The following is a 115,343-nucleotide window of genomic DNA, read 5'->3' on the forward strand; positions in this document are numbered from 1 at the left end:
CAGGCGCATGTTGGCGAGGATCGTCAGGCCCTCGATGTACGAGGACGCGTGGTGCTTCGGGCCGCAGACCGCGAGCCAGCCGGAGCGGAAGCCGGCCACCCGGTAGTTCTTGCTCATCCCGTTGAAGGTGAGGCAGAGCAGGTCGGGCGCGATGGCCGCGGTCGGGGTGTGCGTGGTGCCGTCGTAGAGGATCTTGTCGTAGATCTCGTCCGAGCAGACGACCAGGCCGTGCCGGCGGGCGATCTCCGTCAGGGAGCGCAGCATCTCGTCGTCGTAGACGGCGCCCGTCGGATTGTTCGGGTTGATGATCACGATCGCCTTGGTGCGGTCGGTGATCTTCCGCTCGATGTCCGCGAGGTCCGGCATCCAGTCGGCCTGCTCGTCGCAGCGGTAGTGCACGGCCGTGCCGCCCGCCAGCGACACCGAGGCCGTCCACAGCGGATAGTCCGGGGCCGGGACGAGGACCTCGTCGCCGTCGTCGAGGAGCGCCTGCATCGCCATCTGGATCAGCTCGGAGACGCCGTTGCCGAGGTAGACGTCCTCGACGGAGAGCGGGATGCCCTTGGTCTCGTAGTGGCTCATGATCGCCCGGCGGGCCGAGAGCAGCCCCTTCGCGTCCCCGTAGCCGTGCGCGTCGGCCAGGTTGCGCAGCACGTCTTCCAGGATGGCGGGCGGGCACTCGAAGCCGAACGCGGCCGGGTTGCCCGTGTTGAGCTTGAGGATGCGATGACCCGCGGCTTCGAGCCGCATCGCCTCTTCGAGCACCGGACCCCGGATTTCGTAACAGACGTTGGCGAGCTTCGTGGACTGGATCACCTGCATGACGAGAGCTTACGGCCGGGGCGGCCGGGACGCTCCGTGTTTTGGGCCACGTCGGGGAGGGCGGGCGGGCCGGGGGCCGGGCGCGCCGCCGTACGACGGGGCCGGATAGGTTGGCACGCCATGTGGGTTTTCAGTGCCTCCGGATGCCGGTGGCTGGGTGCGGGCGGGTCGCTCGCCGTCGCCGTGGGCGGCTGGTTCGCCGGGACGCTGCCGGTGCGCGGCGGCTGGGGCCTGTGGGAGCGGCACGGCACGGCGCCCGCCGTCGCCGGGGCTCTCCTCGCGTACCTCGGCCTGACCCTGCTCGTCGCGGCGTGGTGGCGGTACGGGGTGCTGCTGGGCCGGGACGCGGGCGGCGGGCCGTCCGGGGACCGGGCGGCCGGAGGCCGGGACGCGCGGGGCGGGGTCCTCGCCACGCTCGTCTGCTGGACCGTGCCGCTGCTCCTCGTCCCGCCGCTGTACAGCGCGGACGTCTACAGCTACGTCGCCCAGGGCGCGATGGTCCTCGAAGGGCACGACGTGTACGGCGCCGGGCCCTCCGTCCTCGGCCCCGGCGACCTCGGCGCCGAGGCGGCGGCGAGCGTCGGCGGGCACTGGACCGACACCCCCGCCCCGTACGGCCCCGCCTTCCTGCTCCTCGCGGCGGCGGTCGTGAAGCTCACCGGCGGCGCGGTCGTGCCCGCCGTCCTCGGCATGCGCCTGATCGCCCTCGGCGCGCTCGCGCTCGCCGTGTGGGCCGTCCGGGGGCTCGGCGGCGGGCCCGGCGGCCGGGCGGGCGCGCTCTGGCTGGCCGTCCTCAACCCGCTCTTCCTGATCCACGTCGTCGGCGGCACCCACAACGACGGCCTGATGACCGCACTCGTCCTCGGCGGCGTCCTGCTCGCGACGCGCGGCCGGTGGGTGCTCGGCAGCGTCCTCGTCGGCCTCGCCGTGATGGTGAAGTCCCCGGCGGCGGTCGCCCTGCTCTTCATCGGGGTGGTGGTCGCCCGCCGGGCCGGGGGCGGCGCGCGGGCCCTGGCGAAGGGCCTCGTCCTGCCCGGGGCCGTCGCGGGGGCCGTGGCGGCCGGGGCGACGCTGCTCGCCGGGACCGGGTTCGGGTGGCTGCGGACGCAGAGCGTCGCCGGGAGCATCCACACCGCCCTGTCCGTCACCAGCGACCTCGGGCTCGGGCTCGGGCTGCTCCTCGCGGACGACCCCGACCCGGTCAAGGACGCCGTGCAGAAGCTGGGCCTCGCCGCCGCGCTCGTCCTGATCGCGGTCCTCGCGTGGCGCTCGTGGCGGGGGCTCCTCGACCCGGTCCTCGGCCTCGGCCTCTCCCTGGTGGCCCTCGTCGCGCTCTCTCCGATGGTCCAGCCCTGGTACCTGCTGTGGGGGACGGCCGTCGTCGCGTCGGTGGCGTGGTACGGCCGGGCGGGGCAGGTCCTCGCGGTTCTTTCGGCGGCCCTCGTGTACGAGACGGCGCCGTCGGGGCGGACGCCGTGGTACGGGTTCGCGGCGGCGGCGCTCGTGGCCGCGCTCGGGCTGCTACGGGCGCGGCGGGAGCCGTGGCGGGCCGGCGCCGCGGAGGACGCCGAACCCGTGCGCGCCGGGCGGTAGGGACGGGGCCGCGCCGGTTCTACCGGGCGACCGGCGTCCGCCTGATCGCGCGCCCCGCCAGCACGTCCGTCCGCCTGCCGTCCTCGATCACGAACCTCCCCCCGACCAGGACGTGCGGGATGCCCGTCGGGAGGGTCCTGGGGTTCTCGTACGTCGCGCCGGAGGCGACCGTCGCCGGGTCGAAGAGGACCAGGTCGGCCACGTACCCCTCGCGGACCAGGCCCCGGTCGGGGAGGCGGAGGCGGGCGGCCGGGCGGGAGGTCAGATGGGCGACGCACTCCTCCAGCGAGAGGACGCCGAGCTCGCGCACGTACCGCCCCAGGTACTCGGGGAACGTGCCGTACGCGCGCGGGTGCGGCTTGAGGCCCTGGAGGATGCCGTCCGAGCCGCCGGTGTGCACCCGGTGGCGCATGATCGTCCGGACGTTCTCCTCGTGGCCGACGTGCTGGAGGACCGTGGTGCCGAGCCGGTCCTCCATGAGGAGCCGGCGGGCCGTGGCCCAGCCGTCGACGCGGCGGCCGACGAACCCCGCGAGCGCCGGCCCGGTCACCCCCGAGACCTCGATCGTGTCCCAGTCGACGGGGACGCCGTGGCAGCCGTCCGAGCCGGTCTCCTCCAGGTGGTGCCGGATCCGCTCGGCCGTCGCGTCGTCCCGGAGCCGCGCGAGCACCGCCTCCGGGCCGCCCTCGCTCGCCCAGCTCGGCAGCAGGGCCACCAGGGTCGTGCAGCCGGGGGTGTACGGGTAGGTGTCGAGGCTGATGTCCGCGCCGGCGTCCAGGGCCGCGTCCAGGAGGGCGAGCAGCTCGGGGGCCCGGCCCTCGTTCACGCCGAAGTTCATGGTGGCGTGGGCCAGGTGCAGGGCGCACCCGGCCCCGCGGGTCAGGGCGACCATCTCCGCGTACGCGTCGAGCGCCCCGGCCCCGTACGAGCGGTGGTGCGGGCAGTAGTAGCCGCCGTACTCCGCGACGACCCGGCACAGCGCGGTCAGCTCGGCGTCCGGCGCGTACATCCCGGGGGTGTAGGTCAGGCCGGAGGACATGCCGACCGCGCCCTGCTCCAGGCCCTCGGCGACGAGCCGCCGCATCCGGTTCAGCTCGGCCTCCGTCGCCGGACGGTCCTCCCAGCCGACGGCCAGGGCCCGGACCGTCCCCTGCGGGACGAGGTAGGCGGCGTTGACGGCGACGCCCCGGCCGCCGTGCGCGCCGTCGAGCCGGTCGAGGTACTCGCCGACCGTGCGCCAGTCCAGGTCGAGGTCGGAGCCGTCGCCGTTCCAGCCGGTGATCGCCCGCCGCACCTCCGCGAGCGTGCGGTCGTCCACCGGCGCGTACGACAGTCCGTCCTGGCCCAGCACCTCCAGGGTCACGCCCTGCGCGGCCTTCGCGGAGTGGTCCGGGTCGCGGAGCAGCGCCAGGTCGCTGTGGGCGTGCATGTCGACGAAGCCGGGGGAGAGGACCAGGCCCTCGGCGTCCAGGATCCGGCGGCCGGTGGGCCGCTGGCAGCCGGCCGCCGCGGCCTCCTGGACGATCGTGGTGATCCGGCCGCCCTCGACGCCGACGTCGGCCCGGTAGGAGGGGCCGCCGCCGCCGTCGACGACCTCGGCGTCGCGGATGACGAGTTCCAGCACTGTCCCGACTCCTCGTCTGCTAGAAGAAGGTGCGGATGTGGTCGACCACCGTGCCGTCGGCCTCGACGAGCGGGACGAGCTGCCACTTGTCGAACGACGTGCACGGGTGGGACAGGCCCATCCCCACCCAGTCCCCGACCTCCAGGTCCGCCCCCGGCTCCGTGCGCAGCCAGGCGTGCTGGTCCGAGAGGCCCGTCACGGTGATGCCCTCGGCGGTCCGGATCTCACCCGTGCGGGCGTCGCGGACCACCTGCGCCTCCGGGAGGTCCAGGTCGTGGGCGGCGTCCCGCTTGCCCGCGTTGGTGAAGGCCTGCCCGTCGGTGGGCCGGGAGACGACCTGCGACCAGAGCCGGAAGGCCGGGCGGAGCGCGCCCTCCTCGGGGACCCGGTTGAAGGGGGTGACGTCCCGGTAGCGGCCGTCGTCGTGCGAGACGTACGCGCCGGAGCGCAGCAGCTTCAGGACCGGGAGGGAGAGCGCGGGGATCTCCGCGAAGACCTCCGCGACCGCGTCGAACCAGGCGCTGCCGCCCGCGCTCACCACGATCTCGCCGATCCCGGCGTCGAAGCGGCCCTCCGCGTCGAAGGCGGCGGCGAGGCCGGTGAGCCGCAGCAGCCAGGCGCGGACCCGCTCGGGGTCGGCCCCCGGGACCTCGCCCTCGTACCCGGCGACGCCGACGAGCCGCAGGGTGGCGGTGGCGGCGACCGCGTCCGCGACGGCGGCGCACCCGGCCTCGGTGCGGACGCCGGTGCGGGCCCCCTCGCCCGCGCCCAGCTCCACGACGACGTCCACCGGCCGGACCGCCCCGGCGGCGCGCAGGGCCCCGTCCATCAGCTCGACGCCGCGCACGGAGTCGACGTAGCAGACGAGGCGGAAGTCCGGGTCGGCGTCGAGCTCGGCGGCGAGCCAGCGCAGGGCGGCGGGGTCGACCACCTCGTTGGCGAGGAAGATCCGGGCGATGCCGTGGGCGCGGTAGACGCGGGCCTGGTGGGGCACGGCGGCGGTGATGCCCCAGGCGCCGTGCGCCAGCTGCCGGTCGAAGAGCTGCGGGGCCATGGAGGTCTTGCCGTGCGGGGCGAAGGCGAGGCCGTGGCGCTCGGCGTAGGTCTCCAGGAGCCGCAGGTTGTGCGCGACGGCCTCGGCGGAGAGGGCGAGGACGGGGGTGGTGTAGCCGCCGGTGAAGAGGTCGCGGCGCTGGGCGGAGAGCTCGCCGACGGTGAGGCCCTCGGCGTCCGGGGGGAGGGCCTTGAAGCGGTGGTCGACGCGTTCGGCGGCGAGGTCGGGGACCTCGTGGCCCTTCCGCGCGTCCCGCGCGGGCGTCTCGTTCACCGGGTCGGGCATGGTGCTCCTCCTCGTAGGCGTTGCATGATGCGCAACAGTCATTGCGCATCTTGCTCACGGCTGTCTAACATCCGGGCCAAGGCCGGGTCAATGGACCCGTGGGAGTCGCAGGGAGCACGAGAGTGAGCGGACACGCGCGCCCGGACGCGACCCCGGACGCGGTCCGGGAGGCGATTCCCGGCACGGTCCCCGAGACGCTTTCGGACGCGGCCCCGGATTCCGCCCCGGAGCCCGCCCTGGACTCCGCCCCGGACGCGGCCCCGGAGCCCGCGCCGGATTCCGCCCCGGACGCGGCTCCGGACGCGGGCCGGGAGGCGATTCCCGGTACGGTCCCCGAGGCGCTTTCGGACGCGGCCCCGGACTCCGCCCCGGGCACGGCCCCGGATTCCGCCCCGGACTCCGCCCGTCCCGTGGACGTCGTCTGTCTCGGCGAGTCCATGGTCACCTTCCTCCCCTCCCGGCCGGGCCGCCTCGCGGACGTCCCCTCCTTCACCCGCGCGATCGGCGGCGCCGAGTCCAACGTCGCCTGCGCGCTGGCCGCCGCCGGACACCGCGCCAAGTGGGTCGGCCGCGTCGGCGGCGACGGCTTCGGGGACCACCTGGTCGACGCCATCGGCGGCCACGGCGTCGACGTCACCGCCGTCGGCCGCGACCCGCGCCGGCCGACCGGGATCTACTTCCGCACGGACGAGGACCGGGCCACCGACGCCCACGAGGTCGTCTACTACCGGGCCGGCTCCGCCGCCTCGGCCATGTCGCCGGCCACCGTCCCGTACGAGAGCGTCGCCGGCGCCCGGATCCTGCACCTCACCGGCATCACCGCCGCCCTCTCCGGCGACTGCCTGGCCCTGGTGCGGGAGCTCACCGCCCCGCGCCCCGGCCGGCCGCTGGTCTCCTTCGACGTCAACCACCGGCCGGCCCTGTGGCGCGACGGCGACGCCCCCGGCGTGCTCCTCGACCTGGCCCGCCGCGCCGACGTCGTCTTCGTCGGCGCGGACGAGGCGGAGCGGCTGTGGGGGCTGGAGGACGCGCGGGCGGTCTTCGAGGCCCTGCCCGAACCGGGGACGGTCGTCGTCAAGCTGGGCGGCACGGGAGCCGTGGCCGTCGAGCGCGGGGGCGCGGACCGGAGCGGTGCCGGTGGCCGCGGGGGAGCCGCGGCCCCGGTCCCCGTCCCCGCCCCCCGCGTCGACGTCGTCTCCCCGATCGGCGCCGGGGACGCCTTCGCCGCCGGCTTCCTCTCCGCGACCCTCCGGGGCCTCGACCTGCGCACCCGGCTCCGGCACGGGCACCTGATGGCCGCCGCCGCCCTCACGGTCCCCGGCGACCTGGCCGTGCCGCCCCGCCGCGACCGGGTCGACCGCCTGGCCGCGCTCGACGACGCGGCCTGGGGGACACTTCACCTCGGCCCCGGCTGGACGGAGGCCGAGGAGAAGGACCCCGGGCGGGCGGGCGAGGCCCCGGAAGGCCCCGGCCGCGCGGGGGACGACCAGGAGGTACGCACGCCATGAGCCAGACCGTCGACCGGGCGCTCAGCATCCTGCCGCTGCTCGCGCGGGGCCCCGCCGACCTCGGGCAGGTCGCCGAGAGCCTCGGCGTCCACAAGTCCACGGCCCTGCGGCTGCTGCGCACCCTCCACGAGCACGGCCTCGTCCACCGCCAGCAGGACCAGCGCTACCGCCTGGGCGCCCGGCTCTTCGCGCTCGCGCAGGAGGCCGTCGAGAACCTCGACATCCGCGAGATCGCCCACCCCTACCTCACCGCGCTCAACGAGCGGATCGGGCACACGGTCCACCTCGCGGTGTACGAGGAGGGGGAGGTCCTCTACATCGACAAGGTCGAGAGCCGCTACCCGGTCCGCATGTACTCGCGGATCGGCAGGCCCGTCGCGATCACGGTCGCCGCCGTGGCCAAGCTGCTCCTCGCCGACCTGCCCGAGGCCGAGCGGCGCGCGGTCGCCGCGAAGCTCGACTACCCCCCGTACACGCCCCGTTCGACGCCGAACGCCGCCGCCTTCCTCAAGGAGCTGGCGACCGTGCGCGAGCAGGGGTGGGCCACCGACCTCGGCGGCCACGAGGAGTCCATCAACTGCGTCGGGGCCCCCGTCCGGGGCGCCGACGGGCGGGTCGTCGCCGCCATGTCGGTCTCGGCGCCCAACGTGGTCGTCACGGCCGAGGAACTCCTCACCCTCCTCCCGCAGGTGCGCCGCACCGCGGACGCCATCAGCCGGGAGTACTCCGGCACAGCACCGACCAAGGACACCGCATGAGCGAGCAGCCGACCGAGAAGACCGCCCTGACCCCGGCGACCCACACCACCCCGCCCGCGAAGTTCTCGCACGGCGTGAAGAAGGGCAACATCCTCCAGGTGGCGGGCCAGGTCGGCTTCCTGCCCGCGGTCGAGGGCCGGGCCCCGGAGGTCGCGGGCCCGACCCTGCGCGAGCAGACCCTCCAGACCTTCGCCAACGTCAAGGCGATCCTGGAGGAGGGCGGCGCGACCTGGGACGACGTGATGATGACCCGCGTCTACCTGACGGACGTCGACCACTTCGCCGAGATGAACGAGATCTACGACCAGTACTTCGAGGAGCAGGGCCTCAAGGCCCCCGCCTCCGCCCGCACCACCGTCTACGTCGGCCTCCCGCCCGGCCTCCTCATCGAGATCGACGCGCTGGCGGTGCTGGGCTGAGGAAGCGGGCCGGGGCCCGGATCGTCGGGGAGCGGAAGTGTCGCCCCCGACTCGGCGCCCCGGCCCGTCTCCTTCCGCCGTCCGGTGGGCGTCAGGCCGGAGAGGGCTCGGTGCGCCCCGCGGTCGGGCCGCGGGTGTCCCCGTCCGCGACGCTCCCGTCCACGAGGTCCTCCTCGCTCACCGCGTCCTCGCCCGCGGCGCGCCGCGCCGGGTTCGCCAGCTCCAGGCCGGAGAGGTGCTTCTTCAGCCTTTTCGCCATGGGGCGGGAGGTCGCGAGAGTGAGCCCGCCGGAGACGACGGCTCCGACGACGGGGATGGCCTTGGAGACGGTCTTCGCGAAGGTCTGCTTCGTCATCTCGACACCGAGATAGGCCGCGACCCTCTTCACGATCGGGTACACGACGCCTTGGGTGAGTGCCTTCTGGGGCAGTTTCCTGGCGACCTGCTTCGCCATCATGTTCGAGACCTGTCCCACGGCGCTGTTCGCCGACTGGGTGCCGAACATCACGCCGACGAAGAGGGTGAGGACCCCCTTGGTGGCGTCGTCCAGATCGTCGGTGTCGGTGGTGAGCAGATCGGGCCAGCTGTACAGGTAGGCCAGCTTCTGCGCGATGCGCAGCATGTGGCTCATGTACTGGGCCATGTCGGTGGGGACGGTGACGGGGAGGGCGAAGACGCCGGGCATTCCGGCGGCCGCGGAGAGGGCCCCGGCTTTGCCGGTCTCGTAGGTGATGGAGGCGTCGGCCGCCTTGTCCAGGACGGCGAGGGGGATTCCCGCCGCAGCGGGGGAGTCCTCGATCGCCATGCGGATCTCGTCCTCGGAGCAGTAGCGGGCCAGCGCGCTTCGGAGGTACGCCTCCCTGTCGATGCGTACGCCCGGAAGGTTCGCCACGCTCGCCAGTACGGCGGAGAAGCGCGACTCCGGGTTCTCACTCGCTCTGCTCTTGGGCATGGCAGGAACCTACAGTCTTCCGGCACTCCTGTGCGGTGAACAATCGATATGCCGGAAAAGGGAGTTGACGTGCCCGATGGGTGGGTGGGTCCAGGGGCTTACGCCCCTTCACGGCAGGTCGCATCGGCCGGGAGCGGTCGGCGGGGCCGGCGGAGGATGCCCTCCGCCGGCCCCTGTGCGTCCACCGGTTCAGCTCGCGCAGTACTGCCCCTGCTTGCCGATCGAGCGGTACATGCAGTCCGCGTTCTCCAGGAGTTGGAGCACCGCGTCCCGGTTGCGGGCGGTTTCGCGTTCGATGACCTCGTCGGGCGGGTAGAAGCCGCCGTTCCAGGAGGAGGTCGGGTACATCTCGAAGGTGTACGCGAAGATCTTCTGCGTGCCCCACAGGTAGTCGTCGATCGAGCCGTCCGTGACGTACAGGTCGCTGGACTGCTCGGGCGTGTAGCCGTTGCTCGCGGCCATCTTCCCGCCCACCGCCGCGAAGGCGTTCCGGTCGTCCTGGGTCATGCCCGGGGCGGTGTCGGCGGTGGTCCAGCCGAACGGCCAGAGGACCAGTTCGCTGTACGTGTGGAAGTCGATCGACGCCTTGATCTGCTGCTTCCCGCCGACCACCCGGGAGCGGACGAAGTCGGCGACGACCTTCACCTCGGGGGCGGACTCGGGGGCCGCGCCCCGGTAGGTCTCGGAGCTCTTGGTGCCGGAGGAGCCGCCGCAGCAGCCCCACTTGTAGTTCCAGTTCCGGTTCGTGTCCGTGCCGACGTACGAGGAGCCGGAGTTGGGCTGCCGGTTCTTGCGCCAGCTCCGGTAGGAGCCGGACGCGATGTCGTACTCGCCGCCGTCCGGGTTGAGGTCCGGCACGATCCAGATCTCGCGCCCGTTCACCGCGTTGGTGATCCTGCTGTCCGTGCCGTAGCCCGCGCCGAGTTCGCGCAGCAGGTAGAGCGCCATCTCGACGGTGAGGTGCTCGCGGGCGTGCTGGTGGTGGGTGAAGAGGACCTCGGGCTCGTTCTCGTCGACGGCCACGTTGTCGCTGATCTTGATCGCGACGATGTCCCGGCCCTCGTACGACTTCCCGATCACCCGCCTGCTCATGATCGAGGGGTACTGGGCGAGCCGCTGGTTGATCTCCGCGTTCGCCTCGGCGTAGTTGTGGTAGCGGGAGTCCGCCGACGGGAAGTCCAGCGGCCCCAGGGCCGTCCGGGCGGCCTCGCCCCGGTCCGGCGGGCCGGGCAGGGCCACCGGCTCGTGGCCCAGGGCCCTGAGGCGCCCGAGCTGTTCGGCGTTCGCGCTGACCACGACCGCGCGGGCGTCGACCTCGTCGATCGAGACCCCGGTGGCGGCGAGCGCGGTGCGGGCGGCCGAGGTGGCGGGGCCGGCGACCTCGTACTGCCGGACCACCTCCCGGTCCGCGGAGGAACGGGCGGCGGTCGGCGCCGGGTCGGCCCCGGCGGGTGTCGCGAGCGCGGAGAGGGGCGCCACGAGGGCGAGTGCCACGAGGGCCGCGAGGGTGGCGGACCTCCTGGCGGGCCTCCTGGCGCGGAGGGAACGTCGCATGCTGTCTCCTGGGTGGGGAGGGTGGGGGGTGCGACAACGACAAAGCGGAACGGGTGACGCGGTGGTGCGGGGTCGTGCGGGGTGTTCCGGACATGGTGAGGTCATGTCATGGACCGGTCAAGATATGGACTTCGGCCATACTGTCCCGCGTGGGGACCCTCATCGGCAGATACGTCATCGAGCACAAGCTGGGCGAAGGCGGCATGGGCACCGTCTACCTTGCCCGATCGCGCGGCGGACGCGCCGTCGCCGTCAAAGTGGCGCGGCCGGAACTCGCCTCCGACCCCTCCTTCCGCGCGCGCTTCCGCGCCGAGGTCGCCGCGGCCCGCCGGGTCGGCGGCTTCCACACCGCGCAGGTCGTCGACGCCGACCCCGACGCCGAGGCGCCCTGGCTCGCCACCGTCTACGTCCCCGGCCCCACCCTCGCCGGACTCGTCACCGCCGAGGGCCCCATGGACGAGCCGCGGCTGCGCGCGCTCGGCGCCGCGCTCGCGGAGGCCCTGGAGGCCATCCACGCCTGCGGGCTCGTCCACCGCGACCTCAAGCCCGGCAACATCGTCATGGCCCCCGACGGGCCGCGCGTCCTCGACTTCGGGATCGCCCGCGCCCTGGAGTCGACCCGCCTCACCGCCACCGGCTCCGCCTTCGGCACCCCCGGCTACCTCGCCCCCGAGCAGGCCCTCGGCGAGGAGGTGACGGGCGCCGCCGACGTCTTCGCCCTCGGCGCCGTCCTCGTCGCCGCCGCGGGCGGCCGCCCCTTCGGCGAGGGCACACCGATGGGCCTCATGTACCGCTCGGTCCACGAGGCCCCCGACCTGGACTCCCTCCCGGAGTCGCTGCGCGGCCTGGTGGCCCGCTGCCTCGCCAAGGACCCGGCCGAACGCCCCACGCCGGACGAGATCCTGGACGCGCTGGGGGAGGGGGCCCCGGGGGAGGGGGAGCGCCCGCCCGCCACGGCGGTCGTGCCCGTGCCGGCCCACCCCCACGGCTCCCCGACGCCCCCCGCGCCTCCCTCCGGCCTCCCGACGGCGCCCGCCCACGGCCCCCCGGGACACGCGCGGGGGTACGCGACGCCGCCGGGTCCCGGCTTCGGGCCACCGGGAGCCTTCGCCGTGCCGCCGCCGCCCACCGCGCCGCCCGGAGTCGTACCGCCCGGTTACGTACGGGAGTTCGTGGTCGCCGACCGGGTCTCCGGGATCGTCGTCGACGGCTCCGGCGTGCACCTCCAGCTCTACGGCGAGGAGGTCGACTTCGACTGGGCGGAGATCTCGGGCGTGGACCTGCTGCGGACCCGCCGCGGCCGGGGCCTGAACGTCGTGGTCTCGCTCTACGGGGGCGGCGCGTACACGTGCGAGCTCGACGGCCGCCGCGCCGCCCGGGTCGACGAGTGGGTGGCCCGCCTCGACCCGGTCCTGGCCGGATTCCTGCCCCGCCGCTGACGGGCCCCGGAACGGCCCCGGGAACGACGCAGCGCCGCCGGGGGAGCGGCGGCGCTGCGGAGCCCGTACGCGTACGGGAGGGGACTGCCGGTTACGGAAGGCCGTGCACGTGCGGGCCGACCGCGTTCGACCAGGCGTTGCCGGCCGTCGCGTCCCAGTTGGTGGACCAGGTCATGGCGCCGCGCAGGGACGGCCAGGCCTGGGCCGGCTTGAAGGTGCCGCAGTTGGTGAGCTTCGTCAGGCAGTCGAGCGCGTTGTTCACGATCTGCGGGGAGACGTAGCCGCTGCCCGCGCCCCGGGTGGAGGCGGGGACGCCCAGGCCGACCTGGGACGGGTCGAGACCGCCCTGGATCTGGATGCAGGCGAGCGCGGTGAGGAAGTCCACCGAGCCCTGGCTGTAGACCTTGCCGTCGCAGCCCAGCATCGAACCGCTGTTGTAGTACTGGGTGTTGATCACCGTGAGGATGTCCTTCACGGCGAGCGCGGTCTTGAAGTACTCCGTGCCCGTGGACTGCATGTCGATGGTCTGCGGGGCCATCGTCAGGACCAGGCCCGAACCCGCCTTCGCGGAGAGCTGGCGCAGCGCCTTGGTGAGGTACGTGGAGTTGATGCCGTGTTCGAGGTCGATGTCGACGCCGTTGAAGCCGTACTCCTGCATCAGGGCGTACGTGCTGTCGGCGAAGGCGGTGGCGCTCGCGTCACTGTTGATCGTGACGTTGCCCTTCTCGCCGCCGACGGAGATGATCACGGACTTGCCGGCCGCCTTCTTGGCCGCCACGTCGGACTTGAACTCGGCGACCGAGGAGTAGCCGACGGCCGGGTCGAGGTTGAAGGTGATCTGGCCCGGCGTGGTCGTCGAGTCGGCGAAGGAGACGGCGATGATGTCGTACGCCGCCTGCACGTCCCGCAGCTTCTGCTTGGCCGCGCCGTTGTCGAAGTTCTGCCAGTAGCCGGTCACGGCGTGCTTGGGCACGGCCGGGCCGGGGCCGGTCTGGTTTTTGGCGGTGCGCGCCGTCACGGCGGTGGACTTCGCGGACTCGCCCGCGGAGTTCGTCGCGGAGACCTGGAACTGGTACGCGGTGTCGGCGGTGAGCCCGGTGACCGTGGCGGAGGTGCCGCTCACGGTCTGCGGGGCGGCGCCGTCCCGGTACACCTTGTAGGCCGTCGCGCCGGAGACGGCGCCCCAGCTCAGGCTCACGGAGGAGGAGGTGACGGTGCCCGCCGCGAGGCCGGCCGGGGTGGTCGGGACGACCGGGTCGGGGTCCGGGACGCCGCCCCCGTCGGGCCCGAAGACGCTCACGTCGTCGACGACGTAGGGGGAGGTGCCGTACCAGCCGTGGGTGTAGATCTCGACCGAGGTGGTGGAGGCGCCCGTGGTGAAGGTGGTGGTGAGCTGCTTCCAGGACGGGGAGTCCGGCGTCCAGGTGGAGACCGAGCCGGTGCCGGTCCCGGTGCCGCTCGCGCCGAGGTAGGCGTAGCCGCCCTGGACCCAGGCGCTCAGCGTGTACGTCGAGTTGGGCTTCACGGTCACGGTCTGCACGCACTTGGCGTTGTCGAGACCGGCCGGGGCGGCCCGGAGGGCGCCGGTGCCGGTGCGGACCGGCGAGGAGACGGCGGCGCCGCTCCCGGTGGAACAGGCCCAGTTGGCGAGCCCGTTCTCGAAGCCCGCGTTCTTGGCGACGTTGACGTCCGCCGCCTGGGCGGTGCCGGCTCCGCCGACGAGGACGAGCCCGGAGCCGACGGCGATCGCGAGGGCTCCGCCGAGCCATCTGCGGCCGCGCGGGCGGGTGGTGGTGCGGTCCACGTGCATCCTCCGTGGGGAGTTGGGGATGTGGAGGTGCCGTACGTCGTCGTACGGAGGGGGTTCGTACGGGGGTACGAGGCGGTACGAGGGGTACGGGTCGGGACGGTGGCCACCGTTGTGCGAACAAGCTGGTCCAGACCAATCGCGTTGTCAAGACCTCTGGCAGCAAACGGTGTTCGGGAGGGGCGGGGAAAGGGGGCCGGAAAGGGCCGCGGACCCGGCTTCCGGAACGCCTTCCGGGACGTCTTCCGGAACGCCTTCCGGGGCGGGATCGGGGCCGGTTCCGGGCCTGTTTCCGGGGCCGTTTCCGGGTCCGGGGCCGGGCCCGCCTCCGGACCCGGGGCCCGGAGCCGAATAAATGGAGGGAGCTTGGCGGATTGTGTGTTCACCACCCCGGGGCACGCGGATAAGGTGCAGAGACGGCCACACCCCGGTGTGACGTCGTGAACGCGGTAAGTGAACCGTGACCCCCGTGACTCCGGGGGCCGGAGGGGACGGGGGGTCCGACGTGCCGACAGCGATCGCGGTCACCAGCGCCGACCTGGTGCTGCCGCCGACCGACCCGGGGACCCCCCGCGCCGCCGTGCTCCCGCCCCCCGAAGGGCGCCCGCTGGACGCCTCGGTCGCGGACCTGCAACAGCTCCTCGCCCGGTACGGACACGTGGTCGCCGTCTGCCCCACCTCCGTCCCGGCCGCCGTCGAGCACCGCCTCCACGCCGTCCGCTCCCTCCTGGAGAGCGACCGGATCGCCCTGGTCAGGACCGACCTGCCGCCGCTCGGCGCGGCCGTGCTCGTCCGCCAGCTCTGCCAGTTGGCCGCCTTCGACCTCAGCCCCGGAGTCCTCGCCTCCGCCGCCCGGCTGCTCGCCCATTACATCTACGCGGGCGCCGTCCTCGGCTCCGTCTCCCGGCTCGACCGCGTCCCCGTCGGCCTCGGCTCCCACCTCAAGAGCTGGCTGCCCGGCGCCCACTTCGCCGTCCTCGCCGGGCCCACCCCGCAGATGGTGCGCGTCGGCGGCGGGGGCAAGGCGGAGGAGCCCCTCGCGGGCCCCGAGTTCGCCACCGAACTGCTCCTCGCCCGTGGCCAGCTCCAGACCGACTGGCCCGCCACCGCCCTCGTGCCCCGCTGGCGGATCCCCGGGCCCGTCCAGGAGACCCCGCTGCCCGCCTCCTCGCCCGGTTGGTGGGGAACCGGCAAGCTCGTCGAGTTCGCCGCGTACCTCCCCGACCCGTCCGTCCTCCACCAGCTCGTCGCCTCCGTACGGCGCGAGACCTGCCACTGGTGCGGCATGGACCTGATCGGCGACCGCTGCGGCTTCTGCGCGGCCCCCCTGACGGTGCCGGAGCCGGGGGCGGGACCGCGACAGGCCGGGGCGTACGGAGGGGCGGGGGGCGGCGGCGCGCACGCGGGCGCGTACACGGCCGGACAGGGCGCCGATCCGTACGCCACCGATCCGTACGCCACCGATCCGCACACGGTCGATCCGTACATGGCCGATTCGTACACGGTCGCTCCGCACGCCACCGATCCGCACGCCGGCGCACGAGGCGCCGATCCCCACGCCCTCGGTCCCCACGCCGCCGACCCGCGGCGCGCCCTCGGCCCCGCGGACGCCCCCGACCCCCACGCCCCGAGGCCCGCCGTCCCGCACCCCACCCGGGCCCTCGAACCCGGCGCGCAGACCCCCCGCGCCCTGCCATGAACCGCGCCCCGGCCCCCGCCCCCGTACACCGGACCGTCCCCGCGCGCCCGCACCCGCCAGCCCACCGTCTCCGTCCGTCCGGACCCACGTCTCCGATCGAGGTAGTACGGCCATGAACTCCCGCCAGCGCCGCGGCGTGATCCTGCTGCTGCTCTCCGTCCTGTGCGCCCTCGGCGCCTTCGCCGGCGTGCTCGCCGTCATCAGCGACGTGAACTCCAAGGTCGGCCCGGAGACCACCGCGTACCGGATCAAGGAGAACGTGAAGCCCTACGAGGCGCTGAGCACCGGCCAGTTCGAGAAGATCACCATGCCGAAGCGCTGGCTCTCCGAGACCGCCGTCACCGACCTCGCCGCGATCAGGGGCAAGATCGCCGTCACCACCCTCAAGGCCGGCTCCCTCCTCCAGGAGGACATGATCGTCGACCGGCCCGCGCTCCAGCCGGGCCAGCAGGAGATCGCCATCATGATCGACGCCGGCACCGGCGTCGCGGGCAAGATCACGGCCGGTGCCACCGTCAACATCTACGCCACCTTCGCCGGCGAGAAGAAGGGCGACCCCGACCAGTCCCGGATGATCGTCTCCGGCGCCCGCGTCCTCGACGTCGGCAGGCTCACCCCGGCCTCCGAACGCTCCGACCGCGCCGACCGGGCCACCTCCACCGTCCCCATCACCTTCGCGCTCTCCACCCTCGACACCCAGCGCGTCGCGTACGCCGAGTCCTTCGCCGAGCACGTACGCCTCGCCCTCGTCGCCCCCTCCACGGGCGGCGCCCCCGTCGACCAGCGCGACCGCACCTACACGCTCGACAAGGACAAGTGAGGCCGGTATGACCACGAGGATCCTGCCGGCCGTCGGCGACCCCGACGCGGCCCGGTCCGTCACCACGCTGCTCAGCCAGCTGCCCGACGCCGAACCCGCCCCGCCGGTCGCCGACTCCACCCAGCTCGTCGACACCCTCGCCCGCCTCGCCGCCGCCTCCCTCGACGAGCTCCCCGAGGTCGTCCTCGTCCACGAGCGGATCGGGCCCGTCCCCGCGCTCGACCTGGTCCGCGAGGTCGCCCTCCGCTTCCCCGCCGTCGGCGTCGTCCTCATCACCGCCGACGCCAGCCCCGTGCTGTTCTCCGCCGCCATGGACTCCGGCGCCCGCGGCCTCGTCACCCTGCCCCTGGGGTACGAGGAGCTGGCCAGCCGCGTCCAGGCCGCCGCCCAGTGGTCCGCCGGGGTCCGCCGCCACCTCGGCACCGGGCCCGACCAGGTCACCGGACCCGGCGGCACCGTCGTCACCGTCAGCGGCGCCAAGGGCGGCGTCGGCACCACCGTCGCCGCCGTCCACCTCGCCCTCGCCGCCCGCGCCTCGGGCCGGAGCGTCGCCCTCGTCGACCTGGACCTCCAGAGCGGCGACATCGCCTCGTACCTCGACGTCCAGTTCCGGCGCTCCGTCGCCGACCTCGCCGCCATCACCGACATCTCGCCCCGCGTCCTCCAGGACGCCGTCTACGTCCACGAGACCGGCCTCTCCCTGCTCCTCTCCCCGGCCGAGGGCGAGCGCGGCGAGGAGGTCACCGACCGCGCCGCCCGCCAGGCCGTCAGCGCCCTGCGCGGCCGCCACGAGGTGGTCGTCGTCGACTGCGGCTCCCGGCTCGACGGCGCCAACGCCGCCGTGATCGAGATGGCCGACACCGCGCTCCTCGTCACCACCCCCGACGTGGTCGCGGTCCGGGCCGCCAAGCGCACCGTACGCATGTGGGAACGGCTCCAGGTCCGCAAGGCCGAGGAGACGATCACCCTCGTCAACCGGCAGCACCGCTCCAGCGAGATCCAGCCGCCGCTCGTCCAGAAGATCACCGGGACCCGCGTCGCCGGCGTCTCCGTCCCCGCGCACTTCAAGGAGCTCCAGGCCGTCGTCGACGCCGGCCGCCTCCACGAGCTCGACGCCAGGTCGACGGTCAAGCAGGCGCTCTGGTCCCTCGCGGGCGAACTGGGCCTCGTCCGGGCGGCGCAGGCCGCCGGACAGCCCGGCAAGCAGCTCGCCCGCTCCGGCGGCGACCGCGGCTCCCTCGGCCTGCGCCGCCGCACCGGGGGCCGCTGACCGATGCGCGGCCACCGGGACGGAGACGGGTACGGGGACAGGGGGCAGGTGGCGGTCGAGTTCCTCGGCATGGTCCCGCTGATCCTGCTCACCCTCGCCCTGCTCTGGCAGGTCGTCCTGGTGGGGTACACGTACAGCCTGGCGGGGAACGCGGCGGACGAGGGGGCGCGGGCGGCCGCCGTGGGCGGCGACTGCGAGGGGGCCGTGATGCGGCACCTGGACGGGGCGTGGGCGGCCGGCGCGAGCCCGAACTGCGGCTCCCCCTCCGGCGGCATGGTGACCGTGGTGGTCAGGATCGAGGTTCCCGTCCTGGTCCCGGGCGTGGGAGGGCTGTTCACGGTGGAGGGCAGGGCGGGCGCGATCTGGGAGGGGGCCACGCCGTGAACGAACAGCAGCGGTCGGTAGGGGCTCGCGACACGGGCGGGCAACCACGGCCCGGGCGGGCCCGCGACACGGGCGGGCGACCACGGTCCGTACGGGTTCGCGACACGGGCGGGCGACCACGGTCCGTACGGGTTCGCGACACGGGCGGGCGACCAGGGCCCGTACGGGCTCGCGACACGGGCGGGCAACCACGGTCCGGACAGGTCCGCGACCGCGGCCAGGCCGCCATCGAGTACCTCGGGTTCCTCCCGATCCTGCTCCTCGTCGGGCTCGCGGGGCTCCAGCTCGGCATCGCCGCGTACGCCGCCCAGCAGGCGGGCACGGCGGCGCGGGCGGCGGCCCGGGCGGCGAGCAGCGACGACGAGGAGGCGCCGAGCCCGGAAGCCGCCGCCGACGCCGCCGTGAGCGGCTGGGTCGCGACCCGCTCCTCCGTCTCCCGGGGCGGGGCGGGCGGGGAGGCCACCTACACCGTCACCGTCGAGATCCCCTCCGTCGTCCCCTTCTGGGAGGGGCTCGGCTCCGTGAGGAAGACCGCCACCATGCCGATGCCCGACGAGGAGGACCTGCCGTGAGCCTGCGCTCCCGGATCAACGCCCCCGAGGAGAGCGGCGCGGCGGCCGCCCGCGAGGACGGACACCTCGTCGCCGCCTTCCGCGCCAAGCTCCTGGAGGAGATCGACCTCACGGAGATGTCCGCGCTCGCCGCCGCCGAGCGGCGCGCCCGCCTGGAGCGCGTCCTCGGGCACATCATCAGCCGCGAGGGCCCGGTCCTCTCCACCGCCGAACGCGCCCGTCTGATCCGCCGGGTCGTCGACGAGGCCCTCGGCCTCGGCGTCCTCGAACCGCTCCTCGAAGACGCCTCCATCACCGAGATCATGGTCAACGGCCCCGACCAGATCTTCATCGAGCGGGGCGGCCGCGTCGAACTCCTGCCGCTCCGCTTCGCCTCCCACGACCAGCTCATGCAGACCATCGAGCGGATCGTCTCGACCGTCAACCGCCGCGTGGACGAGTCGAACCCGATGGTCGACGCCCGCCTGCCCTCCGGCGAGCGCGTCAACGTCATCATCCCGCCGCTCTCCCTCACCGGCGCGACCCTCACCATCCGCCGCTTCCCGCGCGCGTACACCCTCCACGAGATGATCGGCCTCGGCTCCCTCGACGAGCAGATGCTGCTCCTGCTCTCCGGGCTCGTGCAGGCCAAGTTCAACCTGATCGTCTCCGGCGCCACCGGCACCGGGAAGACCACCCTCCTCAACGCCCTCTCCGGGCTCGTCCCGGACGGCGAGCGGATCATCACCATCGAGGACTCGGCCGAGCTCCAGCTCCAGCAGTCCCACGTCATCCGCCTGGAGGCCCGGCCGCCCAACATCGAGGGCCGCGGGGCCATCTCCATCCGCGACCTCGTCCGCAACTCGCTGCGCATGCGCCCCGACCGCATCATCGTGGGAGAGGTCCGCGGCGGCGAGACGCTCGACATGCTCCAGGCCATGTCCACCGGCCACGACGGCTCCCTCGCCACCGTGCACGCCAACTCCGCCGAGGACGCCCTGATGCGGCTCCAGACCCTGGCCTCCATGTCGGAGGTGAAGGTGCCGTTCGAGGCCCTGCGCGACCAGATCAACAGCGCGGTCGACGTCCTCGTGCAGCTCACCCGGCACCCGGACGGCACCCGCCGGATCACCGAGATCGCCGTCCTCGCCTCGCACGGCCGCGAACGCTTCCTGCTCGCCACGGTCTGCCGCTTCCACGCCCAGCCGCTCGCCGTCGACGGCCGGGTGTACGGGCGGTTCACGTACCACCCGCTGCCGCGCCGGGTCGCCGAACGCCTCTACCTGGCGGGGCAGCCCCTCCCGCAGGCCTTCGGCGTGGCCGCGACCGATGCGCACCTGGCCGTCCGGGAGGCGGAATGACGACCGACGGGCACGACCGGCACGACGGGTACGGCGGGCACGACGGGTACGGCGGGCACGACAGGTACAGCGGGCGCGACAGGTACGACAGGCACGTGTCCGTCCGGGAGGCGGAATGATGACCGACCCCTTCTGGCTGACGATCGGCGTCGCGCTCCTCTGCTGCGTCCTGGGCGTGACCGGCGTCCAGCTGTACGCGAGCGGGGCCCGCCGGCACGCGGCGCTCGTCGCCCGCCTCGACGAGACGGCCGGGCCCGAGACGGCCGGCCGCCGCAGGCGCCACTTCAGGGGCATCGACCGGAGGGTGCGCGGGACGGCCCTCGGCCGGAGGCTGGAGCGGCGGATCGCGGCCACCGGCATGGACATCACGCCCGGCGAGTTCACCGTCGCCCTCACGGCGACCGTGGCGGTGCTCTGGGCCGCGGGCCAGGCGCTCCTGTCCCCCTTCTTCGGACCGATCTGCGGCTTCCTCGGCATCTGGGTGGCCCTCGGCCACCTCAACTGGCAGCGGCAGAAGCGCATCGAGAAGTTCATCAACCAGCTCCCCGAGCTCTCCCGCATCCTGGCCAACGCCACCCAGGCCGGACTGGCCCTCCGGATGGCGCTCAGCCTGGCTGCCGACGAGCTGGAGGCCCCGGCCGGCGACGAACTGGAGAAGGTGGCGCAGCAGCTGTCCGTCGGCACCTCCCTCGACGACGCGCTCGGCGAGCTCGCCGAACGCCTCCCCTCGCGGGAGCTCGTCGTGCTCGTCACCACGCTGGTCCTCGCCAACCGGGCCGGCGGCACCGTCGTCTCCTCCCTGCGGAACCTCACCGAGACGCTGGAGGAGCGCAAGGAGACCCGGCGCGAGGTCCGCACCCAGCTCTCGCAGGTGAGCATGACGGCGTACTCGGTCCCGGTCATCGGCGTCGGCTCGCTGCTCCTCATCGACAATATGCAGCCGGGGGCCCTCGACCGGATGACGGATTCGGGCCTCGGGCAGTTCGCGGTGATCGCCGCGTTCGCCCTGTACGCGGTCGGCTTCGTCATCATCCGCCGCTTCTCGAAGATCGACGTGTAGGGACGGCCGCCGTGGAACTCCTCCTCGCCCTCCTGGCCGGCCTGGCGGTCGCCGGCGCCTGCTACGGCGTCCGCCTCTACCGGGCCGACGCCAAGCTCCCCGACGACCTCCGGCTGGCCCTGGAGGTCGGTGCGACCCGTACCGGCGCGGTCGACTCGGCGGTGGACCGCCTGGGCATGCGCTGGTCGCCGGCGGTGCTGCGGCTGATGGGCCCGAAGCGGGTCAACGCGGTGCGCCGCCGCATCGACCTGGCGGGGAACCCGGGCGGCCTGACGATCGACCGGTACGGCGCCCGCCGGGCGGTGTACGGCTTCCTGGGGGCCCTGGGCGCCCTCCTGATGCTGTCGAAGGGCTCGTACCTCACGGCGCTGCTCCTGCTGGCCTTCGGGGCGTTCTGGACGGAGGTGGGGATCTGGTCGGCGGTCCGCATCCGCAAGGACCAGATCGAACGCACGCTGCCGGACTTCCTGGACGTCCTCGCCGTCGTCGTCTCGGCGGGCCTCGGCTTCCGCCAGGCGCTCGAACGGGTCGCGGAGAAGTACGAGGGCCCGTGGTCGGACGAACTGCGCATCACCCTGCGCCAGATGGACATGGGCGTCAGCCGCCGGCAGGCCTTCGACGAACTGCGCCGCCGCAACGACTCGGAACAGGTGGCGCAGTTCGTGACGGCGCTCCAGCAGGGCGAGGAGCTGGGCGCCCCGATCGTCGACACGCTCATCCAGATCGCCAACGACATGCGCCGCACCGACGCCCAGAACGCCCGCCGCAAGGCGGCGAAGGCGGTCCCGAAAGCGACGATGGTGATCACGACCCTGATGGTCCCGGCGACGATGATCCTCCTCGGCGCGGGCCTGTTCCTGGGCACGGGAACGGACTTCGGCTCGGTGACGGGCGAGTGAGCGCGGGACGGATCCGAAGATCTGTTCCCCCAAAAGACTTCGCGGATGCAACGGAATGTGTCACAGTGCGGACTGGGAGTGAGGGGAGGCGGAGGACGATGGACCCGAAGGACACGGGCCTCGACGGCTGCCGTATCGCGGCGGCATGCTTCGTCGGGGGGAAACCGGTCAAGAATCACCTCGACCGATTCAACCGAATCTTCGCCGAACTCCACACCCGCACCGGTGCCGAGGCCATAACCTCCTGGCGGGGCACGAGGTCCCTCCCATGACCCGACCTGACGAATGGGCCCAGGGACCCTGTGCACCGACGGCTCCACGGGCATACCGTTCCGGAGCGCAGGCGTCCGAACGCGGAGGGGACCACGATGAACGACGCGATGCTGAAGGCCCTGACCAAGGCCAGGATCGAACTGACCACTCGCGCGATGTCCAGGACGGGGGACCGGGGGCAGACGGCGGTGGAGTATCTGGGGATCATCGTGGTGGTGGTGGCGATTGTGGTGGCGATCACCGGGACGGATCTCGGACAGTCGATCAAGACCGCCATCAGCCAGAAGATCGCCGAGCTGACTGGTGGCGGCGGCGAGTAAGTGTGGTTCGCGACTTATCGGACGCAGGCCAGGCGTTTCCCGTCTACATCGCCGCTATGGCGGGGCTGCTGTTCTTGGCCTTTGTCTACTTCGCGTTCGGGCAGGCCGCTGTTACTCGTAACAGCGCCCAGACCGCCGCAGACGCGGCAGCACTCGCGGCTGCTCAGGATGCTCGGGAGCAACTGCGTGAGGGATGGCTCGATGTGATCCTCGACCCTGCGCAGTGGGGTGAGTTCCTTGGAGGAGAGGGGTTCACCGAACCCTCCGCGTGTCGGCAAGCGGCGGTCTTCGCTGCCAGGAACGGCGCGAGCCTTGACAGTAGAGGGAATGCCTGTCTCCGCCTTGCTGGGGGGCTCAAGGGTTTCAGCGTCACAGTCAGGACGACAGGAGCGGAAGCGCAACATGCCACCGCGTCTGCGAATGCCGTGATCGAGCCCAAGTGCCGCTTTGTGGCACCAGGGGAGACGGCGCCGGAGGAAACAGAACCGGATCCCGGCCCGACAGAACCGGGGGAAGAGCAGGAACCGGAACCGATCACCGGTCTGAACTGTAATGGTGTTTCCTGGATGATCGATCCTAATGACCCCGAACTGCCCAGTGCTGCCGACCTCTTCACTGTTCGACTGGCCGGCGACGACGAGTAAAGGAAGCACGCTTCATGAACGTTCGGTACGCACGAAGAGGGCTGGCCTCCCTCGCGGTCGTGTCGGTGGCCTTCCTTGCGGTCGGTTGCGGTGCCGAGGACAAGCCGAATGAGAATAAGCCGACTGCGAAGACCACTTCCCCCCAGAAGAGCCAGGGCAGTCAAGAACAGCCCACCGCTGAGGAGTCGCTGGAAGAGATCGCCGTCGTCAAGGGACAGAAGGGGCTTGAACTGGTCCTCAACTCAGTGGAGCAAGACGCTGGTGGCTTCGTCACCGTCAAGGGGCGACTGCGAAATACCGGCGAGTCAGTCACGGCTCTTCCAGCCAGGATGAGCGGCGACGAGACCGAAGTGGTCAAGCACGGAACATCCTTGGGCGGTGCCTCGCTCGTGGACTCCGTCGGAAAGAAGCGATACTACGTGCTGAGGGACACGGACGGGCGACCGCTCACCACCATCGGGCTTGACAGCCTCGGTCCGGGCAAGTCCACCGCCGTCTTCATGCAATTCCCCGCCCCCCCCACCTCCACCACCGAAGTCTCCTTCCAACTCCCCACCTTCGAACCCGCCACCCTCAAACTCTCCTGAGGCGACGCCATGACGACGACACCCCGCCGCCTCGCCGCAATCGCCCTCGTCTCCGTGGTCCTGTGGCCCGTCTCCGTGCCGCTCGCCCACGCCGACGATCCGCCCGGCTCCGCCGGCACCGCGTCCCCCGTGCCCGTCATCGACGAGAGCGCGCCGGGCCTGATGCTGCCCGACGGCGCCGCCCTCGCGGCTCCGAAGGTCCTCGACATCAAGCAGATCGTCGAGGAGGAGGGCGGCGCGCAGCGCCGTCAGGACACCAACGTGGACGTGACGTTCGCGCTCCAGGCCGAGGTGCTGTTCCCGAAGGACAGCGCCAAGCTCGGGGCCGCCGCCACGAGCCGGATCGCCGCGATCGCCGCCGAGATCGACAAGCAGGGATCCGGACGGGTCCGGGTCTTCGGCTTCACCGACAACCTCGGGACGTACGAACACGGCCTGAAGCTCTCGAAGCAGCGCGCCGCAGCCGTGCAGCAGGTGCTCTCCCGGAGCCTGGGCCCCGGGACCACCTTCGACATCCGCGGCTACAGCGAGGACTACCCGATCGCCGACAACGCCACCGAAGAGGGCCGCAAGAAGAACCGCCGGGTCGAGATCTCCTTCCCGCGCACCACACCGCCCGCCGCCACTCCCTGAGCGACGGCGCCGGCGGTGCGCCCCGGCCCCGCGGCTTCCACAGGGTGGCCCGGAGGCCGATCCGCGCGGGCGGTTCCCGGATCCCGTTCGGGTCACCCCCGGTGAAGCCGGTGATCGCGGCCCGCGCGATGTCGTCCTTGTCGGTCACGCCGCGGAGGACGGTCTTCGCGGGGAGGCCCCACTCGTGCATCCGGGTCTCGGTGAAGCCGCCGACCCGGGCCACCCCGGCGCAGTACTCGGCCTTCTCCGAGGGGCCCGTGGGCTGGAGCTGGGCGGCGTTGCGGCCGTTCTTCAGGGCGAGGACCCCGGAGGAGGGCTGCCGGTGCGTCAGGTCGGCCTGCACCGGGGTGCCGGTCGGCGTAGGCCTCCCGGTCCTCGGCGCGGGGTGGAGGCGGGAACGGACCCGTGGGCGAGCCGGGACCCGGCTGCGCGGGTGGCCACTCGGAGGCGTGGGGGCGTGGGCGCCGGGAACCCCTTTTCCTCTCGGCTGCCGGCAGAAGCACCCCGCCCCCCCCGTCCTGTTTCTCCCCGAGGTGGGCCGAGGGGCAACACGGTGGTGATCGAACGTGGCCAACGGACCTTGCCGCGAGTCCCGTCGCCCTCACCCGGCCGTCCCCGTACGGGGCCGGTGCCGCGCCCCGTGGCCACCGCCCTCCGCCGCGTACCGCCGGCTCGTACACGAGGTCGACGGGCCACGGAAGGGGGACACTTCGCGCCTCTCCGGAAAAACCCGGCGAAAGACGTTCCCAGGAAAGCGCAAAAGCGTCGGGACGCGGCCGTCGGGCAGGAGCATCCTGGATCGATGACGACGACGCCGAGCGTGACGCCGAGTGTGCAGTTGGTCAGCGACCTGGTCACCCGGATTCCCGAGTTCCGCGAGGCCTACGAGACCCATCTGCTCCATCAGGGCGGCGTGCTTCCGCACGTGTTCTTCTGGGAGGTCGTCCAGGACACCGTCCGCTCCTTCCTCGGCGAGGACCCGGCCGCGCCCGACTGGCGCCGCACGCTCGCCTTCCTGGAGGAGGAGAGCCGTCGCGGGGTCCTCGGCGTCGACGAGGTCATCGTCACCTCGTTCCTGGGCGACCTGCCCTCCCCGCACGAGCCCGGACACGCCATCGTCCACCGGCTCGGCCCCGTCATGGCCGCGAAGTTCGCCCGCATGAGACCGTTCGGCTGATCCTCGCGTCGGGCCCCCGCCGCCCCTCCGCCGACCCCTCGCGTTATTTAACCCGCCACCCTCCAGAGGTACTTGGGTATCGTTTCGCGGACACGCCGAGGCTGACGCGCTCCGGCGCGGACCGGGGGTGGCGCGAGCGTGCTGAGCGACGAGGACGTCCTGGCGGCCGTGCGGCGCCGGGCCGAGGAGCGCGGTGGGGCCGGCCCGGCCTCCCCCGGGGAGGCGACCGTCACCCGGCACCTCCTGATCGAGGGGCGGGTCCTGCGCTCCCTGGAGACCCGCACGGAGGAGGAGCGGTTCCACCAGGGCTTCGTCGACCTGTCGGACCGGCCCGTGTACGGCTCCGCCCTCGACTCGTACCGCGTACCGCCTCCCGAGGACCCCGCCGTCGAGACGACCCTGAGACTGGTGCGGCGCGGTTCGGTGGACGACCGGTCCTGCGAGTGCGGCAACGGCGTGGTGTCCTGCGAACGCTGCCGGGGGACCGGCGAGCTGCCGTGCGCCCCGGCCAAGGCCTGCGGCGGGTGCCAGGGGGTCGCGAGCTGCCTGTGGTGCGACGGCACCGGCCGCCGCAGCCGGACGTACGGCCGGCCGGACGCGGGACAGCAGGGACGGGTGGGACGCGTGACGTGCGGCCAGTGCGGCACTGCGAACTCGGCGTGCGCCGACTGCGGCGGACGCGGCAGGACCACCTGCGCCCGGTGCGGCGGTTCGGGCTCCCGCGCCTGCTCCGGCTGCGACCGGGCGGGCACCGTCCCCCACCGGCGCTGCGGGGGCACCGCGCGGACCGTGACGTGGACCGAGGGCGTCGTCACCAGGAGTCCGCTCGACGTGAAGGTCAAGATCGCCGTCCCCGACCTGCCGTACGGGGCGTGGAAGAGCGCCCGCGACCACGGGGCCTGGACCGACGTCCGCGTGGCCGGCCCGCGCTCCTCCCTGGCGCGCGACACCGACGCGGAGGTGGCCGGGACCCTGGAGCCGTGGCTCGTCCGGCACGAGGGCGAGGTGGCCCGCCGGGTCACCCTGCGCCATCTGTCCCTGGCCCGCGTCACCCTCGCCTCGGACCCCCACCGGGTGTTCTTCGTCGTCCCCGGGCGCGACGGGCCGCACGTCGCCGCGTGGCCCTCCGGGAACCGCGTCCGGCTGATCGCCGCCGTCGCGCTGGCCGCACTGGTCACCCTCGTCGTCGTGACCCGCCTCCTCGCCTGAGCCCGAGCCCGAGCGCGGACCCGAGCGCGGACCCGGACCGGCCCTGCCCGAACGCAAACACGAACGTGAACCCGGACCCGGACCGGCCCCGCCCGAGCCCGATCAGGACCCGCCCGAACCCGGACCGGCCCCGCCCGAGCCCGATCAGGACCCGCCCGAACCCGAACCGGCCCTGCCCGAACCGGCCCTGCCCGGACCGGCCCTGCCCGAACCCGAACCCGAACCCGGCCCTCGGCGCGTACCCGGTCCGGCCTCCGATCGTGCCCGATCGTGCCCGATCGCGCCCGGACCGGCCTCGGACCGGCCTCGGACCGGCCCCGGACCGGCCCCGGACCGGACCCCTTCGACCGCCCGCGATAATCGAACCCATGCCCCCGTCCCGCCCCGACGGCCCCCGCCGGCCCTCCCGCCCCCTCCTCCTCGCCCTCGGCGGCTACGCCGCCACCCGCGCGGTCGGCCTCGCCGTCCTCGCGATCGCCGCCGCCGCGACCGGCGAGGACGGGCTGCACCGGCTCAAGGGCCGCTGGGACTCCGTCTGGTACGTGCGGATCGCCGAGCACGGCTACGGGTACGAGACCGTCCTGCCCAACGGGGACGTCCACTCCGACCTGGCCTTCTTCCCGCTCCTCCCGGCCCTGGAGCGCGGCCTGTCCGCCGTGTCGCCCCTCGACGCCGCCACCGCCGGGCTCCTCGTCTCCTGGGCCGCCGGACTCGCCGCCGCCTGGGGCGTCTTCCGGTGCGGCGCCCACGCCTCCGGGCCGCGGACCGGGGTCCTGCTCGCCGTCCTGTGGGGCGTGTACCCGACCGCGTTCGTCCAGTCCATGGCGTACACGGAGACCCTCTTCACCGCCCTCGCCGCCTGGTCCCTGTACGCGGTCCTGCGCGACCGCTGGATCCTCGCCGGTCTCCTCTGCGCCGCCGCCGGCCTCACCCGCCCCACCGCCGCCGCCCTGATCGCCGCGCTCGGGATCACCGCCCTCGCCGCCCTCGTACGGGACCGCCGCCTGTCCGCCCGCACGGTGGCCGGCGTGCTGATCGCACCCCTGGGCTGGCTCGGGTACGTCGTGTACGTGGGGGCGCGGGAGGGCAGCCCCACCGCCTACTTCGAGGTTCAGGCCGCCTGGGGCAACTCCGTCGACGGCGGCCTCGCGCTCGCCCGGTTCATCGCGGGCCTGCCCTGGCCCGCCGCCCTCGGCCTGACCGCCGCGCTCGCCCTGCTCGCCTGGCTCGTCGTCCTCTGCGTACGGCAGCGGCAGCCGCTGCCCCTGCTCGTTTATACGATCGGCGTCGTCCTCGTCTCCCTCGTCGGCGCCGCCTACTTCGGCTCCCGGCCGCGCCTGATGATGCCCGCCTTCGGACTGCTGCTCCCGCCCGCCGCCGCCCTCGCGCTGCTCCGGCCCCGCACCGCCGTCCCGGTCCTCGCCGGCCTCGCCCTCGCCTCCGCCGCGTACGGCGCCTTCACCCTCCTCGGGCCGGGTCCTCCGTAGAACCCCCCGGGCCGGGTCCCCTGTTGGACCTTCCCGGACCGGACCCCCTGTTGGACCTCCCCGGCCCGGCCCCTCCCCAGGACGCCCTCACCCCGGCCCCTCCCCGGGGACTCCCCGGAGCGCGCCCTCCACCGGTCCGGTCTCCACGCGCACGCGTACCCCCCGCCGCACCCCCCACCCCGCCATCGCGCCCGCCTCCGCCTCCAGGACGTGCCGGCCGCGCGGTCGGAGCATGCCCAGCCGGCCCGGCCGCATCGTGACCACGGACAGGACCCGGAAGGAGCGGTCCAGGTACGCCACGTCGATCGCGAACCGCATGCCGAAGGTGTGCACGCTGTTCGTCCGGACGATCAGCAGCGCCCCCGCGATCCCGTCCCGCCCGAGCAGCCCCCGCCGCCGCGCCCGGTACGACGCCGCCACCTCCAGGGGGACCGCGAGGTCCCCGGGCGCCGCCAACGTCCCCGTACCGTCCTTCCATTTCCCCATGCGCCAGACCGTAGCCCCCTAGGGTCTGCCCCGTGGACGTCTCGCTGCTGATCACCGCCGCCGCCCTGTGGGGCGCCGCCGCCGGGCTGCTCGTCCCGCGTGCCGCCCACCGGCTCGCCGTGGAGCCGGAGGAGCCGTGGCGGGACCGCTGCCCCGCCGGGCACGTGCTCGTGGGGCCCGCGCGGGGCTGGCTCGGCGGGCCCGGCCGGGGGGACTGCGCGACCGCCGCCCCGGTCGCCGCCCCGCTGCTCACCGCCCTGGTCTGCGCCGCGCTCGCCGCCGCCACCGGCACGCTCCGGCCCGAGCTGGCGGTCTGGCTGCTCGCCGCGCCCCTCGCCGTCCTCCTCGGCTGCGTCGACGCCCGCGTCCACCGGCTGCCGGACGGGCTGACGCTGCCGCTCGCCGCCGCCCTGCCGCTGCTCCTCGGAGCCGCCGAGCTCCTGCCGTACGACGCCGGTTCCTGGTTCCACGCGCTGCTCGGCGCGCTCGCCCTCGGCGGCGGCTACCTGGTGCTCTTCCTGGTCAACCCGAGCGGCCTCGGCTTCGGCGACGTGAAGCTGGCGCTCCCGCTGGGCGCTGCCCTGGGCTGGTACGGCTGGGGGATCCTCTTCGCCGGGGCGTTCGCCGGCTTCCTCCTCGGCGCGGTGTACGGCCTCGGCCTGGTCCTGCTGCGGCGGGCCGACCGCTCCTCGGCGATCCCCTTCGGGCCCTTCATGCTCGCGGGCGGACTGCTCGGCGTCCTCCTCGGCGCGTTCACCGCCGTCCCCTGAGGGGCCCGTCCCCGCGTCAACGTCGCGCCCCCGCCGCCCGGTCCCCCCTGGGAGGGACGGAACCCCGCCGCCACGCCGGGGCGTAAACCCGCCACGAGGCCCCACAGCCCTTGTCCCGCCCGGGATCCGGGGGATTCCGGGCGGGACTCCGGGCGCGCGTGGCGCGCGGGACGACTAACGAAGGGTTATGGTGGAAACCCCCCCTCGGGCCGGTCCGTATCCCCCCCACGGACCGGCCCGTTTTTTCTTTCCCGCCGCGAGTCCGCCGCGAGTCCGCCGCGAGTCCGCCGAGAGTCCGCCGAGAGTCCGCCGCGGGCCCGGTACGGGACGGGGCGGTGTCAGCCCCGGCCGGCCCAGATGTTCGTGCCCGCCGTGTCGACCGCGAACGAGTCGATCTCCGTCAGCTCCTCGTCCGTGAGGGGGGCGCCGGCGAGCGCGGCCACGTTCTCCTCCAGCTGGGCGACGCTGGACGCGCCGATCAGCGCCGAGGTCATCCGGGGGTCCCGCAGCACCCACGACAGCGCGAGCTGCGCCAGGGACTGGTCGCGCCGCTCCGCGATGTCCGCGAGGCCGCGCAGGCGCCGCAGCACCTCGTCGGAGAGCAGGTTCGGGTCGAGGGACTTGCCCTGGGTGGCCCGCGAGCCCTCCGGGATGCCCTTCAGGTACTTGTTGGTCAGCAGCCCCTGCGCCAGCGGCACGAAGGAGATGCAGCCCATGCCGGCCGCCTCCAGGGTGTCGAGGAGGCCGTCCTCCTCGGTCCAGCGGTTGATCATCGAGTACGAGGGCTGGTGGATGAGGGCCGGGACGCCCATCTCCTTCAGGATCCGCGCGGCCTCGGCGGTCTGCTCGCTCGTGTAGGAGGAGACGCCGACGTACAGCGCCTTGCCCTGCCGGACGGCGGAGGCCAGGGCCCCCATCGTCTCCTCCAGCGGGGTCTCCGGGTCGAAGCGGTGCGAGTAGAAGACGTCGACGTAGTCGAGGCCCATCCGGTCCAGGGAGGCGTCGAGCGAGGACAGCAGGTACTTGCGGGAGCCCCACTCGCCGTACGGCCCGGGGTGCATCAGATAGCCGGCCTTGGTCGAGACGACCAGTTCGTCCCGGTACGGGGCGAAGTCCTGGGCGAAGATCTTGCCGAAGTTCAGCTCGGCCGAGCCGGGCGGCGGTCCGTAGTTGTTCGCGAGGTCGAAGTGGGTGACGCCCAGGTCGAAGGCGCGGCGCAGGATCGCGCGCTGCGAGTCGAGGGCGCGGTCGTCGCCGAAGTTGTGCCAGAGGCCGAGCGAGACCGCCGGGAGCTTGAGGCCGCTGCGGCCCGTGCGGCGGTACTCCATGGTGTCGTAGCGGTCCGCGGAAGCGCGGTACGGGGAGGAATCAGTCACGTATCTCTGCTTATCACGGACTTGTGACCGTCCCGGGCTGGGAGCCCGCAGCCCCCGCGCAGTAGTGTGGCCGCCTGCGGACCGCCGATGCCTGGGGTCCGTCGCTGCACAGAGGGGTAAAGAACGGTGAACCTGCGCGACCTGGTGTACGGGCTCTACGCACGCCGGGTGGAGGGCCGTCTCGACCACGCCCAGGTGCCCAAGCACATCGGGGTCATCCTCGACGGGAACCGGCGCTGGGCCAAGGCGTCCGGCGGGACCCCCGAGCAGGGACACAAGGCCGGCGCGGACAAGATCCGGGAGCTGCTCGGCTGGTGCGCCGAGACCGACGTCGAGGTCGTCACGCTCTGGATGCTCTCCACGGACAACCTGAACCGGCCCGAGGAGCAGCTCGTCCCGCTGCTCGGCATCATCGAGAACGCCGTGCGCGCGCTGGCCTCCGACGGCCGCTGGCGGGTCCACCACGTCGGCACCATGGACCTGCTGCCCGCCCGCACCCAGTCCGTCCTGAAGGAGACCCAGGAGGCCACCCGGGGCAACACGGGGATACTCGTGAACGTCGCCGTGGGCTACGGCGGCCGCCAGGAGATCGCCGACGCGGTCCGCTCGCTCCTCCTGGAGCACGCCGACCGGGGCACGAGCTTCGAGGAGCTCGCCGAGATCGTCGACGTCGAGCACATCTCCGAGCACCTCTACACGCGCGGCCAGCCCGACCCGGACCTGGTGATCCGCACCAGCGGCGAGCAGCGGCTCTCCGGGTTCATGCTCTGGCAGAGCGCCCACTCGGAGTACTACTTCTGCGAGGTCCACTGGCCGGCCTTCCGCAAGGTCGACTTCCTCCGGGCGCTGCGCGACTACGCCGCCCGGCACCGGCGCTACGGCACCTGACGCACCCCCGTCGCCCCGGTCGGAACCGATCACCTCGTGTTCACGAACACGTCGTCATATGCCATGGCATGGCAGAGCTCGTTCGAGGGCATATCCCTGGTGAAGTGAGCGGCACGGAGACCGCCACCCGGGAGGCCCCTTGCACCAGGACGACCGTGCGGGACACGCACGGGAGACGTGGAGGGCCGTGGTACGGCCCGCGCATCGCGGCCCGCACCCGGTCCCATCCCGCAGCGACACCGGTTCCGTCGCGCCCCGACCTCACAGGGGTCTTCAGAGGGGGTCTGTCCTTCCGTGGTGACCAGCACGAAGCGCCGCCTTTCCGACCGGCGCACCTATGTTCTCGACACCAGCGTCCTGCTGGCCGACCCCAACGCCGTGTCCCGTTTCGAGGAGCACGAGGTGGTGCTCCCGATCGTCGTGGTCACGGAGCTGGAGGCCAAGCGGCACCATCCGGAGCTCGGCTACTTCGCCCGGCAGGCCCTGCGCCTGCTCGACGACTTCCGGATCCGGTACGGACGCCTCGACGCCCCGCTCCCCATCGGGGACCTGGGCGGCACCCTGCGTGTCGAACTCAACCATTCCGACCCCGGCGTCCTGCCCGCCGGCTACCGGTTGGGGGACAACGACTCACGGATCCTCGCGGTCGCGCGCAACCTCCAGGCCGAGGGGTACGACGTCACGGTCGTCTCCAAGGACCTGCCGCTGCGCATCAAGGCCTCCTCGGTCGGACTCCTCGCCGAGGAGTACCGGGCCGAGCTCGCCATCACGGACGCCAACGGCTGGACCGGGATGTCCGAGCTCGGACTCTCCGCCGACCAGGTGGACCTGCTCTACGACCAGGAGACGCTGTACGTGCCGGAGGCCGCCGAGCTCCCGGTCCACACGGGCCTGGTGCTCCAGTCCGAGCGCGGCAAGGCGCTCGGCCGGGTCACCGCCGAGGGGAACGTGCGGCTCGTCAGGGGCGACCGGGAGGCCTTCGGGCTGCGCGGCCGCAGCGCCGAGCAGCGGATCGCGCTCGACCTGCTCCTCGACCCGGACGTCGGCATCATCTCCATGGGCGGCCGGGCCGGCACCGGCAAGTCCGCGCTCGCGCTCTGCGCGGGCCTGGAGGCGGTCCTGGAGCGCCGTCAGCACCAGAAGGTGATGGTCTTCCGCCCGCTGTACGCGGTCGGCGGCCAGGAGCTCGGCTACCTGCCGGGCAGCGAGGCCGAGAAGATGAGCCCGTGGGCGCAGGCCGTCTTCGACACGCTGTCCTCGGTCGCCAGCCGCGAGGTCGTCGAGGAGGTGCTCGGCCGCGGGATGCTGGAGGTCCTGCCGCTCACCCACATCCGGGGCCGCTCCCTCCACGACGCCTTCGTCATCGTGGACGAGGCCCAGTCCCTGGAGCGGAACGTCCTGTTGACCGTCCTGTCCCGGATCGGGGCGAATTCGCGGGTCGTGCTCACCCATGACGTCGCCCAGCGCGACAACCTCCGGGTGGGCCGGTACGACGGAGTCGTCGCCGTCATCGAGAAACTGAAGGGGCATCCGCTGTTCGCCCACGTCACGCTCACCCGCTCCGAGCGCTCCCCGATCGCCGCGCTCGTGACGGAGATGCTGGAGGACGTTCAGATCTGACCGTTTCGTACCTTTCTGTATCGGTACGGAAGTTGACGCCGCCCGGCGAAACGCAGGAGCTTAGCCGGGCGGCGTCGCCATGTCCGCCACATGCGCCAAAACACCTGCCCCTTTCGCGATGTGAGCTTTCACACGCAACACAGAATTGCCTTGCGGCATCGCCGTCCGGCAAAGTCTTGCTTCCGTCAGGCCCCGCATACGGCACCCGTGCACCCTCCGGGGAGCGCAGTACAACTCAACAGCCGTCCGCCGTATGCCGCCCACAGCACCACGGGCCCGCGTCTCCTGTGACCCCGTACCTCGGAGACCAGTGCCAGGGGCAAGATTTCGCCCGCGTGGTCACCTGTGCGGACGATGCTGGAAGGAAACCGTGTGAGCCGGATCTCGGTCCGGGGATTCGCGGTGGCTTCGGCCACTGCGGTCACCACCGTCGGCGCCGTCGTCGGCGTCGCCTCGGGCAATGCCGCGCAGCCCGCCGACGACAACTTCGAGGCCGCCGCCGCCGACACCACGCTGCTCGCGGACATCCCCGCGGGCGAGCAGGCGCAGGTACAGGTCTCGTCCCTCGCGGAGCAGGCCTCCGTCCAGGCCGCCGCGGCCGACTCGGCCGCGAAGAAGTCCGCGGAGGAGGCGGCCCGCGTGCGCGCCGCCAAGGACGCCGAGGCCAAGAAGGAAGCGGCCGTCAAGGCCGAGGCCGAGGCCAAGGCCGAGAAGGAGCGCAAGAAGAAGGAGGAGGAGGCCGAGCGCGCCAGCCGTTCCGCGGCCCGCGACATCTCCTCCTTCGCCGCGCAGAGCTCCTACACCATCGCCGAGGTCAAGGCGATCGCCCGCCAGATCGTGCCGGCCTCGCAGTTCCAGTGCTTCAGCACCATCGTGAACCACGAGTCCACCTGGAACTACCGCGCGGTCAACCCCTCCTCGGGCGCCTACGGCCTCGTCCAGGCCCTCCCGGGCACCAAGATGAGCTCGGCCGGAGCCGACTGGCGGACCAACCCCGCCACCCAGATCAAGTGGGGGCTCAACTACATGAACGAGCGCTACGGCAGCCCCTGCGACGCCTGGGCCTTCTGGCAGAACAACCACTGGTACTAGTACCGGCGCACCGGCCCCGGAAAGCCCCCCACCGTCCCGCGGTGGGGGGCTTTCCGCACGTGGACGTGTAGGTTCGGGGATCCACGGGCACCCGGGGAGGACCGGGAAGAGCGGGCGGGGGAAGAGGGTAAGAACATGTCGAGAGTGCCAGGGTGGCTGAACCGGCTGGGCGAGGGCCTGAGCCGGGTGGGCCGACGGCTCGACGAGCGCAGGGCCGAGGCGGAACGGGACGACGAACTCGACGCGCCGTACGGGAGACCCGCCGACCGGCCCCGCGCGGCCGCGCCCGCCCCCGCGCGGCCCGGGACCGACCCGGACACCGCCGCGCCCCTGCCGGAGCAGGAGGACGGCGCCGCGGAGGGCGGCGCCGGCCTCTCCGTCCCCGCGCCCCCCTCGTACGCGCCGGCCGTCGCCGCCCGCCCCGACCCCGCCGCCGCCATCCCCTGGGGCATGCGCGTGGCCGCCGAGGCGAGCTGGCGGCTGCTGGTCTTCGCCGGGACCGTCTGGGTCCTGATGAAGGTGATCAGCTCCGTGCGGCTGGTCGTCCTCGCGTTCGTCGCCGCGCTCCTCGTCACCGCCCTGCTCCAGCCCACCGTGGCCATGCTGCGCCGCAGGGGCCTGCCCCGCGGACTCGCCACCGCCGTCACCGCCGTCTCCGGCTTCGTCGTGATGGGCCTGGTCGGCTGGTTCGTGGTCTGGCAGGTCATGGACAACATCGACAACCTGTCCGACCAGGTCAAGGGCGGCATCGAGGAGCTCAAGCGCTGGCTCCTCAACAGCCCCTTCCACGTGACCGAGCAGCAGATCAACGGCATCGCCAAGAACCTCAGCGACTCCGTCGGCACCAACGCCGAGCAGATCACCCAGGTCGGCCTCCAGGGCGTCACGGTCGTCGTCGAGACGATGACCGGCATCCTCCTCGCCATGTTCTCGACGCTCTTCCTGCTGTACGACGGGAAGAAGGTCTGGGAGTGGGCACTGAAGCTGGTGCCCGCCCAGGCCCGTCCGGGCGTCGCGGGCGCCGGGCCGCGCGCCTGGCGCACCCTCACCGCCTACGTGCGGGGCACGGTCCTCGTCGCCCTCATCGACGCCGTCTTCATCGGCATCGGCCTCTACTTCCTCGACGTGCCGATGGCCGTGCCGCTCGCCGTCTTCATCTTCCTCTTCGCCTTCATCCCGCTGGTCGGCGCCGTCGTCTCCGGCGCCCTCGCGGTCGTCGTCGCCCTGGTCACCAACGGGGTGTTCACCGCCCTGATGGTGCTCGTCGTCGTCCTCGCCGTGCAGCAGATCGAGGGTCACGTCCTCCAACCGTTCATCCTCGGCCGCGCGGTGCGGGTCCACCCGCTCGCCGTCGTCCTCGCGGTCGCCGCCGGCGGCCTGACCGCCGGCATCGGCGGCGCCGTCGCCGCCGTCCCGCTGGTCGCCGTCACCAACACGGCGGTCGGCTACCTGCGCGCGTACAGCACCGAGCAGGCCCTGCGCAGCACACCGGAGCCGCGCGGGGCGACCGCGTACGAAGTGGCCCCGACGCCGGCCCCCGGCTCGGTGCGGGACGAGCGGGGCCAGGGAGAGGACGCGTGATATCGGAACCGGAGCTGGTGGGCGGCGGGGGCTTCGAGAGACCCGAGGTGCTCACCGAGGCGCCGCGGCATCCCGGTCCGCCCCGGACCCGCCGGCCCTGGCTGTGGGCGCTCGGCGGCGCGGTCGTGGCCTCGGCGGTCTGGGGCGGCGGGCTCTACGCGTACGAGCGGAGGGAGCCGGCGGGCCCGGACCTCGGCGGGTACAAGGAGGTGGACGACCTCTGCGGGAAGGCCGGGCTGGTGGCGCTCGCCGAGGTCCTGGGCAGGCGGGGCGAGGACGGCACCGGACTGGTGATGGACGGGCCGGCCCTGCACAAGCGGGACTGCTCGCTGACCTTCGGCTCGCCGGAGACGGGGTACAGCGGGAACATCGTGTACACCCTGCACAAGGTGACGGACCCGGGGCCCGAGTTCGAGGCGTGGGGGAAGCACTACGAGCTCACCACCCCGATCGACGGGGTCGGGGAGAAGGCCCTCTTCGACGGCCGGGGGGGCGAGGGCGGGGAGCTCCGGGTCCTCGACGGCCAGGTCGAGATCGAGCTGAGCGTCTCCCGGCAGTACGTCACCGACGAGAACGGCGAACCCGTCCAGGAGACCGAGCCGATGGACCTCTCCGGGATCGAGGTCCCGATGACGCAGGACGTGCTCGCCCTGCTGGCCGAACTCAAGAAGTGACGGACGCGCGGAAGGGCCCCGGGGCGGAAAGCCCCGGGGCCCTTCTCGTGGTGCGCGCGGACGGTCAGGCCTGCTCGGCGAGGACCGCTTCCGCGTCGAGGGTGGCGCCGACCGCCTGGATCACGGCGGCGATCTTCACGGCCTCCTGGATGGTGGCGCGGTCGAGACCGGACTGGCGCAGGACCTGCTCGTGCGAGTCCAGGCACTGGCCGCAGCCGTTGATCGCGGAGACGGCCAGCGACCACAGCTCGAAGTCGACCTTCTCCACGCCCGGGTTGCCGATGACGTTCATCCGCAGACCGGCGCGCAGCGTCCCGTACTCGGGGTCCGACAGGAGGTGCCGGGTCCGGTAGAAGACGTTGTTCATCGCCATGATCGCGGCGGCGGACTTGGCGGCCTGGTACGCCTCGGGCTTCAGGTTCTCCCGGGCCTCCGGCTCCAGCTCCCTGAGCACCTTCGGCGAGCGCGAGGCGATCGCGCAGGCGAGGACGGTGCCCCACAGCTGCTGCTGCGGGAGGTCGCTGTTGCCGATGACCGAGCCCAGGTTGAGCTTCAGGTCCTTGGCGAAGTCCGGTATGGCGGCCTTGAGTTCATCGAGAGCCATGGCGGATCACTCGCCCGAGAGGAGCTTGACGGGGTCGAGCGTGGTCTCGCCCTTGCTCCAGTTGCACGGGCACAGCTCGTCGGTCTGCAGGGCGTCCAGGACCCGCAGGACCTCCTTGGGGTTACGGCCGACGGAGCCGGCGGTCACCATGGTGAACTGGATCTCGTTGTTCGGGTCCACGATGAAGACGGCGCGCTGGGCGAAGCCGTCCTCGCCCTCGACGCCGCAGTCCCGCATCAGGTCGTGCTTGGAGTCCGCGAGCATCGGGAAGGGCAGGTCGCGCAGGTCGTCGTGGTCCTTGCGCCAGGCGTGGTGCACGAACTCGGAGTCGCCGGAGACGCCGAGGATCTGGGCGTCGCGGTCCGCGAACTCGTCGTTCAGCTTGCCGAACGCGGCGATCTCGGTCGGGCAGACGAAGGTGAAGTCCTTCGGCCAGAAGAACACCACGCGCCACTTGCCCTCGTAGGACTTGTGGTCGATCTGCTCGAACTCCTTGCCGCTCTCCAGCGACACGCAGGCGGTCAGGTCGTAGGTGGGGAACTGGTCACCGACAGTGAGCACGCGCTCTCCTTGCAGCGGGGAAGCGCCCCTTTTGAGGGGCTTCCGTGGGGGTTGGACGGATCACCAGCATGGCACGGAGTGCATTGATCAGTGAAATAGCTAGAGTGGGTCGGGTTGATCGAAGGTGGTTATCAGTGGCATCCCCGTACAGCCCCCCGCACGGCCCGCACCGCACCAAGCAGCCGAGCCTCTCCCAGCTCAGAGCGTTCGCGGCGGTCGCCGAGCATCTGCACTTCCGTGACGCGGCGGCCGCCATCGGCATGAGCCAGCCCGCGCTCTCGGGCGCGGTTTCGGCACTCGAAGAGGCACTCGGTGTCCAGCTCCTTGAGCGTACGACGCGGAAGGTGCTGCTCTCGCCCGCGGGGGAGCGGCTCGCGGTGCGGGCGCGGACGGTCCTCGACGCGGTGGCCGGGCTGATGGAGGAGGCGGAGGCGGCCCGCGCCCCCTTCACCGGGGCGCTGCGGCTCGGCGTGATCCCGACCGTCGCCCCCTATCTGCTGCCGACCGTCCTGCGCCTGGTCCACCGGCGCTACCCGGAGCTCGACCTCCAGGTCCACGAGGAGCAGACCTCCTCGCTCCTGGAGGGGCTCGCGGCCGGACGGCTCGACCTGCTCCTCCTCGCCGTCCCGCTCGGGGTGCCGGGCGTCACCGAACTGCCCCTCTTCGACGAGGACTTCGTCCTGGTCACCCCGGCCGGGCACCCGCTGGCCGGGCGGGACGACATCCCGCGCGAGGCCCTGGGGGAGCTGCGGCTGCTGCTCCTGGACGAGGGGCACTGCCTGCGCGACCAGGCCCTCGACATCTGCCGCGAGGCCGGGCGCCCGGACGGCGCCGAGGTCACCACCACCGCGGCCGGCCTCGCCACCCTGGTCCAGCTCGTCGCCGGCGGGCTCGGGGTGACCCTGCTGCCGCGCACCGCCGTCACGGTCGAGACCGCCCGCAACACCGCCCTGTGGACCGGGCTCTTCGCCGATCCGGCCCCCTCGCGCCGGATCGCCCTCGCGATGCGGACGGGCGCGGCCCGGCAGGCCGAGTTCCAGGAGCTGGCGGAGGCGCTGCGGGGAGCGATGAGGGGACTGCCGGTACGCGTGGTGGGCGACGGCTCCTGAGACCCCCGGCACCGGCTGCGCGTGAGGGGCGGCGGCTCCCGGAGCCCCCCGGCACCGGGAACCGCCGCCCGTATCCGTACGCGCGGTCGACGGGTTACTCCGTGCGCAGCCCGTCCGCGCGCATCAGCCGCCACAGGACCGGCATGCTCAGGAGCGTCACCAGCGCGATCAGGGCGGCGCCGACGCCGACGACGGGCAGGAACACCCACCAGTCCCGGACCTGTTGCCCGCCCATCTTCAGGAGGACGACCCCGAGGCCGAGCCCGCCCACCACGGCGAGGGCCAGGCCGAGGACGATCGGCACCGCCGTCTGCCACAGCACCGACCAGCTCAGGGTGGAGCGCCGGGTGCCGAAGGCGACCAGCGAGGAGAGCAGCCGCTTGCGGTCCCTGAGCTGCTCCAGAGTGGTGACCAGGAGCGAGGCCGCCACCAGGAGCATCGTCAGGGTGGAGCCGACGAGGATGCCGGTGCGGACGCTGGAGAAGGCCGCGTCGCGCTCGGTGTCCTTCAGGTCCCTCACCCAGACGGTCGGGTCGATCGCGGCCGCCGTGTTCCGCACGTGCTCGGCGGCGTCGGGCACGGCCGGGTCGATCCGGATCATGCTCTGCGCGTAGGGCGCGTCGAGCAGGGCGGAGTCGATCGCCGACGGGGTGGCGAGGACGCCGTACCGGTACATGCCCGTCGGGTCGGGGCGGGAGTCCACGACCTTCGCGCGCGCGGGGATCGTCCACCGGGGCAGCGGGCCGGTCGCGGGCCGCTCCGGTCCGCCCTCCGGCGGGTGCGGGTCGCGCAGGGCGACCGTGGCGCCCGGCCGCACGACCGCGGTGATCCGCGCGTCGTCCGGGGCGCCCTGCGCGCCGTGCGCGAGGGCGACGAACACGTCGCCGTCCCGGCAGGAGGGCAGGGCGGCGAACTCCCGCAGGGAGGAGCAGTCGCCGACCCTGACCGAGGCCGACGGGGCGAACTCCCTGTCCTTCTCCAGGGGGCCGGGCCGCCACGCGTTCGACTCGAGGACGGACATCGCCTCGTCGACGCCCTCGGTCCGCGTGAAGCGGGCGGTGATGTCGCGGGCCTCTGCGGCGGTCCTGCCCTTGAAGCCGACGGCGATCCGGCTGCGGGACGGGTCCTCGCCGGTCGGCAGCGTGAAGTCGTTCTCCATCGCCTGGAAGAGCATCTGGAGCGCGATGGCGCCGGTGGCCGCGACGACGATGCCGCTGACCGCGCGGGCCGCCGTGCCGCTGCTCAGCTGGAGCCTGCGGACGGCGAGCTGCCAGGCCACCGGGCCCGCGTGCAGCCGCTTCACCCCGGCCTCGACCAGCCACGGGAGCAGTGTGGTCAGACCGACGAGGAAGAGGACGGTGCCGGTCACGACGGGCACGGTGTCGATGCTGGTCTCGGTCACCTCGACCCGGCCCATGAGCGGGGCGAGCAGGGCGGCGCCGGCCGCCAGGAGCAGCAGCCGCCACCACAGCCGGCGGCGGCGCGGCGCGGAGGACCGGACGACGCCGAGCGGCTCGATCGCCACCCCGCGCAGCGCGACGAGGGTGACCACGACCGAGGCGACCGGGACCACGACGACGGCGAGGGCGGCGAGCGCGGGCATCGGCACGACGTCGGAGGGGAAGGCGTTGGCGTCCCAGATGGTGAAGAAGCCGGAGAACTGCCGGGCCACCGCGAAGAGTCCGGCACCGGCCAGGAGGCCGAGGAGCGCGCCCGCGAGGGACTCGCCGGCCGCGATCCGCCGGGTCGTGGGGACGTCCGCGCCGACCAGCCGGAGCGCCGCGAGCCGCCGGTCGCGCTGCTCGCCGCCGAAGCGGACGGCGGTCGCGACGAAGACGAGCACGGGCAGCAGCAGGACGACGCAGGCGACGACCACGAGCAGGATCATGAAGGCGTTCATCGGCTCTTCGGGCACCGACCAGCCGAAGCGCCGGCCGCGCCCGTCGAAGTTGTCGGTGTCGAGGAAGTCGGCGTGGGCGACGTACCGCAGGTCGGCCGGGCCGATGAGCCCGTCCTTGCCGAGGGTCCCGACCGCCTCGTAGGGGAGCCGTTGCCTGAGCAGGGCGCCCTCGGGGGAGTCGAGCAGGTCGCGGAGCGCGGGGGAGACCAGCATCTCGCCGGCCCGGGGGAACGCGGTCGCGCCCGGGGGGACCGGGGGCGCGTCGCCCTCGGCGCGCAGCAGCAGCCCGGAGACGACGTCGTCCCGGTAGACGGTGGTGCGGGTGAGGTGGAGAAAGGTGTCGGGCCCGGGGGCGGTGACCTCCCGGCTCCCGTCGACGGCGCGGACCGCCTCCCGCACCTCCCGCTGGAAGAGGATGTTCGGCAGCGAGGCGGCGAGCAGCAGCAACGCCACTCCGAAGCCGACGCCGGTGGCGGTCAGCAGGGTGCGGAGCAGGCCGGGGCGCCCGCCGGTGACGGCGAACCGGGCGCCGAGCGCCAGGTCGCGGGCCCGGAACGATCCACGGGGCACCCCCCGGGTGCGGAGCTTCATGCCGCCCACTCCGCGTCCCGCACGCGTCCGTCGCGGACGACGATCTCGCGGTCCGAGTAGGCGGCGACCCTGGCCTCGTGGGTGACGAGGACGACGGCGGCGCCGGTGTCCCGGGAGGCCTCGGTGAGCAGGCTCATGACCCGTTCGCCGTTGAGGGAGTCGAGGGCGCCGGTCGGCTCGTCGGCGAAGACGACCCGCGGGGCGGTGACGAGCGCGCGGGCGACGGCGACGCGCTGGCCCTGGCCGCCGGACACCTCGCCGGGGCGCTTGCCGGCGACGGCGTCGACCTCCAGGCGGGCGAGCCACTCGACGGCCCTGGCCTCGGCGGCCTTGCGCTTCTCGCCGTTGAGGCGCAGCGGGAGGGCCACGTTCTCCGCGCAGGTCAGCTCGGGGACGAGCTGGCCGAACTGGAAGACGAAGCCGAAGTCGGTGCGGCGCAGGGAGCTGCGCTCGCGGTCGGAGAGCGCGGTGAGGTCCCGCCCGTCGTAGGCGATGGTGCCCGCGTCGGGGCGGACGATCCCGGCCAGGCAGTGCAGCAGCGTGGACTTGCCGGAGCCGGAGGGGCCCATGACGGCGACGACCTCGCCGGCCCGCAGCGAGAAGTCGGCGCCCGCGAGCGCCGGGGTCGGCCCGTAGGCCTTGTCGAGGCCGGTGGCCCGCAGGAGCGGCGCGGAGGTCATCGGCGGACCTCCTCGGCGAGCTGGTCGAGCCGGGCGGCGGTCAGTTCCAGCCAGCGCAGGTCCGCCTCCAGATGGAAGAGGGCGTGGTCGCAGATGAGCTGGTCGGCCAGGTCGCCGTCCTTCTTGCGCCGGGTGAGCTCGCGCATCAGGCGCAGGTGCTCGGAGCGCTGGGCGTCGAGGATCCCGGCGGCCCCGCGACCGGTCAGCAGGGCCAGGACGACCTTGGTGTAGAGGGTGGACTGGAGGTACGGCTCCGGCTTCTCGGGGGTGGCGAGCCACTGGGCGACATCGGTGACGCCCGCCTCGGTGACGGCGTACCGCTTCCGCTCGGGCCCGCCGCCCGCCTCGACGCCGTCGACGACCACGAGGCCGTTCTTCAGGAGCCGGGACATGGTCGAGTAGACCTGGCCGTAGTGGAGCGGCCGGTCGTGGCCGAATCTGTCGTCGAAGGCGCGCTTGAGGTCGTAGCCGTGGCGCGGGCCGGACTCCAGGAGCCCGAGGAGGGTGTGACCGATGGACATGCCGGTCACTGTACATGGTGTGTATACCTGCGATGTATAGAGGTCGGAGCGAGGGTGGACGGGTGCCCGGCGAGCGGTCGAGACAAGCGGAATGCTCCCTTCACGCAACCGTTCGACAGGCGGGAGCGTCGGTTCCTCTGGGTGTGGGTGCTGATTCTCACGTCCTGAAAAGACGTGATCGGTCTCCTATGTCCGTCCTGTCGGTGTTAGCTTGCTGAGCTGATCCGGCCCGCGCGGACACGCGCCGGAGCGCCGGGACACACGACGAGCGGAGCGACAGGACAGATGGGCCGACCTGAGACGGGCAAGGCGAGGAAGAGCGGCATACGCCGCCTCTTCTCCTGGAAGAAGCTCCTGGGCACCTTCATCGTGTGCTGCCTGCTCGGCATGGGCGCCCTGTACGTCGTCTACCTCATGGTCCCGGTGCCGACGGCCAACGCCGAGGCGACGATGCAGAGCAACATCTACAAGTACTCCAACGGCAAGATCCTCGCCCGCACCGGCGAGATCAACCGCGAGATCGTCGGCCTCGACAAGATCCCCGAGCAGGTCCAGCAGGCGTTCGTCGCCGCCGAGAACAAGACCTTCTACAAGGACAACGGCGTCGACATCAAGGGCACCACCCGCGCCGCCTGGTCCACCGTCACGGGCAAGGGCAAGCAGGGCGGCTCGACGATCACCCAGCAGTACGTCAAGAACTACTACCTGAGCCAGGACCAGACGGCGACCCGCAAGCTCAAGGAAATGGTCATCGCCCTCAAGGTCGACCAGAACATGGGCAAGAGCGAGATCCTCGCCGGGTACATGAACACCAGCTACTACGGGCGCAGCGCCTACGGCATCCAGGCCGCCGCCCGCTCGTACTACGGCGTCGACGCCTCCCGCCTCACCACCGCCCAGGGCGCCTACCTCGCCGCCCTGCTCCAGGCCCCCAACCAGTACGACTGGACCTCCGCGAACGCCACCGGCCGCAAGCTCGTCGAACAGCGCTGGAACTACGTCCTCGACAACATGGTCGAGCAGAACTGGCTGTCGCCCTCCGAGCGCGCCGGCATGAAGTTCCCCGCGCCGCAGAAGCCCAAGCCGCTCCCCGGCATGGAGGGCCAGACCGGCTACCTCGTCGAGGCCGCCAACCAGGAGCTGATGCGCCGGGGCGTCAGCGAGGAGGACATCAAGGCCGGCGGCTGGACCTTCACCCTCAACATCGACGAGAAGAAGCAGAAGGCCCTCGTCAAGGCGGTCGACAGGCAGCTGGAGTCCAAGCTCGACCGCAAGGGGAACGAGAAGCACGCCGTCGTCCAGGCCGGCGCCACCTCCGTCGACCCGAAGACCGGCGCGGTCGTCGCCATGTACGGCGGCGTCGGCGCCACCGAGCACTGGATCTCCAACGCCACCCGCCGCGACTACCAGCCCGCCTCCACCTTCAAGCCGATCGTCCTCGCCTCCGCGATCGAGAACCACTCGAAGACCCAGGACGGACGCCACATCGGCCTCGGCACGATCTACGACGGCGACAGCAGGCGCCCCGTCGTGGGCAGCGACATCCCCTTCAAGCCGCAGAACGAGAACGACCGCAGCTACGGCCCCGTCACCGTCCAGAGGGCCACCAACAGCTCGATCAACTCGGTCTACGCCCAGATGATCGTCGACGTCGGCCCCGCCAAGGTGAAGAAGACCGCCCTGGCCCTCGGCATGAGGGACGGCAGGGACTTCCCCGAGGCCCCCGCCATCTCCCTCGGCGTCATGAACGCCTCGACCCTGGACATGGCCGGCGTCTACGCCACGCTCGACAACCACGGCAAGCGGGTCACCCCGACCCTGGTGAAGACCGCCGAGCACCGGGACCGCACGGTCCGGGCCGCGGACGCGATCGGCGACCAGGTCATCACCCGCGAGGCCGCCGACACCGCCACCAAGGCCATGACCGGCGTCGTGCGCAGCGGCTCCGGCACCCGCGCCGCCGGGGACTACGCCGCCGCCGGCAAGACCGGCACCTCCGAGAACAACCGCTCCGCCTGGTTCGTCGGCTACACCCCCGAACTCGTCACCGCCGTCGGCCTCTTCGGCGAGGACGCCAAGGGCAACCAGGTCACCCTGACCAACACCATCAACCAGGGCCGCGCCAACGGCGGCCGCACGCCCGCCCAGATCTGGGGCGACTACACGACCCGCGCCCTGAACGGCGGCTCCGACGCCCGGTTCGACCTGGAGACCGACGGCACGGACGCCGTCGAGCCCGACCCCGGCGCGACCACCGAGGGCCCCGAGGAGCCGACGGACGAGCCGACCACGGCCTCCCCGGGCACCACGACCCCGCCGGCGACCGAACCCGCCACCACCCCGCCGACCCGCACGAGCGACCCGGCCACCACCCCGCCGACGCCCACCACCGACGAGCCGACGACCGGCGAGCCGTCCCCGCCGCCCTCCGTCGAACCGCCCGACGGCGGCGGCACCGACCCCGAGCCGGGCGGCGACACGACCGGCAGGCCCGTCCGCCCGACGGCACCGCGATAACGGGGCCGCCGCACGGAGACGCACGGAAGGCCGGACCCCCTCGGGGGTCCGGCCTTCCGGCCGTCCGGGACGGCCCCGCTCAGGTACGGGTCGCCAGCTCGAACCAGACCACCTTGCCGCCCGAGAGCCGGGTCGCCCCCCAGCGCCGGGCCAGCCGGTTCACCAGGAACAGGCCGCGCCCGCCCTCGTCGGTGTCCCGCGCCCGCCGCTGCCGGGGCAGCTGCGGGGAGTCGTCGCCGACCTCGCAGCGCAGCACGTCCGTACGGAGCAGCCGCAGGGTCACGGGCCGCTCCGCGTACCGCACGGCGTTCGTCACGACCTCGCTGATCAGCAGCTCCACCGAGTCCGTGAGCTCCTCCAGGTCCCAGCGGGCCAGCGCCCGCCGGGCGAGCCGCCGGGCACGGCCCGGGGCCGCGTCCTCCGGATCCAGGAACCAGTACGCCACGTCGCTCGGCGCGATCCCGTCGAACCGGGCCGCGAGCAGCGCGATGTCGTCGTCCCGGTCGCCCGGGCCCAGCATGTCCAGGACGTCGTCGCAGAGCGCCTCCAGCGGGGGCGAGTGGTCCGGACCGGTCAGCTGCGCGGTCGCCGCCAGGCGCTCCCGCAACTGCTCGATCCCCGTCCACACGTCCCGCAGCCGGGACTCCACCAGACCGTCGGTGTACAGCAGCAGCGTGGCGCCGGCCGGGGCGTCCAGCTCGACCGCCTCGAAGTCCACCCCGCCCACCCCGATCGGCGCGCCCGGCGGCACCCGCAGCACCTCCGCGCGCCCGCCCAGATGGAGCAGTATCGGCGGCGGATGGCCGGCGTTCGCCACCGTGATCCGGTGCGAGACCGGGTCGTACACCGCGTACATGCAGGTGGCCATCCGGTTCTCGCCGAGCCGCTGCGCCTGCTCGTCCAGGTGGTGCAGCACCTCCTGCGGCGGCAGGTCGAGCCCGGCCAGGGTCTGCGCGGTGGTGCGCAGCTGGCCCATGATCGCCGCCGACGTCATGGAATGGCCCATGACGTCGCCCACGACCAGGGCGACCCTGCTGCCGGGCAGCGGGATCGCGTCGTACCAGTCGCCGCCCACCCGGGCCGTCTCGGCCGCCGGCAGATAGCGCGAGGCCAGCCTGACCCCGGTCGGCTGCGGCAGCGAGTCCGGCAGCATCGTCCGCTGGAGCTCGTCCGCGATGTACGCCTCCCGGCCGTACAGGACCGCCTTGTCGATGCCGAGCGCCGTGTGGGTGGCCAGCTGCGCCGCCACGAGCAGGTCGTTCGGCTCGAAGCCGGCCCGCTCCGGACGGCGCAGGAACACGGCCGCGCCGATCACCCGGCGCCGGCCGCGCAGCGGAGCCAGTATCGCCCGCAGCCCGCCGGGCAGCGGGTGGTCGGTGCCGAGCAGCTCGGACAGCGCCTCCCGGGCGGCGGCGGAGTCGCCGAAGACCGGCCGCACCCCGCGCAGCACCTCGGCGAGCGCTCCTCCGGACCGCACCTCGCAGAGTTCGGCCGCGGGGGTCGGATCCGGATCGGGCACGAGGACGAGCTCCTCGGACTCCGGGTCCGTTAACCGCAGCCGGTCCGTCCGGCGCAGCCGCAGCACGAACGGCGCCACCGGGCGCTCGTCGCCCACCGGCAGCGGATCGCGCAGGTAGACCAGGATCTCGTCGGAGAACGTCGGCACGGTCGCCCGGCACAGGCCGAGCACGATCTCGTCCAGGTCGATGCCGCGGGCGATGCGGCGGGTCGCCGCCCCGACGAACCGCAGCCGCTCGCCCTCCCGCCGCGCCGACGTGGTCCCGCCGCCGGACGGCTGCGGGGAGACGGCGACGGCCACGGCGGCGGAGCCGCCCGGGGCGCCGGTCCCGAGGGGCGCGCCGGGCGCCGCCGGGGACTCCGCACCGGGGACCGGTGCTCCGCCCGGCTGCGCGGGCACGTCGGGCAGGCCGGCCGCCGCCTCCTGGCGGGGGCGCGCGCGTTCCTGCGGCCGGGCAGCCAGCGGCTGCCGGCCTTCGTGGGAGGTGGGATGCTCCGTCACGCGTGGGATTCCGTCCGTCCGGGCCGGTGGTGCGATGCACTCGCTCTTCTCGCCGATGCCGCGCCTTCGGCGGGGATAAACCCCTCGTGTGCGGCGGATGCGGACGCTCCGCTGGGCGCGGCGGCGACGGGGGTCGGAACACCCGGGCAGACGTCCGGCACTGCTCTCCCCCTCGTGGTGACTGGCGGTCAGGTCCAGTGTGCTGTTCGGTCGCTGACGTACTGTTCGGTAGGTCTGACGTGCCGTGCGGTCCGTCTCCGGCGTGCGGAGGACGATCCTACGGTTGGACCCCTGGGGCGCATCAAGGGTCTCACGGCCCGGTGTGCGCCGGGGTGCGATCCCAGTCCGCCGGCAGTTCCGGAATGCGCCAGGCCGGATCCGGCCGCCAGTGCTCCCAGCCGTCCGCGAACGGCGCCCCCCACGCCTCGATCCGCTCCACCGCGAGCCGCCCGGCGGCCCGCACCCGCGCCGCCTGCTCCGGGCCCATCAGACCGGACCGCCGGGCCTGCGCGAACTCGTCCTCGTCCCGCCACAGCCAGCTGCGGTCCGGGTAGACGGAGATGTCGAGGAAGTGGTCCTCGGAGTCGACGCCGCCGGACCAGCGGGTCCGCGGCTCCTCCAGGTTCACGTACCAGCTCCGGAAGCGCCAGCCGCGCTCCCAGAACAGCCACACCGACCACGGCTCGCCGGGCCGGGCCAGCTTCAGCACCCCGCTGCCGGCCCAGCGGGCCCGCTCGGTGGTGCGGGGAGCGGTGTAGCGGGTGGCGAGCGGCTCGTCGTGGACGGAGGTGCCGTCGGCGAGCACGGGCCGGACGCACTCGGTGCCGGGTGCCATCCAGACCGCGAGCAGCTCGGGACCGTCCTGGACGACCGTCACCGGCCGGCAGATGTGCACGGCCCCGGTGCCGTTGCCGCGGTAGCGCCAGAGGACGTGGTCCCCCGGCGCCCAGTGCTGAGAACCGTCCGATCCTGTCATGCGCAGATCTTAGGGGCGCGCTCCCACCGCCGCTGCGGTCCGGGTCACGGAAGAGCCGGCGCGCGGGGTGCGCGGGGGCCGGCGCACGGGGTGCGCGGGGCCGCCGGCGGGCCGGCCGGCCCCTCCCGCCTCCCGCTCCGCGGGACCTCTACGGGTGCGTCATCCGCAGCACGTCCAGCGCCTCGTCCAGCTGCTCCACCGTGAGGTCGCCCCGCTCGACGTAGCCGGACTCCAGGACCACCTCGCGGATGGTCCTGCGCTCCGCGAGGGACTTCTTGGCGACCTTGGCGGCCTCCTCGTAGCCGATGTACTTGTTCAGCGGGGTGACCACGGACGGCGAGGACTCGGCGTACTCGCGGGCGCGCTCGGCGTTGGCCGTGATCCCGTCGACCGTGCGGTCCGCGAGCAGCCGGGACGCGTTGGCCAGAAGCCGTACGGATTCCAGCAGGTTCTTGGCCATCACCGGCAGCATCACGTTGAGCTCGAAGTTCCCGGCCGCGCCCGCCACCGCCACCGTGGTGTCGTTTCCGGTCACCTGCGCGGCGACCATCAGGACCGCCTCGGGGATCACCGGGTTCACCTTGCCCGGCATGATCGAGGAGCCGGGCTGGAGGTCGGGCAGGTTGATCTCGGCGAGGCCCGTGCGCGGCCCGCTCGCCATCCAGCGCAGATCGTTGGCGATCTTGGTGAGGGAGACGGCGATGGTCCTGAGCTGCCCGGACGCCTCCACCAGGCCGTCGCGGGCGCCCTGCGCCTCGAAGTGGTCGCGGGCCTCGGTCAGCGGCAGTCCGGTCGTGCGGGCGACCTCCGCGATGACGGCCGCGGAGAAGCCGGCCGGGGTGTTGATGCCGGTGCCCACCGCCGTGCCGCCGAGGGGGAGTTCGGCGAGCCGGGGAAGCGCGGCCCGCAGCCGTTCGACCCCGTACCTCACCTGCGCCGCGTAGCCGCCGAACTCCTGGCCCAGGGTGACCGGGGTGGCGTCCATCAGGTGCGTGCGGCCGGACTTCACGACCTTCGCGAATTCGGCCGATTTCCGCTCCAGGGCGGCGGCCAGGTGCTCCAGGGCGGGGATCAGGTCGCGGGTCACGGCGCCGGTCGCCGCGATGTGGATGGAGGACGGGAAGACGTCGTTGGACGACTGCGAGGCGTTCACGTGGTCGTTGGGGTGCACCTCCCGGCCCTCGGGCAGCCGCTCGGTGGCGAGGGTGGCGATCACCTCGTTGGTGTTCATGTTGGACGAGGTGCCCGAGCCGGTCTGGAAGACGTCCACGGGGAAGTGCGCGTCCCAGCGCCCCTCCGCGACCTCCTCCGCCGCCGAGGCGATCGCCTCCGCGCGGTCCCCGTCGATCACCCCGAGCCCGGCGTTGACCGTGGCGGCGGCGGCCTTGATCCGGGCCAGGGCCTCGATGTGGGCGCGCTCCAGGCGCTGGCCCGAGACGGGGAAGTTCTCCACCGCCCGCTGGGTCTGGGCCCGCCACTTGGCGTGCGCGGGCACCCGCACCTCGCCCATGGAGTCGTGCTCGATCCGGAAGTCCCCGGCCCGCTCGCTGTCGTTCATCTTCTCCAACCTCCCGCAAAAGTTGAGCACTTGTCTTGTTCGATGTATTCCCAAGGCGCGTACCGGCCAGTAAAAACCGTGGGTAACCCCACTTCCAGGAGGCGCAATGACGCGCACCAGGTACAGATTCCGCCGGCCCGCCGCCGCCGTCGCCACGGCCGCCGCGATCCTCGGAACGATGATCGCGGCCACCGCTCCCGCCGGCGCGGCCGACACGACCACGGGCACGAGGGCCGCCGTCGCCTCCGTACCCCTGCCCCCCGCCCTGGAGACCATCCGGGCGGCCGAGGCGACCAGGATCTACGGAAGCCCCGAGGAGCGCCCGCTCGACCAGCGCAGGAGCGGACTGATCTCGCTCGGCGACAGCGAGATCTCCGGCGAGGGCGTCGGCACCTACGAACCGCCCACCAACGGCCCCTCCAACTGGTGCCACCGCTCTCCCGAGGCCGCCGTCCACCGCACCGGCATCCCCGCGGACCTCACGTTCAACGTGTCCTGCTCCGGCGCGTACACCGGCAACATCAAGATCGGCGGCTCCCGGCAGTACGCCGACGAGCTCGTCCAGAGCGACAGCCTCGCCATCAAGGCCCGCAACACCCGGATCAAGATGGTCCTGCTCGTCGCCGGGGCCAACGACGACCTCCAGTTCGGCCCGGTCATGACCGACTGCGTCACCCGCTACCTGCTGAGCCAGGGCGCCTGCGAGCCCAAGTACGCCCCCGGCTGGCAGGCCCGCGTCGACGGACTCGTCCCCAAGGTCGAGCAGACCGTCCGCGACCTCAAGACGGTCATGCGCGACGCCGGATACGCCGACGGCGACTACAAGCTCGTCCTCATGGGCTACCCGAGCCCGATCGGACCCGACTTCCGCGACAACCCGAACTTCCCCGGCAAACTGGCCTGCGGCGGCCTGGGCTACGACTCCGACACCGTCTGGGGCCGCAACACCGCCGTCCCCGCCTTCGAGCGCGGCATGCGGAAGGCCGCCGCCTCCACCGGCGCCACCTACCTCGACAACTCCCGCCTCTTCCACGGCCACGAGGTCTGCACCGAGGACCCCTGGGCCCGGGGCCTCTACATCGACCTCTCCAAGCCCGGCCTCCCGGACGAGAACTCGGTCCGCCAGTCCTTCCACCCCAACGCGCGCGGGCACGCCGCCTTCGCGGCCTGCCTCACCCAGCTCTACGCTTCGGGCCTGCGCGAGGCGAGCTGCGCCGACGTGAACTCCACCGGGAAGCCGACCCTCTTCCCGCTCGCCTGGGACGACGCCTACCGCCCGCTGAGGAACCAGGCGACCGGCAACTGCCTGGACGTCGACGCCGCCGCCAGCGCCAACGGCACCCGGGTCCTCGGCTGGGACTGCCACGACGGCCGCAACCAGACCTGGTGGTACGACTCCGCCCGGCAGACCGTCCACACCGGCCTCACCCAGGACCGCTGCGTGGACGTGCCCGACCTCCAGTACCGCGCCGGCACGGGCCTGATCCTCTGGAACTGCCACGGCGGCGCCAACCAGAAGTTCGTCCGCGACGGCGCCACCCTCCGGCCCGCCACCGCGACCGGCATGTGCCTCACCCAGGGCGCGGCGAAGGAGCAGATCGGGCTCCGGGCCTGCGACGGCTCCGCGAACCAGAAGTTCGCGTAGCCCGCACCCGGCCGGAAGCGCCGCGGCCCCCGTCCGGCGAGGGACGGGGGCCGCGGTCACGGCTCAGCCGAGCCTCAGGCTCGTACGGGCCAGTTCGTACGCCGGGAGCATCGCGCGGTGCTCCCCGGTGTCCATCCCGCCGAGGTGGACGACGACCGCGCCCTCCGGCGTGGCGACGGCGAAGGCGCGCTCCTCCTTGTCCTCGCCGAGGACTTCGCTCCGCACCGTGTAGGTCACCTCGACGGCGGGCAGCGCGCCCGCCGTCGTCTCCCGGTACGAGGCGCCCGAAGCCTTCCCGTCCGCCGCCACGAACCCTTCGAGCGCCGCCCGCGCGGGCCCCTTCCGCGCCGTCCACACCCGCAGGAAGCCGACGTGCCCGGCGGGCTTGGCGTCGACCTCGCAGCGGGCGAAGGCCGGCCCCTGGCGCGTGAGCGCCGCGAACTCCGGGTCCTCGGGGTCCTCGATCGCCTTCGGCCTCCACTCCTTCGCCAGGGAGAAGGAGACCGGCAGCGGACAGGCCGTCCCCGGCCCGCCGAGGAAGGCCGCGGCGGCGGGCGCCCCCGAGGGCGCGGCGTCCGACGGCTTCGCGACGGACGCCGGAGCCTCCGGGACGGCCCCGGGGCGCGGCTCGGAGCCGCAGCCGGTCAGCAGCGGCCCCGCCGCGAGGACGACGGGGACCAGGAGCCGTATCGGGAGTCTCATGATCGGCAGCGTAACCGCCCCCGGAACCCGCGAGGTCGTCAGGAGAGCTTGCCGCCGTAGTCCGGCAGTTTGAAGGTGCGCTCGGCGTGGCCGCCGACCAGGTCGGTGGTGTTGTTCCCGATGTTCGCGATGATCGTGTAGCCCTTGGCCTCGATCTCCGCGCGCTTCTCGGTCTTGTACGCGCTGACCTCGGCGAACAGGTCGGGCAGCGAGCGCACGTACAGGCCGTCGACCGGGTAGCCGGCCTTCTTCAGGTTCCAGTCGGTGAGCGAGTGGATGATCCCGGGGCGGGCGGTGACGAAGAAGACGGCCACCCCGCGCGCGTGGGCGTCCCGGACGAGGTCGCGGACGTCGGCGATGGCCGGGGTGGGCAGCTCCCAGAACGGGTGGAAGTCCGTCTCCAGGGAGCTGTTGTCGATGTCGAGGACCAGGGCCTGCTTCTCGCGCCCGGCGTCCTCGGCGCGCTCCTCGACGTACGGGCGCGCCTCGGCGACGACGGCCGCCACGTCGCGGCGCCAGGTGGCGTAGTCGACGCCGGCGATCGCGGCGGTCGACACCAGGTGGTCGTTCGGGTCGGAGGCGGAGGCGGAGGCGGAGGCGGAGGTGGAGGTGGAGGCGGAGGCGGCGGACGCGGTGGGCGCGGGTCCGACGACGAGGAACGCGGAGAGGGCGAGGGCGGCGGCGGATCCGGCGGCGGCGCGCCCGCGGAGGGGGGTGGAGGGCATGGGGGCTCCCGAGAGGTCGACCAATGCGGACTGATCGGTGGGTGCTGCTCAGTGCTTGTCATGCTCGCGCCCCATACTGACGGGTAGGCGACGGGAGGGCTACCGGTCGGTAGCGACTTTCTGACCCGGCGGCGTCCGGGTGCGCGGACGCCTCGGGTCCACGGCGTCCGAGTGCGCGGACGCCCCGGACCCCACGGCGTCCGGGTGCGCGGATGTCCCGGGCCCACGGCGTCCGGGCGTGCGGGCGCCCCCGGCCTTCGCGCCTCCCCGCTTCCTCGCCTCCACGGCCTTCCCGCCTCCATGGCCCCCCCGGGCACGCCGACGCCCCCGGTCCAGGGGGACCGGGGGCGTCGGCGGGGTGACGCGGGATCAGGCCAGACCGGGGCCCCGCACCGGGATGTGCGTGAACGTCGGCTCCGGGGCCGGGTTCTGGAAGAAGTCGTTGCCCTTGTCGTCCACCACGATGAACGCCGGGAAGTCCTCGACCTCGATCTTCCAGACCGCCTCCATGCCGAGCTCCTCGTACTCGACGACCTCGACCTTCTTGATGCAGTCCTGGGCCAGCCGCGCCGCCGGGCCGCCGATCGAGCCGAGGTAGAAGCCGCCGTGGGCGCCACACGCGTCCGTGACCTGCTTCGAGCGGTTGCCCTTGGCCAGCATGACCTTCGAGCCGCCCGCCGCCTGGAACTGCTCGACGTACGAGTCCATGCGTCCGGCCGTCGTCGGGCCGAAGGAACCGGACGCGTAGCCCTCGGGGGTCTTCGCCGGGCCCGCGTAGTACACCGGGTGGTCCTTCAGGTACTGCGGCATCTCCTCGCCGGCGTCCAGGCGCTCCTTGATCTTGGCGTGCGCGATGTCGCGCGCCACGACCAGCGGGCCGGTGAGCGAGAGGCGCGTCTTGACCGGGTACCTGGTCAGCTCGGCGAGGATCTCGTCCATCGGCTGGTTGAGGTCGATCCGCACCACGTCGGAGGCCTCGTCGAGGTGCTCGTCGGTGGTCTCCGGCAGGAAGCGCGCCGGGTCCGTCTCCAGCTGCTCCAGGAAGACGCCCTCGGCGGTGATCTTCGCGACGGCCTGGCGGTCGGCCGAGCAGGAGACGGCGATGGCGACGGGCAGCGAGGCGCCGTGGCGGGGGAGGCGGACGACGCGCACGTCGTGGCAGAAGTACTTGCCGCCGAACTGCGCGCCGATGCCGATCCTCTGCGTCAGCTCGAAGACCTTCTCCTCCAGCTCCTTGTCGCGGAAGCCGTGGCCGGTCTCGGCCGAGCCCTCGGTGGGCAGCTCGTCCAGGTAGTGCGCGGAGGCGTACTTCGCGGTCTTCAGGGCGAACTCGGCGCTGGTGCCGCCGACGACGATCGCCAGGTGGTACGGCGGGCAGGCGGCCGTGCCGAGCGAGCGGATCTTCTCCTCCAGGAACCTCATCATGGAGGCCTCGTTGAGGACCGCCTTGGTCTCCTGGTAGAGGAAGGACTTGTTGGCCGAGCCGCCGCCCTTGGCCATGAAGAGGAACTTGTACGCGCCGCCGTCGGTCGCGTACAGCTCGATCTGCGCGGGCAGGTTCGAGCCGGTGTTCTTCTCCTCCCACATGGTGACCGGGGCCATCTGCGAGTACCGCAGGTTGAGCTTGGTGTACGCGTCGTAGACGCCCTTGGACAGGGCCTCCTCGTCACGGCCGGAGGTCAGCACGTTCTGGCCGCGCTTGCCCATGACGATCGCCGTGCCGGTGTCCTGGCACATCGGGAGGACGCCGGCGGCGGCGATGTTCGCGTTCTTGAGGAGGTCGAGCGCGACGAACTTGTCGTTCGGGGACGCCTCCGGGTCGTCGATGATCCGGCGCAGCTGCGCCAGGTGGGCCGGGCGCAGGAAGTGCTGGATGTCGTGGATCGCCTCGGCGGCCAGCCGCCGCAGCGCCTCGGGCTCGACCTTGAGGAACGTACGCCCGTCGGCCTCGAAGGTCGAGACGCCTTCGGCGGTCACCAGGCGGTAGGGCGTGGTGTCCTCTCCCAGGGGGAGCAGATCGGAGTACGAAAACTCTGGCATGACGGCGGTCATTCCTCACTCGGCGGGCGACGGCGCCGCCTCCGTTGGCAACGCGCCCTCCAGCGTAGAACGCCCCCGTTCCGCCGATCCTGTGAGGTAGGGCTCACTTGGCGCGGGCCGACCGGATCCGGCCCCGTCCACAGGTCTCGGCCCCGCCCCCTGGTCGCGATCTATCGCGTTTCGCTAGGCTGGCTCCGTGGACCTCGAAAAGCAGCCCGAACCCGAGAAGCAGCCGCAGCCGCAGCGCTCGGCCGCCCCCGCCGAGACCGCCCCCGCGAAGCCCGCCTTCGCCGATCCGCAGGGCGCGCTGCGGGCCTCGGACGCGGACCGCGACCGGATCGCCGACATCCTCCGGGACGCCCTGGCCGAGGGGCGGCTCGACGCCGAGGAGCACTCGGACCGGATCGACGCGGTCTACCGGGCCAAGACGGTCGGGGAGCTGGAGCCGATCGTCCGCGACCTGCCGGCCGCCCGGACCTCCCGGCCGGAGCCCGAGCCGGCGTACTCCTACGGCCCCGACGACCAGGAGGGGACCCCGGACAACCTGGTGGCGATCTTCTCCAGCACCACCCGCAAGGGCCGTTGGCGGGTGAGCCGCCGGACCAGCGCCTTCGCGCTCTTCGGCAACATCGAGATCGACCTGACCGAGGCGATCTTCGCCCAGCGCCTGACCACGATCAACGCCACCTCCATCTTCGGCAACGTCGAGGTGCGGGTCCCGGAGAACATCAGCCTGCGCGGCAACGGCAGCGGGATCTTCGGCAACTTCGAGGTCGTGACCCTGGAGGGCGTCGACCCGCAGGCCCCGGTCGTCGTCATCAACGGCTACTCGGTCTTCGGGAACGTCGAGGCGAGGCCCAAGCGCGGCAAGTGGATCACGGACCTCCAGGGCAGGATGCGCAAGCACCTCGGCCACTGACGACGGGCCGGCGAGCGGGTGACCGCCCCGGCGGGCGACCGGAATTCGCCGTCGGGCATCCGCAGTGCGGAACGGCGCGGCACCCAGTGCATAGGCGCGCGCACAGCGGGTAAGGCTCGTGGCATCGCCTCTCGCTCGCGAAGCCGTCGTCAGTCGTCAGGAGTAGACCGTGCTGCAACTGCCGCATCAGCCCCTCCAGGCCGTCGCCGTTCCCCCCGCCCGCACCCCGGCTCGCGAGGACGAGGGGGGCCCGTGGCACGCGGAGGCGGTGTGCCGCCGTGACGAGGCAGGACTCTTCTTCGCTCCCTCCAAGGAGCCGACGGCCGCGCGCCTCGCCCGCGAGGAGGCCGCCAAGCGGGTCTGCGCGCGGTGTCCGGTGATGGTCGAGTGCCGCGAGCACGCGCTGCTCCAGCCCGAGCCGTACGGGGTGTGGGGCGGGCTCACGGCGGCGGAGCGCCGCGTCGTCCTCGCCCGGCGCCGGCGGCGCGAGGTGGAGCTGAGGAAGGCGGCCGCGACGGAGCCGATCGCCCAGGCGGGCTGACGCGGGAGCGGAGCCCGGACGCCGGGACCCGCGACGGACGCGAAGACCCCCGCCGGTCCGTACGCAGAGGGGCGCCCCCACCGCACATGGGGGCGCCCCTCTCCGTGTCGTCTCCCCGCGCCGTCCGGCGGGCGGGACCTACTTGGCCCGGTCGAAGTCGATCTTGCTGTACGCGCGCAGCTTCGACAGCCGGTGCGTGGAGTCGATCTGGCGGATCGTGCCGGACTTCGAGCGCATGACGAGGGACTGCGTGGTCGCCGTCTCGGCGCGGTACCGCACCCCGCGCAGCAGCTCGCCGTCCGTGATGCCGGTCGCGACGAAGAAGACGTTGTCGCCGCTGACCAGGTCGTCCGTGGAGAGCACCCGGTCCAGGTCGTGGCCCGCGTCGAGCGCCTTCTGCCGCTCGGCGTCGTCCTTCGGCCACAGCTTGCCCTGGATCACACCGCCGAGGCACTTGATGGCGCAGGCGGAGATGATGCCCTCGGGGGTGCCGCCGATGCCCATGAGCATGTCGACGCCGGTGCCCTCGCGGACGGCCATGATCGAACCGGCGACGTCGCCGTCCGAGATGAACTTGATCCGGGCCCCGGTCTCGCGGATCTCCTTGACGATGCCCTCGTGGCGGGGGCGGTCCAGGATGACGACCGTGATGTCCTCGGGCGAGGAGTTCTTCGCCTTGGCGACCCGGCGGATGTTGACCGAGACGGGGGCGTTGATGTCGACGAAGTCGGCGGCCTCCGGGCCGGTGACCAGCTTGTCCATGTAGAAGACCGCGGACGGGTCGAACATGGTGCCGCGGTCGGCGGCGGCCAGGACGGCGATCGCGTTCGGCATGCCCTTGGCGTTGAGCGTGGTGCCGTCGATCGGGTCGACCGCGATGTCGACCTCGGCGCCGGTGCCGTCGCCGACCCGCTCGCCGTTGAAGAGCATCGGCGCCTCGTCCTTCTCGCCCTCGCCGATGACGACGACGCCGTCCATCGAGACGGTGGAGATCAGGGTCCGCATGGCGTTGACCGCCGCGCCGTCCGCGCCGATCTTGTCGCCCCGGCCGACCCAGCGTCCGGCGGCCATGGCGGCGGCCTCGGTGACGCGCACCAGTTCGAGGGCGAGGTTGCGGTCGGGGGCCTCGGGAGAGACCTCCAGTTCGGGCGGGAGGGTGTGCTCGGTCATCGTTGCGCACCTTTCTGTACGGCGACGGCCGGAAATCTGTACGGCGACGGCCGGAGAATAAGAGGGTGCTGCGACTCTATCGTCAGGTCGACAAATTGAGCAGAGGGGCCCACGTATGAGCGCGGGACCGTGATGCGACCATGGGGGGCGTGGCAGGTATGCGAGGCAGGCAGACGGTACGCGGGATGTTCCAGTCCCTCGGTGTGATCATGGTCGCCGCGGGCGTGATGTATCTCTTCATCCCGCACGACGAGCACGCGGACCCGGTGAAGGCGAAGGACTACCGGGTCGAGCTCCTGACGGCCCGGCGGGCGGCGCCGTACCCGGTGCTGGCCCCCCAGGGCCTCGGCGACGGCTGGAAGGCGACGGTCGTCTCGTACAAGCGCGAGAACTCCGACGCCTGGCAGCTCGGCTTCCTCTCCCCGGACACCCAGTACGTGGCGATCCACCAGTCGACGGCGGAGCCGCGCGCGTTCGCGCCCAAGGTGAGCCGGGGGGCGAAGGACACCGGGAGGACCGAGACGGTGGCGGGCCAGGTCTGGCAGCGCTGGGAGGGCCCGAAGTACGACGCGCTCGTGCGGACGGAGGGCGGCGCGACGACGGTGGTGACCGGCACGGCCTCCTTCGAGCGGCTGACCGAGATGGCGGGCTCGCTGCGGGCGCAGAAGGCCTGACGGACGCGGTGGTACGGGGAGGGCCCCGCACTCGTGGAGTGCGGGGCCCTTTCCGTGCCCGCGGCCGGCCGTCGCGCGGCCGGTCACCTGCCTCAGACGGTGGTGACGACCTCGTCGAAGGAGAGGCGCGGGGAGCGCGGGAACCAGGCGTCCTCGCCCGGCCGGCCGATGTTGACGACCATCAGCGGGGTGTGGTCGGCGTCGAGGAACTCCTTCTGGACGCCGGCGAAGTCCAGGCCGGTCATCGGGCCGGCGGCCAGGCCGGCGGCGCGGACGCCGACGATGAAGTAAGCGGCCTGGAGGGCGGCGTTCAGCAGGGCGGACTGCTCGCGGACCGGGCGCTCGGCGAAGAACATGTCCTTGGCCTGCGGGAAGTGCGGGAGCAGCGCCGGGAGGTCGTCGTGGAACTCGTTGTCGGCGGAGAGGATCGCGACGAGCGGGGCGGCGGCGGTCTTGGGCCGGTTGCCCTCGGCCATGTGCCGCACCAGGCGCTCGCGGGCCTCGGGGGAGCGGACCAGGGTGATGCGCAGCGGGGTCTGGTTGAAGGCGGTGGGGCCGTACTTCACCAGGTCGTATATCGCCCGGACCTGCTCGTCGGTCACCGGCTCGTCGGTGAACGTGTTGGCGGTGCGGGCCTCGCGGAAGAGGAGGTCCTGGGCGGCGGGGTCAAGGGCGAGGGACATGCGGCGTACCTTCCGGACTGCACAAACTGCACAAGGTGGGGGTCGCTCGTACAAAGTCCGAGCGATGCCCTCGACAGTACGCCCGTAATTGGTGAAAGTTCAACTATCTGATCCGGATAGTGATCCGGTTCACTCATGAGTCTACGCCGGGCCGGGAACGCCCCGGAGCCTCACTCCCCGTCGCCCCCGCCCTCCCCTTCCGCGTCCGCCGCCAGCGCGGCGTCCAGGCGGGCCCGGGCGCCTTCGAGACGGAGCCGGCAGACCTTCGCCAGCTCCTCGCCGCGCTCCCAGAGCGCGAGGGAGTCCTCCAGGGTGGTCCCGCCCGCTTCGAGCCGCCGGACGACCTCGATCAGCTCGTCCCGCGCCTGTTCGTACCCGAGGGCGGTGCCGTCCGTGTCCGTCTCCGTGCCCGTACCCGCTGCCATGTCGGTCCTTCCGTCGGTGTGGTGATCTGTCGTGGGGTCGTGGGGTGATGAGTCCACGAGGTGATGGGGCCGTGGGGTCCTCGGGCCGATCAGCCGGAGTCGGCCGCGCGCCGCACCGCGAACTCGCCCTCCGCGACCCGGGCCCGCAGCTCCTCGTCGCCGGCGACCTCGCCGGGGGAGCGGACCACCGTGCCGTCCGCCCGCTGGAGCACCGCGTACCCCCGTTCGAGGGTCGCGGCGGGCGACAGCGCGCGGACCCGCGCCCGCGTGTGCGAGAGCTCCGAGTCGGCCCGGTCGAGGAGGTGGCCGAGGACCCGCCGGCTCCGGGCGAGCAGCGCGGACACCTCGTCCTCGCGCACCTCGACCATCCGCAGCGGCTGCTCCATGACGGGCCGCGCGAGCGCGTGCGCCAGGCCGCGCTCCTCCCGGTCCAGGAGCCCCTGCACGGTCCGCAGCGCCCGGTCCCGGAGGCCGCGCACCCGGTCGAGCTCCTCGCCGACGTCCGGGACGACCTTCTTGGCCGCGTCCGTCGGCGTCGAGGCGCGCAGGTCGGCCACCAGGTCGAGCAGGGGCGAGTCCGGCTCGTGCCCGATCGCGGAGACCACCGGCGTGCGGCAGTCGGCCACGGCCCGGACGAGCTGCTCGTCCGAGAACGGCAGCAGGTCCTCGACGCTGCCGCCGCCCCGGGCCACGACGATCACGTCCACGTCCTCGTCCGCGTCGAGCTCCCGGACCGCCTGGACGACCTGCGGGACGGCCTTCACGCCCTGCACCGCGACGTTGCGCACCTCGAAGGCGACGGCGGGCCAGCGGCGGCGCGCGTTCTCCAGGACGTCCCGCTCCGCCGCCGACGCGCGGCCGCAGACGAGGCCGATGCGGCGCGGCAGGAACGGCAGCGGCTTCTTCCGGTCGGGCGCGAACAGCCCCTCGGCGGCCAGGGTCCGCTTCAGCTGTTCGAGCCGGGCGAGCAGCTCCCCGATCCCGACCGGCTTGATCTCGGCGGCCCGCAGCGAGAGCTGCCCGCGCGGCGCGTACCACTCGGGCTTGGCGTGCACGACGACCCTGGCCCCCTCCGACACGACGTCCGCGACCGCGTCGAAGACCTGCCGGTAGCAGGTGACGCCGACGGAGACGTCGTACGAGGGGTCCCGCAGCGTCAGGAAGACGACCCCGGCGCCGGGGCGCCGCGACAGCTGCGTGATCTGCCCCTCGACCCAGATCGCCCCGAGCCGGTCGATCCAGCCCCCGATCAGCCGGGAGACCTCACCGACGGGGAGCGGCGTTTCGGCGGACGTAGTCAGAGCCATGGACCGAGCGTAACGGCGCGGTAAGACAACGTCAGGGCGGTGACGTCGGGACGGTGGGGTCGGAGTGGTGGCGGTGGGACGGCGGGGTCGGGGTGTGGCGCCAGGACGGTGGGGTCGGGGCGGCGGCGGTGGGAGGGGGAGGTCGGGGTGGCGTGGGGGCGGTGCCGTCAGGGCGGCGTGGGGACGGTGACGTCAGGGCGGCGGCTTCGGGACGGCGGGGAGGACCCTCCGGCGTCGTCACCTCAGCGGCGCCCGCCGGGTCCCCTGGACCGCCAGCACCACCAGGCCGACGCCCAGCCAGACCACGCCCACCACCTGGGCCTCCGCCGAGGCCTCGACGATCACCGCGACCAGGATCGCGGCGCCGACCACCGGCGCCACCACGTGCTTCAGCAGGTGCGGCGGCCCCTCCGCCCCGCGTACGGCGAACCAGCCCACCACGCTCGCGTGCAGCAGGACGAAGGCCGTGAGCGCGCCGACGTCGACGACCGACACCAGGTGGTCCAGGCCGTCGTCCCGCCGCGCCGCCCACACCGCCGCGACCATCGTCACCGTGGCGGACACGAGCAGCGCCACGCGCGGCACGCCCCCGTCCGTACGGGCCAGCAGGTGCGGCAGCCGCCGGTCGCGGCCCATCGCGAAGAGCAGCCGCCCGCCGGCCGCCTGCCCCGCGAGCGCCGCGAAGGCCGCGCCGATCGCCTTGGAGGCGGCCACCAGGTCGTGCAGCCAGCCGCCGACCGAGGTGTCCACGGCGTCGTAGAAGGCGGAGCCCTGCTCGCCGGGGTCGGCGGCGAGCTCGGCCGAGGAGACGGGTTCGAGCAGCGCCACCAGCCAGGTCTGCGCCACGAAGAGCACGCCCGCGAGCGCCAGGCAGAACAGCAGCGCCCGCGCCACCTTCGCCGAACCGCCGGTGACCTCCTCCGCGAAGGAGGCGATCGCGTCGAAGCCCAGATAGGAGAGGACGGCGACCGAGACCGCGCCGAGCACCGCCGCGAGCGAGAACGACGCGTCGCCGGTCAGCGGCGACCACCAGTCGCGCCGCGCCCCGTCCCGTACGAGCACCACCGCGGCCGAGGCGACGAAGACGAGGAGGACCACGACCTCCATGGCGAGCACCGCGAAGCCGACGCGGGCCGCCGCCCGGACGCCCCACAGGTTGAGCAGGGTGGTGAGGACCACGGCGATTCCGGTCCACACCCACCGGTCGACCGCCGGGACGAGCGCCTCCATGGCGATGCCCGCGAAGAGGTAGGCGACGGCCGGGATCAGGAGGTAGTCGAGCATCGCCATCCACCCGGCGACGAAGCCCGGCCCCTCCCCGAGGCCCTTGCGCGCGTACGTGAAGACGGAGCCGGCCTGCGGGGCGACCCGCACCATCTGGGCGTAGCTGAACGCCGTGAACGCCATGGCGACCGTCGCCACCACGTACACCAGGGCGACCGCGCCGCCCGACTTGGCGTCGAGCGTCCCGAAGACGCCGACCGGCGCCATGGGCGCGATGAAGAGCAGTCCGTAGACGACCAGGTCGCGGAACCCTAGGTTCCGTCGGAGCCCCGTGTGGTCCGTACCGCCGCCGTTCCCGCCCGCCGCCACCTGCGATTCCTCGGCCATGAGGTCAGTTTCGGCCACGAGGGCGACCGAATCGCTGAGCGACGCGGCGGTGGTGGCGCGGGTCCGTCCGCGCGCCCGCCGACCCGGGCGCGACGCCCCCCGCCGGGACACGGCGACGCGGGCGCACGCGGAGGCGGCCTTACGATGGGACGCATGACTGCAACGCCCGCGCCGACGCCCGATTCCGCCTCCGCGACGAACCGCCCGAAGCGTGTCCTGCTCGCCGCTCCCCGCGGCTACTGCGCGGGCGTGGACCGTGCCGTGATCGCGGTGGAGAAGGCCCTGGAGCAGTACGGGGCCCCGATCTACGTCCGGCACGAGATCGTCCACAACAAGTACGTCGTCCAGACCCTGGAGCGGAAGGGCGCGATCTTCGTCGACCAGGCGACCGAGGTGCCGCCGGGCAACATCGTGATGTTCTCCGCGCACGGCGTCGCCCCGACCGTCCACGAGGAGGCCCGGCAGGGCCGGCTCGCGACCATCGACGCCACCTGCCCGCTGGTCACCAAGGTCCACAAGGAGGCCGTGCGCTTCGCCAAGGAGGACTTCGACATCCTCCTCATCGGCCACGAGGGCCACGAGGAGGTCATCGGCACCTCCGGCGAGGCCCCGGACCACATCCAGCTGGTCGACGGCCCCGAGGACGTCGCCAAGATCGAGGTCCGCGACCCCTCCCGGGTCGTCTGGCTCTCCCAGACCACGCTGTCGGTCGACGAGACGATGGAGACGGTCGACGCGCTGAAGGAGAAGTTCCCGCAGCTCATCTCCCCGCCGTCGGACGACATCTGCTACGCCACGCAGAACCGCCAGACCGCGATCAAGGAGCTGGCCGGCCAGGCCGACCTGGTGATCGTCGTCGGCTCGAAGAACTCCTCCAACTCGATCCGCATGGTCGAGGTCGCCAAGCAGGCCGGCGTGCCCGCCGCGTACCTCGTGGACTTCGCGAGCGAGATCGACGAGGCCTGGCTGGAGGGCGTGACCAGCGTCGGCCTCTCCTCCGGCGCCTCCGTCCCGGACGTCCTGGTGCAGGAGGTCCTGGAGTGGCTGGCCGAGCGGGGCTACGCGGACGTCGAGATCGTCAAGACGGCCGACGAGTCCCTGACCTTCTCGCTCCCCAAGGAGCTCCGGAACAAGGACCTGCGGGCCGTGGCCGAGAGGCTCGGAACGGCCGAGCGGTAGACCGCGGGCGGTACGCCGACCGGTGGGCCGGGCGGTTGAGCGGTACGCCGAGCAGCGGGCCCGGCGGTTGAGCGGTACGCCGACCGGCGACGGGGCGCCCCACCCCTGACGGTCCCTTACGGTGGGTCCATGAACGTCTTCGGAGTGGACATCGGCGGCTCGGGCATCAAGGGCGCTCCCGTGGACCTGGAGCGGGGCGCGCTCACCGAGGAGCGCCACAAGGTACTGACCCCGCAGCCCGCCACACCCGACGGTGTGGCGGGCTGCGTCGCGGAGGTCGTGGCGCACTTCGGCTGGACGGGACCGGTGGGGGTGACCTTCCCCGGCGTGGTGACGGGCTCCACGATCCGTACGGCCGCGAACGTCGACAAGGCCTGGATCGACGTCGACGCGGGCGCGCTCATCGGCGAACGCATCGGGGGCCTCCCCGTGACCGTCCTGAACGACGCGGACGCGGCCGGGATCGCGGAGATGACCTTCGGCGCGGGCCGGGGCCGCAAGGGCACGGTGATCATGCTGACCCTCGGCACGGGCATCGGCTCGGCCCTCTTCGTCGACGGCCGGCTCGTCCCCAACACGGAGCTGGGGCACCTGGAGCTCAAGGGGCACGACGCGGAGAAGCGGGCCTCGACGAAGGCCAAGGAGGACGAGGACCTCAGCTGGGAGCACTGGGCGACCAAGCGGGTGCAGAAGTACCTCGCGCACGTGGAGATGCTGTTCTCGCCGGAGCTCTTCATCATCGGCGGCGGCGTCAGCCGCAAGGCGGACAGGTTCCTGCCGCTGATCGAGGGGATCCGGGCGGAGATCGTCCCGGCGGAGCTCCAGAACAACGCGGGGATCGTGGGGGCGGCGATGGCGGCGGGCGGAAAGTAGGGAAGGGGAAGGGGCCGGGGCCCGGCGCCTCACCGGGCCTTGGCGGCCTTCGCCGTCTTCGCGGCCTTCGTGGCTTTCACAGCCTTCGCGGCCTTCGTGGCTTTCGCGACGGGGTCCGCGGCTCCGGCGGTTCCGACGGCCCCGACGGTTCCGACGACCCGGGAGGTGCCGGTGGCGGTCCGGGTCCGCTGCTGCCGCCGCCCCATGTCCCGCACCTTCCGGACGCTGGCGATGAGACCGGCGACCAGGGTGCCGCCGTACAGCCACCCGGCGTGCACGGCGAGGGCGGTCACGACGGCCATGGCCTGCCCGCCGAGGCCGCCGGTGCCGCCCGCGATGGGGAGGACGCCGACGGCGAAGGCGATCGGGACGGCGATGGGGGCGGTGACCAGGTCGGCGGTGCGGACCCAGAGCGCGGTCAGGGCGCTGACCGGCAGGAACAGCAGCCCGTAGGCGACGGGGGAGCCGTCGAGGAGCAGCAGGTCGAGGAAGCCGACCGCCAGCATGACGGCGGAGGCGAAGAGCCCGGTGCCGAGCCCGGTGAGGCGGGGCGCGGGCAGCCGCCGCAGGGCGAGGACGACGGGGGGCACGGTCCGGCCGCCGGCCGCGGGACCGCCGGGCCGCCGGCCGGGGGCGGGCCCCGGACCGCGGCCGGGGGAACGGCCGGGAGCGCCCGCCGCCGCGGCCCGCTCGACGCGGGCGCCGCCGGGTGTCCGCCCGGCTCTGCCGGTCACGCGGTACACGGCGGCGCCCTCCACGGGCGGGCCGGAGGGCGCGGCGGGAGGCGGGGCGGCGGCCGGCGAACCGGACGACTTCGGCCGTCGGCGCCCCTGGGGCTGACTTGTCCTGTGCTGCTCCACCCGACCAACGTAGGTCGGGAGGGGGCGGGAACCGGGTCCGGGACACGCCCTTTGGGTGACCTTGCCCCCGAGATCGACCGAAGGTCGGCGTCACTGGCCGGTTCGGCCCGCCCGTAAACTGGGGGATCGGCCCACCATCCACACTTCAGGAAGTCGCCACCGTGTCGCTCACGATCGGAATCGTCGGTCTGCCGAATGTCGGCAAGTCGACCCTGTTCAACGCCCTGACCAAGAACGACGTGCTGGCGGCCAACTACCCGTTCGCCACGATCGAGCCCAACGTCGGCGTCGTCGGCGTCCCCGACGCCCGCCTGACCAAGCTGGCCGAGATCTTCGGCTCGCAGCGCGTCCTCCCGGCGACGGTCGACTTCGTCGACATCGCGGGCATCGTGCGCGGCGCGAGCGAGGGCGAGGGCCTGGGCAACAAGTTCCTGGCGAACATCCGCGAGTCGGACGCGATCTGCCAGGTCATCCGCGCCTTCAAGGACGAGAACGTCGTGCACGTCGACGGCAAGGTCTCGCCGAAGGACGACATCGAGACGATCAACACGGAGCTGATCCTCGCGGACCTCCAGACGATCGAGAAGGTCCTGCCGCGCCTCCAGAAGGAGATGCGGATCAAGAAGGACACGGCACCCAAGGTCGCCGCCGTCGAGGCCGCCCAGGCGATCCTGGAGAAGGGCGACACCCTCTTCTCGCAGGGCATCGTCCAGGGCTCGGAGAAGGCGGAGCTCCTCCACGACCTGCACCTGCTGACCACGAAGCCGTTCCTCTACGTCTTCAACGTGGACGAGGACGAGCTGACGGACGACGCGTTCAAGGCGGAGCAGAGCGCGCTGGTCGCCCCGGCGGAGGCGATCTTCCTCAACGCCAAGCTGGAGCAGGACCTCGCGGAGCTGGACGAGGAGGACGCCATGGAGCTCCTCCAGTCCGTCGGCGCCGAGGAGCCCGGCCTCGCCACCCTCGCCCGCGTCGGCTTCGACACCCTCGGCCTCCAGACCTACCTGACGGCCGGCCCCAAGGAGTCCCGCGCCTGGACGATCAAGAAGGGCGCCACGGCCCCCGAGGCGGCCGGCGTCATCCACACGGACTTCCAGAAGGGCTTCATCAAGGCCGAGGTCATCTCCTTCACCGACCTCGTGGAAACGGGCTCGGTCGCCGAGGCCCGCGCGGCGGGCAAGGCGCGGATGGAGGGCAAGGAGTACGTGATGCAGGACGGGGACGTGGTGGAGTTCCGCTTCAACGTCTGAGCGGATGCCGCGCCGTCCCGTCGACGGCCTGCCGGACACGCGTGCCACCAGGGGTCCGACCTTTCGAGGTCGGGCCCCTGGTGGATTTCCGGGCAGGAGGAGCGCCCCGCGGCGGGGCGTCGGGCGGTCGGCGGGGCGGTTGTCAGGTGTCGTACTCGTCGTCCTCGGCCCACGCGCGGGATGCGGTGGGGCGGTGCGGGCCGGGTGAGGGGGTCCAGAAGTGCGGGGACGGCTCGTCGCTCCCGCTGTTCTCCCCTCCGGCCCGGTCCCGGTCGTTCGTGTCGCTCGCCGGTCGTCTCGGCGTGAACACGTCCGAGGCGGTGAACGGCGGGTCCTCGGGGGCCGGGGAGCGCGGCGGCCAGGGGGCCGTGGTGTCCTTCCCGTCCGAGGGGTCGGCCTCCGGGCCCTCGTCGGGTGCCGGGAGGAAGGCCCGTTCGATCTCCTCGGCGGCCTCGTCCAGCCCCTCCTCCCTCAGACTCCGCAGCACGCGGTGCACGGCCACCTCGTATCCGTCCATGTCCGGCTTCATGCCGGCCTTCTCCAGCAGCAGGCGCAGCCGGTCCGGGATCCCCACCTCCTCCTCGCGGTCGAACGCGTCCCAGGACGAGCCCCCCGCGGTCGCCCCGCTCCGGGCGTCCACGGGCGGGACGAGCAGATGGCGGAAGAGCTCGGGCACCTCCTCGTCGTTGGCCGCCGCCGAGATCCGGGCGAGCGGGCCGATCATGTGGACCGCCTTCTCGATCTCGTTCTCGTGGCGGGCGAGCCACCACACCACCGCGCTGCCCGCGCTCTTGAGCACGTCCTCGCCGAGGTAGCGCCGCTTGTTGCGTTCGTGTTGGCGCTCTTGCTCCCAGAGCTCCTCGTCCTTGCGCAGGTCGTTCAGCTTCCGGAGGCGCTCGCGGTCGGCGGGGGCGAGGGTCAGCGTCACGCCGTCCGCCAGGGCCTCCACCCGTCCGCTCCGGTCCGCGAGCGGGACGCCCAGTTCCCCGTCCAGGAGGTACTGCGCGAAGCTCGTCCGGCCGGGTTCCTCGTGGCGGACGACCTCACGGGCCCGGCTGACGACCGAGGACACGGCGAGGGCCGGGAAGGCGCTGTCGGACCGGTCGGCGTCGAGGACCGGCCTCCACCGCACGGTGGCGGAGAAGAGGAAGTCGTAGCCGTCCGTCGCGCTCGGCAGCATCGCGTCGAACACCTGTGTCTCCCGGTACGGCGGCTCCGCCGGAGCCGCGGGCGGCTCGGTCTCCTCGGGTTCGTACGGGACGGGCGGCGTGCGGCCACCGCCGAGGACCGCCATCACGAGCAGCAGGGAGCCGGAGGCCGTGACCATGCACATGAAGCCCCACAGCCACGCCGACCAGTGCAGGAGGTTTCCGAGCACGGCCGGCGCGAGGCCGCAGAGGGCGACGAACAGCAGGCTGGGGAAACGGTGTCTCATCGTGTCTCTTCCGTGGTCCGTGGTCCGGCGCCCGCACGCTCCGTACGGGCGTACTGCGCGTGGTCGATGTGCTGCCAGAAACGGGCGGCGACGGCCGCCCGGTCCGGATGGTGCGAGGACCGCGCCCAGCCGCAGGCGATGACGTAGAGGCGGTGGAGGGCGGCCGTGCGTCCGTGCGTCGCCCCGACCATCACCTCCGGCGCCATGAACTGGGCGGGGTCGCTCGCCGCGGCGCTCAGCCAGCCGCTCACCAGCGGGGTCCAGAGTTCCGTCGGGGGCCGGGAGAACACCGTGCTCCAGCCCTTGAACAGGGCCGGCCACGGCGGCGGCTGCGGCGCCCGGTCGCTTCCCAGCAGCTCCGTGAGCAACCGGAGGTGGCGCTCCGCCCCGCGTTGCTCACGGCTCGCGCGGTCCCGCAGGCGGCCGATCAGCGACGGGTAGAGCCGGTGGTCGCGGTCGGCGGCGAGTTCGAGAAGCGCCTCCCGGGCCTCGTGCGCCGCCTTCCCCTCCCGTACGGCGAGGTGGTGGAGCCGCACCATCGCCTGGTCCGGGTGCGTCGCGGCGAGACTCTGGCGGCAGACGGCGGTCAGGACGCGGACGAGACCGTCCGACAAGGGGCCGGGCCGCACGGCGCACTCGTACACCTGCTTGCGGAACGAGCCTCCGAACTCCTCGTGGGCGAGGCCGAGTTCGAGGGCGGCGACGGCTCGCGGCTCGCAGGTCGACCCGGTCGCGCGGTCCGCCCAGCGCACGGCGAGGCCGAAGAGGTGATCGGGCCGCCCGACGGCCAGGGACCGCTCGCCGAAGCGGAGGACGACGTTCGTCCGTTCGTCGTAGGTCAGGGAGCTCAGCTCGGTGACCTCGCCGATCCAGTCCCTCAGGTCGTCCCGCAACCCGGGAAAGTTCGCCCAGAAGTAGGTCCGTACGGCGTCGGCGTAGGCCAGCCGTTCGAAGCGGAGCCGTCCGTCGGGGGCCCGCTCGATCCTGAGCGCCTCCAGCAGCTCCCCGAAGTCGGTCCGTGCAAGCTCGGTCGTCGCCTCCTCCTCGTGGCCCACCGTCCTCATCAGGCGGTGCCACGCCTCGTAGACGGTGTCGGCGCGGATCTCCTCGAAGACCGCCGCCGCGAGAAGCAGGGCCCGCTCGGGCGCGGTGCGGACCGTGGACATCTGCCGCCGCACCTCACCGGCACGGTCGGTCACCGCGTGCACCGCCTGGTCGAGCCACCCGGCGAAGTCGGTGCCGAACCGGTGGCTGTCCCGGGCGGCCCTCACCAGCCCCGCGAGCCGGGCCAGTTCCCGCACGGGGGAGCGGTCGCACAGGCTCGGGAGGGCGTCGCCCCCCAGGTCCGCGGGACGGAAGGGCATCCGGTCCATGCGGAGGTACCGGACGACGACGGCGACGCCCCGGGGGCGCTCCAGCCGCACCCTGAGCGGTTCGAGGTCCGGCGCGTGGGCGTGTTCCATCGCGTGGGCGTGCTCCATGCCCGACGGCAGGACGACGACCATGCGGGCCCCCGCCTTCCGCACGTCCGACCGGTACGCGACCAAGCGGTGCAGAGCCTTGTCGTACGTCCCCGCGTCGGTGATCCCGGAGAGGTCGAGGAGGAAGCGGCCGCCCTCGCCGGGGGCCGGCGGTCTCTGGTCCTTCGTCGCGTCCTCGGCCGTGGCGGGAAGCTCCTCGAACCGGGTGCCCTCCTCCTCGTCGGCGTCCCCGTCCGCACCGAGCCCGTGCAGCAGCATGATCGCCGCGGCCCGGCGGCCGCAGCCGGGCGGCCCGTCCAGCAGCACCACCGACCCGGGCTCCTCCAGGCGGTCGGCGGCGACGCGGTAGCCCGGCGGCGGCACGAACCGGTCGGCCAGGCGCACCCGGTCCTCGCGGGCGATCCGGAAGTGGGCGACCCCTTTGCGGACCATCCAGTCCGGGCCGGCGCCGTAGATGACGTACTGGTCCCCTCCGCCGCTGTTCACCGGGCCGCGCGAACCGCTGACGGTGACGTGGTCCCGCTCGGTCATCGCCCGTCGTCCGAGCGCCGGCGCTCGCGCTCGAAGCGCTGGTGGACCGTGCCGCTGTTGTCGCCCGCCGTGAACTGGACCCCGGTGTTGTCGCCCTCGAAGTGGGGTGCGTTGTACTGGTGGCCTCGACCGGTGTTCACGGGCCCCTGCGGCTCGTTGACGAAGGTGCCCAGGTCTCCGTTGAGGTTTCCGATGCCACCGCGCACGCGCTGCTCGACGTCGCGCGTCCGCATCCTGGCGCGGTCGGCGTCCCGGGCCCGCTTCTCGCGGGGCTTCGCCTCCGCCCGCTCCCTGGCCGTACGGGCGTCGCGGTCCACCGCGCCCAGGTCGGGCAGCAGCCGGGCGAGGTCGTCGCCGAGCGTCGTCAGGTCCGACTCGGCGTTGCGGTGGTCGAACCGCCTGTACTGGCAGTCCGCCAGCTCCCGCAGGTCCTCCGGGAGGACGGCGCGGTCGATCCGCGTGGCCTTTCCGACGAGCACGGGCATCACCAGGTCCCCGCGGTCGAGCACGGTCCGGATCTCGCGACGGGTCCAGTCCTGCTCGGCTTCGAGGGCGGGGCGGCCGTCGGACCCCCGCACCTCCGCCCAGCGCGGTCCGATCACGGCGAGGAGGACCTGGCACTCCTCCACCGCCCTGATCAGTTCCGCCGGGAAGCGGCGTCCGGGCTCGATCGAGCTGCTGGCGAAGAAGATCCGCCGGTCCTCGAACCGCCGGGCGAGCTCCCGGGCGATCATGGTCGCTGCGGATTCCTCGTCGCCTGTGCGGTAGTTGACGAAGACCTCGGGCATGGGAATTCCCTTCGTGGGAGGAGAAACGGGAGGAGAAGGGCGGGTGAGGGGAGGAGAAGGGCGGGCGAACGGAGGCGGGCGCGGTGCCGCGGACCGCGGTCCGGCCCGCCCGGACCGCGGGGTCCCGACCGTGTGAGGGCATGGCGCGTCGATGGAGGACGCACGGCGTCCACGGGAGGACGTACGCGGAGGGAGGCGCGCTGTCCGGCGCGTCACCGGTCGCGGACGGTCCGGAGGACCGGGCGCGGTGCGACGCGTCGGGCGGGGAACGGGAGGGGGCCGTCCGGACCGTGGGGTCCGGAGGGTCGACCGGGGTCCGGCGGAGCCGGGCGGCTCGGGGGAGCCGGCGTCGGTCGTGGAGGCGGTCTCAGCCGTGCGCGGGAGCGAGCACCCGTGCCAGCGCCGGTTGCAGATCGTGTACGGCCCGGCTGCCGCGGAAGCGGGACAGTTCCCGCGTGAGGCGCCGGACGTCGCTGTTCACCGTCGCCGAGGGCACGGCCGGCATGACGCCCAGGAGCTCCCCGGCGATCGCGCACGCCCGCTCGACCTCTCCGGAGGCGGCGTGGGCCAAGGCCCTGCGGAAGCCGTACCGGGCACGGGTGCGCAGCGCGTGCGCGGGGAGGCGGCGGCACTCCCGGTCGAGGACCTCGGCGGCGGCCCCGGGACGGCCGAGGTCGTACAGGCACCAGCCGGTCGTCATCGCCGCCGGATCGCTCACGTGGGTGGTGCCGATCACGGGCTCCGCGCCGTTGTGGGCGTCGTCGTGGCCGAGGAGTTCGCGGGCCCTGTCGAGGCTGCGGAGGCAGGCGCGTTCGTCGCCGACGAGGGCGTGTCCCTGTGCTTCCCGCTGGGCCGCGAGCCCCCGGATGCGCGGGGGGAGACCGCTGCCCTGGGCCCGGCGGGCCAGGTAGACGGTGCCCGAGGCGTCCCCGCCGTAGAGCGTGACCAGGGCGCGCCGCACGAGAGCGTAGGAGCCGAGGTGCGGATCGCCTCCGGCGCGCGCCAGTTCGGCGGCCTCACCGGTCCAGCCGAGTGCCGCGTCGTTGTCGCCGGCTTCTTGGGCCATCCAGCCGGTGAACTCCGCGAACCGCGACGCGAGCAGCAGTGCGGGAGCCCGGGTGGCGGACGAAGCGCCGGCCGCCAGCCCGGCGACCGTGCGCGTCTGCGTCTCCAGCAGGGGCAGCAGGGCCTTCGGGGCGGTGGACTGGCCGAGTTTCCGCAGCTGCTCGAACTGCGCGCGGAAGGAGGGGAGGAGGGGATCGGTGGCGGGAGCCGACCGGCCGCCGAGTTTCAGGCCGAGGTCGACCAGCGTCCCCGTACCCGCCGCGAGGACCGCCCGGCGCCCGACGGCCCAGAGGCTCGGGGCGGCGGCTTCGCCGGCGTCCGGACCGGGCTCGGGAGGGGCGGCCAGGCGTTGCAGCTCGCCGTTCGCGCCGAGGAAGGCGTCGCACCGCCGGGCCAGTTGCGGGGAGGCGGAACGCTCCCCGCGCTCCACCTTGCTGAGGTGCCCCTTGTCGTAGTTGAGCGCTGCGGAGAACTCGGTCAGAGTCAGCCCCGCCTCCTGTCGTAAACGGCGAAGTTCAGGTCCGAAATCTGAAGTCGTGCTCATCGTCCGCCTCCCCCTTGATCAGTGACCGTGCGGGCCGTGCGCCCTCACGGGACCTCCGTCCGGCGTTCGCCGGCCGACGCGAAGGCCGACGGCGAACACCCGTTGTGACGGAGCCGACGCGCTTCGCATCCGAGAGGGAGTCTGGCATGAGGTCCGCCCCGGGAATCGGGGTTCGGCGGGGTTGCCCGTTGCCTCTTCCGACCCGGTTGTTCTCCGTTCTTTTCCTGGAGTGACCGGAGTCGGTCGGGAACGGGACAAAGTGATCGACAAGTCGGTCGGACTCGTCCGGACCGGTTCCCGGCTTCGGCGGGTCCGGTCCGGCCCCTCTCCACCGGTAGGCTCGGAGGACGGTGTCGGAGGGCAGGGAGACCTGGGTGACGGAGTCGTCCGTATCGCGGAGTTCGGCCAGGAAGTGCGAGCAGGCGTGGCTCCAGGGGGTCGCACAGCTGAGGCTGGGCGACCGGGCCGCCGCGGCCGAAGCCTTCCACGCGGCCGTCGCGCACAACCCGCTCGCGGCCGACGCCTGGCTGGGGCTCCACGCCGCCGGGCAGCTCCAGGCCCGGGCCGTCGAGGCCATGCACGGGCGGGCCCGGTCCTTCGGCGCCCTGCGCACGCAGCTCCAGACCCCGTTGTCCTCCCGGTTCCAGATCGGGGGCTACGTGACCTTCCGCCTGGAGACGCCCCGTGACCTGTGGCTCGCGCGGGCGACGGCGCTCCTGGACGACGGACTGCTCGAACAGGCCTGGAAGATGCTCTCCCACGCCGTGCTCGACTGCGACGAGACCCGCTTCGTCTGCGCGCGCTACGCCACCCTGAAGAAGGACTGGCCCCTTCTCCTGACCTTCGCCGAGGGAATCCGGGACCCCTTCCTGCGGGACGAGTCCCAGCTCTGCGTCGCGGCCGGGCTCATCGCCCAGAACGTCTCCCACGAGGCGCTCAACGTACTGGCGCCCCTCCCCCGAGCGCTCACCGACAACGCCGGCTTCCTGGGCGAGGTCGCCTATCTGCGCGGCCGGGCGCACGAGCAGCTCGGCCGGTCCGAGGAGGCCCTGAAGCAGTTCCAGACGGCGTTCCGTTACAGCCCCACCCTGGGCGACGTGGCCCTGCGGGCGAAGGCCACGCCCCCGCCCGAGCGCGTGTCCGCCCAGGCCGTGGGAGCCGCGGGGGAGGAGGACGAGGACTCCTCCCCCGACGCCTTGGGCGAGGAGGCGCGCGCGGCGTTGCTGGGCGAGGCGATGGCCGAGCTGGACGCGATGGTCGGCCTCGCCCCCGTGAAGCGGCAGGTGCGCAGCCTCTCCGCGCAGCTGAGGATGGCGGCGGTGCGCAGGAGCCAGGGCCTGACCGCCGCGCCGACCCCCCAGCACCTGGTGTTCGCCGGGCCGCCCGGCACCGGCAAGACCACGGTGGCCCGCGTCGTGGGCAAGGTCTTCGCCGGGCTCGGCCTGCTGGCCCGGGGCCACGTCGTCGAGGCCCAGCGCGTCGACCTCGTGGGACAGCACCTCGGAGAGACGGCGATCAAGACGTCCGGGGTCATCGACGAGGCGCTGGACGGCGTCCTCTTCATCGACGAGGCGTACGCGCTGTCCAACACCGGGTACTCGGGCGGTGACGCCTTCGGCAAGGAGGCGCTCCAGGTCCTCCTCAAGCGGGCGGAGGACGACAGGCACCGCCTGGTCGTGGTGCTGGCCGGCTACCCGAACGAGATCGCCGGGCTCCTGTCCAGCAACCCGGGCCTCGCCTCCCGGTTCCACACCCGGGTCGACTTCCCCGCCTACTCGGCCGACGAACTGGTGCTGATCGCGGAGTCGTTCCTGGCGTCCCAGGGAGACGTCCTGACCGAGGACGCGGCGGTCGCGCTGCGCGCGTCGTGCGACCTGGCCGTCAGCGACGGCATGATCGACCGGCTCGGCAACGGGCGCTTCGCCCGCGAACTCGCCCGGAAGGCCTCCGCCGCGCGGGACCTGCGCGTCTTCGACGTGCACGGCAGCTCCGGCGTCCCGTCCCAGGGCGAGATCACCACGCTGCACGTGGGCGACGTCATGGACGCCTACCAGGAGCTCACCGAGAGCGTTCCGCCCGCCCCGTGATCGCCGGCCCAACCGCCGCGCGCGCCACTGTGGGAAACACCACGTCCGGATTCGGCCGACGCGGGCGTTACGGGGGAACTCCGCGTCGCGGACGACCCTCTTCCCCCACGTATCCTCGACTGCCGGGGAAGACGGGGGTGCGTGATCGCGGAGGTGTGAAGGTGGAGTTCCGGCTGCTCGGCTCCGTTGCGATGGTGACGGAGGACGGTGACGTAGCCCTGGGACCCGCCAAGCGGTCCAGCCTCCTCGCCATGCTCCTGCTGCGCCCCAACAGCGCGGTGAACGTCGGGCAGTTGATCGACGCCCTCTGGGAGGAGGAGCCGCCGGTCCACGCCAAGACCGTCCTCCAGGGACACGTCTCCCGGCTGCGGGCCCTGCTCGCCGAGCACGGGGCCGAGGCGTACGGGGTCGAGCTCGCCACCCAGGGTTCGGCGTACGTGCTGCGGATGCCGGAGTCGCTGGTGGACGTGCACCGGTTCGAGGAGCTGGTGGGGCTCGCCGGGGTGCAGCGGCAGCCCGCCGACGCGGTCCGGATGCTGCGGGAGGCGCTGTCGTACTGGCAGGGCCCGGCCCTCACCGGCACCGTCCACAGCCGGCCCCTGGAGGCCGCCGCCACCGGGCTCGAAGAGCTGCGGCTCGCCACCGTGGAGGCGCTGGCGCAGGCGTACGGGCAGCTCGGCGAGCACGCCAGGGCCGCCGCCGTGCTGCGGACCGAGGCCGTCGCCCACCCCCTGCGCGAGTCCCTCGCGGCCGCCCTGATGCTGGCCCTCGGCCGCTCGGGGCGCCAGTCGGACGCGATCGACTGGTACCACCGGACCCGGCGGCTGCTCGCCGAGGAACTGGGCGTCGACCCCGGCGAGACGCTGAGCGAGGCGTACGCGACGCTGCTGCGCGCCGCGGAGCCCGCCCCCGTGGCCCGCCCCGTCGCCCCGCCCGCCGAGGTCCCGGCCCCCGAGGGCCTGCCCCGGCCGCCGCGCGGCTTCACCGGACGCGGCGCCGAGCTGGCCGCGCTCGACCGGGCGGTACGGGGCGGGGACGGGCCCGTCTGCCTCGTCACCGGGCCGGCGGGCGTCGGCAAGACCGCCTTCGCCGTCCACTGGGCGTACGAGCGGCGCGCCGACTTCCCCGACGGGCGTCTTTTCGCCGATCTGAAGGGCTTCAGCGAGACGCCCGCGCCCGAGGCCGCCGCCGTCCTGCGCGAGTTCCTGCTCGCGCTCGGCGTCCCGGACCGGCGGATGCCGGAGGGCGTCGAGGCGCGGGGCGCCCTCTTCCGCTCCCTCACCGCCGAGCGCCGGCTGCTCGTCGTCCTCGACAACGCCCGCTCCTCCGGGCAGGTCAGACCGCTGCTGCCCGGCGGCGACCACTGCGCGACCCTGGTCACCAGCCGCGACCGGCTCGGCGGTCTGATCGCCTCCGACGCCGCCCGGCCGGTGCCGCTCGGCCACCTGCCGGAGGCCGACGCCGCCGCCCTGCTCGCCACCGTCCTCGGCGAGGACCGGATCGCGGCCGAGCCCGCCGCCGCCGCGCGGCTCGCCGGACTCTGCGACGGGCTGCCGCTCGCGCTGCGGGTGACGGCGGCCCGGCTCGCCGAGCGGCCCGCCTGGACCCTCGGCGCGATGGTCGGCGAACTCGCCGACGAGCAGGGCCGGCTGACCCTCCTCGACGTCGAGGACCGGGGCGTCTCCGCCGCCCTCCGCCTCACCGTGCAGCAGCTCCCCGACTCCGCCGCCCGCATGTTCCGCGCGCTCGGCCTGCACACCGGCGCCGACCTGGACCGGTTCGCGGCGGGCGCGCTCGCCGGGACCTCGCCCGCGCAGGCCTCCGCGGACCTCGACCGGCTCGCCGCCGCGCACCTGCTCACCGAGGCCGTCCCCGGCCGCTGGACCCCGCACGACCTCGTCCGCCTCTACGCCCGCCACCTCGCCCCGCGGGCCGACCCCGAGGGACTGCCCCGCCTCCTCGACCACTACCTCTACACCGGGCTCGCGGCCGACGCCGCCGCCGAGCCGGGCTCCCAGCCCTGCTACGCGCTGCCCGCCGACGCCCGCCGCCCCGCCGCCACCCGGGAGTTCGAGGACCGCACGGCGGCCCTCGACTGGTACGTGGCCGAGCGCGCCGCCCTGGAGGGCGCGGTCACCGCCGCGGCCGCCCTCGGCCTGCACGACCGGGCCTGGCGGCTCGCCCTGGTCCAGTGGCCGCTGATGCTCATGCGGATCGGGGACGGCTGGACCCCGCTCCTGGAGGCCGGGCTCGCCTCCGCCGAACGGGTCGGCGACGCCGACGCGCAGTCCCGGACCAGGGCGCTGCTCGGCTGGATCCTGCACGCGGAGGGCCGGAACGCCGAGGCGCTCGTCCACCTGGAGAAGGCGCCCGGCCTGGCCGCCCGGGCGGGCGACGCGGTCAGCGAGGCCATCGCCCACGTCAACCACGCCGCCGTCCTGGACGCGGTCGGGGAGCACGAGCAGGCCGGTCTGCTCATGCTGCACGCGGTCTCGCTCGCCGACCGCACCCACCACCCCTCCACCCAGGTCCTCGCCCTCCAGCACCTGGCGGGCCACTGCCTGAAGGCGCAGGAGTACGAGGCGGCCCTCGCGCACACCCTGCGCGCGGAGGAGCTCGTCGCCCCCGACGCGGTGGTCGTGCGGGCCCAGCTCCAGATCGTCCGGGGCGAGGCGCTGGCCGGGATCGGACGCCTCGAAGAGGCCACCGACCAGCTGGAACGCGCGATCGTGGCCTCCGAGAAGGCCGGCTTCGCGGAGGGTTCGGCGCGGGCCGCCGCCCGCCTTTCGCGCCTGTCAGCCGATCGTTAGCGGCACGCAAGCGGGACGGCAGTACGGAACGGAAAGCTGGATACAGCACCGATCGACGAACCGGTGCGCACGCACCGAAAGGGTGCACCGGCGCGCGGGTACCGCACGCGCGCCGACCGACCGCTTCCCGGGGGAGAACCACCGTGCGCCACCACCGCAAGAACACCGTCCTGGCCGCCGCCGCCGTCGCCGTCCTCTCGCTGGGCCTGACCGCCTGCGGCGGCTCCGACACCGGGGCCAAGGACGCCGGGAGCGCGAGCTCCGCCCCGCAGGCCGCCGCCGGTACGGGCGACGGCGCGGCCCCCGCCGAAAGCGGCTCGGGTTCCACCGGCGGCTCGACCGCCACGTCCGGCGGCTCCACGTCCGGCGGCTCCACGTCCGGCGGCTCCACGTCTGGCGGCTCCACGTCCGGCGGCGCCACCGCCGGCGGTTCCACGGGCGGCGGCAAGGGCACGACCGCCTCCACCGCGTCCACCGGCTCCACCGGCGGCAAGGCCTCCGCCAAGGCCCCGGCCTGCGCCCACGGCGACGTCAAGGTGACGGTGGAGAAGGCGGACGAGGTGCCGACCGAGCACGTCGTCCTCACCGCCACCAACGTCTCCGGCCGCGCCTGCACCCTGCTGAAGCACCCGCTGCTCGCCTTCGGCCCGATCCAGACCGCCAAGGACGTCCCGGCCGTCGCGAAGAGCAGGCCGGCCGTTCCGGTCGTGGTGAACAAGGGCGAGTCCGCGTACGCCAACGTGCGGGTCTCCCTCGGCGGCGTCCACGAGGACAACAAGGTGGTGAAGGAGTTCACCGTGAACCTCTTCGCCCCGGACGGCCCGGCCGAGGGCAGCATCGTGGTCAAGGCCCCGGCCGGCGGCCTCGCGGTCGACGAGGCCGTCGCGAAGACGGGCTACTGGACGTACGAGCTGCGCAACGGCGCCGACGAGTTCTGAGCGGCACGGGCCCCCACCGGCACGGCTTCCGGCCGGTGGGGGTTCTCGCCGGTGCGGGGGCGGGGGCCCGCCTCAGGACGCCGGGCCCGTCTTCGCCCCCGCCCCGCACAGCGGCACCACCGTGAGGCCGGGGCGCGGCGGGGCCGCCTCCACCGCCGCCCAGCAGGCCGTTCCGGTGGCCTCCACGAACAGACCGCGCCGCGCCAGGTCCCGCTGGGCGGCGCGGATCCGTTCCTCCGGCACCGTCAGGAACGTGCCGCCCGTCGCCCGCACCGCCCGCAGGATCTGCCGGGCCCGGGGCGGCGCCGGGATCGCGATGCCCTCGGCGAGGGTGGGGCGGACGGCGGCGGGCCCGGCGATGTCGTCCGCGCCCGCGCGGAACGCCTCGGCCAGCGGCGACACGGCCTCCGCCTGCACGGCGACCAGTGCGGGCCGGGTGTCCGCGAGCCCGTGGCGGTGCAGCTCGTCGAGGGCGAGGGCGGCGCCGAGGAGCAGGGTGCCGTTGCCGACGGGGACGACGAGCGTGTCGGGCAGCCGCCCGCCGAGCTCCTCCCACAGCTCGTACACGTAGGTCTTGGTGCCCTGGGTGAAGTACGGGTTGTACACGTGGGAGGCGTAGAAGGTGCCGGGCTCGTCGGCGGCCTCCCGGGCCGCGCGGGCCGTGGCCTCGCGGTCGCCGGGCACCTCGACCACCTCGGCGCCGTGCGCCCGGATCTGCTCCAGCTTCTTCGGGGAGGTGCCCCCGGGGACGTACACGCGGCAGTCGAGTCCGGCCCGCGCGCAGTACGCGGCGGCGGCCGTGCCCGCGTTCCCGCTGCTGTCGGCCACGACCCGGTCGAGGCCGCCGGCGCGCGCCAGGCGCAGGGCGTGCGCGGCGAGCACCACCGCGCCCCGGTCCTTGAACGACAGCGTCGGCATGAGGAAGTCGAGCTTGGCCGAAACCGATCCCGAGGCCGACTCCTTCAGCGGGACGAGGGGCGTGCGGCCCTCCCCGAGGGTCACCTCGGGCGCGCACGGCATCGGAGGCAGCGCCTCCGCGTAACGCCACAAGGAATTCACACGTGACGCGAGTGACGGGAGGGGGACCGGCTCGCTCGCGAAGTCGAGGTCCCACGGGCCGCGGCACTCCGGACAACACCAGGTGAGCGCGGACACGGGGGAGGAGACGAGGCACCGGGGGCACGCGTAGGCGGTCACGCTCCCCAGGATGGCAGCCGTGTGGCGCGGACGTTACGGGGCGCCGAGCACCCTTGTGCGATTCCTATGGATCCGCCAACCTTTCGCTCGACAGCCGGACGTTCGAAACGGCGCGGACACCTCGCGTCTTCTTGTCATGTCCATGTCGCACCCCCACAGCAGCGCACCACCAATGAGGAGGACCCCTCACATGTCAGTGATGCGTGACTCGCGTCGCAGAATCGCCACCGCCGCCGTCGTGGCCGCCGCCGCACTGAGCCTCGGCTCGCTCTCCGCCCTCCCGGCCACCGCCGCCCCGGCCGCCCCGGAAGGCGTCATCGAGAACGCCGGAGCCGCGGACACCGTCCCGGGCAGCTACATCGTCACCCTCGACGAGTCCGCCCCGGCGGAGACCGCCGAGGGCCGCGCGATCCCGGCCAGGTTCGGCGCGAAGATCAAGCGCACGTACACCTCGGCGGTCAACGGCTACGCGATCGAGCTCTCCGAGGCGCAGGCGAAGAAGCTCGCGGCGGACCCGGCCGTCAAGTCGGTCGTCCAGGACCGCGTCTTCACCATCGACGCGACGCAGCCCTCCCCGCCGTCCTGGGGCCTCGACCGGATCGACCAGAAGGCCCTCCCGCTGGACCAGAGTTACACCTACCCGGACGCGGCGGGCCAGGGCGTCACGGCGTACGTCATCGACACCGGCGTCCGCATCAGCCACGGCGACTTCGGCGGTCGCGCCTTCAACGGCTTCGACGCCATCGACAACGACAACGTGTCCCAGGACGGCCACGGCCACGGCACCCACGTGGCCGGCACCGTCGCGGGCAACGCGTACGGCGTCGCCAAGAAGGCGAAGATCGTCGGCGTCCGCGTCCTCAACAACCAGGGCTCCGGCACCACCGCCCAGGTCGTCGCCGGCATCGACTGGGTGACGCAGAACGCCGTCAAGCCGGCCGTCGCCAACATGAGCCTCGGCGGCGGCGTCGACAGCGTCCTCGACGAGGCCGTCCGCAGGTCGATCGCCTCCGGCGTCACCTACGCGGTCGCGGCGGGCAACGACGGGGCCAACGCCTCCAACTACTCGCCGGCGCGCGTCGCGGAGGCCATCACGGTCGGCGCCACGACGAACACCGACGCCCGCGCCAGCTACTCCAACTACGGCTCGATCCTGGACATCTTCGCGCCGGGCTCCTCCATCACCTCGTCCTGGAACACCAGCGACTCGGCCACCAACACCATCTCCGGCACGTCGATGGCGACCCCGCACGTCGCCGGCGCCGCCGCGCTCTACCTCGCCGCCAACCCGACGGCCACCCCGGCCCAGGTCTCCACGGCCCTGACGACCGCCGCCACCCCGAACGTCGTCACCAACCCGGGCTCCGGCTCCCCGAACCGGCTCCTGTACGTCGGTGACGGCGGCACCACCCCGCCCCCCGGCAAGAACTTCGAGAACACCACGGACTACGCCATCGCGGACAAGGCGACCGTCGAGTCCCCGATCACCGTCACCGGCGTCGCCGGCAACGCCCCCGCCGCCCTCAAGGTGCCGGTGAACATCGTCCACACCTACATCGGCGACCTCCAGGTCCAGCTGATCGCCCCCGACGGCTCGGCGTACACGCTGAAGGCCTTCGGCACCGGCGGCAGCACGGACAACATCAACACCACGTACACCGTGAACGCCTCCTCGGAGGTCGCCGACGGCACCTGGAAGCTGCGGGTCAGCGACAACGCGACCTACGACACCGGCAAGATCGACTCCTGGGGCCTCCAGTTCTGACCCGGACGCCCGGGCTCGCCGAGCCCTGAACGACGAGGGGCGGTCGCCTGCGGGCGGCCGCCCCTCCCGCCGTGCGCGGCCGCCCCCCTCCGGCGCACGCGCGCACGCGACTTCGGCGCACGCGCGACTCCGGCGCGCTCGGCTCCGCCCCGCGCGCGCGTGCGGCTCCGTGACGCGAACGCGCGCGACGGCGCGCCGCCCGAGCGCGTACGATGCGCGCTCGTTCGCCTGTTCGCACCACCGCCCCGCAGGAGCACCCACCCGTGGACCCGACCCAGCCGGCCCCGCCGCCCACGCCGCCCCCCGGGGGCCCGCAGCCGCAGGGGTGGCCCGCCCCGGGGCCCTACACCTCCCCGGGAATGCCCTACGCGGCCGGCGGCCCCTACGGCCCGCCCGGCGGCCCCGGCCCCTACGGGCAGCCCGCGCGGCCCACCAACGGGCTCGCCGTCGCCTCCCTGGTCTCCGGCATCGTCTGCTGCCTCCCGCCCCTCGGCCTGGTCCTGGGCCTCGTCGCCCTCCCGCAGATCAGGAAGAAGGACCAGGCGGGCAGGCCGCTGGCGATCACGGGCATGGTGTTCTCCGCGGTCGGCTGCCTGCTCCTCGTCCTCGGCCTGGCGACCGGCGGCTTCTCCACGGTGTGGAACGGCTTCAAGGAGGGCGTCGACGAGGCCTCCCGCTCGAAGTCCCCGTTCTCGCTGCGCACCGGCCAGTGCTTCAGCGACGGGGAGAAGTCGGCGAAGTACACGACGGAGGTCACCGTCGTCGACTGCGCGCGCCCGCACGACGGCGAGGTCACCGGCGGCTTCGAGGTCACCGGCTTCGCCAAGTGGCCCGGCGAGGACGCGATCGACGCGATCGCGGAGAAGCACTGCGAGGCGGTCAACCTCGCGTACGCGATGGACACCTGGGCGATCCCCGAGGACGTCTGGCTCTTCTACTACCTGCCCAGCAGCCAGAGCTGGAAGCTCGGCGACCGGACCGTGACCTGCGCGCTCGCCGCCGAGAAGAAGCGGTTCAGCGGCTCGGTGCGGTCCGACGCCACCACCCTGGGCGGCGACCAGACGCACTTCCTGACGTCCGTGAACCCGATCGAGGCGGCCCTCTACCGGGAGCCGGAGGAGGACCCCGACGAGGCCCTCGCGTCCAACAAGGCCTGGGCCGGCGAGGTCCTGGCGGCGATCGACGGCGCGCACGGGAGCCTCGGGAGGCACTACTGGCCCGGCGCCTCCACGGAGCCGGTCGCCGCGCTCCGGAAGGACCTCGCGGCGGCCTCGAAGCAGTGGCGCGCGCTGGCGACGGCGGCCGACTCCGACGCGTACTGGGAGGCGTACGAGACGGCCTACGAGATCCTGCCCGACGGCGCGAAGGCACGGGGCTCGCTCGGCCTGACGGACGCCCCGCCGGCGGGCGCGGACACCCCGGCCTGAGGCGCCGCCCGTCCTCCCGCGCCCTCCCGCGTCCGGCCGCCGCCCGGCGGCCGGACGCGGGAGCGGGGGTCAGCGCCGGTTCAGGCCCCGGTCGATGGCGGTGATCAGCTCGCCGTCCGGGGTGTCCCCGTCGAGGGACCAGACCATCGCGCCGGCGAGCCCGTTCCGCCGGACGTAGGCCGCCTTGGTGCGCAGCACGGCGGGGTCGTCGTAGGTCCACAGGGTGGTGCCGTCGAAGAGCCAGGCGTGCCCGTTCCCCTCGCCCCGGTAGAGCCTGTACGTCCCCGACTCCGCGAGCCGCTTCAGGAACTTGTAGTCCTCGGAGCCCGCCGTCCAGGTGGCGGGGGCGGGACCGGCCGCGGGCTTGCCGAGGCCGTTGCCGCCGCCGGTGACGCCGGTCCAGCCCTGCCCGTAGAAGGGCATGCCGACCACGAGCTTGCGGGCGGGGGCGCCGCGCCGCAGCCAGGCCCCGACGGTCTGGTCGACGCTGAAGTCGTCCTTCGCGTACAGCGCGGACTGCTGTCCAGTCCTCGGCTCGCCGGAGACGTGGAAGTCGTAGCCCTGGAGGTTCACGAAGTCGAAGTCCCGCATGATCTTCGCGACTTCGAAGCCCGCGTCGATCTTGGCGGGGGCGGTGGGCACGTACGCGCTCAGCTCGTAGTGCTTCCGCTTCTTCAGGGAGCGCCCGTAGGCGTCGAGCTGGACGCGGAACTCCCGTACGAGCTTGGTGAAGTTGGGCTTGTCCTCGGGGCGGATCACGTTCCCCGGGGCGCCGTCCGAGCCCGGCCACTCCCAGTCGAGGTCGATGCCGTCGAAGATCCCGGCGGCGGCCCCGGCGCCGCCGCGGGCGCCGTCCACGGGCAGGTTCCCCTTGACGTACGTGTCGATGCAGGAGGCCACGAGGGCCTTGCGCCCGGCGTCCGTGCGCACCGCGTCGGAGAAGTGCGCGGAGCCGCTCCAGCCGCCTAGCGAGATCATGACCTTGAGTCCGGGGTGCTTCGCCTTCAGCTCGCGCAGCTCGTTGAAGTTCCCGGCCAGGCGCTGGTCGGCGGCGTCGCCGACGCCGTCCACGGAGTTCGCGGCGTCGACGGGGCGCACGTAGTCGGCCCACGGGTCGGATCCGGGGGCGTTGCCCATGAGGCACCTGCCGTCCGGGCCGATCACGCCGAAGGCGTAGTTGATGTGGCTGAGCTTGGCGGCCGTGCCGCTCGTCTCCAGGTCCTTGACCTGGAAGTTCCTTCCGTAGATGCCCCATTGGGTGAAGTAGCCGATCCGCTTCAGGTCCTGCCCGTGGGCGGGCTTGTGGGCGGGCCCGTGCGGCGCCTGGTGCGCGTCGGCGGCGGGGGCCAGGGTGGCGAGGAGGCCGAGGGTGACGGCGGTGGCCGCACCGAAGGTCAGCTTGGACGTGGCTCTGGGACGCATGGGCTCGTTCCTGTGCGAGGCGGGATGGAGCGTGCGGGTGGAGCGTGCGGGGAACCGGTGCGCGAGGCGCAGGAGGAAGTTATTGGTCTGTACCAATACGGGTCAAGAGGTTCGAACGCATCCGTCGGGGAGCGACTTCGGGTAATCGAGGTGTGCGGCCGGGGCTTCATCACTTCGAGTGAAACTCTGGCCCATGCTTGCGGTCCGCGACCCAGGGTTGACACGCTGTAGCTGACAGTCAACCTGAGGGGAGTGTCCAGTGACGTTCGGTGAGCAGCCCGCCTATCTGCGCGTGGCGAGCGATCTGCGGGAGAAGATCGCCAACGGCTCGCTTCCGCCCCATACCCGCCTCCCCTCGCAGGCACGCATCCGCGAGGAGTACGGGGTGTCGGACACCGTCGCACTGGAGGCCCGCAAGGTACTGATGGCCGAGGGGCTCGTCGAGGGCCGCTCGGGCTCCGGGACGTACGTCCGGGAGCGCCCGGTGCCGCGCCGGATCGCCCGCTCCGGCTACCGCCCGTCCGCCGGGGCCAGCCCCTTCCGGCAGGAGCAGGCGGCCGAAGGGGCCCGGGGCACCTGGGAGTCGAGCAGCGGGCAGGAGCCCGCGGGCCCGGAGGTGGCCGAGCGGCTCGGCATCGAGCCGGGGGAGCGGGTGATGCGCACGCGGTACGTGTACCGGGACGCCGGCGAGCCCATGATGATCTCCACCTCCTGGGAGCCCCTCGCCGTCACCGGCCGGACCCCGGTCATGCTGCCCGAGGAGGGCCCCCTGGGCGGCTGCGGGGTCGTCGAGCGGATGGCCGCCATCGACGTCGTCGTGGACAACGTGGTGGAGGAGGTCGGCGCCCGCCCCGGCCTCGCCGAGGAACTCCTCGCGCTCGGCGGGGTCCCCGGCCACGTGGTGATGGTGGTGGAGCGGACCTACTACGCCTCGGGCCGGGCCGTCGAGACCGCCGACGTGGTGGTCCCGGCCGACCGCTACCGGATCGCGTACCACTTGCCGGTGAGGTGACGCGGGGCGGCGGACCCCGGTCACGGCCCGCGCCCGTCCTTCCCGCGCCTGTCCTTTTCGCGCCTGTCCTTTTCGCGCCTGTCTTTCCCGCGCCCGTCCTCCTCGCACCCGCCCTCCTCGCGTCCCTCCTTCCCGTGCCGTTCTTTCGCGCCCGTGGCTCGTCCGGGTTCGCGCGGGGTGTTCCCGGGCCCGTCGCGCCCGTGGGTGCCGGGCCCGTCGACTCCCGGGCCCGTGCCGGCCGGGCCTCGGTTCGTACCGCTGTGTCGGGGTGCTCGGGGTCCCCGTCCGCCGCCCGCGTCAGGCCGCGGTGTGACGGGGCGTCGGGCCGTGCGGTGCCCGTTCCTCGGGGCCCGACTTCGGCCGCCTTCCGTCGGTAACCGGCCGAACCGTGTCTCTTTGTGCAAACCCGTATCCGCTGTGTGAAGGTCAGGCGTAAGCTCCGGCATATGCGGATTGCGGTTTCCCGGAGATCCACGACGACAACCGGACCGGCGGCGGGAGGAGCCCGATGACCGACAGCGGCCCTGTCCTCCCCTGGCTCGTCATTCGGCAGGACGACAACGGCAATCGCTACCGGGTGGGGCGGTACGCGACCGAGGCCGAGGCGCAGAAGGTCGCGGACGGCCTCGACGCCCGGGGGCACAAGCAGCTCTACTGGGTCGAGCGCATCGGCAGCCCCGCGCTCTGAGCCGGCCGCGGACCCCCGTCCCCGGGTCCCGGATACGCTCGCGCCCATGACGGAACGCACCACCGAGACCCACCGCGACGCCGGCCCCGTGGTCGTCGTCGCGGGCGCCCTGTACGACCGGGGGCGTCTGCTCGCCGCGCGGCGCAGCGCCCCCGCCGACCTCGCCGGCCGCTGGGAACTGCCCGGCGGCAAGCTCGAACCGGGAGAGAGCCCGGAGGAGGCCCTGGTCAGGGAACTCCGGGAGGAGCTCGGCGTGGAGGTCGAGCCGGGGGAGCGCATCCCCGGCGAATGGCCGCTGAAGCCCGGGTACGTCCTGCGGGTGTGGACCGCCCGGCTGCTCTCCGGCGAACCGCGCCCCCTGGAGGACCACGACGAACTGCGCTGGCTGGCCCGGCCGGAGGTCGACTCGGTCGACTGGCTCGACCAGGACCGGCCCGCCGTCGCCGAGGCGGCGCTGAGGCTCCCGGACGCCCCCTCCGGCGGAGCGCGCGGCTGACTCCCTACGCCGTTCGTGCCACCGTGCGCCGGTGACCGCCCCCGGCGGGATAACTTGCCCCGAATGGTGGGTATGTCCCCATTGGTACCTCACAAAGGGACGTGGGCCTTCCTGCTGACGCACGGCTGGGGAAGTGATCGGGTGTGATCTACACCGACGGCGACCGCGCCGAGTGGAACTTCCCGGCCGAGGCGAACGCCGTGCGCACGGCCCGCCACGCGGTGCGCGAGACCTTGCGCTCCTGGGAGCTCGACGGCCCCCTCGGCGACGTGACCGTCCTGCTGGTCAGCGAGCTGGTGACCAACTCCCTGCGGTACGCCTCGGGCCCCATCGGGGTCCGCCTGGCCCGCGTCCACCCCGACGGCGCCGACCCCGCGCACGCGACGGCCCTGCTCGTGGAGGTGTCCGATCCGCTTCCGGATCCGCCGACCGCGAAGGCCCCCGGGCCCGACGACGAGGGGGGCCGCGGCCTCGGTCTCGTGGCCTGCACCGCCCGCCGCTGGGGGATCCGCATGGGGAGCGTCGGCAAAACCGTATGGTTCGAGCTGGCTCTCCCTGGTGAGTAAAGAGGGAGGGACGACGATCACCGGTACTCGGCACGGAACGAACGAGACCACCCTGTGATCGTGAACGTCGTGCCGTCCGGGCCTGCCGTACTGAATACTGCGGGCATGGCCGGTCCGGTGCGGTGAGCTGGAGGGGACGGTCGCGTGAGCGAGATACCTGAGACGGCGAGCGGCGGCGTCGTGTGGCAGAGCAGCCCGCCCGGCTCGATCTACGACTACATCCGGGTGGCCTCCTTCTCGATCGGGCCCGACGGCCTGGTCGAGCAGTGGAGCCGAAGGGCCGTGGACCTCTTCGGCGTCAGCGCGGAGGAGGCCAGGGGCAAGGACCCCGTGGAGGTCTTCATGCCCGCCGACCTGCGCGAGCGCGGCCACCGGAGGGTCAAGGAGATCCTCGACGGCAAGGAGTGGACGGGCCTCGTCCCGTTCCGCGTGCCCGGCGAGGAACGGCCCCACGGCGTGGCCGAGATGTACGTCATGCCGACCGAGACCGAGGCCGGGGAACGTGCCGCGCTGTGCATCGTCGTCGACGTGCGCGCCCTCCGTCGCATCGAGACCGACCTCGCCGCCTCCCAGGCGATATTCGGCCAATCCCCCTTCGGATTCCTCCTCTTCGACACCGACCTCACCGTCCGGCGGGCCAACCGGCGCTTCGCCACCGTCTTCGGCGGCGACGCCGACGACCACCGGGGCCGCACCGTCCACGACTATCTGGGCCGCCCCGAGGCCGAGCGGATGACCACCGCCCTCCGAAAGGTCCTGGAGACCGGCGAGTCCGTCACCGACCTGAGGATCGTCGGCGCCGCCCCCGGCGCCAGGGACCGCCGCCACTGGTCCATCAACCTCTACCGCGTGCACAGCGGCTCCGGCCGCCCGATCGGCGTCGCGGGCCTCGGCATCGACGTCACCCGCCGCCACAACGCGGCCAGGGAGGCCGCCAGCGCCCGCCGCAACCTGGCCCTCCTCAACCAGGCCGGCGCCCGCATCGGCAACTCCCTCGACCTGGAGGCCACCGCCCGCGAACTCCTCGACGTCGCCGTCCCCGGCTTCTGCGACCTCGCCTCCGTCGACCTCTACCAGGGCCTGCTGACCGGGGACGAGGCGCCGCCGGGCCGCTGGGGCAGCTCCCACGACGTCGGCTACGGGGCCGGCAGCGCCGAACTGCGCCGGGTCGCCTTCGCCAGCGCCGTCGCCGACACCCCCCGCAGGACCGACGGGGGGCACGCCCGGGACACCGGCTGTCCGGGCACCGTGCCCATCGAGGTCGGCGCCGTCCACCGCTACCCCTTCAACTCCCCGTACGCCGGAGCCCTCCGCACCGGCCGGATCCGCACGGTCCACGGCGACGACGGCGACCTCGCCCGGTCCACCCTGGTCGTCCCCATGACCGCCCACGACACCGTCGTCGGCCTCGTCCAGTTCTCCCGCGCCAAGGGCAGCGAGCCCTTCGGGGAGCGCGACCGGGCCCTCGCCGCCGAACTCGCCGCCCGGGCCGCCGTCTGCATCGACAACGCCCGCCTCTACCGCCGCGAGCACGAGCGGGCCCTGATCCTCCAGCGCAGCCTGCTCCCGCCCGGCGACCCCGAGGCCGCCGGTCTCGACATCGCCTGCCGCTACCTCCCCGGCACCGACGCCACCGAGGTCGGCGGCGACTGGTTCGACGTCATCGAACTCCCCGGCCACCGCACCGCCCTCGTCATCGGCGACGTCATGGGCCGCGGCCTGCGCGCCGCCGTCGCCATGGGCGAACTGCGCACCGCCGTGCGGACCCTCGCCCAGCTCGACCTGGAACCGGCCGAGGTCCTCTCCCACCTCGACGAGATCGCCCGCGGCCTCGGCGCCCCCATCGGCGCCCAGCAGTCCCGCGCGCACAAGAACCGCGGCCCCGAACTCGCCGAGGTCTACCTCGCCACCTGCGTCTACGCCGTCTACGACCCGGTCACCCGCCGCTGCACCTTCGCCAACGCCGGCCACCTCCCGCCCGTGCTCGTCCGACCCGGCGAGGAGGCCCGGCTGCTCGACGTGCCCCCCGGGATGCCGCTCGGGGTCGGCGGCGAGCCCTTCGAGGAGGTCGAGGTCGAGATCCCCGAGGGCGCCCTCCTCGCCCTCTACACCGACGGCCTCGTCGAGTCCCGCGACCATCCGCTCGACGAGGGCCTCAGCGCCTTCCGGCGCGCCCTCACCGACCCGTCCCGTCCCCTTGAAGACGTCTGCGACCGGGTCCTGGGCAGCCTGAACACCGGGCACGGCGAGGACGACATCGCCCTCCTCATGGCCAGGATCCAGGGACTGCCCGCCGAGGCCGTCGGCGACTGGCGGCTGCCCAGGGAGCCCCGCTCGGTCGGCCGGGCCCGCGAGCTCGCCCGCGCCCAGCTCGCCGCCTGGAGCCTCGAACCGCTCGTCGACACCGTCGAACTCCTCGTCAGCGAACTCGTCACCAACGCCCTGCGCTACGGCGAGGGGGAGATCCGGCTGCGCCTGCTGCGCGACCGCACCCTCGTCTGCGAGGTCTGGGACGCGGGCCTGGTCCAGCCGCGCCGCCGCCGCGCCAAGGACACCGACGAGGGCGGCCGGGGCCTCCAGCTCGTCGGGCTGCTCAGCTCCTCCTGGGGCTCGCGCCGCACCCCGCGCGGCAAGACCGTCTGGTTCGAACTGGCCCTGCCGGAGGGCGGGGAGGCGGCGGAACCCACGGTGGAGCAGCTGCTCAGCATGTTCTGAGGCGTACGGGTACGGGGGCGGCGCCCGGTCAGTCCTTGAGCGCGGCCAGCCGGGCCTCGATCTCGGCGTCGTCCCCGAGCGCGTCCAGCTGCTCGAACTGCGCGTCCAGGGAGGAGGCCGCCAGCTCCTGCCTGCCGAGGGCCCGCGCCTCCTCCCGGCGCACCTTGTCCTCGAAGCGGCTCAGCTCGCTGGTCGGGTCGAGCACGTCCACGTTCCTCACGGCGTCCGTCATCGTGTTCTGCGCCCGCGCCGACTTCGCGCGGGCCACCAGCTCGTCCCGCTTGGCCTGCAGCTCGGCGAGCTTCGCCCTCATCCGGTCGAGCCCGGTCCTGAGCTTCGCGACCACCTCGGTCTGCGCGGCGATCGTCGGCTCCGCCGTCCGCGCCTCCTTCTCCGACTGGAGCTGACGGCCGAGCGCCACCTTCGCCAGGTTGTCGAAGCGGTCCGCCTCCGCCGCCCGCCCGCCGCTCCGCAGCCCGTCGGCCTTCCGGCTGGCGGCGAGCGCCTTGCCGCCCCACTCCTTCGCCGCGTCCACGTCCTCCTGGTGGTCCTGCTCCATCAGCCGGAGGTTGCCGATGGTCGCGGCCACCGCCTCCTCCGCGTCCGCGATGTTGTTCGCGTAGTCGCGGATCAGCTGGTCCAGCATCTTCTGCGGGTCCTCCGCCTGGTCCAGCAGGGCGTTGATGTTGGCCTTCGCCAGCTGGGTGACCCGGCCGAGGACGGTCTGCTTGCTCATGGGGCTTCTCCTTGGGTCCTTGAGCGGATTCGAAGGGAGGTGAGAGGGCTCGAAGGGGACGGACGGGAAGGATGCGGGGGCGGTCCCGGGTGCGGGGGGCGGTCCCGGGTGCGGGGGGCGGCCCCGGGTGCGGGAGGCGGCCCCGGGTGCGAGGGGTGGCCCCGGGTGCGGGGGGTGGCCCCGGGTCAGAAGCGCCCGCCGCCGCCCAGCCGGCCGCGCGTGCCGCCGCCGCCGAAGCTGCCGGGCCCGCCGCCGAGGCCTCCGCCCCCGAAGCCCCCGCCTCCGCCGCCGAAGCCCCCGCCTCCGCGCCCCCCGCCCCCGCCGAACAGGCCGCCGAGGATGATGCCGCCGAGCACCGCGCCGCCGAGCCCGCCGCCGGTGTTCCCCGCCACCCCCGGCACCCCGCCCGGGCCGTTCGGGTCGCCGTAGGCGCGGACGTCCCGCTCGGCGAGTTCCTGCGCCCGCCGGGCGAGCGCGTCCGCCTGCCGGGCCTCCGCGAGGGCGGCCTGCGGGTCGTCGTCCGCCGCGAGCGCCTGCGCCCCCTCCCAGTGGCGCCCGGCCTCCGCCAGGCGCGTGCGGGCCTCGCTGCCCACCGCGCCCCGGTGGGTGGCGACGTAGTCGGAGGCCGCCCCGATCGCCGAACGGGCCGTCAGCATCGCCTGGTCGAGCAGCGCGCGGGCGCGCCGGGCGCCCGACTCGCGCTCCCTGGCACCCTCCAGGGCCTCGTCGAGGGCCACGTCGGCCTCCTCGACCCGGCGCAGGGCGCCGATCGGGTCGTACCGCCCGGCCTCCGCGTTCCGCCGCACCTCGGCCACCACCGCCTCGGCGCGGGCGATCCGGCCCTGGAGGTCGGCCGTGGACACCCCGGCGGCGGTCCCCTTCAGCAGGCCGCGGGCGTCCGCGAGGTCCGCGTCCGTCTCCGCGAGCACGCCCGGCAGCCGGCCCACGGCCTCGGCCAGCTCCTGCGCCCGCCGGTCCACCGCCCCGATCAGCCGGGCCGCCTGGTCCACGGCGCCCTCGGCGGCCCGGACGTGCACGGCGGCCCCGCCGTTGTCGCCCGCGTCGATCCGCTCCCGGGCCCCGTCGACGTGCGTCGTCGCGAACGCCAGCCGGTCCCTCGCCTGCCGGACGTCACCGGCGACCGGCGAGGACGCCGTCTCCGCGTACCGCTCGCGCATGGCGGTCAGCGCCGCCTCGGCCGTGCCCATCCGGGCCGTCTGCTCCCGGAGCGCGGCCTCGACGGAGGCCAGCGCCTCGGGGGCGGTCCGCTCCAGGGCGCGGAGCCGGTCGAAGGACTCCGCCTCGGCGTCGAGCCGCGCGTTCGCCTCCGCGCAGCGGCGCAGGATCTCCTCCAGCATGCTCCGGCGGGTCGCGTCGTCCTCGGGGAAGGCGTCGTCGAGCTTCTGCCGCAGCCGGAACGACGCCGTCAGCCGCTCCTGCGCGAAGGCGACGGACTCGGTGAAGGGCCGCACCGCCTCCTCGCCGAACTGCGCCGACGCGAAGCCCAGTTCCTCCTGGCTGGTGCGCACGGCGTCGTCGGTGGCGACCAGGGCCCGGCGGGCCTCCCCGTCCAGCTCCTCCGTGGTCGGCGGCGCGGGCTCCTCCGGCGGCCCCCAGCCCTGCCCGTTCGCGGGCGTGGTGCGGGTCCGGGTCCGCCGGCGCCGCTTGGCGTACGCGTAGGCCGCCACCGCCCCGGCGCCGCCGACGAGCACCACGGGCAGGACCAGGTCGGAGCCGGAGGGCCCGCCGTCGGCCGCGTGGCCGGGGTCGGCGGGCCCGGGGGTGACCGGGGGAGCGGTGACGGGCCGGCCCGCGAGGACGGCGCCGTAGCCGTCCGCCGCGCCGACGGCGGCGCCCGCCCAGTCGTTCTGCCGCAGCGCCGGTTCGATCGCGGTCCGCGCGACCTCGTCGAGCCGCGCCTGCGTGAGGCCGGAGCCGGGGTCGGCCGAGTAGCCGTACAGCCGGTCGTGGGTGGCGACGGCGAGCAGCAGGTCGTCGGCGCCGAGCCCGTTGCGCTCGGCGGTGGCGTCGGCCCAGGCCTGGCCCGGGCGCCCGGAGAAGTCCCGTACGTAGACGACGAAGAGCTGGACGCGCTCCTGCTCGTAGAGCCGGTCCAGGGCCCGTTCCACGGAGGCGCGGCGGTCGCGCAGCGCGCCCACCCGGTCGGTGATCTGTCCGTCCCGGGACAGGACGACGGGGTCGTCGGCGCGGGCACCGTGTACGGCGGGGACGACGAGCCACCACGCCGCCACCAGTACCGCGAGAAGGGCTCGGGTGGCTGTTCGCGTCACACACGCGAGGCTATGTCCGGGTATGTCCGCCCGCGACCGGTCCGGTGGGCCGCCGGGTCGCGGGTTGGGCCGCCCGAGTGGCGTTTTCCGGCCATTTCGCCGTGTCGCCATGGCCTGATCTTCTTCCTCCTTTTCAGTGGACGAGCAATAGGTGTGATCATCTCCAAATGGAATGAATCTGGACGAAGGGGTACAAGACATGTCCCAGATCGGCACCCCTCACGGCGGGACACGGACATGCCCCAAGAGCCCCCGCTCCCGGACGCTCCGCACCGTCGCCACCCTCACCAGCGCCGTCCTCGCCGTCACCGCCCTCGCCGGATGCAGCGCGGACGACGAGACCGAGGCCGCCCCGATCGCGGCCCAGGACGACGCGCCCGCCCCGCGCGACCGGGTCGCCGACGGCGGCACCCTGCGCTGGGCCGTCGACGCGGCGCCCACCACCCTCAACGCCTTCCAGGCCGACGCCGACGCCACCACCTCGCGCATCGCCGGAGCCGTGCTCCCCGCCCTCTACACCCTCGACCGGCGCGGCCGGCCGCAGCGGAACCCCGACTACCTGGAGTCCGCGCAGGTCATCGAGACCGAGCCCAAGCAGGTCGTCCTCTACAAGCTCAACCAGCAGGCCGTGTGGAGCGACGGACGCGAGATCGGCGCCCCCGACTTCGTCGCCCAGTGGCGGGCCCTGAGCGGCCGCGACACCGCGTACTGGACCGCCCGGAACTCCGGCTACGAGCGGATCGAGAAGATCGAGCGCGGTAAGAACGACCTGGAGGTGCGGGTCACCTTCTCCAAGCCCTACACCGACTGGCAGGCCCTCTTCACCCCCCTCTACCCCAAGCAGGTGATGGGGTCCCCGGACTCCTTCAACGACGGCGCCCGCACCGCCCTCAAGGCCACCGCCGGACCGTTCCTGCTGAAGTCGGTCGACGACGGGAGCGGCGACGTCACCCTCACCCGCAACCCCCGCTGGTGGGGGCAGGCCGCCAAGCTCGACACCGTCGTCCTCAAGCCCGTCCCCCGCGCCGACCGGGCGGACGCCCTCGCCGCCGGCACCCTCGACCTGGCCGAGATCGACCGCTCCACGGCCGAGCGGATCTCCCTGGCGCTCAAGGACGCCCGCGCCGGACGGAACGGCGCGCAGGCCGCCCTCGCCCACGGCCCCGGCTCCGCCGTCACCCCCTCCAAGGCCCTGAAGTCCTGGGCCCTCGCCCACGGCTCCGACGAGGAGAAGGCCGAGGAGGTCCGGGCCGCCCGCAAGGAGAACCAGGAGGCGATCGCCCGGTACGCGACCGCGCAGGACACCCTGGCCAAGTACGCCGTCCGCAAGTCCCTGGAGCCCGCCTACACCCAGCTCGCGCTGAACGGCGAGTCCGGGCCGCTCTCCGACGAGCGGGTGCGGCGCGCGGTGGCCCGCGCCATCGACCGCCAGGAGCTGGCCGAGGCCGTGCTCAAGCCCCTCGGCCTCCCGGCGAAGCCCCCCGGCAGCCACCTGGCGCTCGCCGGCCAGGCGGCGTACAAGGACAGCAGCGACGCCCTCGGCGGCCAGGACACCCAGGAGGCGAGGGCGCTCCTCGCCGACGCCGGCTGGGTCCCCGGAGGCGCCGAGCAGCCCGCCGGCACGAAGGCGGGCAGCGAGGCGGAGAAGAAGGCCGGGGAGGCGGGGACGAAGGCGGGAGAGGCCGGGGAGGCGGGGGAGAAGGCCGAGAAGGCCGCCGAGACCGGGAAGCCCGCGAAGGCCACCGCCACCGCTCCCGCCGACGCCGAGAAGAAGAGCGACGACGCCTCCGGGGACGCCCCCTCGGACGAGGGCCTCTACATCGTCGGCGACGACAAGCCGGGCGACCGCCGGGCCGTCCCCGCCGCCGACGGCCCCGGGAGCACCGCCCGCGTCCTGGCGCCGGCCCCCGACGCCGCCGGCGGGAGCGCCGCGCTCCGGGCCCGCGCCGAGGCCCTCGACACCCGGCCCGAGGCCCTCGAAGCCCGGCCCGGGGCCCTCGGCGCCGGTACGGGCGCCGCCGCCCCGCAGGCCGCCGGGCCCGACCGGGGGATGGCCGGGGCCTACGCCCCGCGCGGCACCGCCGCGCCCGCCGCCGTCCCCGAGGCCAAGCAGGCCCTCGGCAAGGACGGCAAGGCGCTCAGCCTCCGCTTCGTCCTGCCGTCCGGACCGGGCTCCGAGCCGCTGCGGACGGTGGGCGACCGGATCGTCCGGATGCTCGACGCGGTCGGGATCCGCACCGAGGTCACCAAGGTCCCCGACGAGAGCTTCTTCAAGGACCACATCGCCTCGGGCGACTACGACCTGGCCCTCTACTCCTGGCCCGCCTCCGCCTTCCCCGCGACCGACGCCCGGCCGATCTTCGCCAAGCCCGAGCCCGCCTCGGACGGGTCGCTCATGGTCGAGCAGAACTACTCCCGGGTCGGCACCGACCGCATCGACCAGCTCTTCGACCAGGCGGCGGGCACGCTCGACGAGGAGGAGGCCCTCGAACTCGTCCGTCAGGCCGACGCCCGGATCTGGGCCGCGGCCGGCTCCATCCCCCTCTACCAGCGCCCCCAGCTCGTCGCCGCCAGGGCCGACCTGGTGAACGCGGGCGCCTGGGGCTTCGCCGCCCCCCGCTACCAGGACATCGGTTTCAAGAAGGCCGAGACCTCCAGGGGATCCGAGCGGAACCGGTAGAACCGCGGCACGAAACCACTGAAACCACCGAAAGCTCTGAAAGCGCAGGTCACAACCTCAGAACCAGCTCAACTTCCTTGCCCGCCGGCCTCCCCGGCGGGCAGGATCGCGACGGCCCCTTGACCCGGCCGCACGACCTCCCCCACACCCTCGAAACCTCTCAGTAGACCCTCTCGGAACCCGGGCGGGGAAGCCTCTTGCACGGCGGCCCCGTACCATGGGAGGTAGCCGTGGCGCGTCCGCCCGGCGGGCGTAAGAGGAACTGACGCCGATTCCCACGATCCGAGAGAAGCGCAAGCCACCCATGCCCACGCGCCACGACATCCGCAACGTCGCCATCGTCGCCCACGTCGACCACGGCAAGACGACCATCGTCGACGCCATGCTCAAGCAGGCCGGTGCCTTCGCCGCCCACCAGCAGCTCGACGACCGCATGATGGACTCGAACGACCTGGAACGTGAGAAGGGCATCACGATCCTCGCCAAGAACACGGCGGTGAAGTACCACCCCAAGGACGGCGGGGCCCCGGTCACGATCAACATCATCGACACCCCCGGCCACGCCGACTTCGGCGGCGAGGTCGAGCGCGGTCTGTCGATGGTGGACGCGGTCGTCCTCCTCGTGGACGCCTCCGAGGGCCCGCTCCCGCAGACCCGCTTCGTGCTGCGCAAGGCGCTCCAGCAGCGCAAGCCCGTCATCCTCTGCATCAACAAGACGGACCGCCCGGACTCCCGGATCGACGAGGTCGTCAACGAGACCTACGACCTGTTCCTGGACCTGGACGCGGACGAGGACCAGATCGAGTTCCCGATCGTCTACGCCTGCGGCCGTGACGGCATCGCCTCGCTGACCAAGCCGGAGAACGGCACCGTCCCCGCGGACAGCGACAACCTGGAGCCGTTCTTCAACGCCATCCTGGAGCACGTCCCCGCCCCGGTGTACGACGAGGAGGCGCCGCTCCAGGCGCACGTCACCAACCTCGACGCCGACAACTTCCTCGGCCGCATCGCGCTGCTCCGCGTCGAGCAGGGCGAGCTGCGCAAGGGCCAGACGGTCGCGTGGATCAAGCGGGACGGCACGATCTCCAACGTCCGCATCACCGAGCTGATGATGACCGAGGCGCTCACCCGCAAGCCGGCCGAGGTCGCCGGCCCCGGTGACATCTGCGCCGTCGCCGGCATCCCCGACATCATGATCGGCGAGACCCTGGCCGACCCGGAGAACCCGATCGCGCTGCCGCTGATCACGGTCGACCAGCCGGCCATCTCCATGACCATCGGCACCAACACCTCGCCCCTCGTCGGCCGCGGCGGCACGGGCAAGGGCGCGGACGCCAAGGCCGCCGTCAAGAACCGCAAGGTCACCGCCCGCCAGGTCAAGGACCGTCTGGACCGCGAGCTCATCGGCAACGTCTCGCTCCGCGTCCTCGACACCGAGCGCCCGGACGCCTGGGAGGTCCAGGGCCGCGGCGAGCTCGCGCTCGCCATCCTGGTCGAGCAGATGCGCCGCGAGGGCTTCGAGCTGACCATCGGCAAGCCGCAGGTCGTCACCAAGCTCGTCGACGGCAAGGTCCACGAGCCCGTCGAGCGCCTCACGGTCGACGTCCCCGAGGAGCACATGGGCGCGGTCACGCAGCTCATGGGCGTCCGCAAGGGCCGCATGGACAACATGTCGAACCACGGCTCCGGCTGGGTCCGCATGGAGTTCGTCGTCCCGTCCCGCGGCCTCATCGGCTTCCGTACGGAGTTCCTCACCAACACCCGCGGCACGGGCATCGCCCACTCGATCCACGAGGGCCACGAGCCGTGGTTCGGCACGCTGACGACCCGTAACAACGGCTCGCTCGTCGCCGACCGCGCCGGTGCCGTCACCGCCTTCGCGATGACCAACCTCCAGGAGCGCGGCGTCCTGTTCACCGACCCCGGCACCGAGGTGTACGAGGGCATGATCGTCGGCGAGAACTCGCGCTCCGACGACATGGACGTGAACATCACCAAGGAGAAGAAGCTCACCAACATGCGCTCCTCCTCGGCCGACTCCTTCGAGGCGATCGTCCCGCCGCGCAAGCTCTCCCTGGAGCAGTCCCTGGAGTTCTGCCGCGACGACGAGTGCGTCGAGGTGACCCCGGAGGCCGTGCGCATCCGCAAGGTGATCCTGGACCAGAACGCGCGTGGCCGCGCGTCCTCCCGCGCCAAGAACGCCTGATCCGGAACCGGTTCGACCGGTCCTGACCGCGTGACCTGAGCCCCGCCGGTGCCGGCGGGGCTCAGTCGTGCCCCCGTGCCGGGCGGAGGCCCCCCGTGCCGGGCCGGACGCCGGGCGGTCCGCCGGCGGGCCGGTGCGGGGGCGTCCCGGCGGCGCCACCGGGGCCACCTGCGAAGATCGGCGGCCGAGGCCGTCGCGGGGGTCGCTCCGGGGGCCTCCGAGGGGCCGTGGGGAAGGGCCGCTCCGGGACCGGCCGTCAAGTCGAATTCAGAGATCCGGCGTCCGGATACCGGTCATCGCTCTCCGGAACGTGTATTAACAGTCCGTTTCGGGGGTGTCTGTCTGGACTCACTTTGTCCGGATTTCGGTACCTCGGGGGGTGGTGATGTTGTCAAAACGAGACCACTTAAGTGTGGTTTACGGCCCGGACGTACTTAATAGTTGGCTCCATTGAGCTCGGGTCAATGGGTCACGCACTGTGGGGAGTGCCGACTCACGAGCACACTCGGGGCACTTGAGTGCATAGCCGTCAGGGGTGTCGGCGAAACTCGGAGTGCCCCTCTTGTAGTGACAAAGTGGACTCATGAGGAGGAACCCATGCGCGGTGCCAAGAGCGCCAAGTGGGTAACGGGCGCGATCATCGTCGCCCTTGCTGCGACCGCCTGTGGCGGGGGGAAGAGCGACGGCGGCAGCGACGCCAAGGGCGCTGTTGACCCGAACGGAATCTTCTCCATCGAGCTCGGCGAGCCCGAGAAGCCCCTGTACACCGGTGACACGATGGAGTCCAACGGCTCCGCGGTCATGGCCGGCCTGTTCTCGACCCTGGTCGACTACAAGGCCGACGGTTCGCTGGAGATGATCAACGCCGAGTCGGTCACCACGACGGACTCGAAGACGTGGACCGTCAAGCTCAAGCCGGGCTGGACCTTCCACGACGGCACCCCGGTCACCTCCAAGTCCTACGTGGACGCGTGGAACTGGAACGCCAACGTCAAGAACGCCATGGGTCTCAACTCGTGGTTCGCCGACATCAAGGGCTTCGAGAAGCTCAGCCCCGAGGGCGAGGGCGCGCAGCCCACCGCCGACAAGCTGGACGGTCTGAAGGTCGTCGACGAGAACACCTTCACCATCGAGCTGTCGAAGGCCGTCCCGTACTTCGGCCACAAGCTCGCCTACATCGTCTTCGCTCCGCTGCCCGAGGCGTTCTACAAGGACACCAAGGCCGCCGGCCAGAAGCCGATCGGCAACGGTCCCTACAAGTTCAAGAGCTGGGACCACAAGAAGCAGATCGAGATCGTCCGTTACGACGACTACAAGGGCCCGAACAAGGCGAAGAACGGCGGTGTGGTCTTCAAGAACTACACCACCCTCGAGGCCGCCTACGAGGACCTGAAGTCGGGCAACGTCGACGTCCTGCGCCAGCTCGCCCCGAAGGACCTCCCGGTCTACCGCCAGGACCTCGGCGACCGCGCCGTCGACCAGGCGTACTCCGCGATCCAGACCGTCGCCGTGGCCTTCTACGCCGACCAGTGGAGCAAGCCCAAGCAGGTCGACCCCAAGGTCATCCAGGGCATCTCGATGGCCATCGACCGCGCCACCATCACCAAGACGGTGCTCCAGGGCACCCGCGAGCCCGCCTCCGGCTGGGTCGCCAAGGGTGTGCTCGGCTACCAGCCGAACGCGGTCGACGTCACCAAGTTCGACCCGGCCAAGGCCAAGGAGCTCATCAAGGCCGGCGGCGGCGTCCCCGGCAACAAGATCTCCATCCAGTTCAACGCCGACGGCGGTCACAAGGAGTGGGTGGACGCGGTCTGCAACTCCATCACCCAGTCCACGGGCGTCGCCTGCACCGGTGACGGCAAGCCGGACTTCCAGGCCGACCTCCAGGCCCGCAAGAACAAGCAGGTCAAGTCGTTCTACCGCTCCGGTTGGGTGCTCGACTACCCGGTGAACGCCAACTTCATCTCGGACCTGTTCCGCACGGGTGCGGCGGGCAACCAGGGTGGCTTCTCCAACAAGGAGCTGGACGCCAAGATCGCGAAGGCGGACTCCGCTCCCACGCTGGACGAGTCGGTCAAGGAGTTCCAGGCCATCGAGAAGGACCTGGTCAACTACATGCCGTCCATCCCGCTCTGGTACTACAAGGTCAACGCGGGCTACTCCGAGAAGGTTTCGGGCGTGGCTTACGGTCAGGACGGCGACCCGATCCTGACCGGCGTCGAGGTCCACAAGTAAACCCGAAAGCGTAGTCCGCAAGCCGTCACGGGACTGACGGATCGTCAGTCCCGTCTCGGCGCCTTACGCAGCGGCTGGGGGGCCCTTCCGCGGCACCGTGCTGCCCGAATCCGGGCGGTGCGCCGTCGTGGAGGGGCCCTCGGCTGCGGCCGTCACATCTCAACGGAGGCATGATGGGGCGCTATGTCGCACGACGACTGCTCCAGATGATCCCGGTTTTCTTCGGGACAACCCTGCTGATCTTCCTCATGGTCTACAGCCTGCCCGGTGACCCCGTGGCCGGTCTGTTCGGAGACAAGGGGGCGTCCCCCGCGACCATCGCGGAGATCAGACACAAGCTCGGTCTCGACCAGCACATCCTGAAGCAGTACTGGGACTACATCAGTGGAATCGTCTTCCACTTCGACTTCGGCACGCAGATCCGCAACGACCGGCCTGTGACCGAGGTCCTGGGTGACGCGTTCCCCGTCACGATCCAGCTGGCGGCCCTCGCCTTCGCCTTCGAGCTCGTCTTCGGCCTCAGCCTCGGCATCATCGCCGGCCTCCGCGCCGGACGCATGGCCGACAACGCGATCCTGATCTTCACCCTGCTGATCATCTCGATCCCGGTCTTCGTGCTCGGCTTCCTGATCAAGATGGTGTTCGCCTTCCAGCTCGGCTGGATCGAGCCGAACGTCAGCAACGACCAGCTGCTGTCCGAGATGATCGCCCCCGCCATCGTCCTCGGTGGTCTCTCCCTCGCCTATGTGGCGCGGCTCACCCGCACCTCCATGGCGGAGAACCTGCGCGCCGACTACATGCGCACGGCCGTCGCCAAGGGCCTGCCGAAGCGCCGCATCATCGGCGTCCACCTCATGCGCAACTCGATGATCCCCGTCGTCACCTTCCTCGGCACCGACATCGGCGCCCTGATGGGCGGCGCGGTCGTCACCGAAGGCATCTTCAACGTCAAGGGTGTCGGTGGTCTGATCTACGAGTCGATCACCCGCCGCGAGGGCAGCACCCTCGTCGGTCTCGTCACCGTCCTGGTGGTCGTCTACCTCATCACCAGCCTGCTCATCGACCTGCTGTACGCGGTCCTGGACCCGAGGATCCGGTATGCCTGACGTGACCAAGACCGCGGCCGCCGCGTCGGTGGACGCCGTCACCACCCCTCCGGTGGAGGCGTCCGCCCCCCAGCCGCCCAAGGCGGAGAAGCCCCGCTCCCTCTGGGGCGACGCGTGGCGCGACCTGCGCCGCAACCCGTACTTCCTCGTGTCGTCGGTGCTGATCTTCTTCCTGCTGCTCATCGCCGCGTTCCCGGGGCTGTTCACCAGCGCCTCGCCCACGGCCGGCGACCTCGTCAAGCACTACGTCGGCAAGCCCGAACTCGGCGACGTCGGCTCCGCCGGCTGGCTCGGCTACGACATCCAGGGCCGCTCCGTCTACGCCCGCCTGATCTACGGCACCCGCGCCTCGATCATCGTCGGCGTCTGCGTCACCCTGATCGTCACCGTGGTCGGCGGCGCCATGGGCATGATCGCCGGTTACTTCGGCGGCTGGGTGGACGCGCTCCTCTCCCGCCTCACCGACGTCTTCTTCGGCATCCCCTTCCTGCTCGGCGCGATGGTCGTCCTCCAGGCCTTCGTCGAGCGCACCGTCTGGGTCGTCGTCTTCGCCCTCGCCTTCCTCGGCTGGACGCAGATGGCCCGCGTCATGCGCGGCGCCGTGATCACGGTCAAGCAGGCCGACTACGTCCACGCCGCCAAGGCGCTCGGCGCCGGCACCAACCGGATCCTCTTCCGGCACATCCTGCCGAACGCCATGGCCCCGGTGATCGTCGTCGCCACCATCGCCCTCGGCGGCTACATCTCCGCCGAGGCGACCCTGTCCTACCTGGGGCTCGGCCTCGCCTCCCCGACCGTCTCGTGGGGTGTCGACATCTCCGCGGGTGTTCAGGCGATTCGTACGTCGCAGCACATCCTGCTGTACCCGTCGATCATGCTGAGCCTCACCGTTCTGGCGTTCATCATGCTCGGCGAAGCCGTCCGCAACGCCCTCGACCCCAAGCTGCGCTGAGGAGGGCGTAAAAGATGAGCATCATCGACAAGACCGCGGCCGTCCCCGCGCCGCGCGACGGGTCCGGCACCGGCCCGCTGCTCGAAGTCCGCGACCTGCACGTGGAGTTCCACACCCGTGACGGTGTGGCCAAGGCGGTCAACGGCGTCAACTACTCGGTGAACGCCGGCGAGACCCTCGCCGTCCTCGGCGAGTCCGGTTCCGGCAAGTCCGTCACCGCCCAGGCCGTCATGGGCATCCTCGACATGCCCCCCGGCAGGATCCCCAAGGGCGAGATCCTCTTCCGCGGCCAGGACATGCTGAAGATGTCCGACGAGGAGCGCCGGAAGATCCGCGGCCGCAAGATCGCGATGATCTTCCAGGACGCGCTGTCCTCCCTGAACCCGGTCCTCAACGTCGGCTACCAGCTCGGCGAGATGTTCCGGGTCCACCAGGGCCTGTCCAAGAAGGACGCCAGGACCAAGGCCATCGAGCTGATGGACAAGGTCAAGATCCCGGCGGCCAAGGCCCGGGTCTCCGACTACCCCCACCAGTTCTCCGGCGGCATGCGCCAGCGCATCATGATCGCCATGGCGCTGGCCCTGGAGCCGGACCTGATCATCGCCGACGAGCCCACCACGGCTCTCGACGTGACCGTCCAGGCCCAGGTCATGGACCTCCTCGCGGAGCTCCAGCAGGAATACAACATGGGCCTGATCCTGATCACCCACGACCTCGGCGTCGTCGCCGACGTCGCGGACAAGATCGCCGTGATGTACGCCGGACGGATCGTCGAGCAGGCGCCCGTGCACGAGCTGTACAAGCGCCCGGCCCACCCGTACACCCGCGGTCTGCTGGACTCGATCCCGCGCCTGGACCAGAAGGGCCAGGAGCTCTACGCGATCAAGGGCCTGCCGCCCAACCTGCTCCGCGTGCCCACCGGCTGCGCCTTCAACCCGCGCTGCCCCAAGGCCGAGGACATCTGCCGCACGGAGATCCCGGCCCTGGCGCCGGTCACCGAGCAGGACGGCACGGACCTTCCGGGCCGCAAGAGCGCCTGCCACTTCTGGAAGGAGACGATCCATGGCTGACCTCGGCAAGAACGACGAGGCCGTGGCCGCCGCCAACGAAGAGGCTCTGGTCACCGCCCTCGACGCCCCCGTCGGGCGGGGCGAGCCGATCCTCCAGGTGCGCGGACTGAAGAAGCACTTCCCGCTGACGCAGGGAATCCTCTTCAAGAAGCAGGTCGGCGCGGTCAAGGCCGTGGACGGGGTCTCCTTCGACCTCTACCAGGGCGAGACCCTCGGCATCGTGGGCGAGTCCGGCTGCGGCAAGTCCACGGTCGCCAAGCTCCTGATGAACCTGGAGCGGGCCACCGCCGGCGAGGTCTTCTACAAGGGCCAGGACATCACCAAGCTGTCCGGGCGCGCGCTGAAGGCGGTCCGCCGCAACATCCAGATGGTGTTCCAGGACCCGTACACCTCGCTCAACCCGCGCATGACGGTCGGCGACATCATCGGCGAGCCCTTCGACATCCACCCCGAGGTGGCCCCGAAGGGCGACCGGCGCCGCAAGGTGCAGGAGCTCCTGGACGTCGTCGGCCTGAACCCGGAGTACATCAACCGGTACCCGCACCAGTTCTCCGGCGGTCAGCGCCAGCGCATCGGCATCGCCCGCGGCCTCGCGCTCAACCCCGAGATCATCATCTGCGACGAGCCGGTCTCGGCCCTGGACGTCTCCGTCCAGGCCCAGGTCATCAACCTGATGGAGAAGCTCCAGGACGAGTTCAACCTCTCCTACCTCTTCATCGCGCACGACCTGTCGATCGTCCGGCACATCTCGGACCGCGTCGGCGTCATGTACCTCGGCAAGATGGCCGAGATCGGTACGGACACCGAGATCTACGAGCACCCGACGCACCCGTACACGCAGGCGCTGCTCTCCGCGGTGCCGGTGCCGGACCCGGAGGCCCGCGCGCACCGCGAGCGGATCATCCTCACCGGTGACGTCCCGTCGCCTGCGAACCCGCCGTCGGGATGCAGCTTCCGCACCCGCTGCTGGAAGGCGCAGGAGCGCTGCGCCCAGGAGGTCCCGCTCCTCGCGGTGCCGTCCGTCTTCAAGGGCCAGGACACTCCGGCCGCCCACTTCTCGGCGTGCCACTTCGCCGAGGAGAAGCAGGTCGTCCCGGCGCACTGACGCTCCGCGCGGTTCCGCACGGCCGGCTCCCGGCGCCCCACGGCGCCGGGAGCCGGCCGTTTTCGCGTCCTCCCGGCCCGGCGCGCGCCGTCGCACTGATGGGCGCCGACAACATGCAGGCGCACTGATGCGGGGTGATATTGGGGCTCTCAGTGTGAATCGGTACATACGGGAGGCACTCCATGCGCGGAGCCACGCACGCCAAGTGGGCCGCTCTGGCCACCGCCGTCGCCCTCGCGGCGACCGCCTGCGGCGGCGGGGACAGCGGCGGCGGCGGAGGGGCGGACGGCGTCGTGTCCTCCTCGTGGGGCGACCCCCAGAACCCGCTGGAGCCGGCCAACACCAACGAGGTGCAGGGCGGCAAGGTCCTGTCGATGATCTTCCGGGGGCTCAAGCAGTACGACCCCAAGACCGGCGAGGCCAAGGACATGCTCGCCGAGAAGATCGACACCACCGACTCCACCAACTTCACCATCACCGTCAAGGACGGCTGGACCTTCTCCAACGGCGAGAAGGTCACCGCCAAGTCCTTCGTCGACGCCTGGAACTACGGCGCCCACCTGAAGAACAACCAGAAGAACGCCTACTTCTTCGGCCAGATCGAGGGCTACGACCAGGTCCACCCCGAGAAGGGCCAGCCCACCGCCGAGACCATGTCCGGCCTCAAGGTCACCGGCGACCGCACCTTCACGGTCAAGCTCACCCAGAAGTTCTCCACCTGGCCGGTCACCCTCGGCTACGCGGCCTTCGCCCCGCTGCCCCAGTCCTTCTTCAGCGACCACGCCGGCTGGCTCTCGAAGCCCGTCGGCAACGGCCCGTACACCATCGACTCCTACTCCAAGGGGTCCCAGATGGTCCTGAAGAAGTGGGACGCCTACCCCGGCACCGACAAGGCGCAGAACGGCGGCGTGACCCTCAAGGTCTACACCGACAACAACACCGCCTACACCGACCTGATCGCCGGCAACCTCGACCTCGTCGACGACGTCCCCGCCGCGCAGCTCAAGAACGTCGAGGCCGACCTCGGCGACCGGTACCTCAACGTGCCCGCCGGCATCATCCAGACCCTCTCGTTCCCGTTCTACGACGCGAACTGGAACAAGCCGAACCAGGCGAAGCTGCGCCAGGGCCTGTCACGGGCGATCGACCGCGACCAGATCACCGAGACGATCTTCCAGAAGACCCGCACCCCGGCCGTCGACTGGACCTCGCCCGTCCTCGGCGAGGAGGGCGGCTTCAAGGACGTCTGCGGCGACCTCTGCAAGTACGACGCCGCCGAGGCGAAGAAGCTGGTCGCCGAGGGCGGCGGCATCCCCGGCGGCACCATGAAGATCTCGTACAACGCCGACACCGGCAGCCACAAGGAGTGGGTGGACGCGGTCTGCAACTCCATCAACCGCGCCCTCGGCAACGACCGCGCCTGCGTCGGCAACCCCGTCGGCACCTTCGCCGACTACCGCAACCAGGTCACCACGCAGAAGCTCACCGGCCCGTTCCGCGCCGGCTGGCAGATGGACTACCCGCTCATCCAGAACTTCCTCCAGCCGCTGTACTACACCAACGCCTCGTCCAACGACGGCAAGTGGACGAACCCCGAGTTCGACAAGCTGGTGAACCAGGCCAACGCCGAGGCCGACACCGCCAAGGCCGTCGGGATCTTCCAGCAGGCCGAGGAAGTCCTCCGCGACGACATGGGCGCCATCCCGCTCTGGTACCAGAACGGCAGCGCGGGCTACTCGGAGCGCGTGAGCAACGTGACCCTGAACCCCTTCAGCGTCCCGGTCTACGACCAGATCAAGGTCGGCTGACCCCGGGGGGCGCCCGCCGCACGAGCACGGCGGGCGCCCTCCCGGCAGGCCGACGGCGCACGGCCCGGCCCGCGGACCTCCGCGCCGGGCCGTACGCCTTCCCGCACCCCTCCCCGGAGCCAAATCCCCCCGGAGCCAACCCCCGGAGCCCCCCATGGGTCGATACGTGATCCGGCGACTGCTGCAGATGATCCCGGTCTTCTTCGGCGCCACGCTGCTGATCTTCCTGATGGTGAACGTGATGGGCGACCCCGTCGCCGGACTGTGCGGCGACCGCCAGTGCGACCCGGCGACCGCCGCCCAGCTCAAGAAGGAGTTCGGCCTCGACAAGCCGGTCTGGCAGCAATACCTGACCTACATGGGCAACGTCTTCACCGGCGACTTCGGCACGGCCTTCAACGGCCAGGAGGTCACCGAGCTGATGGCCAACGCCTTCCCGGTCACCATCCGGCTCACCCTCGTCGCGATCCTCTTCGAGATCGTCATCGGCATCAGCCTCGGCGTCCTCACCGGCCTCAAGCGCGGCCGCCCCGTCGACACCGGCGTGCTGCTGCTCACCCTGGTCGTCATCTCCGTCCCGACCTTCGTCACCGGCCTGCTCGTCCAGCTCCTCTTCGGCGTCAAGTGGAAGTGGATCGACCCCTCGGTCTCCTCCGCCGCCACCTTCGACGAACTCATCGTCCCCGGCCTCGTCCTCGCCTCCGTGTCGCTCGCCTACGTCACCCGGCTCACCCGGACCTCGATCGCCGAGAACAAGCGCGCCGACTACGTCCGCACGGCCGTCGCCAAGGGACTGCCCCGCCGCCGGGTCGTCACCCGGCACCTGCTGCGCAACAGCCTCATCCCCGTGGTCACCTTCATCGGCACCGACGTCGGCGCGCTCATGGGCGGCGCCATCGTCACCGAGCGGATCTTCAACATCCACGGAGTCGGCTACCAGCTCTACCAGGGCATCCTCCGCCAGAACACCCAGACCGTGGTCGGCTTCGTGACCGTCCTCGTCCTGGTCTTCCTGGTCGCCAACCTGCTCGTCGACCTCCTGTACGCCGTCCTTGACCCGAGGATCCGCTATGCCTGAGATGCCCGAGCACCACGACGAAGGGTCGGCCATCGCCTCGACCGGGGCCGGCGGCGCCACCGACCTCGCGATGTCCGAGGCCGAGACCCTGGAGAGGGTCCCCGGCGGCCCCGACGGCACGGGCCCCGAGAAGAAGGCCCGCTCCCTCTGGTCCGACGCCTGGCACGACCTGCGCCGGAACCCGATCTTCATCGTCTCCGGCCTGGTCATCGTCTTCCTGGTGGTCATCGCGATCTGGCCGCAGCTCATCGCGAGCGGCAACCCGCTGGACTGCGACCTCTCCAAGGCCCAGGAGGGCTCCCAGCCCGGCCACCCCTTCGGCTTCAACGGCCAGGGCTGCGACGTCTACACCCGCACGGTCTACGGAGCCAGGGCCTCCATCGAGGTCGGCGTCCTCTCCACCCTCGGCGTGACCCTCCTCGGCTCCGTCCTCGGCGGCCTCGCCGGCTTCTACGGCGGCGCCTGGGACGGCTTCCTCTCCCGGATCACCGACATCTTCTTCGCCATCCCCGTCGTCCTCGGCGGTCTGGTCCTGCTCTCCGTCGTCAGCAACAACACCGTCTGGCCCGTCATCGGCTTCATGGTGCTGCTCGGCTGGCCGCAGATCTCCCGCATCGCCCGCGGCTCCGTCATCACCGCCAAGCAGAACGACTACGTCCAGGCGGCCCGCGCGCTCGGCGCCTCCAACTCCCGGATGCTCCTCCGGCACATCACGCCCAACGCCGTCGCCCCCGTGATCGTCGTCGCCACCATCGCCCTCGGCACGTACATCTCCCTGGAGGCGACCCTCTCCTTCCTCGGCGTCGGCCTCAAGCCCCCGACCGTCTCCTGGGGCATCGACATCTCCGCGGCCTCGCCGTACATCCGCAACGCCCCGCACATGCTGCTCTGGCCGGCCGGCGCGCTGGCCGTCACGGTGCTCGCCTTCATCATGCTCGGCGACGCCGTCCGCGACGCCCTCGACCCCAAGCTGAGGTAGGGATCCATGCTGCTCGAAGTGCGCGACCTGCACGTGGAGTTCCACACCCGGGACGGGGTGGCCAAGGCGGTCAACGGCGTCGACTACTCCGTCGACGCGGGGGAGACCCTCGCCGTCCTCGGCGAGTCCGGCTCCGGCAAGTCCGTCACCGCCCAGGCCGTCATGGGCATCCTCGACGTCCCGCCGGGGAGGATCACCCGGGGCGAGATCCTCTTCCAGGGCCAGGACCTCCTCAAGCTCAAGGAGGACGAGCGGCGCAGGATCCGGGGCGCCAAGATGGCGATGGTCTTCCAGGACGCGCTGTCCTCCCTCAACCCCGTCCTCAGTGTCGGCGACCAGCTCGGCGAGATGTTCCAGGTCCACCGGGGCATGTCCCGGAAGGACTCCAGGGCCAAGGCCGTCGAACTGATGGACCGGGTCCGCATCCCCGCCGCCAAGGAACGCGTCGGCCAGTACCCGCACCAGTTCTCCGGCGGCATGCGTCAGCGCATCATGATCGCCATGGCGCTCGCCCTCGAACCCGAGCTGATCATCGCCGACGAGCCCACCACCGCCCTCGACGTCACCGTCCAGGCCCAGGTCATGGACCTCCTCGCCGAGCTCCGGCGCGAGCTCAACATGGGACTCATCCTCATCACCCATGACCTCGGCGTCGTCGCCGACGTCGCCGACAAGATCGCCGTGATGTACGCGGGCCGGATCGTCGAGCGGGCCCCCGTCCACGAGATCTACAAGGCCCCCGCCCACCCCTACACCAAGGGCCTCCTCGAATCGATCCCACGCCTGGACCAGAAGGGCCAGGACCTCTACGCGATCAAGGGCCTGCCGCCCAACCTGCTGCACATCCCGCCCGGCTGCGCCTTCAACCCGCGCTGCCCGATGGCCCAGGACGTCTGCCGGACCGACGAGCCCCCGCTGTACGAGGTGACCGGGTCCCCGGTGCCGCGCGCCAGCGCCTGCCACTTCTGGAAGGAGTGCCTCCATGGCTGAGGCGATTCTCGAAGTCCGGGACCTCCACAAGCACTACCCGCTGACCCAGGGCATCCTCTTCAAGAAGCAGGTCGGCGCCGTCAAGGCCGTCGACGGCGTCGACTTCGACCTCGTCGCCGGCGAGACCCTCGGCATCGTCGGCGAGTCCGGCTGCGGCAAGTCGACCGTCGCGAAGATGCTGGTCAACCTGGAACGGCCCACCTCCGGCACCATCCGCTACAAGGGCGAGGACATCACCAAGCTCTCCGCGCGCGCCCTCAAGGCGGTCCGCCGCAACATCCAGATGGTCTTCCAGGACCCGTACACCTCGCTCAACCCGCGCATGACCGTCGGTGACATCATCGGCGAGCCGTACGAGATCCACCCCGAGGTCGCGCCCAAGGGCGACCGGCGCCGCAAGGTCCAGGACCTCCTGGACGTCGTCGGTCTCAACCCCGAGTACATCAACCGCTACCCGCACCAGTTCTCCGGCGGCCAGCGCCAGCGCATCGGCATCGCCCGCGGCCTCGCCCTCCAGCCCGAGGTCATCGTCGCGGACGAACCGGTCTCGGCCCTCGACGTCTCCGTCCAGGCCCAGGTCGTCAACCTCCTGGAACAGCTCCAGTCCGAGTTCTCCCTGTCGTACGTCTTCATCGCCCACGACCTGTCCATCGTGCGGCACATCTCCGACCGGGTCGGCGTCATGTACCTCGGCCGGATCGTCGAGATCGGCACCGACGCGCAGATCTACGACCACCCCACCCACCCCTACACCCAGGCGCTGCTCTCCGCCGTCCCCGTCCCCGACCCCGAGGCGCGCGCCCACCGCGAGCGGATCATCCTCACCGGCGACGTGCCCTCCCCGGCCGACATCCCCTCCGGCTGCCGCTTCCGCACCCGGTGCTGGAAGGCGCGGGAGCGCTGCGCCCAGGAGGTCCCCCTCCTGGCGGTCCCGGCCGTCTTCCGCCTCACCGACAGCCCGGCCCGCCACGACTCCGCCTGCCACTTCGCGGAGGAGAAGCACGTGGTCGCGGAGGAGCACCGGGCGGTCCTGGAGAAGCCGGGGGACACGCCGGGGGCCGGCGCTCCGAACCCGGAGAAGGGCGACCCGCCGCCCCCGGGCGGCAGCCACCTCCTCCGCCCGGACGACGAGGCCCCGGAGACGGACCCACCGGAGACGGGCCCCCCGCCCCCCGGCACGCCTTAACACCGGGGCAACCCGCCCGACTCGGCTCCGATATACGGACGCGACAGGCTGCACACCGTACGGCCGTGCGGGTGCCGTGGGCCGGCCGGGGCGCCGCGCGCGCCCCGGCCGGCCGCCCCCGCCCCTCCGGGTATCCGGAACCGCTTGTCTCGGCCGTTCGCGACCGTGAGTATCGAAGCCGTGACTGTGACACGACCGGCACGACTCACCGGCGCCGCGCTCTGCGGCGCGCTCGTCCTCGTCGCCACCGTGTGGGTCCTCAGGGACCTCGCCGCGCTCGGCTCGCCCGCCGACCTCGCGTGGTACTGGGCCGGAGACCCGTTCTTCCTCGCCCGGGGGCGGGCCGCCACCTCGCTGCTCGACCCCGTGCTCCTCGTCGCCTCCGCCGCCTCCGCCGTCGCCGCCCTCCGCTCGCGGCACGCCGCCTCCGCGCTCGCCGCCACCGGCGCCGTCACCCTCGCCCTGCGCCTGCCCGTCCTCTGGGCGTCCGGCGGCGGGATCCTCGCCACCGTCCTCCTCGAACTGGCCCTCGCCGCCGGCCTCGTCCTCGTCGCCGCCGTCGGCCGCCGCCCGGCCGACGTCCCGTACGAGCCGCTCCCCGCCCGACCCCGCGGCGGCCCCGCCGTCGCCGCCGGCATCCTCCTCGCCGTCGCCGCCGTCACCACCGCCGGCCGGGAGCTGTACCGGTTCGCCGAACTGCCCCTGGAGATCACCGTCGACCGGTTCACCGGCGGCCGGTCCGTCGTCGAGGCGGCCCTCGCGCCCCCGCCCGGCTGGCTGTCCGTCGTCCTCGTCGCGCTGTGCGCCACGGCCGCCGTCTCCGCCCTCGCGCGGGCCCGCCACAGCCGCGCCTTCGGACTGCTCGCCGGGGCGCTCCTGGCCGCCGACGGCCTCGCCGGGACCGCCGTGGCCGTCCGGTACGGCACGCTCGCCCACCTCGCGGACCTGCACGCCGCGCACCGGGCGGCCGTCCTCGCCTCCGTCCTCGGACTCCTCGCGGGCGCCGCCGTCCTCGCCCTCCTGGCCGGGCGCGGCGCCCCCGCCCCCGCCCCCGGCCCGTACCCGCCGGCGGGAGCGCCGCCGCCCCCGCCGCACCCCCGGCCGCCCGGCTGGTGACCCGGGCTCAGCCCCGGTCGAGGCCGAGGGACCGCTTCAGGAAGTCCACCTGGAGCAGCAGCAGGTTCTCCGCCACCTGCTCCTGCGGCGTCATGTGCGTGACGCCCGACAGCGGCAGCACCTCGTGCGGCCGGCCCGCCGCGAGCAGCGCGGAGGAGAGCCGCAGCGCGTGCCCCACCACCACGTTGTCGTCCGCGAGCCCGTGCACGACCAGCATCGGCCGCACCGGCACCTCCGGCGACGACAGCCCGTCGTCGGTGAGCAGCGACTGCGCCGCGTACACCTCCGGGTCGTCCTGCGGGGTCCCGAGGTACCGCTCCGTGTAGTGCGTGTCGTAGAGCCGCCAGTCCGTCACCGGCGCCCCGACGACGGCCGCGTGGAAGACGTCCGGCCGCCGGAGCACCGCCCGCGCCGCCAGGTAGCCGCCGTACGACCAGCCCCGGACCGCCACCCGCCCCAGGTCGAGCGGGAAGCGTCCGGCGAGCGCGTGCAGCGCCTCCACCTGGTCGTCGAGCGTCGGCGTCAGGTCGCGCAGGATCGCCTTCTCCCAGGCGGGGGAGCGGCCCGGAGTGCCGCGCCCGTCCGCCACGACCACGGCGAAGCCCTGATCGGCGAACCACTGGGACGTCAGGTGCGGGTTGTGCGCGGCGACCACCCGCTGCCCGTGCGGGCCGCCGTACGGGTCCATCAGGACCGGCAGCGGCCCGTCCCCCTCCTCGTACCCCGAGGGCAGCAGCACCGCGCACGGGATCCGCCGCGCCCCGGCCTCCGCGAGCCGCACCCGGGCGGAGATCACCGGCCGCTGCGCGTGCGAGGCGACCGTCGCGACCCGCTCGCCGTCCCGCAGCACCAGCGCCGTGCTCCCCGGCTCCCCGGGCCGCGCCGACACCAGGACGGTCACCGCCCCCGCGCGCACCGCGGCGTGCACGCCGACGCCCTCGGAGACCCGCTCGGCGCCCTTTTCCGTCACCCGGTAGACGTGGACCTCGCCGGTCTCCGGCGCCGCCGCGCCCGCACCCGCCGACGCCGACACGAGGACGTCGTCCGGACCGGCGTCGAGCACCGCCCGGACGTGCAGCCGCCCGTCGGTCAGGGCCCGGTCCCCGACGGCCAGGACCCGCGCCCCGCCGTCGCCCGTGTCCTCGTCCGCGCCCCCGTCCGCGACGTCCGCGATCCGCACGAGCCGCCCGTCCGCGCTCCACGCCGGCACCCCCGGAAGCAGCTCCAGCCACGCCGGGTCCTCCTCCACGAGCACGGTCGAGACCGCCCCGGTCGCCGGGTCCACCGCCAGGTGCGCCTGCTCCCGCTGCTCCCGGGTCTGGACGAGCAGCAGCGGCGCCCCGGCCGCCGACCAGTGCACCCGCGCCAGGTACGGGTACCGCTCCCGGTCCCACTCCACCTCCGTGCGCGACCCGTCGAGGCCCACGACGAACAGCCGCACCTCCGCGTTGTCCGTGCCCGCCGCCGGGTACCCCACCCGCTGCGGCTCCCGCTCCGGGTGCGCCGGGTCCGCGATCCACCAGGTCCGCACCGCCCGGTCGTCCACCCGCGCCACGAGGAGCCGGTCCGAGTCCGGGGACCACCAGTGGCCGCGGTACCGCCCCATCTCCTCCGAGGCGATGAATTCGGCCAATCCGTAGGAGACGCCCGGCTCCTCCGGAACGGCCAGCGCCCGGTCGCCCGAGCCGTCCGCGCCCACCACCCGCAGCGCGCCCTCCGCCACGTACGCCACGAACCGCCCGTCCGGCGAGGGGCGCGGGTCGATCACCGGGCCCGGCACCGGCAGCCCGCGCGCCGTGCCCGCCCGCAGCTCCGCCGCGAACAGCCGCCCGGACAGGGAGAACGCCGCCAGCTCCACGGCCCCGTCCACCGCGTACGCCACGATCCCGGCCGAGCCCTCCCGGCTCCGCTCCCGGCGCGCCCGCTCCTGCGGGGACAACTCCTCCTCCGCGCCCGCGAGCAGCACCTCCGGGTCGGCCGCCACCCGTTCCGCCGGCGCGCCGCCCGGCGGCAGGTCGAGCACCCAGAGCCGGTGCGAACGGTCCGTGCCGGAGACGGATCTGACGAACACCACCCGCTCCCCGTCCGGGGAGACCGAGAAACCGCGCGGGACCCCCAGGGCGAACCGCTGGGTCCGGGCGTGCTGGCGGGGGAAGGAGAGCCCGGCCGAGGGTGTGGCGGGCTGCTGTCGAGACAAGGTCATGAGGCCGAAACTAGCGCTGTGCGCCCCCCTCGTGCCTCCGTCCGCCGATCGATGCGATGGCACGGATAGTTATGATCCGTAGCGCTGGGTGGGTATGCATCCGTCCGGCACATGCTGTCTGCTCCTTGCCAGAACCGCTCAGGGCAAACCGACCGAAGAAGTCCGACCAAGAAGTGTGGAGGTGAACCGCCGTGGCACTCTCGATCTCCGTGGTGGTGCTGCTGGCGATCGTCGTCTTCCTTCTCATCCGGAAATCCGGGTTGAAGGCTGGACATGCGGCGGTCTGTGCGCTCCTGGGCTTCTACCTGGCGAGCTCGTCCATCGCTCCTTCCATCAGCACCCTCACGACCAACGTGGCGGGCATGATCGGCGGCCTCAAGTTCTGAGCCCCCGCACCCGGGGTCTCCTCCCGGTCCGGCCGTGCGGGGTCTCGTAGGGTGGGGGCATGTCCGATCTCCCCGCCCGCCGTCTGCTGCTGGTGCACGCGCACCCGGACGACGAGTCGATCAACAACGGCGTCACCATGGCCAGGTACGCGGCCGAGGGCGCCCTCGTCACCCTCGTCACCTGCACGCTGGGCGAGGAGGGCGAGGTCATCCCGCCCGGCCTCGCCCACCTGGCGCCGGACCGGGAGGACCGGCTCGGCCCGCACCGCGTCGGCGAACTCGCCGCCGCGATGGCCGAGCTGGGCGTCACCGACCACCGCTTCCTCGGCGGCCCGGGACGCTTCCGCGACTCGGGGATGATGGGCGCCGAGCAGAACGGGCGGGACGGCGCCTTCTGGAGCACGCCCGTCGACGACGCCGCCCCGCACCTCGTCGAGGTGATCCGCGAGACCCGCCCGCAGGTCCTGGTCACCTACGACCCCGACGGCGGCTACGGCCACCCCGACCACATCCAGGCCCACCGGGTCGCCACCCGCGCCGCCGAGCTGGCCGCCGACCCCGCCTTCCGTCCCGACCTCGGCCCGGCCCACGCGATCGCCAAGGTCTACTGGAACCGCGTGCCGCGCCCCGCCGCCGAGGCCGGCTTCGCCCGGCTGCGCGCCGAGGGCTCCGCCTTCCCCGCGGTCGCGGAGATCGACGACGTCCCCGGCGTCGTCGACGAGGACCGGATCACCGCCGAGATCGCCGCGACCCCGGAGCAGGCGGCCCGCAAGACCGCCGCGATGGCCGCGCACGCCACCCAAGTCGCCGTCGACGGCCCCTTCTTCGCCCTCTCCAACGACCTCGGGCAGCCGATCCTCACCACCGAGTACTACGAGCTGGTCCGGGGCGTCCACGGCGCCCCCGGGGGCGAGCGCGAGACGGACCTCTTCGCGGGGGTGACCGCGTGAGCCCCTCGCCCTCCTCCCCGAAGCCCTCCCCGAACCCGCCGCCGCGCGGGCGCGCGGCCTCCCCGGGCGGCCCGCCGCCGTCCGGCCCGGCGCGGTCGGGACCCGGGTCCGACGGCCGTCCCGTCCCCCGCGGCGCCCGGTACGCCTGGTACGTCCTCCTGTTCGTCCTCGGCGCCCTCGTCGGGACCGCCGGGACCCTCGTCCAGGCCGCCTGGCTCCCCGCCGGCCTGCTCCTCGCGCTCCTCGCCGCCGCCGGCCTCTTCCACGGCGGGCTGCGGGCCACCGGCACCCAGGTCGGCGTGGTCGCGCCGGGCGTCGGCTGGCTCCTCTCCGTCGTCCTGCTCAGCTTCGGACGCCCCGAGGGCGACGGGGTGTTCGGCGGGGGCGTCGGCGAGCTGCTGTTCCTCTTCGGGGGCATGGGTCTCGCTGTGATGTGCGCCACGCTGTCCCGGCTGCCGCGACCGGCCCGGTGAACAGGAGGACTTGAGGTCGGAGACGTCCCGACTTCGCCCGGATTGCTCTTCGTCGGGGGCCCGGGGGTCGGGTGTGCGACGGCGGCGGCCAGTATGGTGGTGCGCGCCGCCGAACCGCCCGGGTCCATACGAGCATCAGCAAGAGCGGGCGGTGGAGCCAACCGGGAGATCCTGCTTTGAGTCGTGAAACTGGTCGAGAGACTGACAGTTCGTCCTCCGGCGCCCAGGGGCGCGGTGGAGCCGCATACCCCTCGGGTACCCCGCCGTACGGATCCCGCCAGTATCCGTCGCTCCACCCCTCGCAGGACGCGTCCGAGGAGACCGCGGCCGCGTCCGCGCCGCCGGAGGAGCCCAGGACCGAGACGACGCTGACGACCCGGATCCGGATCAACATCCCGGGTTCGCGTCCGATCCCGCCGGTCGTGGTCCGCAAGACGGTCAACGAGCCGTCCGCCGCGGAGGCCGAGCCGGAGCCCGCGCCCGCCGCGGAGCCCGAGCCCGAGCCGGTG

General features: G+C 72.9%; 96 protein-coding genes (2 of these 96 cut by a window edge). 62 read left to right on the forward strand and 34 right to left on the reverse strand.

What is annotated here, in order from left to right; all coding sequences use genetic code 11:
- Positions 1-822, reverse strand: the 5' portion of a protein-coding gene (locus ACIQKA_RS01615; protein WP_109185273.1) for a pyridoxal phosphate-dependent aminotransferase. 390 nt of this gene lie to the left of the window's left edge; only the first 822 of its 1,212 coding nucleotides appear in the window; it begins with the start codon at positions 820-822; its stop codon lies beyond the left edge, outside the window.
- Between the two features lie 120 nt (positions 823-942).
- Between ACIQKA_RS01615 and mptB the strand changes: the two genes are divergently transcribed.
- Entirely contained in the window at positions 943-2,415 is a 1,473-nt protein-coding gene (gene mptB / locus ACIQKA_RS01620) for a polyprenol phosphomannose-dependent alpha 1,6 mannosyltransferase MptB (protein ID WP_402539629.1), read from the forward strand.
- A 19-nt stretch (positions 2,416-2,434) separates the two neighbouring features.
- On the opposite strand, the gene ACIQKA_RS01625 is transcribed toward mptB, so the two are convergent.
- A complete protein-coding gene (locus ACIQKA_RS01625; protein WP_391093363.1) occupies positions 2,435-4,039 on the reverse strand; it encodes an amidohydrolase family protein in 1,605 nt (534 codons plus the stop codon).
- A 19-nt stretch (positions 4,040-4,058) separates the two neighbouring features.
- The gene (locus ACIQKA_RS01630; RefSeq protein WP_402539630.1) at positions 4,059-5,378 is read right to left on the reverse strand and encodes an alanine racemase; all 1,320 of its coding nucleotides are present in this window, start codon (positions 5,376-5,378) and stop codon (positions 4,059-4,061) included.
- A 437-nt stretch (positions 5,379-5,815) separates the two neighbouring features.
- Between ACIQKA_RS01630 and ACIQKA_RS01635 the strand changes: the two genes are divergently transcribed.
- The 3 genes from ACIQKA_RS01635 to ACIQKA_RS01645 are packed head-to-tail and all read left to right on the forward strand — an operon-like array spanning position 5,816 to position 8,063.
- A complete protein-coding gene (locus tag ACIQKA_RS01635) occupies positions 5,816-6,886 on the forward strand; it encodes a sugar kinase (protein WP_383432389.1) in 1,071 nt (356 codons plus the stop codon).
- The gene (locus tag ACIQKA_RS01640) at positions 6,883-7,644 is read left to right on the forward strand and encodes an IclR family transcriptional regulator (protein WP_062752475.1); all 762 of its coding nucleotides are present in this window, start codon (positions 6,883-6,885) and stop codon (positions 7,642-7,644) included. Before ACIQKA_RS01635 ends, ACIQKA_RS01640 begins: the two co-directional genes overlap by 4 nt.
- Positions 7,641-8,063, forward strand: coding sequence for a RidA family protein (locus ACIQKA_RS01645; RefSeq protein ID WP_383149905.1), 423 nt, complete (start codon positions 7,641-7,643; stop codon positions 8,061-8,063). The genes ACIQKA_RS01640 and ACIQKA_RS01645 overlap by 4 nt, the downstream gene beginning before the upstream one ends.
- 91 nt (positions 8,064-8,154) lie before the next feature.
- Here ACIQKA_RS01645 and ACIQKA_RS01650 read toward each other — a convergent pair whose 3' ends face one another.
- Together ACIQKA_RS01650 and ACIQKA_RS01655 are read right to left on the reverse strand one after the other, a co-directional pair.
- Positions 8,155-9,015: a hypothetical protein gene (locus ACIQKA_RS01650; protein WP_383149907.1), complete on the reverse strand. Its 861-nt coding sequence runs from the start codon at positions 9,013-9,015 to the stop codon at positions 8,155-8,157.
- A gap of 189 nt (positions 9,016-9,204) precedes the next feature.
- Positions 9,205-10,569: a M14 family metallopeptidase gene (locus ACIQKA_RS01655; protein WP_402539632.1), complete on the reverse strand. Its 1,365-nt coding sequence runs from the start codon at positions 10,567-10,569 to the stop codon at positions 9,205-9,207.
- A 149-nt stretch (positions 10,570-10,718) separates the two neighbouring features.
- Between ACIQKA_RS01655 and ACIQKA_RS01660 the strand changes: the two genes are divergently transcribed.
- Complete coding sequence (locus ACIQKA_RS01660) at positions 10,719-12,008, forward strand: serine/threonine-protein kinase (protein ID WP_402539633.1); 1,290 nt, start codon at positions 10,719-10,721, stop codon at positions 12,006-12,008.
- Positions 12,009-12,099: 91 nt separating this feature from the next.
- On the opposite strand, the gene ACIQKA_RS01665 is transcribed toward ACIQKA_RS01660, so the two are convergent.
- Positions 12,100-13,812, reverse strand: a complete 1,713-nt coding sequence (locus ACIQKA_RS01665) for a chitinase (RefSeq protein ID WP_383432339.1) — start codon at positions 13,810-13,812, stop codon at positions 12,100-12,102.
- Between the two features lie 508 nt (positions 13,813-14,320).
- On the opposite strand from ACIQKA_RS01665, the gene ACIQKA_RS01670 reads away from it, so the two are divergent.
- The 15 genes from ACIQKA_RS01670 (at position 14,321) to ACIQKA_RS01740 (ending at position 28,189) form a co-directional block, all read left to right on the forward strand.
- Positions 14,321-15,514, forward strand: coding sequence for a hypothetical protein (locus tag ACIQKA_RS01670; RefSeq protein ID WP_402539635.1), 1,194 nt, complete (start codon positions 14,321-14,323; stop codon positions 15,512-15,514).
- Positions 15,515-15,626: 112 nt separating this feature from the next.
- A complete protein-coding gene (cpaB, locus tag ACIQKA_RS01675; RefSeq protein ID WP_383149915.1) occupies positions 15,627-16,334 on the forward strand; it encodes a Flp pilus assembly protein CpaB in 708 nt (235 codons plus the stop codon).
- 7 nt (positions 16,335-16,341) lie between these two features.
- Entirely contained in the window at positions 16,342-17,604 is a 1,263-nt protein-coding gene (locus tag ACIQKA_RS01680) for a CpaE family protein (protein ID WP_383149917.1), read from the forward strand.
- Between the two features lie 3 nt (positions 17,605-17,607).
- A complete protein-coding gene (locus tag ACIQKA_RS01685) occupies positions 17,608-17,988 on the forward strand; it encodes a TadE/TadG family type IV pilus assembly protein (protein WP_383149919.1) in 381 nt (126 codons plus the stop codon).
- A complete protein-coding gene (locus tag ACIQKA_RS01690) occupies positions 17,985-18,560 on the forward strand; it encodes a TadE/TadG family type IV pilus assembly protein (RefSeq protein WP_402539636.1) in 576 nt (191 codons plus the stop codon). Before ACIQKA_RS01685 ends, ACIQKA_RS01690 begins: the two co-directional genes overlap by 4 nt.
- On the forward strand, positions 18,557-19,900 hold the full coding sequence (locus tag ACIQKA_RS01695) for a CpaF family protein (RefSeq protein ID WP_402539637.1): 1,344 nt from the start codon (positions 18,557-18,559) through the stop codon (positions 19,898-19,900). Before ACIQKA_RS01690 ends, ACIQKA_RS01695 begins: the two co-directional genes overlap by 4 nt.
- Positions 19,901-20,015: 115 nt before the next feature.
- The gene (locus tag ACIQKA_RS01700; protein WP_383432346.1) at positions 20,016-20,960 is read left to right on the forward strand and encodes a type II secretion system F family protein; all 945 of its coding nucleotides are present in this window, start codon (positions 20,016-20,018) and stop codon (positions 20,958-20,960) included.
- An 11-nt stretch (positions 20,961-20,971) separates the two neighbouring features.
- A complete protein-coding gene (locus tag ACIQKA_RS01705; protein WP_376234918.1) occupies positions 20,972-21,859 on the forward strand; it encodes a DUF5936 domain-containing protein in 888 nt (295 codons plus the stop codon).
- A 368-nt stretch (positions 21,860-22,227) separates the two neighbouring features.
- A complete protein-coding gene (locus ACIQKA_RS01710; protein ID WP_381417533.1) occupies positions 22,228-22,452 on the forward strand; it encodes a Flp family type IVb pilin in 225 nt (74 codons plus the stop codon).
- Between the two features lie 2 nt (positions 22,453-22,454).
- Complete coding sequence (locus ACIQKA_RS01715; RefSeq protein WP_402539639.1) at positions 22,455-23,096, forward strand: pilus assembly protein TadG-related protein; 642 nt, start codon at positions 22,455-22,457, stop codon at positions 23,094-23,096.
- Positions 23,097-23,110: 14 nt separating this feature from the next.
- Positions 23,111-23,683 carry a hypothetical protein gene (locus ACIQKA_RS01720; protein ID WP_402539640.1) on the forward strand — a complete coding sequence of 191 codons (573 nt, stop codon included), beginning with the start codon at positions 23,111-23,113 and terminating at the stop codon, positions 23,681-23,683.
- Between the two features lie 9 nt (positions 23,684-23,692).
- The gene (locus ACIQKA_RS01725; RefSeq protein ID WP_383443013.1) at positions 23,693-24,316 is read left to right on the forward strand and encodes an OmpA family protein; all 624 of its coding nucleotides are present in this window, start codon (positions 23,693-23,695) and stop codon (positions 24,314-24,316) included.
- An 802-nt stretch (positions 24,317-25,118) separates the two neighbouring features.
- On the forward strand, positions 25,119-25,493 hold the full coding sequence (locus tag ACIQKA_RS01730) for a hypothetical protein (RefSeq protein ID WP_383149931.1): 375 nt from the start codon (positions 25,119-25,121) through the stop codon (positions 25,491-25,493).
- A 138-nt stretch (positions 25,494-25,631) separates the two neighbouring features.
- Positions 25,632-26,702, forward strand: a complete 1,071-nt coding sequence (locus tag ACIQKA_RS01735; protein WP_402539641.1) for a hypothetical protein — start codon at positions 25,632-25,634, stop codon at positions 26,700-26,702.
- Between the two features lie 368 nt (positions 26,703-27,070).
- Positions 27,071-28,189, forward strand: a complete 1,119-nt coding sequence (locus ACIQKA_RS01740; protein WP_402539643.1) for a hypothetical protein — start codon at positions 27,071-27,073, stop codon at positions 28,187-28,189.
- Between the two features lie 87 nt (positions 28,190-28,276).
- Here ACIQKA_RS01740 and ACIQKA_RS01745 read toward each other — a convergent pair whose 3' ends face one another.
- Entirely contained in the window at positions 28,277-28,675 is a 399-nt protein-coding gene (locus ACIQKA_RS01745) for a DUF192 domain-containing protein (protein WP_402539645.1), read from the reverse strand.
- Between the two features lie 32 nt (positions 28,676-28,707).
- Between ACIQKA_RS01745 and ACIQKA_RS01750 the strand changes: the two genes are divergently transcribed.
- The gene (locus tag ACIQKA_RS01750; RefSeq protein ID WP_402539646.1) at positions 28,708-29,445 is read left to right on the forward strand and encodes a prepilin peptidase; all 738 of its coding nucleotides are present in this window, start codon (positions 28,708-28,710) and stop codon (positions 29,443-29,445) included.
- A gap of 338 nt (positions 29,446-29,783) precedes the next feature.
- Here the strand turns inward: ACIQKA_RS01750 and mgrA are convergent, their stop codons facing one another.
- Positions 29,784-30,821 (reverse strand): L-glyceraldehyde 3-phosphate reductase, encoded by a 1,038-nt coding sequence (gene mgrA / locus ACIQKA_RS01755; RefSeq protein ID WP_402539647.1) that lies wholly within the window; start codon positions 30,819-30,821, stop codon positions 29,784-29,786.
- 126 nt (positions 30,822-30,947) lie between these two features.
- Between mgrA and ACIQKA_RS01760 the strand changes: the two genes are divergently transcribed.
- The 5 genes from ACIQKA_RS01760 to ACIQKA_RS01780 all read left to right on the forward strand — a co-directional run bounded on the left by ACIQKA_RS01760 (position 30,948) and on the right by ACIQKA_RS01780 (position 36,676).
- Positions 30,948-31,709: an isoprenyl transferase gene (locus tag ACIQKA_RS01760; RefSeq protein WP_402539649.1), complete on the forward strand. Its 762-nt coding sequence runs from the start codon at positions 30,948-30,950 to the stop codon at positions 31,707-31,709.
- Between the two features lie 294 nt (positions 31,710-32,003).
- The gene (locus ACIQKA_RS01765; RefSeq protein ID WP_383149945.1) at positions 32,004-33,329 is read left to right on the forward strand and encodes a PhoH family protein; all 1,326 of its coding nucleotides are present in this window, start codon (positions 32,004-32,006) and stop codon (positions 33,327-33,329) included.
- Positions 33,330-33,683: 354 nt separating this feature from the next.
- Positions 33,684-34,421, forward strand: a complete 738-nt coding sequence (locus tag ACIQKA_RS01770; RefSeq protein WP_386363052.1) for a transglycosylase SLT domain-containing protein — start codon at positions 33,684-33,686, stop codon at positions 34,419-34,421.
- 135 nt (positions 34,422-34,556) lie between these two features.
- On the forward strand, positions 34,557-36,002 hold the full coding sequence (locus ACIQKA_RS01775) for an AI-2E family transporter (protein ID WP_383149949.1): 1,446 nt from the start codon (positions 34,557-34,559) through the stop codon (positions 36,000-36,002).
- Positions 35,999-36,676 (forward strand): hypothetical protein, encoded by a 678-nt coding sequence (locus ACIQKA_RS01780; RefSeq protein WP_391093339.1) that lies wholly within the window; start codon positions 35,999-36,001, stop codon positions 36,674-36,676. Before ACIQKA_RS01775 ends, ACIQKA_RS01780 begins: the two co-directional genes overlap by 4 nt.
- A gap of 64 nt (positions 36,677-36,740) precedes the next feature.
- On the opposite strand, the gene ACIQKA_RS01785 is transcribed toward ACIQKA_RS01780, so the two are convergent.
- On the reverse strand, positions 36,741-37,280 hold the full coding sequence (locus tag ACIQKA_RS01785; RefSeq protein WP_356541717.1) for an alkyl hydroperoxide reductase: 540 nt from the start codon (positions 37,278-37,280) through the stop codon (positions 36,741-36,743).
- 6 nt (positions 37,281-37,286) lie between these two features.
- The gene (locus ACIQKA_RS01790; RefSeq protein WP_062752446.1) at positions 37,287-37,841 is read right to left on the reverse strand and encodes a peroxiredoxin; all 555 of its coding nucleotides are present in this window, start codon (positions 37,839-37,841) and stop codon (positions 37,287-37,289) included.
- 134 nt (positions 37,842-37,975) lie between these two features.
- Here ACIQKA_RS01790 and ACIQKA_RS01795 point away from each other — a divergent pair, with 134 nt between their 5' ends.
- A complete protein-coding gene (locus ACIQKA_RS01795) occupies positions 37,976-38,950 on the forward strand; it encodes a LysR substrate-binding domain-containing protein (RefSeq protein WP_383149954.1) in 975 nt (324 codons plus the stop codon).
- A gap of 94 nt (positions 38,951-39,044) precedes the next feature.
- Here ACIQKA_RS01795 and ACIQKA_RS01800 read toward each other — a convergent pair whose 3' ends face one another.
- Genes ACIQKA_RS01800 through ACIQKA_RS01810 form a run of 3 tightly spaced genes read right to left on the reverse strand, consistent with a single transcriptional unit; the run spans position 39,045 to position 42,642 of the window.
- Positions 39,045-41,441, reverse strand: coding sequence for an FtsX-like permease family protein (locus ACIQKA_RS01800; protein WP_402539651.1), 2,397 nt, complete (start codon positions 41,439-41,441; stop codon positions 39,045-39,047).
- A complete protein-coding gene (locus tag ACIQKA_RS01805) occupies positions 41,438-42,121 on the reverse strand; it encodes an ABC transporter ATP-binding protein (RefSeq protein ID WP_383149958.1) in 684 nt (227 codons plus the stop codon). Before ACIQKA_RS01805 ends, ACIQKA_RS01800 begins: the two co-directional genes overlap by 4 nt.
- Positions 42,118-42,642 (reverse strand): helix-turn-helix transcriptional regulator, encoded by a 525-nt coding sequence (locus ACIQKA_RS01810; RefSeq protein WP_391093333.1) that lies wholly within the window; start codon positions 42,640-42,642, stop codon positions 42,118-42,120. The genes ACIQKA_RS01805 and ACIQKA_RS01810 overlap by 4 nt, the downstream gene beginning before the upstream one ends.
- A 285-nt stretch (positions 42,643-42,927) precedes the next feature.
- On the opposite strand from ACIQKA_RS01810, the gene ACIQKA_RS01815 reads away from it, so the two are divergent.
- Entirely contained in the window at positions 42,928-45,159 is a 2,232-nt protein-coding gene (locus tag ACIQKA_RS01815; RefSeq protein WP_383149961.1) for a transglycosylase domain-containing protein, read from the forward strand.
- 79 nt (positions 45,160-45,238) lie between these two features.
- On the opposite strand, the gene ACIQKA_RS01820 is transcribed toward ACIQKA_RS01815, so the two are convergent.
- The 3 genes from ACIQKA_RS01820 to ACIQKA_RS01830 all read right to left on the reverse strand — a co-directional run bounded on the left by ACIQKA_RS01820 (position 45,239) and on the right by ACIQKA_RS01830 (position 49,713).
- Positions 45,239-47,179: a SpoIIE family protein phosphatase gene (locus ACIQKA_RS01820; RefSeq protein WP_383149963.1), complete on the reverse strand. Its 1,941-nt coding sequence runs from the start codon at positions 47,177-47,179 to the stop codon at positions 45,239-45,241.
- Between the two features lie 310 nt (positions 47,180-47,489).
- Positions 47,490-48,155 carry a DUF402 domain-containing protein gene (locus ACIQKA_RS01825; RefSeq protein WP_402539654.1) on the reverse strand — a complete coding sequence of 222 codons (666 nt, stop codon included), beginning with the start codon at positions 48,153-48,155 and terminating at the stop codon, positions 47,490-47,492.
- A gap of 148 nt (positions 48,156-48,303) precedes the next feature.
- Positions 48,304-49,713, reverse strand: coding sequence for a class II fumarate hydratase (locus ACIQKA_RS01830; RefSeq protein WP_383149967.1), 1,410 nt, complete (start codon positions 49,711-49,713; stop codon positions 48,304-48,306).
- Positions 49,714-49,819: 106 nt separating this feature from the next.
- Here ACIQKA_RS01830 and ACIQKA_RS01835 point away from each other — a divergent pair, with 106 nt between their 5' ends.
- Positions 49,820-51,358, forward strand: a complete 1,539-nt coding sequence (locus tag ACIQKA_RS01835; protein WP_402539655.1) for a ricin-type beta-trefoil lectin domain protein — start codon at positions 49,820-49,822, stop codon at positions 51,356-51,358.
- Between the two features lie 63 nt (positions 51,359-51,421).
- Here ACIQKA_RS01835 and ACIQKA_RS01840 read toward each other — a convergent pair whose 3' ends face one another.
- The 3 genes from ACIQKA_RS01840 to ACIQKA_RS01850 all read right to left on the reverse strand — a co-directional run bounded on the left by ACIQKA_RS01840 (position 51,422) and on the right by ACIQKA_RS01850 (position 54,825).
- Entirely contained in the window at positions 51,422-52,060 is a 639-nt protein-coding gene (locus tag ACIQKA_RS01840; RefSeq protein WP_402539656.1) for a lipoprotein, read from the reverse strand.
- A 38-nt stretch (positions 52,061-52,098) separates the two neighbouring features.
- On the reverse strand, positions 52,099-52,785 hold the full coding sequence (locus ACIQKA_RS01845; protein ID WP_402539657.1) for an HAD family acid phosphatase: 687 nt from the start codon (positions 52,783-52,785) through the stop codon (positions 52,099-52,101).
- 369 nt (positions 52,786-53,154) lie between these two features.
- The gene (locus ACIQKA_RS01850; RefSeq protein ID WP_383149974.1) at positions 53,155-54,825 is read right to left on the reverse strand and encodes a fumarate hydratase; all 1,671 of its coding nucleotides are present in this window, start codon (positions 54,823-54,825) and stop codon (positions 53,155-53,157) included.
- A 196-nt stretch (positions 54,826-55,021) separates the two neighbouring features.
- On the opposite strand from ACIQKA_RS01850, the gene ACIQKA_RS01855 reads away from it, so the two are divergent.
- Together ACIQKA_RS01855 and ACIQKA_RS01860 are read left to right on the forward strand one after the other, a co-directional pair.
- The gene (locus ACIQKA_RS01855) at positions 55,022-55,744 is read left to right on the forward strand and encodes a DUF1707 domain-containing protein (protein WP_386363312.1); all 723 of its coding nucleotides are present in this window, start codon (positions 55,022-55,024) and stop codon (positions 55,742-55,744) included.
- A 169-nt stretch (positions 55,745-55,913) separates the two neighbouring features.
- The gene (locus ACIQKA_RS01860; RefSeq protein WP_383432372.1) at positions 55,914-56,285 is read left to right on the forward strand and encodes a WhiB family transcriptional regulator; all 372 of its coding nucleotides are present in this window, start codon (positions 55,914-55,916) and stop codon (positions 56,283-56,285) included.
- Positions 56,286-56,423: 138 nt separating this feature from the next.
- Here the strand turns inward: ACIQKA_RS01860 and glpX are convergent, their stop codons facing one another.
- The gene (gene glpX / locus ACIQKA_RS01865) at positions 56,424-57,455 is read right to left on the reverse strand and encodes a class II fructose-bisphosphatase (RefSeq protein ID WP_121832572.1); all 1,032 of its coding nucleotides are present in this window, start codon (positions 57,453-57,455) and stop codon (positions 56,424-56,426) included.
- Positions 57,456-57,595: 140 nt separating this feature from the next.
- On the opposite strand from glpX, the gene ACIQKA_RS01870 reads away from it, so the two are divergent.
- Positions 57,596-58,129 (forward strand): DUF4245 domain-containing protein, encoded by a 534-nt coding sequence (locus ACIQKA_RS01870; RefSeq protein ID WP_390107568.1) that lies wholly within the window; start codon positions 57,596-57,598, stop codon positions 58,127-58,129.
- 92 nt (positions 58,130-58,221) lie between these two features.
- Here ACIQKA_RS01870 and ACIQKA_RS01875 read toward each other — a convergent pair whose 3' ends face one another.
- The 4 genes from ACIQKA_RS01875 to ACIQKA_RS01890 form a co-directional block, all read right to left on the reverse strand.
- Positions 58,222-58,812 (reverse strand): malonic semialdehyde reductase, encoded by a 591-nt coding sequence (locus ACIQKA_RS01875; RefSeq protein WP_383149982.1) that lies wholly within the window; start codon positions 58,810-58,812, stop codon positions 58,222-58,224.
- Positions 58,813-58,982: 170 nt separating this feature from the next.
- Positions 58,983-59,237: an exodeoxyribonuclease VII small subunit gene (locus tag ACIQKA_RS01880; protein WP_383149984.1), complete on the reverse strand. Its 255-nt coding sequence runs from the start codon at positions 59,235-59,237 to the stop codon at positions 58,983-58,985.
- An 89-nt stretch (positions 59,238-59,326) separates the two neighbouring features.
- Complete coding sequence (xseA, locus tag ACIQKA_RS01885; RefSeq protein ID WP_383149985.1) at positions 59,327-60,544, reverse strand: exodeoxyribonuclease VII large subunit; 1,218 nt, start codon at positions 60,542-60,544, stop codon at positions 59,327-59,329.
- 237 nt (positions 60,545-60,781) lie between these two features.
- Positions 60,782-62,155 carry an APC family permease gene (locus tag ACIQKA_RS01890; protein WP_402539658.1) on the reverse strand — a complete coding sequence of 458 codons (1,374 nt, stop codon included), beginning with the start codon at positions 62,153-62,155 and terminating at the stop codon, positions 60,782-60,784.
- Between the two features lie 144 nt (positions 62,156-62,299).
- Between ACIQKA_RS01890 and ACIQKA_RS01895 the strand changes: the two genes are divergently transcribed.
- Together ACIQKA_RS01895 and ppgK are read left to right on the forward strand one after the other, a co-directional pair.
- A complete protein-coding gene (locus ACIQKA_RS01895; RefSeq protein WP_383149988.1) occupies positions 62,300-63,334 on the forward strand; it encodes a 4-hydroxy-3-methylbut-2-enyl diphosphate reductase in 1,035 nt (344 codons plus the stop codon).
- A 129-nt stretch (positions 63,335-63,463) separates the two neighbouring features.
- Complete coding sequence (ppgK, locus tag ACIQKA_RS01900) at positions 63,464-64,207, forward strand: polyphosphate--glucose phosphotransferase (protein WP_383149989.1); 744 nt, start codon at positions 63,464-63,466, stop codon at positions 64,205-64,207.
- A 29-nt stretch (positions 64,208-64,236) separates the two neighbouring features.
- Here the strand turns inward: ppgK and ACIQKA_RS01905 are convergent, their stop codons facing one another.
- On the reverse strand, positions 64,237-64,797 hold the full coding sequence (locus ACIQKA_RS01905; RefSeq protein ID WP_383150055.1) for a DUF6542 domain-containing protein: 561 nt from the start codon (positions 64,795-64,797) through the stop codon (positions 64,237-64,239).
- A gap of 431 nt (positions 64,798-65,228) precedes the next feature.
- On the opposite strand from ACIQKA_RS01905, the gene ychF reads away from it, so the two are divergent.
- The gene (gene ychF / locus ACIQKA_RS01910; RefSeq protein ID WP_383149991.1) at positions 65,229-66,317 is read left to right on the forward strand and encodes a redox-regulated ATPase YchF; all 1,089 of its coding nucleotides are present in this window, start codon (positions 65,229-65,231) and stop codon (positions 66,315-66,317) included.
- A 142-nt stretch (positions 66,318-66,459) separates the two neighbouring features.
- Here the strand turns inward: ychF and ACIQKA_RS01915 are convergent, their stop codons facing one another.
- The 4 genes from ACIQKA_RS01915 to ACIQKA_RS01930 form a co-directional block, all read right to left on the reverse strand.
- Positions 66,460-67,752 (reverse strand): hypothetical protein, encoded by a 1,293-nt coding sequence (locus tag ACIQKA_RS01915; protein WP_402539659.1) that lies wholly within the window; start codon positions 67,750-67,752, stop codon positions 66,460-66,462.
- Positions 67,749-69,764 carry a hypothetical protein gene (locus tag ACIQKA_RS01920; protein ID WP_402539661.1) on the reverse strand — a complete coding sequence of 672 codons (2,016 nt, stop codon included), beginning with the start codon at positions 69,762-69,764 and terminating at the stop codon, positions 67,749-67,751. Before ACIQKA_RS01920 ends, ACIQKA_RS01915 begins: the two co-directional genes overlap by 4 nt.
- A complete protein-coding gene (locus ACIQKA_RS01925; protein WP_383435913.1) occupies positions 69,761-70,552 on the reverse strand; it encodes a toll/interleukin-1 receptor domain-containing protein in 792 nt (263 codons plus the stop codon). The genes ACIQKA_RS01920 and ACIQKA_RS01925 overlap by 4 nt, the downstream gene beginning before the upstream one ends.
- Before the next feature lie 367 nt (positions 70,553-70,919).
- Entirely contained in the window at positions 70,920-72,161 is a 1,242-nt protein-coding gene (locus ACIQKA_RS01930) for a helix-turn-helix domain-containing protein (protein ID WP_391093314.1), read from the reverse strand.
- Between the two features lie 374 nt (positions 72,162-72,535).
- On the opposite strand from ACIQKA_RS01930, the gene ACIQKA_RS01935 reads away from it, so the two are divergent.
- The 3 genes from ACIQKA_RS01935 to ACIQKA_RS01945 all read left to right on the forward strand — a co-directional run bounded on the left by ACIQKA_RS01935 (position 72,536) and on the right by ACIQKA_RS01945 (position 77,996).
- Entirely contained in the window at positions 72,536-74,248 is a 1,713-nt protein-coding gene (locus tag ACIQKA_RS01935; protein ID WP_402539662.1) for an AAA family ATPase, read from the forward strand.
- A 161-nt stretch (positions 74,249-74,409) separates the two neighbouring features.
- The gene (locus tag ACIQKA_RS01940; protein WP_383150059.1) at positions 74,410-77,058 is read left to right on the forward strand and encodes a BTAD domain-containing putative transcriptional regulator; all 2,649 of its coding nucleotides are present in this window, start codon (positions 74,410-74,412) and stop codon (positions 77,056-77,058) included.
- A gap of 143 nt (positions 77,059-77,201) precedes the next feature.
- A complete protein-coding gene (locus ACIQKA_RS01945) occupies positions 77,202-77,996 on the forward strand; it encodes a DUF4232 domain-containing protein (protein WP_402539663.1) in 795 nt (264 codons plus the stop codon).
- Positions 77,997-78,068: 72 nt separating this feature from the next.
- On the opposite strand, the gene ACIQKA_RS01950 is transcribed toward ACIQKA_RS01945, so the two are convergent.
- Positions 78,069-79,205, reverse strand: coding sequence for a pyridoxal-phosphate dependent enzyme (locus tag ACIQKA_RS01950; RefSeq protein ID WP_383150060.1), 1,137 nt, complete (start codon positions 79,203-79,205; stop codon positions 78,069-78,071).
- Positions 79,206-79,383: 178 nt separating this feature from the next.
- Here ACIQKA_RS01950 and ACIQKA_RS01955 point away from each other — a divergent pair, with 178 nt between their 5' ends.
- On the forward strand, positions 79,384-80,958 hold the full coding sequence (locus ACIQKA_RS01955) for a S8 family serine peptidase (RefSeq protein ID WP_391093313.1): 1,575 nt from the start codon (positions 79,384-79,386) through the stop codon (positions 80,956-80,958).
- 359 nt (positions 80,959-81,317) lie between these two features.
- Entirely contained in the window at positions 81,318-82,385 is a 1,068-nt protein-coding gene (locus tag ACIQKA_RS01960) for a DUF4190 domain-containing protein (protein ID WP_402539665.1), read from the forward strand.
- A gap of 69 nt (positions 82,386-82,454) precedes the next feature.
- Here ACIQKA_RS01960 and ACIQKA_RS01965 read toward each other — a convergent pair whose 3' ends face one another.
- Positions 82,455-83,807, reverse strand: coding sequence for a glycosyl hydrolase family 18 protein (locus ACIQKA_RS01965; RefSeq protein WP_391093312.1), 1,353 nt, complete (start codon positions 83,805-83,807; stop codon positions 82,455-82,457).
- Positions 83,808-84,066: 259 nt separating this feature from the next.
- Between ACIQKA_RS01965 and ACIQKA_RS01970 the strand changes: the two genes are divergently transcribed.
- From ACIQKA_RS01970 to ACIQKA_RS01990, 5 genes are all read left to right on the forward strand, one after another.
- Positions 84,067-84,819 (forward strand): GntR family transcriptional regulator, encoded by a 753-nt coding sequence (locus tag ACIQKA_RS01970; RefSeq protein WP_383158840.1) that lies wholly within the window; start codon positions 84,067-84,069, stop codon positions 84,817-84,819.
- A 508-nt stretch (positions 84,820-85,327) separates the two neighbouring features.
- Complete coding sequence (locus ACIQKA_RS01975) at positions 85,328-85,507, forward strand: SPOR domain-containing protein (protein ID WP_366371578.1); 180 nt, start codon at positions 85,328-85,330, stop codon at positions 85,505-85,507.
- A gap of 46 nt (positions 85,508-85,553) precedes the next feature.
- Complete coding sequence (locus ACIQKA_RS01980) at positions 85,554-86,003, forward strand: (deoxy)nucleoside triphosphate pyrophosphohydrolase (protein WP_383435930.1); 450 nt, start codon at positions 85,554-85,556, stop codon at positions 86,001-86,003.
- A gap of 143 nt (positions 86,004-86,146) precedes the next feature.
- Positions 86,147-86,569: an ATP-binding protein gene (locus tag ACIQKA_RS01985; protein WP_383158845.1), complete on the forward strand. Its 423-nt coding sequence runs from the start codon at positions 86,147-86,149 to the stop codon at positions 86,567-86,569.
- Between the two features lie 144 nt (positions 86,570-86,713).
- On the forward strand, positions 86,714-89,284 hold the full coding sequence (locus ACIQKA_RS01990; RefSeq protein ID WP_383443068.1) for a SpoIIE family protein phosphatase: 2,571 nt from the start codon (positions 86,714-86,716) through the stop codon (positions 89,282-89,284).
- A gap of 28 nt (positions 89,285-89,312) precedes the next feature.
- Here ACIQKA_RS01990 and ACIQKA_RS01995 read toward each other — a convergent pair whose 3' ends face one another.
- Together ACIQKA_RS01995 and ACIQKA_RS02000 are read right to left on the reverse strand one after the other, a co-directional pair.
- Positions 89,313-90,020, reverse strand: a complete 708-nt coding sequence (locus ACIQKA_RS01995) for a PspA/IM30 family protein (protein ID WP_402539666.1) — start codon at positions 90,018-90,020, stop codon at positions 89,313-89,315.
- Between the two features lie 185 nt (positions 90,021-90,205).
- The gene (locus ACIQKA_RS02000) at positions 90,206-92,311 is read right to left on the reverse strand and encodes a TPM domain-containing protein (protein ID WP_402539667.1); all 2,106 of its coding nucleotides are present in this window, start codon (positions 92,309-92,311) and stop codon (positions 90,206-90,208) included.
- Positions 92,312-92,510: 199 nt separating this feature from the next.
- Here ACIQKA_RS02000 and ACIQKA_RS02005 point away from each other — a divergent pair, with 199 nt between their 5' ends.
- The 13 genes from ACIQKA_RS02005 (at position 92,511) to ACIQKA_RS02065 (ending at position 110,822) form a co-directional block, all read left to right on the forward strand.
- Complete coding sequence (locus ACIQKA_RS02005) at positions 92,511-94,991, forward strand: ABC transporter family substrate-binding protein (protein ID WP_402539669.1); 2,481 nt, start codon at positions 92,511-92,513, stop codon at positions 94,989-94,991.
- Between the two features lie 304 nt (positions 94,992-95,295).
- Complete coding sequence (typA, locus tag ACIQKA_RS02010; RefSeq protein WP_402539670.1) at positions 95,296-97,197, forward strand: translational GTPase TypA; 1,902 nt, start codon at positions 95,296-95,298, stop codon at positions 97,195-97,197.
- 597 nt (positions 97,198-97,794) lie between these two features.
- Positions 97,795-99,432, forward strand: a complete 1,638-nt coding sequence (locus ACIQKA_RS02015) for an ABC transporter substrate-binding protein (protein WP_383158858.1) — start codon at positions 97,795-97,797, stop codon at positions 99,430-99,432.
- 173 nt (positions 99,433-99,605) lie between these two features.
- Positions 99,606-100,538 (forward strand): ABC transporter permease, encoded by a 933-nt coding sequence (locus tag ACIQKA_RS02020; RefSeq protein ID WP_383158868.1) that lies wholly within the window; start codon positions 99,606-99,608, stop codon positions 100,536-100,538.
- Positions 100,531-101,490: an ABC transporter permease gene (locus tag ACIQKA_RS02025; RefSeq protein WP_383158860.1), complete on the forward strand. Its 960-nt coding sequence runs from the start codon at positions 100,531-100,533 to the stop codon at positions 101,488-101,490. Before ACIQKA_RS02020 ends, ACIQKA_RS02025 begins: the two co-directional genes overlap by 8 nt.
- A gap of 14 nt (positions 101,491-101,504) precedes the next feature.
- Positions 101,505-102,560 carry an ABC transporter ATP-binding protein gene (locus tag ACIQKA_RS02030; protein ID WP_383158863.1) on the forward strand — a complete coding sequence of 352 codons (1,056 nt, stop codon included), beginning with the start codon at positions 101,505-101,507 and terminating at the stop codon, positions 102,558-102,560.
- Positions 102,553-103,665 (forward strand): ABC transporter ATP-binding protein, encoded by a 1,113-nt coding sequence (locus ACIQKA_RS02035; protein ID WP_383158865.1) that lies wholly within the window; start codon positions 102,553-102,555, stop codon positions 103,663-103,665. Before ACIQKA_RS02030 ends, ACIQKA_RS02035 begins: the two co-directional genes overlap by 8 nt.
- 182 nt (positions 103,666-103,847) lie before the next feature.
- Positions 103,848-105,473: an ABC transporter substrate-binding protein gene (locus tag ACIQKA_RS02040; protein WP_383160410.1), complete on the forward strand. Its 1,626-nt coding sequence runs from the start codon at positions 103,848-103,850 to the stop codon at positions 105,471-105,473.
- Positions 105,474-105,627: 154 nt separating this feature from the next.
- The gene (locus ACIQKA_RS02045) at positions 105,628-106,551 is read left to right on the forward strand and encodes an ABC transporter permease (RefSeq protein WP_383160409.1); all 924 of its coding nucleotides are present in this window, start codon (positions 105,628-105,630) and stop codon (positions 106,549-106,551) included.
- Positions 106,544-107,530 carry an ABC transporter permease gene (locus ACIQKA_RS02050; protein WP_383160407.1) on the forward strand — a complete coding sequence of 329 codons (987 nt, stop codon included), beginning with the start codon at positions 106,544-106,546 and terminating at the stop codon, positions 107,528-107,530. Before ACIQKA_RS02045 ends, ACIQKA_RS02050 begins: the two co-directional genes overlap by 8 nt.
- A gap of 6 nt (positions 107,531-107,536) precedes the next feature.
- Positions 107,537-108,520, forward strand: a complete 984-nt coding sequence (locus ACIQKA_RS02055; RefSeq protein ID WP_383160404.1) for an ABC transporter ATP-binding protein — start codon at positions 107,537-107,539, stop codon at positions 108,518-108,520.
- A complete protein-coding gene (locus ACIQKA_RS02060; protein WP_383160401.1) occupies positions 108,513-109,706 on the forward strand; it encodes an ABC transporter ATP-binding protein in 1,194 nt (397 codons plus the stop codon). Before ACIQKA_RS02055 ends, ACIQKA_RS02060 begins: the two co-directional genes overlap by 8 nt.
- Before the next feature lie 180 nt (positions 109,707-109,886).
- Positions 109,887-110,822, forward strand: a complete 936-nt coding sequence (locus ACIQKA_RS02065) for a hypothetical protein (protein WP_402539675.1) — start codon at positions 109,887-109,889, stop codon at positions 110,820-110,822.
- A 7-nt stretch (positions 110,823-110,829) separates the two neighbouring features.
- Here the strand turns inward: ACIQKA_RS02065 and ACIQKA_RS02070 are convergent, their stop codons facing one another.
- Complete coding sequence (locus ACIQKA_RS02070; protein ID WP_383448974.1) at positions 110,830-113,025, reverse strand: prolyl oligopeptidase family serine peptidase; 2,196 nt, start codon at positions 113,023-113,025, stop codon at positions 110,830-110,832.
- A gap of 191 nt (positions 113,026-113,216) precedes the next feature.
- Here ACIQKA_RS02070 and ACIQKA_RS02075 point away from each other — a divergent pair, with 191 nt between their 5' ends.
- The 4 genes from ACIQKA_RS02075 to ACIQKA_RS02090 form a co-directional block, all read left to right on the forward strand.
- Positions 113,217-113,411, forward strand: a complete 195-nt coding sequence (locus ACIQKA_RS02075; protein WP_015035959.1) for a hypothetical protein — start codon at positions 113,217-113,219, stop codon at positions 113,409-113,411.
- 59 nt (positions 113,412-113,470) lie between these two features.
- Complete coding sequence (gene mshB / locus ACIQKA_RS02080) at positions 113,471-114,361, forward strand: N-acetyl-1-D-myo-inositol-2-amino-2-deoxy-alpha-D-glucopyranoside deacetylase (protein WP_383159900.1); 891 nt, start codon at positions 113,471-113,473, stop codon at positions 114,359-114,361.
- On the forward strand, positions 114,358-114,834 hold the full coding sequence (locus ACIQKA_RS02085; protein ID WP_383159897.1) for a DUF6113 family protein: 477 nt from the start codon (positions 114,358-114,360) through the stop codon (positions 114,832-114,834). The genes mshB and ACIQKA_RS02085 overlap by 4 nt, the downstream gene beginning before the upstream one ends.
- Positions 114,835-115,256: 422 nt before the next feature.
- Positions 115,257-115,343, forward strand: the 5' end (the start) of a protein-coding gene (locus ACIQKA_RS02090) for a hypothetical protein (protein WP_402539676.1). The gene runs 1,782 nt beyond the window's last position; 87 of the gene's 1,869 nt are visible here — the first part of the coding sequence; the start codon lies at positions 115,257-115,259; its stop codon lies off the right edge, out of view.

Origin of the sequence: Streptomyces sp. NPDC092045 (assembly GCF_044756005.1) — a bacterium.
Taxonomy (GTDB): Bacteria; Actinomycetota; Actinomycetes; order Streptomycetales; family Streptomycetaceae; genus Streptomyces.

Bases quoted from the DNA above. Each gene is read 5' to 3' on its own strand.
- ACIQKA_RS01920 (WP_402539661.1), bottom strand. From the start codon at position 69,764: ATGACCGAGCGGGACCACGTCACCGTCAGCGGTTCGCGCGGCCCGGTG.
- ACIQKA_RS02055 (WP_383160404.1), top strand. From the start codon at position 107,537: ATGCTGCTCGAAGTGCGCGACCTGCACGTGGAGTTCCACACCCGGGAC.
- ACIQKA_RS02070 (WP_383448974.1), bottom strand. From the start codon at position 113,025: ATGACCTTGTCTCGACAGCAGCCCGCCACACCCTCGGCCGGGCTCTCC.
- ACIQKA_RS02020 (WP_383158868.1), top strand. From the start codon at position 99,606: ATGGGGCGCTATGTCGCACGACGACTGCTCCAGATGATCCCGGTTTTC.
- ACIQKA_RS02015 (WP_383158858.1), top strand. From the start codon at position 97,795: ATGCGCGGTGCCAAGAGCGCCAAGTGGGTAACGGGCGCGATCATCGTC.
- ACIQKA_RS01655 (WP_402539632.1), bottom strand. From the start codon at position 10,569: ATGCGACGTTCCCTCCGCGCCAGGAGGCCCGCCAGGAGGTCCGCCACC.
- ACIQKA_RS01840 (WP_402539656.1), bottom strand. From the start codon at position 52,060: ATGAGACTCCCGATACGGCTCCTGGTCCCCGTCGTCCTCGCGGCGGGG.
- ACIQKA_RS02025 (WP_383158860.1), top strand. From the start codon at position 100,531: ATGCCTGACGTGACCAAGACCGCGGCCGCCGCGTCGGTGGACGCCGTC.
- ACIQKA_RS02060 (WP_383160401.1), top strand. From the start codon at position 108,513: ATGGCTGAGGCGATTCTCGAAGTCCGGGACCTCCACAAGCACTACCCG.
- ACIQKA_RS01825 (WP_402539654.1), bottom strand. From the start codon at position 48,155: ATGACAGGATCGGACGGTTCTCAGCACTGGGCGCCGGGGGACCACGTC.
- ACIQKA_RS01725 (WP_383443013.1), top strand. From the start codon at position 23,693: ATGACGACGACACCCCGCCGCCTCGCCGCAATCGCCCTCGTCTCCGTG.
- ACIQKA_RS01640 (WP_062752475.1), top strand. From the start codon at position 6,883: ATGAGCCAGACCGTCGACCGGGCGCTCAGCATCCTGCCGCTGCTCGCG.
- ACIQKA_RS01965 (WP_391093312.1), bottom strand. From the start codon at position 83,807: ATGCGTCCCAGAGCCACGTCCAAGCTGACCTTCGGTGCGGCCACCGCC.
- ACIQKA_RS01870 (WP_390107568.1), top strand. From the start codon at position 57,596: ATGGGGGGCGTGGCAGGTATGCGAGGCAGGCAGACGGTACGCGGGATG.
- ACIQKA_RS02005 (WP_402539669.1), top strand. From the start codon at position 92,511: ATGTCCCAGATCGGCACCCCTCACGGCGGGACACGGACATGCCCCAAG.
- ACIQKA_RS01645 (WP_383149905.1), top strand. From the start codon at position 7,641: ATGAGCGAGCAGCCGACCGAGAAGACCGCCCTGACCCCGGCGACCCAC.
- ACIQKA_RS01875 (WP_383149982.1), bottom strand. From the start codon at position 58,812: ATGTCCCTCGCCCTTGACCCCGCCGCCCAGGACCTCCTCTTCCGCGAG.
- ACIQKA_RS01730 (WP_383149931.1), top strand. From the start codon at position 25,119: ATGACGACGACGCCGAGCGTGACGCCGAGTGTGCAGTTGGTCAGCGAC.
- ACIQKA_RS01785 (WP_356541717.1), bottom strand. From the start codon at position 37,280: ATGGCTCTCGATGAACTCAAGGCCGCCATACCGGACTTCGCCAAGGAC.
- ACIQKA_RS01960 (WP_402539665.1), top strand. From the start codon at position 81,318: ATGCCCTACGCGGCCGGCGGCCCCTACGGCCCGCCCGGCGGCCCCGGC.
- ACIQKA_RS01680 (WP_383149917.1), top strand. From the start codon at position 16,342: ATGACCACGAGGATCCTGCCGGCCGTCGGCGACCCCGACGCGGCCCGG.
- ACIQKA_RS01810 (WP_391093333.1), bottom strand. From the start codon at position 42,642: ATGTCCATCGGTCACACCCTCCTCGGGCTCCTGGAGTCCGGCCCGCGC.
- mshB (WP_383159900.1), top strand. From the start codon at position 113,471: ATGTCCGATCTCCCCGCCCGCCGTCTGCTGCTGGTGCACGCGCACCCG.
- ACIQKA_RS01815 (WP_383149961.1), top strand. From the start codon at position 42,928: ATGGGCCGACCTGAGACGGGCAAGGCGAGGAAGAGCGGCATACGCCGC.
- ACIQKA_RS01775 (WP_383149949.1), top strand. From the start codon at position 34,557: ATGTCGAGAGTGCCAGGGTGGCTGAACCGGCTGGGCGAGGGCCTGAGC.
- ACIQKA_RS01800 (WP_402539651.1), bottom strand. From the start codon at position 41,441: ATGAAGCTCCGCACCCGGGGGGTGCCCCGTGGATCGTTCCGGGCCCGC.
- ACIQKA_RS01880 (WP_383149984.1), bottom strand. From the start codon at position 59,237: ATGGCAGCGGGTACGGGCACGGAGACGGACACGGACGGCACCGCCCTC.
- ACIQKA_RS01650 (WP_383149907.1), bottom strand. From the start codon at position 9,015: ATGCCCAAGAGCAGAGCGAGTGAGAACCCGGAGTCGCGCTTCTCCGCC.
- ACIQKA_RS02030 (WP_383158863.1), top strand. From the start codon at position 101,505: ATGAGCATCATCGACAAGACCGCGGCCGTCCCCGCGCCGCGCGACGGG.
- ACIQKA_RS01700 (WP_383432346.1), top strand. From the start codon at position 20,016: ATGATGACCGACCCCTTCTGGCTGACGATCGGCGTCGCGCTCCTCTGC.
- ACIQKA_RS01630 (WP_402539630.1), bottom strand. From the start codon at position 5,378: ATGCCCGACCCGGTGAACGAGACGCCCGCGCGGGACGCGCGGAAGGGC.
- cpaB (WP_383149915.1), top strand. From the start codon at position 15,627: ATGAACTCCCGCCAGCGCCGCGGCGTGATCCTGCTGCTGCTCTCCGTC.
- ACIQKA_RS01980 (WP_383435930.1), top strand. From the start codon at position 85,554: ATGACGGAACGCACCACCGAGACCCACCGCGACGCCGGCCCCGTGGTC.
- ACIQKA_RS01995 (WP_402539666.1), bottom strand. From the start codon at position 90,020: ATGAGCAAGCAGACCGTCCTCGGCCGGGTCACCCAGCTGGCGAAGGCC.
- ACIQKA_RS01710 (WP_381417533.1), top strand. From the start codon at position 22,228: ATGAACGACGCGATGCTGAAGGCCCTGACCAAGGCCAGGATCGAACTG.
- ACIQKA_RS02035 (WP_383158865.1), top strand. From the start codon at position 102,553: ATGGCTGACCTCGGCAAGAACGACGAGGCCGTGGCCGCCGCCAACGAA.
- typA (WP_402539670.1), top strand. From the start codon at position 95,296: ATGCCCACGCGCCACGACATCCGCAACGTCGCCATCGTCGCCCACGTC.
- ACIQKA_RS01770 (WP_386363052.1), top strand. From the start codon at position 33,684: ATGCTGGAAGGAAACCGTGTGAGCCGGATCTCGGTCCGGGGATTCGCG.
- ACIQKA_RS01890 (WP_402539658.1), bottom strand. From the start codon at position 62,155: ATGGCCGAGGAATCGCAGGTGGCGGCGGGCGGGAACGGCGGCGGTACG.
- ACIQKA_RS01850 (WP_383149974.1), bottom strand. From the start codon at position 54,825: ATGCCAGAGTTTTCGTACTCCGATCTGCTCCCCCTGGGAGAGGACACC.
- ACIQKA_RS01805 (WP_383149958.1), bottom strand. From the start codon at position 42,121: ATGACCTCCGCGCCGCTCCTGCGGGCCACCGGCCTCGACAAGGCCTAC.
- glpX (WP_121832572.1), bottom strand. From the start codon at position 57,455: ATGACCGAGCACACCCTCCCGCCCGAACTGGAGGTCTCTCCCGAGGCC.
- ACIQKA_RS01720 (WP_402539640.1), top strand. From the start codon at position 23,111: ATGAACGTTCGGTACGCACGAAGAGGGCTGGCCTCCCTCGCGGTCGTG.
- ACIQKA_RS01915 (WP_402539659.1), bottom strand. From the start codon at position 67,752: ATGAGACACCGTTTCCCCAGCCTGCTGTTCGTCGCCCTCTGCGGCCTC.
- ACIQKA_RS01635 (WP_383432389.1), top strand. From the start codon at position 5,816: ATGGTCACCTTCCTCCCCTCCCGGCCGGGCCGCCTCGCGGACGTCCCC.
- ACIQKA_RS01830 (WP_383149967.1), bottom strand. From the start codon at position 49,713: ATGAACGACAGCGAGCGGGCCGGGGACTTCCGGATCGAGCACGACTCC.
- ACIQKA_RS01895 (WP_383149988.1), top strand. From the start codon at position 62,300: ATGGGACGCATGACTGCAACGCCCGCGCCGACGCCCGATTCCGCCTCC.
- ppgK (WP_383149989.1), top strand. From the start codon at position 63,464: ATGAACGTCTTCGGAGTGGACATCGGCGGCTCGGGCATCAAGGGCGCT.
- mptB (WP_402539629.1), top strand. From the start codon at position 943: ATGTGGGTTTTCAGTGCCTCCGGATGCCGGTGGCTGGGTGCGGGCGGG.
- ACIQKA_RS01955 (WP_391093313.1), top strand. From the start codon at position 79,384: ATGTCAGTGATGCGTGACTCGCGTCGCAGAATCGCCACCGCCGCCGTC.
- xseA (WP_383149985.1), bottom strand. From the start codon at position 60,544: ATGGCTCTGACTACGTCCGCCGAAACGCCGCTCCCCGTCGGTGAGGTC.
- ACIQKA_RS01745 (WP_402539645.1), bottom strand. From the start codon at position 28,675: ATGGGGAAATGGAAGGACGGTACGGGGACGTTGGCGGCGCCCGGGGAC.
- ACIQKA_RS01975 (WP_366371578.1), top strand. From the start codon at position 85,328: ATGACCGACAGCGGCCCTGTCCTCCCCTGGCTCGTCATTCGGCAGGAC.
- ACIQKA_RS01685 (WP_383149919.1), top strand. From the start codon at position 17,608: ATGCGCGGCCACCGGGACGGAGACGGGTACGGGGACAGGGGGCAGGTG.
- ACIQKA_RS01930 (WP_391093314.1), bottom strand. From the start codon at position 72,161: ATGAGCACGACTTCAGATTTCGGACCTGAACTTCGCCGTTTACGACAG.
- ACIQKA_RS02050 (WP_383160407.1), top strand. From the start codon at position 106,544: ATGCCTGAGATGCCCGAGCACCACGACGAAGGGTCGGCCATCGCCTCG.
- ACIQKA_RS01740 (WP_402539643.1), top strand. From the start codon at position 27,071: ATGCCCCCGTCCCGCCCCGACGGCCCCCGCCGGCCCTCCCGCCCCCTC.
- ACIQKA_RS01845 (WP_402539657.1), bottom strand. From the start codon at position 52,785: ATGCCCTCCACCCCCCTCCGCGGGCGCGCCGCCGCCGGATCCGCCGCC.
- ACIQKA_RS02040 (WP_383160410.1), top strand. From the start codon at position 103,848: ATGCGCGGAGCCACGCACGCCAAGTGGGCCGCTCTGGCCACCGCCGTC.
- ACIQKA_RS01925 (WP_383435913.1), bottom strand. From the start codon at position 70,552: ATGCCCGAGGTCTTCGTCAACTACCGCACAGGCGACGAGGAATCCGCA.
- ACIQKA_RS01835 (WP_402539655.1), top strand. From the start codon at position 49,820: ATGACGCGCACCAGGTACAGATTCCGCCGGCCCGCCGCCGCCGTCGCC.
- ACIQKA_RS02045 (WP_383160409.1), top strand. From the start codon at position 105,628: ATGGGTCGATACGTGATCCGGCGACTGCTGCAGATGATCCCGGTCTTC.